At 61.2% G+C, this 113,233-nt stretch carries 110 protein-coding genes, 5 tRNA genes and 1 pseudogene (1 of these 116 only partly in view); 47 read left to right on the top strand and 69 right to left on the bottom strand.

Annotated elements, in window-relative coordinates; translation table 11 throughout:
- The 3 genes from F8N82_RS01915 to F8N82_RS01905 form a co-directional block, all read right to left on the bottom strand.
- A protein-coding gene (locus F8N82_RS01915) for an HlyD family secretion protein (protein ID WP_224793706.1) crosses the window boundary here: on the bottom strand, positions 1–79 show its start. The gene continues 974 nt to the left of window position 1, outside the view; the window shows 79 of its 1,053 coding nt (coding positions 1–79); its start codon is at positions 77–79; its stop codon lies beyond the left edge, outside the window.
- Between the two features lie 56 nt (positions 80–135).
- Entirely contained in the window at positions 136–1,695 is a 1,560-nt protein-coding gene (locus tag F8N82_RS01910) for an MFS transporter (RefSeq protein WP_095162184.1), read from the bottom strand.
- A 208-nt stretch (positions 1,696–1,903) separates the two neighbouring features.
- Entirely contained in the window at positions 1,904–2,809 is a 906-nt protein-coding gene (locus tag F8N82_RS01905) for a LysR family transcriptional regulator (RefSeq protein ID WP_038998791.1), read from the bottom strand.
- A 171-nt stretch (positions 2,810–2,980) separates the two neighbouring features.
- Here F8N82_RS01905 and F8N82_RS01900 point away from each other — a divergent pair, with 171 nt between their 5' ends.
- Both F8N82_RS01900 and F8N82_RS01895 read left to right on the top strand, forming a co-directional pair.
- Entirely contained in the window at positions 2,981–3,433 is a 453-nt protein-coding gene (locus F8N82_RS01900) for a universal stress protein (RefSeq protein ID WP_038999720.1), read from the top strand.
- Positions 3,434–3,460: 27 nt separating this feature from the next.
- The gene (locus F8N82_RS01895) at positions 3,461–4,237 is read left to right on the top strand and encodes an enoyl-CoA hydratase (RefSeq protein WP_038998790.1); all 777 of its coding nucleotides are present in this window, start codon (positions 3,461–3,463) and stop codon (positions 4,235–4,237) included.
- A 52-nt stretch (positions 4,238–4,289) separates the two neighbouring features.
- Here the strand turns inward: F8N82_RS01895 and F8N82_RS01890 are convergent, their stop codons facing one another.
- Genes F8N82_RS01890 through F8N82_RS01875 form a run of 4 tightly spaced genes read right to left on the bottom strand, consistent with a single transcriptional unit; the run spans position 4,290 to position 9,067 of the window.
- Positions 4,290–5,156 (bottom strand): efflux RND transporter periplasmic adaptor subunit, encoded by an 867-nt coding sequence (locus F8N82_RS01890; RefSeq protein ID WP_038998788.1) that lies wholly within the window; start codon positions 5,154–5,156, stop codon positions 4,290–4,292.
- 11 nt (positions 5,157–5,167) lie between these two features.
- On the bottom strand, positions 5,168–5,368 hold the full coding sequence (locus F8N82_RS01885) for a DUF1656 domain-containing protein (protein WP_028943216.1): 201 nt from the start codon (positions 5,366–5,368) through the stop codon (positions 5,168–5,170).
- Complete coding sequence (locus tag F8N82_RS01880) at positions 5,358–7,544, bottom strand: FUSC family protein (protein WP_038998786.1); 2,187 nt, start codon at positions 7,542–7,544, stop codon at positions 5,358–5,360. Before F8N82_RS01880 ends, F8N82_RS01885 begins: the two co-directional genes overlap by 11 nt.
- The gene (locus F8N82_RS01875) at positions 7,541–9,067 is read right to left on the bottom strand and encodes an efflux transporter outer membrane subunit (RefSeq protein ID WP_038998785.1); all 1,527 of its coding nucleotides are present in this window, start codon (positions 9,065–9,067) and stop codon (positions 7,541–7,543) included. The genes F8N82_RS01880 and F8N82_RS01875 overlap by 4 nt, the downstream gene beginning before the upstream one ends.
- A 186-nt stretch (positions 9,068–9,253) precedes the next feature.
- Here F8N82_RS01875 and F8N82_RS01870 point away from each other — a divergent pair, with 186 nt between their 5' ends.
- Both F8N82_RS01870 and F8N82_RS01865 read left to right on the top strand, forming a co-directional pair.
- Entirely contained in the window at positions 9,254–10,201 is a 948-nt protein-coding gene (locus tag F8N82_RS01870) for a LysR family transcriptional regulator (protein WP_038998784.1), read from the top strand.
- A 73-nt stretch (positions 10,202–10,274) separates the two neighbouring features.
- Complete coding sequence (locus tag F8N82_RS01865; RefSeq protein ID WP_038993870.1) at positions 10,275–11,246, top strand: 2-hydroxyacid dehydrogenase; 972 nt, start codon at positions 10,275–10,277, stop codon at positions 11,244–11,246.
- 13 nt (positions 11,247–11,259) lie between these two features.
- Here F8N82_RS01865 and F8N82_RS01860 read toward each other — a convergent pair whose 3' ends face one another.
- Both F8N82_RS01860 and F8N82_RS01855 read right to left on the bottom strand, forming a co-directional pair.
- Positions 11,260–11,640: a hypothetical protein gene (locus tag F8N82_RS01860; RefSeq protein WP_141231050.1), complete on the bottom strand. Its 381-nt coding sequence runs from the start codon at positions 11,638–11,640 to the stop codon at positions 11,260–11,262.
- Between the two features lie 166 nt (positions 11,641–11,806).
- A complete protein-coding gene (locus tag F8N82_RS01855; protein ID WP_038993868.1) occupies positions 11,807–12,709 on the bottom strand; it encodes a DMT family transporter in 903 nt (300 codons plus the stop codon).
- A 137-nt stretch (positions 12,710–12,846) separates the two neighbouring features.
- Between F8N82_RS01855 and F8N82_RS01850 the strand changes: the two genes are divergently transcribed.
- The 3 genes from F8N82_RS01850 (at position 12,847) to F8N82_RS01840 (ending at position 16,645) form a co-directional block, all read left to right on the top strand.
- Entirely contained in the window at positions 12,847–13,722 is an 876-nt protein-coding gene (locus F8N82_RS01850; protein ID WP_038993867.1) for an AraC family transcriptional regulator, read from the top strand.
- Positions 13,723–14,051: 329 nt separating this feature from the next.
- Positions 14,052–16,136, top strand: coding sequence for a YadA family autotransporter adhesin (locus F8N82_RS01845; RefSeq protein WP_080764835.1), 2,085 nt, complete (start codon positions 14,052–14,054; stop codon positions 16,134–16,136).
- 74 nt (positions 16,137–16,210) lie between these two features.
- Positions 16,211–16,645, top strand: a complete 435-nt coding sequence (locus F8N82_RS01840) for an outer membrane protein assembly factor BamE (protein ID WP_038998781.1) — start codon at positions 16,211–16,213, stop codon at positions 16,643–16,645.
- A 61-nt stretch (positions 16,646–16,706) separates the two neighbouring features.
- On the opposite strand, the gene F8N82_RS01835 is transcribed toward F8N82_RS01840, so the two are convergent.
- The 7 genes from F8N82_RS01835 to F8N82_RS01805 form a co-directional block, all read right to left on the bottom strand.
- A complete protein-coding gene (locus F8N82_RS01835) occupies positions 16,707–19,109 on the bottom strand; it encodes a TonB-dependent siderophore receptor (RefSeq protein WP_038998780.1) in 2,403 nt (800 codons plus the stop codon).
- 105 nt (positions 19,110–19,214) lie between these two features.
- Entirely contained in the window at positions 19,215–20,189 is a 975-nt protein-coding gene (locus F8N82_RS01830) for a FecR family protein (protein WP_038998779.1), read from the bottom strand.
- Positions 20,186–20,770 (bottom strand): RNA polymerase sigma factor, encoded by a 585-nt coding sequence (locus F8N82_RS01825; RefSeq protein ID WP_052251630.1) that lies wholly within the window; start codon positions 20,768–20,770, stop codon positions 20,186–20,188. The genes F8N82_RS01830 and F8N82_RS01825 overlap by 4 nt, the downstream gene beginning before the upstream one ends.
- 1 nt (position 20,771) lies before the next feature.
- On the bottom strand, positions 20,772–21,098 hold the full coding sequence (locus F8N82_RS01820) for a DUF3325 domain-containing protein (RefSeq protein ID WP_038998778.1): 327 nt from the start codon (positions 21,096–21,098) through the stop codon (positions 20,772–20,774).
- Complete coding sequence (locus tag F8N82_RS01815; protein WP_038998777.1) at positions 21,098–22,672, bottom strand: PepSY-associated TM helix domain-containing protein; 1,575 nt, start codon at positions 22,670–22,672, stop codon at positions 21,098–21,100. The genes F8N82_RS01820 and F8N82_RS01815 overlap by 1 nt, the downstream gene beginning before the upstream one ends.
- Complete coding sequence (locus F8N82_RS01810; protein ID WP_038998776.1) at positions 22,669–22,974, bottom strand: DUF3649 domain-containing protein; 306 nt, start codon at positions 22,972–22,974, stop codon at positions 22,669–22,671. Before F8N82_RS01810 ends, F8N82_RS01815 begins: the two co-directional genes overlap by 4 nt.
- Before the next feature lie 75 nt (positions 22,975–23,049).
- Entirely contained in the window at positions 23,050–25,017 is a 1,968-nt protein-coding gene (locus tag F8N82_RS01805) for a ligand-gated channel protein (RefSeq protein ID WP_038998775.1), read from the bottom strand.
- Between the two features lie 219 nt (positions 25,018–25,236).
- Between F8N82_RS01805 and F8N82_RS01800 the strand changes: the two genes are divergently transcribed.
- The 4 genes from F8N82_RS01800 to F8N82_RS01785 all read left to right on the top strand — a co-directional run bounded on the left by F8N82_RS01800 (position 25,237) and on the right by F8N82_RS01785 (position 29,664).
- A complete protein-coding gene (locus F8N82_RS01800) occupies positions 25,237–25,731 on the top strand; it encodes a sigma-70 family RNA polymerase sigma factor (protein WP_038998774.1) in 495 nt (164 codons plus the stop codon).
- A 59-nt stretch (positions 25,732–25,790) separates the two neighbouring features.
- Entirely contained in the window at positions 25,791–26,660 is an 870-nt protein-coding gene (locus tag F8N82_RS01795; protein WP_235376899.1) for a FecR domain-containing protein, read from the top strand.
- Positions 26,661–26,750: 90 nt separating this feature from the next.
- The gene (gene fecA / locus F8N82_RS01790) at positions 26,751–29,081 is read left to right on the top strand and encodes a TonB-dependent Fe(3+) dicitrate receptor FecA (protein ID WP_038998771.1); all 2,331 of its coding nucleotides are present in this window, start codon (positions 26,751–26,753) and stop codon (positions 29,079–29,081) included.
- Between the two features lie 178 nt (positions 29,082–29,259).
- The gene (locus F8N82_RS01785) at positions 29,260–29,664 is read left to right on the top strand and encodes an HPF/RaiA family ribosome-associated protein (RefSeq protein ID WP_038998770.1); all 405 of its coding nucleotides are present in this window, start codon (positions 29,260–29,262) and stop codon (positions 29,662–29,664) included.
- Here F8N82_RS01785 and F8N82_RS01780 read toward each other — a convergent pair.
- Positions 29,657–30,121, bottom strand: a complete 465-nt coding sequence (locus F8N82_RS01780) for a hypothetical protein (protein ID WP_038998769.1) — start codon at positions 30,119–30,121, stop codon at positions 29,657–29,659. The two genes, F8N82_RS01785 and F8N82_RS01780, sit on opposite strands and share 8 nt — an antisense overlap.
- Positions 30,122–30,417: 296 nt before the next feature.
- Positions 30,418–31,536, bottom strand: coding sequence for a PAAR domain-containing protein (locus tag F8N82_RS01775; protein WP_318196206.1), 1,119 nt, complete (start codon positions 31,534–31,536; stop codon positions 30,418–30,420).
- A gap of 309 nt (positions 31,537–31,845) precedes the next feature.
- Between F8N82_RS01775 and F8N82_RS01770 the strand changes: the two genes are divergently transcribed.
- Complete coding sequence (locus tag F8N82_RS01770; RefSeq protein WP_038998768.1) at positions 31,846–32,130, top strand: DUF3509 domain-containing protein; 285 nt, start codon at positions 31,846–31,848, stop codon at positions 32,128–32,130.
- Between the two features lie 24 nt (positions 32,131–32,154).
- Here the strand turns inward: F8N82_RS01770 and F8N82_RS01765 are convergent, their stop codons facing one another.
- From F8N82_RS01765 to hmpA, 3 genes are all read right to left on the bottom strand, one after another.
- Positions 32,155–33,516 (bottom strand): hypothetical protein, encoded by a 1,362-nt coding sequence (locus tag F8N82_RS01765; protein ID WP_157771879.1) that lies wholly within the window; start codon positions 33,514–33,516, stop codon positions 32,155–32,157.
- 199 nt (positions 33,517–33,715) lie between these two features.
- A complete protein-coding gene (locus F8N82_RS01760) occupies positions 33,716–34,183 on the bottom strand; it encodes a phosphate-starvation-inducible protein PsiE (protein ID WP_038998766.1) in 468 nt (155 codons plus the stop codon).
- A 171-nt stretch (positions 34,184–34,354) separates the two neighbouring features.
- On the bottom strand, positions 34,355–35,536 hold the full coding sequence (hmpA, locus tag F8N82_RS01755; RefSeq protein ID WP_038998765.1) for an NO-inducible flavohemoprotein: 1,182 nt from the start codon (positions 35,534–35,536) through the stop codon (positions 34,355–34,357).
- 153 nt (positions 35,537–35,689) lie between these two features.
- On the opposite strand from hmpA, the gene norR reads away from it, so the two are divergent.
- The 4 genes from norR to F8N82_RS01735 all read left to right on the top strand — a co-directional run bounded on the left by norR (position 35,690) and on the right by F8N82_RS01735 (position 39,361).
- Entirely contained in the window at positions 35,690–37,243 is a 1,554-nt protein-coding gene (gene norR / locus F8N82_RS01750; protein ID WP_038998763.1) for a nitric oxide reductase transcriptional regulator NorR, read from the top strand.
- A gap of 80 nt (positions 37,244–37,323) precedes the next feature.
- Entirely contained in the window at positions 37,324–38,223 is a 900-nt protein-coding gene (locus tag F8N82_RS01745) for a chemotaxis protein (protein ID WP_038998762.1), read from the top strand.
- A gap of 80 nt (positions 38,224–38,303) precedes the next feature.
- Entirely contained in the window at positions 38,304–38,615 is a 312-nt protein-coding gene (locus F8N82_RS01740) for a hypothetical protein (RefSeq protein WP_038998761.1), read from the top strand.
- A complete protein-coding gene (locus F8N82_RS01735) occupies positions 38,594–39,361 on the top strand; it encodes a YkgJ family cysteine cluster protein (protein WP_052251628.1) in 768 nt (255 codons plus the stop codon). The genes F8N82_RS01740 and F8N82_RS01735 overlap by 22 nt, the downstream gene beginning before the upstream one ends.
- A 6-nt stretch (positions 39,362–39,367) precedes the next feature.
- Here the strand turns inward: F8N82_RS01735 and F8N82_RS01730 are convergent, their stop codons facing one another.
- Complete coding sequence (locus F8N82_RS01730) at positions 39,368–40,411, bottom strand: methyl-accepting chemotaxis protein (RefSeq protein ID WP_371857257.1); 1,044 nt, start codon at positions 40,409–40,411, stop codon at positions 39,368–39,370.
- A 258-nt stretch (positions 40,412–40,669) separates the two neighbouring features.
- Positions 40,670–40,951, bottom strand: a pseudogene (locus tag F8N82_RS27480) (PAS domain-containing protein); the annotation flags it as partial.
- A 291-nt stretch (positions 40,952–41,242) separates the two neighbouring features.
- Between F8N82_RS27480 and F8N82_RS01725 the strand changes: the two are divergent.
- From F8N82_RS01725 to F8N82_RS01695, 7 genes are all read left to right on the top strand, one after another.
- Positions 41,243–42,409 (top strand): efflux RND transporter periplasmic adaptor subunit, encoded by a 1,167-nt coding sequence (locus F8N82_RS01725; RefSeq protein WP_038998759.1) that lies wholly within the window; start codon positions 41,243–41,245, stop codon positions 42,407–42,409.
- Positions 42,406–45,402 carry an efflux RND transporter permease subunit gene (locus F8N82_RS01720; RefSeq protein ID WP_150776755.1) on the top strand — a complete coding sequence of 999 codons (2,997 nt, stop codon included), beginning with the start codon at positions 42,406–42,408 and terminating at the stop codon, positions 45,400–45,402. The genes F8N82_RS01725 and F8N82_RS01720 overlap by 4 nt, the downstream gene beginning before the upstream one ends.
- Before the next feature lie 9 nt (positions 45,403–45,411).
- Positions 45,412–46,086, top strand: a complete 675-nt coding sequence (locus tag F8N82_RS01715; RefSeq protein ID WP_038998756.1) for a heavy metal response regulator transcription factor — start codon at positions 45,412–45,414, stop codon at positions 46,084–46,086.
- Complete coding sequence (locus F8N82_RS01710; RefSeq protein ID WP_038998755.1) at positions 46,061–47,443, top strand: heavy metal sensor histidine kinase; 1,383 nt, start codon at positions 46,061–46,063, stop codon at positions 47,441–47,443. The genes F8N82_RS01715 and F8N82_RS01710 overlap by 26 nt, the downstream gene beginning before the upstream one ends.
- 143 nt (positions 47,444–47,586) lie before the next feature.
- Positions 47,587–47,802 (top strand): hypothetical protein, encoded by a 216-nt coding sequence (locus F8N82_RS01705; protein WP_038998754.1) that lies wholly within the window; start codon positions 47,587–47,589, stop codon positions 47,800–47,802.
- Positions 47,803–48,008: 206 nt separating this feature from the next.
- Positions 48,009–49,340 (top strand): OprD family porin, encoded by a 1,332-nt coding sequence (locus F8N82_RS01700; protein WP_038998753.1) that lies wholly within the window; start codon positions 48,009–48,011, stop codon positions 49,338–49,340.
- A gap of 194 nt (positions 49,341–49,534) precedes the next feature.
- Positions 49,535–51,028, top strand: coding sequence for a GGDEF domain-containing protein (locus F8N82_RS01695; protein WP_038999716.1), 1,494 nt, complete (start codon positions 49,535–49,537; stop codon positions 51,026–51,028).
- Here F8N82_RS01695 and F8N82_RS01690 read toward each other — a convergent pair.
- Positions 51,025–51,501 (bottom strand): ferritin-like domain-containing protein, encoded by a 477-nt coding sequence (locus F8N82_RS01690; protein WP_038998752.1) that lies wholly within the window; start codon positions 51,499–51,501, stop codon positions 51,025–51,027. The two genes, F8N82_RS01695 and F8N82_RS01690, sit on opposite strands and share 4 nt — an antisense overlap.
- 203 nt (positions 51,502–51,704) lie before the next feature.
- On the opposite strand from F8N82_RS01690, the gene F8N82_RS01685 reads away from it, so the two are divergent.
- Positions 51,705–51,935, top strand: coding sequence for a DUF3820 family protein (locus F8N82_RS01685; protein WP_038998751.1), 231 nt, complete (start codon positions 51,705–51,707; stop codon positions 51,933–51,935).
- Here F8N82_RS01685 and F8N82_RS01680 read toward each other — a convergent pair whose 3' ends face one another.
- From F8N82_RS01680 to ptsP, 3 genes are read right to left on the bottom strand one after another with little or no spacing between them, the layout of a single operon-like run.
- Positions 51,936–53,672 (bottom strand): PTS fructose-like transporter subunit IIB, encoded by a 1,737-nt coding sequence (locus F8N82_RS01680; protein WP_038998750.1) that lies wholly within the window; start codon positions 53,670–53,672, stop codon positions 51,936–51,938.
- Positions 53,669–54,619, bottom strand: coding sequence for a 1-phosphofructokinase (gene pfkB, locus F8N82_RS01675; protein WP_038998748.1), 951 nt, complete (start codon positions 54,617–54,619; stop codon positions 53,669–53,671). The genes F8N82_RS01680 and pfkB overlap by 4 nt, the downstream gene beginning before the upstream one ends.
- Positions 54,619–57,477, bottom strand: coding sequence for a phosphoenolpyruvate--protein phosphotransferase (gene ptsP, locus F8N82_RS01670; protein WP_038998746.1), 2,859 nt, complete (start codon positions 57,475–57,477; stop codon positions 54,619–54,621). Before ptsP ends, pfkB begins: the two co-directional genes overlap by 1 nt.
- Positions 57,478–57,833: 356 nt before the next feature.
- On the opposite strand from ptsP, the gene cra reads away from it, so the two are divergent.
- The 4 genes from cra (at position 57,834) to F8N82_RS01650 (ending at position 61,266) form a co-directional block, all read left to right on the top strand.
- Positions 57,834–58,829, top strand: coding sequence for a catabolite repressor/activator (gene cra, locus F8N82_RS01665; RefSeq protein ID WP_038998745.1), 996 nt, complete (start codon positions 57,834–57,836; stop codon positions 58,827–58,829).
- 2 nt (positions 58,830–58,831) lie between these two features.
- Complete coding sequence (locus F8N82_RS01660; protein ID WP_038998744.1) at positions 58,832–59,611, top strand: TatD family hydrolase; 780 nt, start codon at positions 58,832–58,834, stop codon at positions 59,609–59,611.
- 175 nt (positions 59,612–59,786) lie between these two features.
- A complete protein-coding gene (locus tag F8N82_RS01655) occupies positions 59,787–60,788 on the top strand; it encodes a hypothetical protein (RefSeq protein ID WP_200889128.1) in 1,002 nt (333 codons plus the stop codon).
- A 37-nt stretch (positions 60,789–60,825) separates the two neighbouring features.
- Positions 60,826–61,266 carry a hypothetical protein gene (locus tag F8N82_RS01650; protein WP_141231049.1) on the top strand — a complete coding sequence of 147 codons (441 nt, stop codon included), beginning with the start codon at positions 60,826–60,828 and terminating at the stop codon, positions 61,264–61,266.
- Positions 61,267–61,360: 94 nt separating this feature from the next.
- Here F8N82_RS01650 and F8N82_RS01645 read toward each other — a convergent pair whose 3' ends face one another.
- Together F8N82_RS01645 and F8N82_RS01640 are read right to left on the bottom strand one after the other, a co-directional pair.
- Entirely contained in the window at positions 61,361–61,915 is a 555-nt protein-coding gene (locus F8N82_RS01645) for a nucleotidyltransferase family protein (RefSeq protein ID WP_038998743.1), read from the bottom strand.
- On the bottom strand, positions 61,912–62,688 hold the full coding sequence (locus F8N82_RS01640; protein ID WP_038998742.1) for an AraC family transcriptional regulator: 777 nt from the start codon (positions 62,686–62,688) through the stop codon (positions 61,912–61,914). Before F8N82_RS01640 ends, F8N82_RS01645 begins: the two co-directional genes overlap by 4 nt.
- 95 nt (positions 62,689–62,783) lie before the next feature.
- Here F8N82_RS01640 and F8N82_RS01635 point away from each other — a divergent pair, with 95 nt between their 5' ends.
- Positions 62,784–63,659 carry an EamA family transporter gene (locus F8N82_RS01635; protein ID WP_038998740.1) on the top strand — a complete coding sequence of 292 codons (876 nt, stop codon included), beginning with the start codon at positions 62,784–62,786 and terminating at the stop codon, positions 63,657–63,659.
- Here F8N82_RS01635 and F8N82_RS01630 read toward each other — a convergent pair.
- A complete protein-coding gene (locus F8N82_RS01630; RefSeq protein WP_038998738.1) occupies positions 63,656–64,258 on the bottom strand; it encodes a hypothetical protein in 603 nt (200 codons plus the stop codon). The genes F8N82_RS01635 and F8N82_RS01630 overlap by 4 nt on opposite strands.
- Before the next feature lie 465 nt (positions 64,259–64,723).
- On the opposite strand from F8N82_RS01630, the gene F8N82_RS01625 reads away from it, so the two are divergent.
- From F8N82_RS01625 to F8N82_RS01615, 3 genes are all read left to right on the top strand, one after another.
- Positions 64,724–64,951 carry a hypothetical protein gene (locus F8N82_RS01625; RefSeq protein ID WP_038998737.1) on the top strand — a complete coding sequence of 76 codons (228 nt, stop codon included), beginning with the start codon at positions 64,724–64,726 and terminating at the stop codon, positions 64,949–64,951.
- 65 nt (positions 64,952–65,016) lie between these two features.
- Entirely contained in the window at positions 65,017–65,298 is a 282-nt protein-coding gene (locus F8N82_RS01620) for a DUF3077 domain-containing protein (RefSeq protein WP_052251627.1), read from the top strand.
- Between the two features lie 73 nt (positions 65,299–65,371).
- Complete coding sequence (locus F8N82_RS01615; RefSeq protein WP_224793701.1) at positions 65,372–65,740, top strand: YcgJ family protein; 369 nt, start codon at positions 65,372–65,374, stop codon at positions 65,738–65,740.
- Between the two features lie 65 nt (positions 65,741–65,805).
- On the opposite strand, the gene F8N82_RS01610 is transcribed toward F8N82_RS01615, so the two are convergent.
- Positions 65,806–66,327 carry a hypothetical protein gene (locus tag F8N82_RS01610; RefSeq protein WP_038999712.1) on the bottom strand — a complete coding sequence of 174 codons (522 nt, stop codon included), beginning with the start codon at positions 66,325–66,327 and terminating at the stop codon, positions 65,806–65,808.
- Between the two features lie 1,421 nt (positions 66,328–67,748).
- On the opposite strand from F8N82_RS01610, the gene F8N82_RS01605 reads away from it, so the two are divergent.
- The 4 genes from F8N82_RS01605 (at position 67,749) to F8N82_RS01590 (ending at position 72,502) form a co-directional block, all read left to right on the top strand.
- A complete protein-coding gene (locus F8N82_RS01605; protein WP_338918576.1) occupies positions 67,749–69,764 on the top strand; it encodes an AAA family ATPase in 2,016 nt (671 codons plus the stop codon).
- Positions 69,765–69,902: 138 nt separating this feature from the next.
- The gene (locus F8N82_RS01600; protein WP_191626717.1) at positions 69,903–70,046 is read left to right on the top strand and encodes a hypothetical protein; all 144 of its coding nucleotides are present in this window, start codon (positions 69,903–69,905) and stop codon (positions 70,044–70,046) included.
- Positions 70,039–71,793 (top strand): hypothetical protein, encoded by a 1,755-nt coding sequence (locus F8N82_RS01595; protein WP_150776752.1) that lies wholly within the window; start codon positions 70,039–70,041, stop codon positions 71,791–71,793. Before F8N82_RS01600 ends, F8N82_RS01595 begins: the two co-directional genes overlap by 8 nt.
- Positions 71,794–71,863: 70 nt before the next feature.
- Positions 71,864–72,502, top strand: coding sequence for a hypothetical protein (locus F8N82_RS01590; RefSeq protein ID WP_338918573.1), 639 nt, complete (start codon positions 71,864–71,866; stop codon positions 72,500–72,502).
- A 366-nt stretch (positions 72,503–72,868) separates the two neighbouring features.
- On the opposite strand, the gene F8N82_RS01585 is transcribed toward F8N82_RS01590, so the two are convergent.
- The 13 genes from F8N82_RS01585 to F8N82_RS01525 all read right to left on the bottom strand — a co-directional run bounded on the left by F8N82_RS01585 (position 72,869) and on the right by F8N82_RS01525 (position 82,604).
- Positions 72,869–73,723, bottom strand: coding sequence for a hypothetical protein (locus F8N82_RS01585; RefSeq protein WP_150776751.1), 855 nt, complete (start codon positions 73,721–73,723; stop codon positions 72,869–72,871).
- Between the two features lie 95 nt (positions 73,724–73,818).
- Positions 73,819–76,695, bottom strand: coding sequence for a DUF927 domain-containing protein (locus tag F8N82_RS01580; RefSeq protein WP_150776750.1), 2,877 nt, complete (start codon positions 76,693–76,695; stop codon positions 73,819–73,821).
- The gene (locus F8N82_RS01575) at positions 76,692–76,976 is read right to left on the bottom strand and encodes a DUF3077 domain-containing protein (RefSeq protein WP_150776749.1); all 285 of its coding nucleotides are present in this window, start codon (positions 76,974–76,976) and stop codon (positions 76,692–76,694) included. Before F8N82_RS01575 ends, F8N82_RS01580 begins: the two co-directional genes overlap by 4 nt.
- A complete protein-coding gene (locus tag F8N82_RS01570) occupies positions 76,973–77,260 on the bottom strand; it encodes a hypothetical protein (RefSeq protein ID WP_028944627.1) in 288 nt (95 codons plus the stop codon). The genes F8N82_RS01575 and F8N82_RS01570 overlap by 4 nt, the downstream gene beginning before the upstream one ends.
- The gene (locus tag F8N82_RS01565) at positions 77,257–77,421 is read right to left on the bottom strand and encodes a hypothetical protein (RefSeq protein WP_167332123.1); all 165 of its coding nucleotides are present in this window, start codon (positions 77,419–77,421) and stop codon (positions 77,257–77,259) included. Before F8N82_RS01565 ends, F8N82_RS01570 begins: the two co-directional genes overlap by 4 nt.
- 382 nt (positions 77,422–77,803) lie before the next feature.
- The gene (locus F8N82_RS01560) at positions 77,804–78,136 is read right to left on the bottom strand and encodes a hypothetical protein (RefSeq protein WP_028944626.1); all 333 of its coding nucleotides are present in this window, start codon (positions 78,134–78,136) and stop codon (positions 77,804–77,806) included.
- The gene (locus F8N82_RS01555) at positions 78,133–78,723 is read right to left on the bottom strand and encodes a hypothetical protein (RefSeq protein ID WP_150776748.1); all 591 of its coding nucleotides are present in this window, start codon (positions 78,721–78,723) and stop codon (positions 78,133–78,135) included. Before F8N82_RS01555 ends, F8N82_RS01560 begins: the two co-directional genes overlap by 4 nt.
- Positions 78,724–78,734: 11 nt before the next feature.
- Positions 78,735–78,971, bottom strand: coding sequence for a helix-turn-helix transcriptional regulator (locus tag F8N82_RS01550; RefSeq protein ID WP_150776758.1), 237 nt, complete (start codon positions 78,969–78,971; stop codon positions 78,735–78,737).
- A gap of 95 nt (positions 78,972–79,066) precedes the next feature.
- On the bottom strand, positions 79,067–79,300 hold the full coding sequence (locus F8N82_RS01545) for a helix-turn-helix domain-containing protein (protein WP_084167974.1): 234 nt from the start codon (positions 79,298–79,300) through the stop codon (positions 79,067–79,069).
- An 83-nt stretch (positions 79,301–79,383) separates the two neighbouring features.
- The gene (locus F8N82_RS01540) at positions 79,384–80,238 is read right to left on the bottom strand and encodes a hypothetical protein (protein ID WP_150776747.1); all 855 of its coding nucleotides are present in this window, start codon (positions 80,236–80,238) and stop codon (positions 79,384–79,386) included.
- Between the two features lie 319 nt (positions 80,239–80,557).
- Positions 80,558–81,886 carry a tyrosine-type recombinase/integrase gene (locus F8N82_RS01535; RefSeq protein ID WP_023630024.1) on the bottom strand — a complete coding sequence of 443 codons (1,329 nt, stop codon included), beginning with the start codon at positions 81,884–81,886 and terminating at the stop codon, positions 80,558–80,560.
- A gap of 161 nt (positions 81,887–82,047) precedes the next feature.
- Positions 82,048–82,123, bottom strand: a tRNA-Thr gene (locus F8N82_RS01530).
- Positions 82,124–82,193: 70 nt separating this feature from the next.
- Positions 82,194–82,604 (bottom strand): pilin, encoded by a 411-nt coding sequence (locus tag F8N82_RS01525; protein WP_038998736.1) that lies wholly within the window; start codon positions 82,602–82,604, stop codon positions 82,194–82,196.
- Positions 82,605–82,821: 217 nt separating this feature from the next.
- Here F8N82_RS01525 and F8N82_RS01520 point away from each other — a divergent pair, with 217 nt between their 5' ends.
- Genes F8N82_RS01520 through yacG form a run of 4 tightly spaced genes read left to right on the top strand, consistent with a single transcriptional unit; the run spans position 82,822 to position 85,722 of the window.
- The gene (locus F8N82_RS01520) at positions 82,822–84,030 is read left to right on the top strand and encodes a type II secretion system F family protein (protein ID WP_095162164.1); all 1,209 of its coding nucleotides are present in this window, start codon (positions 82,822–82,824) and stop codon (positions 84,028–84,030) included.
- A 2-nt stretch (positions 84,031–84,032) separates the two neighbouring features.
- Positions 84,033–84,902 carry a prepilin peptidase gene (locus F8N82_RS01515; RefSeq protein ID WP_150776746.1) on the top strand — a complete coding sequence of 290 codons (870 nt, stop codon included), beginning with the start codon at positions 84,033–84,035 and terminating at the stop codon, positions 84,900–84,902.
- Positions 84,902–85,525, top strand: a complete 624-nt coding sequence (coaE, locus tag F8N82_RS01510; RefSeq protein ID WP_095162161.1) for a dephospho-CoA kinase — start codon at positions 84,902–84,904, stop codon at positions 85,523–85,525. The genes F8N82_RS01515 and coaE overlap by 1 nt, the downstream gene beginning before the upstream one ends.
- Entirely contained in the window at positions 85,522–85,722 is a 201-nt protein-coding gene (yacG, locus tag F8N82_RS01505) for a DNA gyrase inhibitor YacG (RefSeq protein WP_038998733.1), read from the top strand. The genes coaE and yacG overlap by 4 nt, the downstream gene beginning before the upstream one ends.
- Positions 85,723–85,726: 4 nt before the next feature.
- Here the strand turns inward: yacG and F8N82_RS01500 are convergent, their stop codons facing one another.
- From F8N82_RS01500 to F8N82_RS01490, 3 genes are read right to left on the bottom strand one after another with little or no spacing between them, the layout of a single operon-like run.
- Positions 85,727–86,416: an energy-coupling factor ABC transporter permease gene (locus tag F8N82_RS01500; RefSeq protein ID WP_038998731.1), complete on the bottom strand. Its 690-nt coding sequence runs from the start codon at positions 86,414–86,416 to the stop codon at positions 85,727–85,729.
- A 45-nt stretch (positions 86,417–86,461) separates the two neighbouring features.
- Positions 86,462–87,679: an MFS transporter gene (locus tag F8N82_RS01495; protein WP_038998730.1), complete on the bottom strand. Its 1,218-nt coding sequence runs from the start codon at positions 87,677–87,679 to the stop codon at positions 86,462–86,464.
- Positions 87,680–87,708: 29 nt separating this feature from the next.
- On the bottom strand, positions 87,709–88,170 hold the full coding sequence (locus F8N82_RS01490; protein WP_141231048.1) for a hypothetical protein: 462 nt from the start codon (positions 88,168–88,170) through the stop codon (positions 87,709–87,711).
- Positions 88,171–88,291: 121 nt separating this feature from the next.
- Here F8N82_RS01490 and F8N82_RS01485 point away from each other — a divergent pair, with 121 nt between their 5' ends.
- From F8N82_RS01485 to F8N82_RS01475, 3 genes are all read left to right on the top strand, one after another.
- Positions 88,292–88,921 carry a DUF1780 domain-containing protein gene (locus tag F8N82_RS01485; protein ID WP_010220617.1) on the top strand — a complete coding sequence of 210 codons (630 nt, stop codon included), beginning with the start codon at positions 88,292–88,294 and terminating at the stop codon, positions 88,919–88,921.
- A gap of 168 nt (positions 88,922–89,089) precedes the next feature.
- Positions 89,090–89,263 (top strand): DUF3094 family protein, encoded by a 174-nt coding sequence (locus F8N82_RS01480; protein ID WP_038998728.1) that lies wholly within the window; start codon positions 89,090–89,092, stop codon positions 89,261–89,263.
- An 84-nt stretch (positions 89,264–89,347) separates the two neighbouring features.
- Complete coding sequence (locus F8N82_RS01475; protein WP_038998727.1) at positions 89,348–90,643, top strand: NAD(P)/FAD-dependent oxidoreductase; 1,296 nt, start codon at positions 89,348–89,350, stop codon at positions 90,641–90,643.
- A 104-nt stretch (positions 90,644–90,747) separates the two neighbouring features.
- Here F8N82_RS01475 and F8N82_RS01470 read toward each other — a convergent pair whose 3' ends face one another.
- From F8N82_RS01470 to rluD, 8 genes are all read right to left on the bottom strand, one after another.
- The gene (locus tag F8N82_RS01470; RefSeq protein ID WP_038998726.1) at positions 90,748–91,278 is read right to left on the bottom strand and encodes a dihydrofolate reductase family protein; all 531 of its coding nucleotides are present in this window, start codon (positions 91,276–91,278) and stop codon (positions 90,748–90,750) included.
- 96 nt (positions 91,279–91,374) lie between these two features.
- Positions 91,375–91,451 (bottom strand) — tRNA-Pro (locus F8N82_RS01465).
- A gap of 98 nt (positions 91,452–91,549) precedes the next feature.
- Positions 91,550–91,625: transfer RNA gene (locus F8N82_RS01460), tRNA-Lys, on the bottom strand.
- 5 nt (positions 91,626–91,630) lie between these two features.
- Positions 91,631–91,707: transfer RNA gene (locus F8N82_RS01455), tRNA-Pro, on the bottom strand.
- Positions 91,708–91,717: 10 nt separating this feature from the next.
- A tRNA-Asn gene (locus F8N82_RS01450) sits at positions 91,718–91,793 on the bottom strand.
- A 303-nt stretch (positions 91,794–92,096) separates the two neighbouring features.
- A complete protein-coding gene (gene clpB, locus F8N82_RS01445) occupies positions 92,097–94,661 on the bottom strand; it encodes an ATP-dependent chaperone ClpB (protein ID WP_038998725.1) in 2,565 nt (854 codons plus the stop codon).
- A 124-nt stretch (positions 94,662–94,785) separates the two neighbouring features.
- Entirely contained in the window at positions 94,786–95,526 is a 741-nt protein-coding gene (gene pgeF, locus F8N82_RS01440) for a peptidoglycan editing factor PgeF (protein WP_038998724.1), read from the bottom strand.
- Positions 95,523–96,485: a 23S rRNA pseudouridine(1911/1915/1917) synthase RluD gene (gene rluD, locus F8N82_RS01435; protein WP_038998723.1), complete on the bottom strand. Its 963-nt coding sequence runs from the start codon at positions 96,483–96,485 to the stop codon at positions 95,523–95,525. The genes pgeF and rluD overlap by 4 nt, the downstream gene beginning before the upstream one ends.
- Positions 96,486–96,635: 150 nt before the next feature.
- On the opposite strand from rluD, the gene F8N82_RS01430 reads away from it, so the two are divergent.
- Both F8N82_RS01430 and F8N82_RS01425 read left to right on the top strand, forming a co-directional pair.
- Positions 96,636–97,658 carry an outer membrane protein assembly factor BamD gene (locus F8N82_RS01430; protein ID WP_038998722.1) on the top strand — a complete coding sequence of 341 codons (1,023 nt, stop codon included), beginning with the start codon at positions 96,636–96,638 and terminating at the stop codon, positions 97,656–97,658.
- 92 nt (positions 97,659–97,750) lie between these two features.
- The gene (locus tag F8N82_RS01425; RefSeq protein WP_038998721.1) at positions 97,751–97,981 is read left to right on the top strand and encodes a PP0621 family protein; all 231 of its coding nucleotides are present in this window, start codon (positions 97,751–97,753) and stop codon (positions 97,979–97,981) included.
- A gap of 75 nt (positions 97,982–98,056) precedes the next feature.
- Here the strand turns inward: F8N82_RS01425 and thiO are convergent, their stop codons facing one another.
- From thiO to F8N82_RS01400, 5 genes are read right to left on the bottom strand one after another with little or no spacing between them, the layout of a single operon-like run.
- Positions 98,057–99,160: a glycine oxidase ThiO gene (gene thiO / locus F8N82_RS01420; protein ID WP_038998720.1), complete on the bottom strand. Its 1,104-nt coding sequence runs from the start codon at positions 99,158–99,160 to the stop codon at positions 98,057–98,059.
- Between the two features lie 27 nt (positions 99,161–99,187).
- A complete protein-coding gene (locus F8N82_RS01415) occupies positions 99,188–99,586 on the bottom strand; it encodes a type IV pilin protein (protein WP_038999711.1) in 399 nt (132 codons plus the stop codon).
- Positions 99,587–99,606: 20 nt separating this feature from the next.
- Positions 99,607–100,116 carry a pilus assembly PilX family protein gene (locus F8N82_RS01410; protein ID WP_038998719.1) on the bottom strand — a complete coding sequence of 170 codons (510 nt, stop codon included), beginning with the start codon at positions 100,114–100,116 and terminating at the stop codon, positions 99,607–99,609.
- Positions 100,109–100,768 (bottom strand): PilW family protein, encoded by a 660-nt coding sequence (locus tag F8N82_RS01405; RefSeq protein ID WP_038998718.1) that lies wholly within the window; start codon positions 100,766–100,768, stop codon positions 100,109–100,111. The genes F8N82_RS01410 and F8N82_RS01405 overlap by 8 nt, the downstream gene beginning before the upstream one ends.
- The gene (locus F8N82_RS01400) at positions 100,765–100,953 is read right to left on the bottom strand and encodes a type IV pilus modification PilV family protein (RefSeq protein ID WP_038998717.1); all 189 of its coding nucleotides are present in this window, start codon (positions 100,951–100,953) and stop codon (positions 100,765–100,767) included. The genes F8N82_RS01405 and F8N82_RS01400 overlap by 4 nt, the downstream gene beginning before the upstream one ends.
- A gap of 142 nt (positions 100,954–101,095) precedes the next feature.
- Here F8N82_RS01400 and F8N82_RS01395 point away from each other — a divergent pair, with 142 nt between their 5' ends.
- Complete coding sequence (locus F8N82_RS01395) at positions 101,096–101,578, top strand: GspH/FimT family pseudopilin (RefSeq protein ID WP_224793698.1); 483 nt, start codon at positions 101,096–101,098, stop codon at positions 101,576–101,578.
- Here the strand turns inward: F8N82_RS01395 and ispH are convergent.
- The 6 genes from ispH to murJ form a co-directional block, all read right to left on the bottom strand.
- Positions 101,567–102,514: a 4-hydroxy-3-methylbut-2-enyl diphosphate reductase gene (gene ispH, locus F8N82_RS01390; protein WP_038998715.1), complete on the bottom strand. Its 948-nt coding sequence runs from the start codon at positions 102,512–102,514 to the stop codon at positions 101,567–101,569. The genes F8N82_RS01395 and ispH overlap by 12 nt on opposite strands.
- A 14-nt stretch (positions 102,515–102,528) precedes the next feature.
- Positions 102,529–102,966, bottom strand: a complete 438-nt coding sequence (gene fkpB / locus F8N82_RS01385; RefSeq protein ID WP_038998714.1) for an FKBP-type peptidyl-prolyl cis-trans isomerase — start codon at positions 102,964–102,966, stop codon at positions 102,529–102,531.
- Positions 102,959–103,474 carry a signal peptidase II gene (gene lspA, locus F8N82_RS01380; RefSeq protein ID WP_038998713.1) on the bottom strand — a complete coding sequence of 172 codons (516 nt, stop codon included), beginning with the start codon at positions 103,472–103,474 and terminating at the stop codon, positions 102,959–102,961. The genes fkpB and lspA overlap by 8 nt, the downstream gene beginning before the upstream one ends.
- Positions 103,467–106,298: an isoleucine--tRNA ligase gene (gene ileS / locus F8N82_RS01375; RefSeq protein WP_038998712.1), complete on the bottom strand. Its 2,832-nt coding sequence runs from the start codon at positions 106,296–106,298 to the stop codon at positions 103,467–103,469. Before ileS ends, lspA begins: the two co-directional genes overlap by 8 nt.
- Entirely contained in the window at positions 106,295–107,245 is a 951-nt protein-coding gene (ribF, locus tag F8N82_RS01370) for a bifunctional riboflavin kinase/FAD synthetase (protein ID WP_038998711.1), read from the bottom strand. The genes ileS and ribF overlap by 4 nt, the downstream gene beginning before the upstream one ends.
- Positions 107,246–107,363: 118 nt before the next feature.
- Positions 107,364–108,902, bottom strand: coding sequence for a murein biosynthesis integral membrane protein MurJ (gene murJ / locus F8N82_RS01365; protein WP_038998710.1), 1,539 nt, complete (start codon positions 108,900–108,902; stop codon positions 107,364–107,366).
- A 251-nt stretch (positions 108,903–109,153) separates the two neighbouring features.
- Here murJ and rpsT point away from each other — a divergent pair, with 251 nt between their 5' ends.
- Positions 109,154–109,432: a 30S ribosomal protein S20 gene (rpsT, locus tag F8N82_RS01360; protein ID WP_010220592.1), complete on the top strand. Its 279-nt coding sequence runs from the start codon at positions 109,154–109,156 to the stop codon at positions 109,430–109,432.
- A gap of 140 nt (positions 109,433–109,572) precedes the next feature.
- Here rpsT and F8N82_RS01355 read toward each other — a convergent pair whose 3' ends face one another.
- From F8N82_RS01355 to F8N82_RS01345, 3 genes are read right to left on the bottom strand one after another with little or no spacing between them, the layout of a single operon-like run.
- The gene (locus F8N82_RS01355) at positions 109,573–111,873 is read right to left on the bottom strand and encodes a PqiB family protein (protein ID WP_038998708.1); all 2,301 of its coding nucleotides are present in this window, start codon (positions 111,871–111,873) and stop codon (positions 109,573–109,575) included.
- Positions 111,866–112,489, bottom strand: a complete 624-nt coding sequence (locus tag F8N82_RS01350) for a paraquat-inducible protein A (RefSeq protein WP_038998707.1) — start codon at positions 112,487–112,489, stop codon at positions 111,866–111,868. The genes F8N82_RS01355 and F8N82_RS01350 overlap by 8 nt, the downstream gene beginning before the upstream one ends.
- Positions 112,476–113,135 carry a paraquat-inducible protein A gene (locus tag F8N82_RS01345; protein WP_038998706.1) on the bottom strand — a complete coding sequence of 220 codons (660 nt, stop codon included), beginning with the start codon at positions 113,133–113,135 and terminating at the stop codon, positions 112,476–112,478. The genes F8N82_RS01350 and F8N82_RS01345 overlap by 14 nt, the downstream gene beginning before the upstream one ends.
- Positions 113,136–113,233: the final 98 nt, after the last annotated feature.

Below are 113,233 nucleotides of genomic sequence, written 5' to 3'. Positions count from 1 at the left end.
GCACGCCGCCGGAACCGAAGATCGAGGGCAAGGCAGTGAAGGCTATGCCGCCGACGATAATCACCGCCGCTGCAATCATGGCCAATTTATGGTTTTTACTTAGGGTCATTACGACTTTCTCTCTCAGCAGGAACGCTATGCCACCGCACGGGGTGGATAGATCCGGGTGGGCACAAAAGGAATCAGCAGGATCAACGCCAGCGCCAACAGCGCCATGCACAGGTAGAGGTCGGCCGAGGTCAGCACTACGGCCTGCTCATGGATACGCTTGGCCAGGCCCGGGGCGCTGGCATCGGCCAGGGGTGAGTTACCGAGGTTGTCCACCAGCATGTTCGAGTGAAAATGCCGGCGTACGGTGGTGAGCGCCTCCAGCACCCCGGCGGCGACCACCGAGGCCAGGCCTTTGACGGTGTTGAACCAGGCCGAGGCGAACGGGCCGTCTTGCGGGGTCATGCCGCCCGTGGCGAGCATCAGCAGCGGGATCACCGCCATCGGCTGGCCGAAGATCTGGAACAGTTGCAGCACGTAGAAGTTGTCGCGAATCCACTGCGAGGTGATCATCGTGCCGCCAAAGCACGACACCGCCAGCATCCCCAGGCCAATGGCCAGAACCCAGCGGCAGTCCACCGCGCGGATGTTGCACAGCGCGGCGGTCAGCGGCAGCGCCAGCAACTGCGGCAAGGCCACCAGCAACATCACCGGGCCGGTCTGCACCGGCCGGTAGCCCTGGATCTGGGCGAGGAAACTGGACGGAATGATGATCACCGCCGAGAGCACCACCAACACCCCGCCCAAGGTGACCAGGGCATGGGTGAGGTTGCGGTTGCTGAGCATCTGCAGCTTGAAGAACGGCAGCGGGTGCGACCATTCATTGATCATGAACAGCACCAACAGCGCCAGGCCGCCGCCCAGCAGCCAGCAGATCAGCGGCGAGTTGAACCAGCCGAAGCGATCGCCCTGGCTCAGGCCGATGACAATCGAACAGATGGCCGGCAGCCCCAGCAGCAACCCGCGCCAGTCAAACTGCTTGAAGCGCTCCAGGCGCAGCGGGTCTTGCGGCAGCCCCCAGGCCACGCAGGCCATGGCCAGCAGCGACGGCAGGATGATCTGCCAGAACGCCCATTGCCAACCGACATACTCGGTCCACATGCCCGCCAGCGGCAGGCCCAGGCTCGGGCCGAAGGTAGCGGTCAAGGCGTAGCCGGCCAGGCCATAGAGCTTGATGCCAGGCGGCAGGAAACGCAGCGCCACACTCATCAGCATCGGCGGCAAGGCGCCACCGGCAAAGCCCTGCAGGGTGCGCAGCACCATCAGGGTTTCCTGGTTGGGTGCGAACGGGCACAGCAGGCCGAGCAGGGCAAAGGCGCCAATGGCACAGAGGGTGAAGCGACGCAGGGAAAAGGTCACCGAGCACCAGGGCGCGAAGGCCATGGCCGAGACCGAGGTCGCCGAGTACAGGGCGACCAGCCACGAACCTTCGTCAGAGCCGATGTGCATGCCACCACGAATATCGGCCAGGGCCATTTTCGTGACCATTTCGTTGAGGCCGGCACACAGCACCGCCAGCAGCACACCGAGCAGGCCGATGACGATGCGCGGGCCGAAGGCGGCCGGTGCCGCAGGCTTGGCCGGAGCCGGGGCCGGTGCGGCGACAACCGCCGCACCCGGGGTGGCCAGGGCCTCCAGCGAACTCATGGCCTGCCCCCGGGAACAGGCGCAGGGGCACGGTAAAACAGGGACACGCACATGGCTTCAGAACTCCGGGTAATTGAGGTACCCGGCAAGTCTATGGAGGCCGATTACTGACGAAAACTGACATATTCGCAGCTTTATGCTGCATGAGACGCAACTATACAATCAGGTATATATAAGCGCTCAAATGCATCAATCTTGACGTTAACACTCAGGCTTTGCTGCAACACTCCTTGAGCGTCTGACGCAGCCAGCGGTGGGCGGGATCGTTGTCGTAGCGCGGGTGCCAGGCCTGCATGATGGTCACCGATTCCAGGGCCATGGGGATGCGGAACGAACGCAGCGGCAGGCCCAGGCGCGCCACGCTGAGCAACACGTGCTGGGGCAAGGGCAACAGCAGGTCGGATTCGGGCAGGGAGAACATCGCCGAGTGAAAGCTTGGGGTGATCAACGCCACCCGCCGGCTCAGGCCCATCCCGGCCAGCGCGGAATCGATCGGCCCGGTGGCGCGGCCACGGCGCGAGACGCTGATCTGCTCGAAGGCGGCGAAACGCTCCGGGGTAATCTCATCGTTGAAGATCGGATGATCGACCCGCGCCAGGCCCACGAAGGTGGTGGCGAACAGGCTTTGCACCTTGATTTCCGGGCCGAGGTTGCGCGTGGCGCTGATGTACAGGTCCAGGCGGCCATCACGCAGGCTGTCGTCCTCGTCACCGCCCTCGCCTTCGGGGACAAACCGCAACACGGTCCGCGGCGCCTGCTGGCGCATGGTTTCCAACAGAGGGGCGGCAAACGGCGCGATGAACACATCGTTGGCGCGCAGGTTGAACGAGCGCTCCAGGGTCAGCAGGTCGACCTCGTCACTGGAGCTGAACACCTGCCCGGCCTGTTCGACCACGCTGCGCACCTGGCTGCGCAAGGCCATGGCCTTGGGGGTCGGTACCAGGCCGCGACCGGCGCGGACCAGGATCGGGTCGCCAACGGCGTGACGAATACGCGTCAAGGTACGGCTCATGGCCGCCGGGCTGAGGTTCATGCGACGAGCCGCCCCGACCACACTGCCTTCATCGAGCAGCGCATCCAGCGCAACCAGCAAGTTCATATCCGGAAAGTGCATGGTAAGCATCCATTCAAGTATTTCAGTGAATCCGCTGCAATCTTACCAGTTTCTGCAGGTTTTCCAGCCCTTGCATTCTGCGCAACTAGTCATTGCACCGCGCACCATTTACCCGGCCGCACGCTTTTTCAAGAATGCCTGCTCTTTGTATTCAGAATGGGGCCCGCCACCATGTACAGCTCGGTACTGATCGCCATCGATGGCACTGCGCGCAGCCGCGGCATCCTCGAAACCGTCAGCCGCTTCTGCGAACCCGCGCGCCATCAGCTGCATGTGCTGCTGGCGGTCGACGTTGCCTATGCCCTGGCCGAGGACAACCGGCGCATCAGCGCCTTCGACCAAAGCGAATACCCGGCCGCCAGCCATGAACAGCAAATGGCCGACATGACCATGCAACAAGCAGTGGATTACCTGCGCAGCCGTGGCTTCCAGGCCGAAGGCAACCTGGTCAACGGTGATCCACTGTCGACCATCGTCGCCGAGGCCAAGCGTCTGGAGAGCGACCTGATCGTCATGGGCCATCGCCACCTGTCGCGGCTGGACCGCATGCTCGACCCATCGATCAGCAGCAAGGTCATCGACAAGGCCGGCTGCCCGGTGCTGGTCGATGCCCGCCACCTCTGACCCTTACCCTTTACCGAGACGACACGGATGAAACTCGATTACCTGCAACTGGAACAGATCGGTGCTGTGGCCCTGATCCGCCTCAACCGCCCCGAGGTGCTCAATTCGCTGTGCTGTGAACTGGCGGCAGAATTGGCGGGGGTGCTCGATCACCTCGAGCAGGACCGCAGTGTGCGCGCGCTGGTACTGACCGGTGGCGACACCGTATTTGCCGCTGGCGCCGACATCAAGGCGATGCGTGATCGCAGCTACATGGATGTCTACACCAGCGATTTCGTGACCGTGGACTGGGAACGCCTGGCGAGCTTTCGCAAACCGAGCATTGCTGCGGTGGCCGGCTACGCCCTGGGTGGCGGCTGCGAACTGGCGCTGATGTGCGACATGATCATCGCCGCCGACAGCGCCCGCTTCGGCCAACCGGAAATCAAGATCGGCACCATCCCCGGTGCCGGTGGCAGCCAGCGTCTGGCGCGCTCGATCGGCAAGGCCAAGACCATGGACCTGGTGCTCACCGGGCGCACCATGGATGCCGAGGAAGCCGAGCGTTGCGGGCTGGTCAGCCGCCGGGTCAGCGATCAGGCCCTGCTCGACGAAGCCCTGCAGGCGGCGGCGCGGATTGCCAGCTACTCCGGCCCGGTCAGCATGATGGCCAAGGAAGCGGTCAACCGCGCCTTCGAGACCACCCTGAGCGAAGGCGTGCGCCAGGAGCGGCGCTTGTTCCACTCGACCTTCGCCATCGAGGACCAGAAAGAAGGCATGGCCGCGTTTGCCGAGAAACGCGCGCCACAGTTCATGCATCGCTAAAAAAATTGGCCCGCCCTAGACCCTGTAGGAGCGGGCTTGCCCCGCGATCAGCTCACCCCTCTTTCTGACCAGGCTTGACCACCACCGTACAGGTGGTCCCCGCCGCCAGCAAAAAGCCCTCCGGCACTTCATCGATATGAATCCGCACCGGCACCCGCTGGGCCAGGCGCACCCAGTTGAAGGTCGGGTTGACGTCGGCGATCAGCTCGCGGCTTTCCGGGTTGTCGCGGTCATAGATACCGCGCGAGATGCTCTCGACATGCCCCTTGAGCCGTTCGCCGCTCATCATTTGCAGTTCGGCCTGATCCCCTACCCGCACATGCGGCAGCTTGGTCTCTTCAAAGAAGCCGTAAACCCAGAACGAATCCTTGTCGACCACCGCCATCTTCGCCTCGCCGGTACGCGCGTAATCGCCACGATGGACGTTGAGGTTGGTGACATAGCCATCGACCGTGGCGAGGATCCGGGTGCGCTTGAGGTCCAGCTCGGCCGCCGCCAGCTGGGCCTGGGCCTGCTGGTAATCGGCCAGCGCCGAGTTGGCGATGTTGCTGGCGTCGTCACGGTTCTCCCGCGAGATCACCAGGTTGTCCATGTCGGCGCGGCGATGGGCGTTGACCTTGCGCATTTCCCAGGTGGCCTTGCGCGAGGCCACCAGTGCCTGGGCCTGCCTGACCGCCACTTCGTAGTGCTCGGGGTCGATCTGCAGCAGCACATCGCCCTTCTTCACCAACTGGTTGTCGCGCACCGGCACATCGACCACATAGCCCGGCACATCGGCGGCGACGTTGATGACATCGGCGCGCACTCGCCCGTCGCGGGTCCAGGGCGTGTTCATGTAGTGCACCCAGAGCTGGCGACCGATCACCACGGCAGCGGCCAGCACGAGCAAGGTGGCGATCAGGCTGAAAAACTTTTTCATCAACAAAGGTCTCAACGGTAGAGAGTCAGGGCCATGGAACCGAACAGGCAGATAAACAGGCACAGGCGCAGCAGCGCCGGGTGCCAGAAAAAGCGGTAACCGTCATGACTGGCGATAAACCGGTCCAGGCCCCAGGCAAGGCCGGCGGCGAACAGGAACATCAGGGTCATGGTCGGCATGTAGACGCCATGGAAGGCGATTTCACGAGGCATGGGGCAGTCCTTTGGCCGGGGCCAGTTCGGCCAGCGGCGACTGAGGGTCGAGCAAGGAAGTACGAATGAAGTGCAGGTAGCTCTGCACCCGGCGCAAGGCCGAGGTGTCGAAGTGACGGGCGAACGGCTCGTCGGTGGCCTGCACCCGGCTGATGGCGTGATCCACTGCCACCAGCGCACGCTCGTGGTTGCTCGCGCTCGGCTGCATGAACAGGCGTGCCAGGGCCCGGCCCATGACGCGGATGGCCTGGCGCCAGGGCTGCGATTCGGCATAACAAGGGTGCACCGGCAAAATCGCCTGTTCCTTGCGCAGCTCGATAATCGCGTGACCGACCTCAAGCACCACGAACATCCAGCGCAGCAGCTTGCTCTGCACCCGCGGCTGGCCGACCGCCAGGCCGTAGGCCTGGTGCAACAGGTCGCGGGTACGGCTTTCAAAGCTCGAACCGAGGCCGCGCAGGCGCCCGCTGATCGCATACAGCACCTGGGCGCGCAGGTCCTGCTCCAGGCGGCTCCACAACCAGCGGCTGTTGGGCGGCAGGATGATCGCCCCGGCAGCGGCGCAGACCAGCATGCCGATGACCATGGCGATGTAGTCGTTGATGAAGTTGTAGGGGTTGTAGATGGTCAGGTTGTCGGGCACAGAACCGGTGGCAAAAAAGATCAGCAAACCCAGCCCGTAGCCGGCATAGGCCGGCCGCGAGGCGAGGAACGCGCCGAACACGAACACCGGCGCCAGCACCAGGCACAGCAGCGGAAAGCCGTCGATCCAAGGGAACACGAAGAAGGTTTCGAAGAAGCCGACAAAGGCACCGAACAACGTGCCGCAGGCCATCTGGAACGACATGCGCTTGGGGTTCGGCGTGGCCGCCGAGAGGCCGACGGTGGCGGCGGCGATCAGGGTCATCATCGCCCCGCTCGGCCAGGCGGTGAGAATCCAGAAGCTGCCCAGCACCAGCAGGATGAACGAGGCGCGCACCCCGGCGGCCAGCGAGGCCATCCAGTTGGTCTGCGCCACATAAGGCTCATCCCACTGCTCGCGGGCATGGTTGTGCTCGGTCAAGGACGCGTGGGTCTGGGCATAGCTGTGCATATCGTCGACGAAGCGGTACAGCAGCTCGTAGGCGGTGTGAAAGTCGAGCAGGTCGGCATCGCTGGGGCCACTCTCGACATACGCGGCACGCAGGGTGCGCACGCGCTCGGGCAAGCCCTCCTTGTAGGCGGCCAGCTGTTCGGCCAGGCGCGCCGCATCGCGCTCGGTGAGGCCGCGACCGGCGTAGGCGTCGAGCAACTCGGCCAGGGCGGTGAGCCCGGGTTCGATGGCGGTGACGATCTGCAGCGGCCCCCGCAAGCGCAAGCGCTCAAGCAACTGGTGCAAGGCGTTGAAGCGCGTGGTGATGGCCATGAATTCGCTGTTCATCCGCCCCAGGCGGCCATTGCGCCGGCGCATGTGCGGGTCTTCGAAAGCGGTGACGCTGCGCAGGCTCTCCAGGCCCACGGCCTCGGCGATAAAGCGCACGTTGCTGCTTTCGAAGCGGTCGCGCTGGCTGTCGCCACGCAGGCCCTCGGCAACGAAGCCGGCGAATACGCCGAAGCGCTGGTACAGGGCGTTGCGCATCGAGGCACTGGCCGACTGCGGCAAAATCGCGGCGCTGACCAGGGTCGAAACCAGAATCCCCAGGGAGATTTCCAGCACCCGCCACACGGCGGCCATGAAGGCCCCGTCCGGGTGCTGCAGGGCCGGCAGGCCGACCATCGCCGCCGTGTAACCGGCAAGCACGAAGCCATAGGCGCGGAAGGTGCGGTAGCGCATGGCACCGGCCGAACACAGGCCGACCCAGATCGCCAGGCTCGGCAGGAACAGCTCGGTGTTTTGCGGAAACAGCGCGATCAGCGCGACCATCATCGATGAGCCAGCCAGGGTGCCGAGCAGCCGGTAGAAGCTCTTGGCGAACACATGGCCGCTCTGCGGCTGCATGACGATGAACACGGTGATCATCGCCGTGCGCGGTTGCGGCAGCTCCAGGCGCATGGCCAGCCACAGGGTCAGGAAGGCGGCGCTGAGGACTTTGAAGATGTACACCCAGGTCACCCCGTCGGTGCGCGCCCACTCAAAGAACCCGCGACGCCACTCCAGGGTCGCCAGCCAGCGAAACGGCAGGGTCAGTGCGCTCATTCGGGGTGAACCGGCTTGTCGAAAATCGCCAGGGTCGCCGGGGTTTTCGGCGCCTGTTGCCGGTCTTCACCCGGCACGTCGTTGCCCGCACCCAGGCCACCACCCAATGCCGTAACCAGTTCAGCATGGGCACTCAGGCGTGCGGCCTGGACCTGCTGCTGAATCTGCTGCTGGCGGAACAACTGGGTCTGCGCGTTGAGCACATTGAGGTAATCGGTCAGGCCACGCTGGAAGGCAATCATGGCGATGTCGTAAGTCTTCTGTGCCGAGGCCACCGATTCGCCAGCAAAGTGCTGCTGCTCGTTCATCGACTCACGGCGGATCAACTGATCCGAGATCCCCTTGAGTGCCTCGACCACGGTCTGGTTGTAGCGCGCCACGGCGATGTCATAACCGGCCGAGGCAACCCCCAGCTGCGAGCGCAGGCGACCGCCATCGAACACCGGCAGGCTGATCGCAGGGCCGACGTTGTAGTTGAACTTGCGCCCGGTGAGAAACTCCAGCGGCCCGCCGCCGGTGGCCATGAAACCCAGGCCACCGACCAGGTCGACGTTGGGGAAGAAGCCGGCATGGGCGACATCGATTCCGCGAGCCTGGGCGGCCACCTGCCAGCGGCTGGCAACCACGTCCGGGCGCTGGCCGACCAGTTCGGCGGGCAAAGCCGAGGGCAGTTTCAGCGCGGTGCCCAGCGCCAGCTGCGGACGCTGCAGTTGCGCACCCGCGCCCGGCCCTTTGCCAGCCAGGGCTGCCAGTTGATTGCGGGCCAGGGCGATTTCTTCGTTCAGGGCGTCAAGCTGGCGGTGGGTTTCCGGCAGCGGCGTCTGCGCCTGGCTGACCTCGAAATGAGTGCCAATGCCGCCGGCCAGGCGCCGTTCGGCCAGGGCCAGGATCTGCTCCTGCTGCTCAAGCTCGGCCTTGACGATATCGCGCTGGGCAAAGTGCAGCGACAGCTGGATATAGACCTTGACCATGTTGTTCTGCAGCTCGAGCTGGGCCTGGCGGGCCTGGGCCACGCTCATGTGGGCCATGTCCACGGCCTGCTCGCTGGCATTGCGCTCGCGGCCCCAGAGGTCCAGGGCGTAGCTGAAACCGAGCGCGGCATTGTTGTCCCAGGTGTTGGAACCGGACAGTGCGCCGGGGCCATAGAACTGGTCTTCCGGCCAGTTGTGGCGCTTGAGCGTCGACTGGCCGTTGACCTGCAGTTTTTCGGCCGACTCGACCACCCCGGCCATGGCCTTGGCTTCGCGCACACGGGCAGCGGCCATGGCCATGCTCGGGCTGTCTTGCACGGCCAGGGCGATCCAGCGATCGAGTTGCGGGTCGCCGTAGGCCCGCCACCATTGCTGGTCGGGCCAATGGGCGTCGAGAGCGGCTTCACGGATCGCCGCATCGGTGGTCAGGGTATTGGCTTGCAGCGTCTTGCTTTGCGGGGCAATGCCCCAAGTTCCGATACAGCCGCTCAAGGTCAAGCTAAAGGCACAGGCACTGAGCGCATTGAGCGCTCTGATGATGCGACGCGGCACAGCTGCGAATTCCTGACGTAGAAGGTGGATGACGCTTGGAGACGCAATTCTAGGGGGCCGCCGCACTGGCGATAAGCGTGCATTACTGCGAATCTTTGTTACGAAAACAGCGATAATCCGGCTTTAGTCTGAAGACCGCCCCGGTTACTTCATGTCACAATTTGTCGTCTACTTTGAGAGCGACCCATGGACACCCTGCAAAACATGCGTGCTTTTAGTTGCGTTGCGCAAGTCGGCAGCTTCACTGCCGCAGCCGTGCAACTGGATACGACCACCGCCAACGTATCGCGGGCGGTCTCCAATCTTGAAGCCCATCTGCAAACCCGCCTGCTCAACCGCACCACCCGGCGCATCGCCCTGACCGAAGCCGGCAAGCGTTACCTGATGCGCTGCGAACAGATCCTCACCTACGTCGAAGAAGCCGAAGCCGAGGCCAGCGACGCCCATGCGCGCCCGGCCGGGCAGCTCAAGGTGCATTCGATGACCGGGGTCGGCCAGCACTTCGTCATCGATGCCATTGCCCGCTACCGCGAAACCCACCCGGACGTGACCTTCGACCTGACCATGGCCAACCGCGTGCCGGACCTGCTCGACGAGGGCTACGACGTGTCGATCGTGCTGGCCAGCGAGCTGCCGGACTCGGGCTTCGTTTCCCAGCGCCTGGGCATCACCTACAGCATTGTCTGCGCATCCCCCCAGTACGTGAAGCGCCACGGTATCGCCCACAAACCCAGCGACCTGCTCAACCATGCCTGCCTGCGCATGGTCAGCCCGGTGATCCCCCTGGAAAAATGGCTGTTCGACGGCCCCGAAGGCCAGGAAGTGGTCAACATTACCCAGGCGCCGTTCCAGGTGAACTCGGCCGATGCGATGAAAACCGCGATTCGCAGCGGCATGGGTGTTGGCGTGCTGCCGATCTACTCGGCCATAGAGGGCCTGCGTGATGGCTCGCTGGTGCGGGTGATGCCCGAGTACCGCTTGCAGGAGCTGAACCTGTACGCGATCTACCCGTCGCGCCAGTACCTGGATGCCAAGATCAAGACCTGGGTCGAATACCTGCGCAACTCGCTGCCAGAGATTCTCGCCGCCCACGAAGCCGACCTGAAAACCCACGAACTGCGCATCGCCACCTGAAATCTTGCTGCACAGCGGCGGTGGGGAATGATAGCGTGCTACCCATTCTCCACCGCCCGCAGAGATTTCGCCGATGAAAAAGACCGTCCTTGCCTTCAGCCGCATCACCCCGGCGATGGTCGAACGCCTGCAGCAAGACTTCAACGTGATCGTGCCGAACCCCAAGCTCGGCGACATCAGCGCCCAGTTCAACGAAGCCTTGCCCCAGGCTCATGGCCTGATCGGCGTCGGCCGCAAGCTTGGCCAGGCGCAGCTGGAAAACGCCGCCAAGCTGCAAGTGGTCGCCAGCGTCTCGGTGGGCTACGACAACTATGACCTGGCCTACTTCAACCAGCGCGGCATCGCCCTGACCAACACCCCCGACGTGCTCACCGAAAGCACCGCCGACCTCGGCTTTGCCCTGCTCATGGGTGCGGCGCGGCGGGTAGCGGAACTGGATGCCTGGACCAAGGCCGGGCAATGGCAAGCCACCGTCGGCCCTGCGCAGTTCGGCAGCGATGTGCATGGCAAGACCCTGGGCATCGTTGGCCTGGGCAATATCGGCGCGGCCATCGCCCGACGTGGGCGCTTTGGCTTCAACATGCAGGTCATCTACAGCGGCAACAACCGCAAGCCGGCGCTGGAACAGGAACTCGGCGCGCAGTACCGCAGCCTCGACGAGCTGTTGGCGCAAGCTGATTTCGTCTGCCTGGTGGTGCCATTGGGGGCGCAGACCAAGCACTTGATCAGCACCCGTGAATTGCAGTTGATGAAGCCCAGTGCGTTTCTGATCAACGTCTCCCGTGGGCCGGTGGTCGATGAAGCGGCGCTGGTGGAGGCATTGCAGGCCGGCACCATTCGCGGCGCCGGGCTGGATGTGTACGAGAAAGAGCCACTGGCGCAGTCGCCGCTGTTCCAGCTGAAAAACGCCCTGACCTTGCCGCACGTCGGTTCCGCTACCGCCGAAACCCGCGAAGCCATGGCCAACCGCGCCATTGATAACCTGCGCAGTGCCTTGCTCGGTGAACGGCCGCGGGATCTGGTCAATCCGCAGGTGTGGAAGTAGGCGTTACGTACCGCTAGTCAACAACCTTTACCGTTACCAGGGGTGAGATCTGCGACGGCAGGTTGAGCACCGTCAGATCGAAAAACAGCACACCGGTACCGCCCAGCGCGCTTTGCAGATAGCGCCTGGGCAGTACGAAGTCATGCCCGCGATAGTCTTCCCAGCGTTCGATCTGGTGAGAGTCCCCATAGGATTCCGGCGCCCCTGTCGGTGGAAAGCCAATCCAGCCAAGCAGCAAGGTTGCCCCCAGAGAGCCCTGTAGGCCCGGCAAGGAGTAACCACTGAGCGTCAGCCCCTCCTCCCCCACCAGGGAAAGGCTGATGGTCCAGACTGCGTCTTTGGGAATGGGCGGCGCGACCACCGGTTTATCGGACTTGCCAATCATCACTTCCATGACCTTTGCCCCGAACGCTGCGCATGTGTTCTGCAAGTTACGCCTTTGGAGCGCCTTTGAAACCTGGCATTTTTATCAGGTACCGCCGTACAGGCCTCATCAAGGGTCAAGCCCGCTGCCACTGGTATTGCGCTGAACCTGTGGGAGCGGGCTTGACCCGCGATGGCTACCTCAAGGCCACCACCGGTTCGACCACCTTGGGCCGGGGTTTGCGAAACACCAGCACATTGCCCAGCATCACCAGCACCAGGCCCGCCAACGCTGGCGCCGTCCACTGATAGCCTTCGTAGAACGCCGAGACGTTCAGCGCCACCAGCGGGAACAACACCGTGCAGTACGCGGCCCGCTCCGGGCCCATGCGCCCGACCAGGGTCAGGTAGGCGGTAAAGCCGATCACCGAGCCCGGGATCACCAGGTACAACAGCGAGCCGATGTAGCGGGTGTTCCATTCCATGGCGAACGGAATACCGCTGACCAGGCAATACAGGCCAAGTATGCTCGCGCCATAGAGCATGCCCCAGGCATTCGTGGTCAGCGGCCGCAGGCCGGCCTTCTGCTGCAGGCTGGAGAGCATGTTGCCGGCCGAAAAACACAGGGTTCCCAGCAGCGCCAGGCCCAGGCCGACAATGGTTTCGCGGCTGGCGGCATGCCCGGACAACTCGGGCCAGAACAACAGCCCCAGCCCGGCCAGGCCGAGGGCGCCACCGGCCAGTACATTGGCGGCCACCTTCTGGCCAAAGAACACCCGCGCATTCAGCGCGTTCCACAAGGTCGCGGTAGAGAACACCACGGCGATCAGGCCGCTGGGGATCCACTGGCTGGCGGTCAGAAAACACATGAAGTTGACGCAGAACAGGCACAACCCCTGGGCCAGGCAAATCAGGTGGCCGCGGCGGTTCATCGGTTGCAGGCGACGGCTGAGCAACAGGATGGCAAACAGCACCAGCGCGGCCAGGGCAAAGCGGTAGACGATCGACACCGCAATGGCGACCACCCCCAGTTGCAGCTTCAGGGCAATCCAGGTGGTGCCCCAGATCAGCACAGTGAGCAGGTATAACGACAGGTTCATGGCGGCACTCCTCAATTCCAGGCCACCAGTGTGCAGCCGCCCCCGGCAACGGCACTTGCACATTCTTGCGCTTTTGCGCGGCCAGCAGCTGTCAGCCCGCACCTGGCGGAGTAGGATGGCCAACAGAGGTAGGAACCATGACGCCGTTGGACCAGCTGCAAGTCTTCAAAGCCATGCACGACTCACCCCATGCCCGCCTGGAACACAGCGCGCACCTGGGTGACGGCCTGGCTGCAGCCCTGTGGAACAACCGCCACGACGCCCGCGACTACGAAGCGCCCAGCCATCACACCCTGTCCTGCTACATCGCCGACGGCACGGGCACCTTCCGCCGCGACCGGCCCGGCCACACCGGCTCGCCCGACAAGCTGTGCATCATGCCCGCCGGTTCCGCCTCGCACTGGGTGGTCAACGGCTCGATCCGCCTGGCGCACCTGTACATCAGCGAGGAACAGTTCGCCCTCGGCTGCGTCAGCCTGCTCGACCGCGAACCGCGTGAACTGCAACTGCAGGAAGCGACCTTTCTCGACGATCCCGAGCAGGCCCGACGCTTTCGTCAGCTGATCGCCCTGGACTGGGACGAGCCCGCCGAGCGCCTGCTGACCAGCAGCCTGGCCCACGAGATTCTCGACCACGCCCTGCTCAGCCAGGTTGGCCTGCGCCAGGGCCTGCGCCTTAAGGGCGGGCTGGCCGCGCACCAGCGCCGGCAACTGAGCGAGTATGTCGAAAGCCATCTGGACCAGCCCCTGAGCCTTGGCGAGCTGGCAGCGCTGTGCAACCTCTCCGAGTACCACTTCGCACGGATGTTTCGCGAAAGCTTCGGCCTGCCGCCGCACCAGTACCTGCTGGCCCGGCGCCTGGCCAAAGCGCGGCAACTGCTGCGCCATGGCCAACTGCCGCTGGGCGAAGTAGCGCTGCTGTGCGGCTTTGCCAGCGCCAGCCATTTCAGCAACCGCTTCCGCCAGGCCCTGGGGGCAACGCCGGGCGCCTACCGAACCGCGCTCAAAAGCTGATACCTCCCGCCTGACAAGCTCTCACCCGGATGCCCGCTCCCTGGTGCTGCCTCTGCACGCCCGGCCGCCGTCTGCCCATTGAATTTATTCATAATCTCGATCAAAACAATCGAATTAGTGAATACGTCTGCACACCGTAAGCTTCGCCTCCTTCATCTTCCTAAGCCGAAAACGTGTGCTGAACGGGGTGAAATAACAGCGGAGCTTCGCTGTTTGGTTATTGGGGAATTAACAAGAATTCAGAGAAATTCGTGCCTAACAAAAACCACATATTCATCAGGACAATTCCAGCGGCCTGCTTAAGCGGCCCCTAAAACCAGGACAGCACCATGAGCAACGTACAGACTCCCAGCCACCTGCGACAGCGACACTCCCTGCAGCGATCAAGCCTTTATCTTTCATTGCTGGCAGTACTTTCGCCACTGGCTCAAGCGGACTCAGTCTCAGGGTTTGGCACCGACAACACCTATGGCGCCGGCGCCGTAGACCCCGAAATCACCAGCAACTCGGGAAACTCGGCCTACGGTTTCAATGCCGGAGCCAAGGTGACCGGCAAGCACAACACCACTGTCGGATCGAATGCAGGGGTCAATGTCGAAGGCTCTTTCAACAGCGCTGTTGGGCGCAACGCGGGCAGTAACGTGGTAGGTGACAACAACACCTACGCCGGTAACGATTCCGGAAATGGCGTCAAGGGCGGTGGCAACGCCGGATTCGGCATCAATGCCGGTCGCGCCGTCAACGGAACGGGGAATAGCGGCTTGGGTGCAAACGCCGGACAGAACATTACCGGCAATTTCAACTCCGGCGCCGGCAACAACGCAAGCAATCGGGTCAACGGCAGCTTCAACAGCGCCAACGGGGCTTTCTCCGGCTGGAACGTAACCGGCGACAGCAATACCGCGACAGGCGCACACGCCGGAAAACAGGTGAACGGCAGCTCCAACTTCGCCGCAGGATTCTCCGCCGGCAACAACGTAAGTGGCGACAACAACATTGCCATCGGCAGAACATCAGGCTCGAAGATCAGCGCCAACGACACGGTGGCCATCGGCACCGACGCCAGCGCCACGGCCTCCGACGCTATTGCCTTGGGTAACCGTGCAAGCGCGATCAATCGCAATGATGTGGCTCTAGGTGCCGGCAGCCAGAGCGCCGCCGCACAGCCAACAACCGGCGCGGTGATCGACGGTAACGCCTATATCTATGCCGGCAGCACGCCCGCCAGTGTGGTCAGTGTCGGCGTCCTGGGTGGTGAGCGCCAGATCAGCAATGTCGCGGCCGGACGCGTCACCAGCACCAGCACCGATGCCATTAACGGCAGTCAGCTGTTCGCTACCCATCAGGCGGTCAACCTGGTGGGCAGTCGTTTGAACAGCCTCGGCGGTGACATCGCCAATTACTTCGGCGCAGGTGCCGTGTACAACCCCTTCACCGGCAATATGTCTGCACCGAGCTACCTCATCCAGGGCTCCAGCTACAACAATGTCGGCGACGCGTTCAAGGCAGTGAATACCACACTGACCAGCCTCGACACCCGGATCACCGACCTACGCGATAAAAACCCCGTGCAGTACAGCAACCCGCAAACACCTACCCAGGCAACCCCCTATGCCCCCGGATCGGGCAGCGCGGGTGGAAGCTCAAACGCCGGTTCGGTCAACGGTATCACCCCCACCCAGGACGTGACCCTGGTCGGCAACGCCCCCGGCCAACCCGTGAGCCTGCACAACGTGCAGGATGGCGTAGTGGCGCGCGACAGCAAAGACGCGGTCAATGGCGGCCAGTTGCACCAGACCCGACAGCAGCTCCACAATCAGGGCAATAGCGTCGCCAACACTCTGGGAGCAGGCTCGCGCTATGATTCGAACACCGGAAAGGTCAGCAACCCGACCTACACCGTGTATGGCAACAACACCAGCAATGTCGGCGAAGCCATCGACACGCTGCAAACCCGCGCACCGGTTCAGTACTCGGATGCGCACGGCGTAGCGACCCCCGATGTGCCCTCCAATGACGTCACCTTGTCCGGCAGAAACAGCGGCCCTGTCACTGTGCACAACGTCGCGCCAGGCATCCAGGGCACTGATGCGGTCAACCTGGATCAGCTGCACTCGGCAATCAGGGGCGGCACACAAGGCCAGTTCGACCAGATCCGTTCGGACGTCAACAACCTGCGCAAGGATGCAATGGGCGCCGCCGCCGGTGCCATGGCCATGGCCAGCATGCCCCAAGCCTACCTGCCCGGCAGAAGCATGCTGGCTAGCGGCATGGCCACGACCGGTGGCGAGGCCTCGATGGCCGTAGGCCTGTCGACACTGTCCGACAACGGCAAGTGGGTGTTCAAAGCCAATGGTTCCGCCGATACCCGCGGACAGATGGGCGTTGGCGTTGGCGCGGGCTTTCACTGGTAAACGGCAAGGCAGTTGCCCGCTCCAGGGCAACTGCCACGGGTCAATCAATCACTCTGATTCCAACGGATTTCGACATGAACAAAAGTTCGATTTTGCCTGCTGCCCGCTGGGCTGCCTTACTAGCTATCGGCGCCGTGCTGGCGGCTTGCGGTACATCCCGACTAAGCCAGATAACCGATGACGGGCATTTGCAAGCCCATACCGAGCCGGTCTGGCCCTCCGTCGAGGACAACCACTGGCAGCCGGAAGGCAGCCTCCCTGACCTGGATAATCTTCGCCGCATGACCCCCGGGCTAAGTAAACCTCAGGTCTACGCGCTGTTGGGGCGCCCGCATTTCGCCGAGGGGCAAGTGGCCGTACGCGAATGGGACTATGTCCTCAAGCTGCCTAGCGGTAACGGCACTGAATATAAAACCTGCCAATACAAGATCCTGTTCGACCGGAACATGAAGACCCAGGATGTTTTCTGGCTGCCCGCGCAATGCGCCGAGCAACTCAAGCACGGGTAACCGGGTTACACCCCTGGCCAGCGCCACAACCGTGAACGAAGTTCGAGGCGTGACGCAGCGGCTAGAACTCCAGGGTGCTGGACAGGCTGACCTGACGCGCATCGCCCACCGCGACAAAGTTGCGGTTCACCGCTGAGCTGTAATAGGTGCGATCGAACAGGTTCTTCACGTTCAACTGCAAGCGCACCTTGTGCTCATCCAGGCGGGTTTCGTAGCTGGCGAAGGCATCGGCGACGGTGTAGCCCGGCAGCTCGAAATCATTCTCGGCGTTGCCCGCCCGCTCCCCGACATAGCGCGCCCCGGCGCCCAGGCGCAGGCGGTCACCACCGAACAGGCTGCCGGCGTCATACACCGCCGACAGCGAGCCGCTGTGGCGCGCCACGTTCTGCAGGCGATTGCCTTCGAGCGTAGGGTCCTGGGTGACGTCGGCATCGGTGAAGGCATAGTTGCCGATCAGGCTCCAACGCTCGCTCAATTGCCCGGTCAGGTCCAGCTCAAGGCCCCGCGAGCGCACTTCGCCGGCGTTGCTGTAGAGGGTGTCGCCGGTTACCGAGTCGAAATTGGCCACCAGCACGTTGCGCTTGCGGATATCGAACAGCGCCAGGGTACCGGTCAGCGCCCCCGGCATGTCGAGCTTGGCGCCCAGTTCCCAGGACTTGCCTTCCTCCGGCTCAACCCCCGAATCCAGCACCAGGCCGCCGGTCAGCGGGGCGATGCTGGAGTTGGGCTTGAATGACTCGGTGTAGCTGCCATAGAACGACAGTTGCTCATCGAGCTTGTACACCAGGCCCACACGCGGCACCCAGGCCTGGCCGTTGTTGTTGGTGTTGGCCTTGAACGGACGCCCGCGCCCGGCGATCTGGTCGTACATCTGGTAGCGCGCACCGGCGACCAGAATCCAGTGCGCGTCGAGGTGGATCGAATCCTGGAAGAACAGCGAGTCGCTGCGCAGCTTGTCGGTCTGCGCACTGTCGCTGTCGCGCACGCTGGTGCCCTCGACTTCGCGGCCATACACCGGGTTCAGGTAACTGAAGGTGCTCAGGCTGCTCTGGCGGATCAGATCAGCGCGGTAAACCTTGCGGTACTCGTTATCCAGGCCGAACAGCAGGTCATGCTGCATGCCCGCCAGTTGCACCTTGCCCTCAAGGCTGACAGTAGCGAAACGGTCGCTGCTGATGGCGCCATGAGTGCCGTCCATGCTCCGGGTCAGGGTACCGCGAGCGGCGTTGACGGCGGTCACTCGCACCTGGCTGGCGTCGTAGGTTTCGCGGTTGTAGCTCAAGCCGAAATGGGCTTTCCAGTCGTCCGCAAGCTGATGATCGACCTCCAGGCGGTAGAGGTCCGAGCGCCCTTGCATGTCGTTGAACGGCTCGTCCAGGCGCCGGGTGCTGGGGATGTCCAGTGGGTGGTTGGTGCGCGGGTCGATGGCCGTGCCGCGGTCGAACGGATAGAGAAACTCGCGGTGCTCGTAGGCCAGCAGCACCTGGGTGTCTTCGCCGAACCAGGCCAGCGACGGCGCCACCAGCGATTCGCGGTGGGTACCGAAGTTGCGCCAGTAGTCTTCGTCTTCATGGTCGAGCACCAGACGATAGGCGAAGTTGCTCTGGCCCAAGGCGCCGGTGCTGTCCAGGCCGCCGCCGCTGCCGTTCTTGCCGCTGCCATAGCTGGAGCCGCGCAGGTTCAGGGCGTTGTAGCGCTGCAGTTGTGGACGCTTGCTGACCACGTTGATCACCCCGCCCGGGTCCTGGATGCCATACAGCAATGAGGCCGGGCCCTTGAGCACTTCGACCCGCTCAGTGGTGGCATTGAGGCTGCGGCCCTGCACGATCGGCATGCCATCGCGCATGATCGAGCCGTCGCGGTTATCGCCAAAGCCGCGCTTCATTACCGTGTCCTGGGTGCCGCCAAAGTTGTTGCCCTGGGTCACCCCGCTGACATTGGCCAGGGCATCGTCGAGGTTGCGCGGGGCCTGGTCCTTGAGCACCTGGGCCGGCACTACGTTGATGGCCTGGGGCGTCTCCATGATCGAGGCCTGGCTGCGCATCACCGAGCTGTTTGGTGGCGGCTGGTAGCTGTAGTCGGTATCGGCTTGCGAGTTCACCGTGGTCGCGTCGAGCTTGAGCGCGGCACCGGCATCCAGCGGTTCGAGGGTCAGGGTGCGGGTATCGACGCGGCGAAAGGCGAAACCGGAGTTGCCCAGCAGTTGCTGCAGGGCCTGCTCGGCACTGAGGCTGCCCTGCAGGGGCGGGGCGTTGAGCGCCGGCAGGTCGCTGGTGTAGATCACGCTTTGCCCGGTCAGCCGGCTGAAGTCATTGAGCGCCTGCACCAGCGGCTTGCTCGGCTGGGCAAACACGTAGACCTGCTGCGCGGCAGCGGCGCCCAGGGGTAACGCGCTAGCCGCAGCCAGCGCCGAGACACTGAGCCAAATTGAAAAGCTACGCGCTGGCGAGAGGGTGAACTTCATGACCGGTAACCTGTGAAGGAGTGACGTTTATGCGAATGAATCGCACTTTCACTCACTACACGGTTGTCGTGCGAACTTACCTCATCAGTTTTCTGAAAATATTTTTCAGCGGATCAGGGTGACCCGCTCCAGCAAGGTATTGCGCTTGAAACCCAGCACCGCACCGAGCGAATCCAGCGCCGCCAGCGGCTGGTTGGCCGGGAAGCTACCGCTGACCTTGCGTTTGCCCAGGGCACTGTCGAGCAGGATGATGCGCCCCGGGTAGTAGCGCGCCAGGTCGTCGATCACTGTGCTCAGCGGCACTTGATAGTAATTGAGCCAGCCCTGGCGCCAGGCCAGGCGCGACTCGCTGTCCACCGTTTCGACGGCGCTGGCGGTGCCGTCGCGGTAGGCCACCTGCTGACCGCCGCCCAGCTGTTGCTGCAAGCGCCCGGGCTCGGCCGTCACCGCCACCCGGCCATCGAGCACGGTAACCCGCGCGCCGCCATTGTGCTTGCGCACCTCGAAGCGCGTGCCGAGTACCCGCGTCTCGCCTTTGGCCGCCTCGACCACGAACGGCTCGCCAGTGTGGGTGACATGAAAGAACGCCGCGCCGCGGCGGATCGTGACCTGGCGCTGACCCTCGCTGAAACTCACCGACACGGCGCTGCCGGCATCCAGGGTCATGTGCGAGTTGTCGGCCAGCACCACCTCCTCGACCTGCCCCGGCGCCGTGACGTAATCGGCTTGCAGATCATCCAGCCAGTAGGCCGGATGCCAGCCCGCCGCAGTGCCCAGGGCCAGCACCAGGCAGGCGGCTGCGGCGAAAGTGGCGATACGGCGCCAGGTACGCCCCACTGCCGGTTGCTGCATGGCGCGCAAATAACCTTGCAGGGCCTGGTCATCCTCGGCCGCCAACAGGCTCGCCGGCGCTTCGCTCACGCGCCACAACGCCTGGGCCTGGGCATAGGCGCGGCCATGGGCCGGGTGGGCAAGCAGCCAGCGCTTGAACTCGGCACGCTCGGCCAGTTGCGGTTGCTCGTTGATCCGGCTCAGCCAGCCCAGTGCGGCTTGATGCTGCGCGGCGGTGATGTCAGTCATGGTGCTTTCCCTGGCTTGCGCATGCTGGCTGGCGGCAGCGCAACACTCGCCTTGCACGCCTCCAGGGCGCGCATCATATGTTTTTCCACCGCACTCTGGGACAGGCCCATGGCCTTGGCAATCTCGGCGTACTTGCGCCCATGGATGCGGTTGAGCAGAAAGATCTGCCGGGTACGCTCGGGCAGTTCGCGCAGCGCCGCTTCGATGCGCTGCAGGTCGCTGTTCACCTCCAGGGCCACTTGCGGTGCGCTGACATGCTCGTCGGCCACCTGCAACTGCAGGCTGTCGTTGACCCGCTCGCGGGCGCCTTCGCTGCGCAGGTGATCGATGGCGATATTACCGGCGCAGCGCAGCAAGTAGGTATCGAGCGCCTCGACCTTGACCTGTGGGCGCCGCCAGAAGCGCAGGAACAACTCCTGGATCAGGTCCGAGGCCGTGGCCCGGCAGCCGATACGCCGGCTGACCAGGGCCTCCATCTGCGCCCGCTGGGCGAGAAATACCTGCACAAAACGCGCGCGCCCGCTGGCGCCGTCGGCGTCATTGGCACCTTCGCCAGGCAGATCGAGCGGCTCGTTGACCAACTTACAGCGAGGCCAGGGCAGTCAACGGTGCCAGCACCACGCTGGCCGCCGCCAAGCCCAGCAGCAGGCGCGGCTGGTAAGGCAGGAGGAACACCCAGAGGGTGACCCCGGCCATCATCACCGCGAACAGCTCGACCAGGCCCATGGCCCAGCCACTGTGGCGCACGGCCAGCAGCAACGCCAGAGCCAGCAGCACCCAGCCAGCAACCCGCAAGGCCTTGAGCCGCGCGCTGCTCGGCTTATGCCCGAGCAGGTCCTTGTAATGTTTCTCCATGGCCAGGCACAGGGCGGCAAAGCCGGCAAAAGCAAACAGGGCAATGGCCAGCATCAGTTCACCTCGCTTTCGATCAGCTTGCCGGGCGCAGCCTTGGGCGCACGCTTGGCCACCACCACCGGTGCCCGCCACATTTTGCCGGCAGCCCAGGCCAGGAACAGGCCGCTGACCAACGCGGTGAGGTCGAAACCAGCCATGGCCCAGTCGCCGACGGCGATCGAGTGGTTCAGGCCCTGGCCGGTGGTCAGGCCGTTGAGCAGCGGCAGGGCCGCCCACAGCAACGCCCCCAGGCCCAGTTGCTCGGCCCAGGCACGGCGGCCCGGGCGCAACATGGCGTGCAGCAGCGACAACGCCCAGAGCAGGAAGAAACTGTTGATCTCCCAGTCGGCACGCCCCTCAAGACCGATCGGCAGCAGGCGGTTGGCCCAGAAGAACGCCGCCACGCCGAGCAGCAAGCCGCTCATGCTGGCAATGTTCAGCACCTCGACCAGGCGCAGCTCGAACGGCTGGGTGCCGCTCTTGGCATGCTTGAGCTGACGCTTGCCCAGCCACATCACCAGGCCCGTACCGATCACCGCCGTGCCGGCCAGGCCGAAGAAGAAGTACAGCCAGCGCAACCAGGGCCCGGCGAAGACGCCCATGTGCAGGCCGTACATGCCACCGGAAATCAGCATCGGCGTGGCTTCGATCTGGCTGCCGCCCGCCAGCGTGCCGTTGACCCCGTCGAACAGCCAGCCACCGCCGCGCTGGTGCGCAATGCGATCACCGGCATGGCGCACGAAACGCACCCGGGCGTTCTGGTCGCCGGGGTTCTGTACCTCGACCCACGCAAGGTTCGCTCCCGGCGCCTGGGCCTGGACCTTGGCGTACAACTCCGGCAAAGGCAGCAACGGCGCCGGGGTGCCGGCGACCTTGACCTGGCTCTGCCCGCCGAACAGGTCGTTGAAAAAACCACGGGTATTGTCGCCATAGCTGGCAATGATGCTGGCCGGCATGACCATGGCCATGAAAATCACCAGGCTGCTGTAGCTGATCATCAGGTGAAACGGCAGCACCAGCACGCCAATGGCGTTATGCCCATCGAGCCAGGAACGCTGGCCCTTGCCCGGGCGGAAGGTGAAGAACTCCTTGAAGATCTTCTTGTGGGTAATGATCCCCGTCACCAGCCCCAGGAGCATGATGAACGCGGCAAAGGTCGACAGCCAGCGGCCCCAGGGGTGAGGCATCTCCAGCTGGAAATGGAAACGGTAGAAAAAATTGCCGCCCCGGGTCTCGCGCGCCTGCAGTTCGGCGCCGGTGGCAGGGTCGAGGGTTTTCTCGTTGAAGTCGCGGCGCCCGCCTCCAGGCTTGGGCCAACCGACGCTCAGGGCCGGCTCGCGGGCATTGGGCAACTGAATGAACCAGCTGCCCGCCGTCGGCGCATGCTCCTGCAGATAGCGCTGGGCCAGATCCAGGCTCGCGGCCGGGTCCAGCGCTCGGCGGGGGACTTCCGGCTGGGTCCAGTGGCTGATCTCTTCCTTGAAATAGGACATTGTCCCGGTCAGGAAAATCGCAAACAGCAACCAGCCGAAGATCAGCCCGGTCCAGGTATGCAGCCAGGCCATGGCCTGGCGAAAGCCTTCTTTCATGGGTTTTTCATCCAGTAGGCCAGACCGCTGATCATTGCCAGCACCAGGCTCGGCACCAGTACCCCCAGCCAGGCCTGCCTGGCGCTACGACAGGCGAAGCACCAGAGAAAGGCCACCAGGTAGAACAGGAACGACAGCATCATGCCGCTGATCACTGCCTCGGCACGGGGCACCGGCAACAGCATAGTGATGCAAACGCTGGCCATGGCTGCCAGCAGGTAGCCACCGAACACGGCAGCCAGGCTGCGGGAGGTCACGGCCAGGCGATAGCTGATGGGCAGCCCGGCGGCTTTGCTTTTCATGGCATCCATCCATTACGAGAAGCGCACAATAATAATGATTTATATTCTCATAAGCAAAGCCGCCAGCCAGACGGATCAGAACGACAGGTCGACGCCCATGGTGTAACGGCGGCCATCCAGTACGGTCTGGTAGTTGTCGTAGTCCACTTCCTTGTTGAAGACGTTGTACACACCGGCCAGCAGCTTGACGTTCTTGGTCACCCGGTAGGTGCCGCCGAAGTCGACGAAGGTGTACGACGGCGTGCCGTCGGACATGGTGCTGCGGCCCAGGTAGTCCGAGGTTTTGCCGCGGTAGTTCAGGCGCGCCCAGGTGCCCAGCTGGTCGGTGGCCTGCCAGTCGAGGGTGGCGTTGAACATGTGCCGTGGCATCTGGTTCAGGGCCTTGCCCTTCTGCGGGCCGCTCTTCTGCTCTGAGGCGGTGAAGGTGTAGTTGGTGGCCAGCGAGACGGTCTGGGTGATGTCCCAGTCCAGGGTCGCTTCAACGCCGCGCATCTGTGCTTCGTCAACGTTGACCCGGTCACTGATGAACTTGTACGAGGTGCCGCCGATCTGGCACTGGCCCGAGGCATTGCCGGTGCTGTCGGTGCAGCGGCGGGTCTCGGTGATCTTGTCCTTGAAGTCAGTGTTGAACAGGGTCAAGCCGGTGGAGAAACCTTCGAGGTTGTCCCAGATGAAGCCGATTTCCTGGCTCAGGCTCTTTTCCGGCTTGAGGCTGGAGTTGCCGACGATGATTGCCGGGTCGCCACCGCCACCGGTGATCTGGCCCCAGTCATCCACGGCGGCGCGGATGTCCGGTGAGCGATAACCGCTGGATACACCGCCCTTGATGGTCCACTGCTCGGTCGGGTGATAAACCCCGTACAGGCGTGGCGACCAGTGGGTGCCGTAGTTCTCGTCGCGGTCCATGCGCAGGCCGCCGGTCAGGGCGAAGGCTTCGGTCAGGCGCCACTCGTCTTCGGCAAACAGTGCCCACGACCAGCGGGTCAGCTGGTTGACGCTGGCCGCCGAGGCCAATTGGTTGCCCTCGTCGCTGAGGTCTTCGTATTTGTACTGGCCACCGAACGTGGTGATGTGCGAATCGCTGAAGAACGACACCTGCGAGTTGAGCACGGTGTTTTCCAGCTCCATGCGCCGGCCGGGGTTCTCGATTTTCTCGCGCTGCAGGTAGCTTTCGCTGGTGAGGCTGTCCCAGCGCCCGGAGTGGGTGATGGAGAAGTTGGTGCGGTCGTAGTCGTTGCGGCTGTCGGATCGGCTCGCCGAACGGCCTTTGTGCGAGTTGCGCTCCTGCTCGGACTTGCCCGCTTCCAGGGTGATGTCGTTATGTTCATCCGGGGTGAACGACAACTTGGCCGTGGCACTGTCGGTGCTCTGCTCGTTGAAGCCGTTGACGATGTGGTCTTCGTCACGGCGCGAACGCTGGCCGTACAGCTGCAGGCCGACCAGGTTGTCGACCAGCGGCCCGGAAATGAAGGCGTTGGTGCTGTTGTAGTTACCGGAGTCGGAACGATCCTGGAAGGTCGCTTCGGTGCGGATGCCGCCGTACCACTGGGGGGTGACCTTGCGGGTGATGATGTTGATCACCCCGCCCATGGCGTCGGAGCCATACAGCGACGACATCGGCCCGCGCACCACTTCGATACGCTCGATGGCTTCCAGCGGCGGCATCCAGCCCTGCTCGATACCGGCGCCGTCACTGTTCGGGCGGGTAGCCCGCGAGTCCTGGCGTTTGCCGTCGACCAGCATCAGGGTGTACTTGGAGGCCATGCCGCGAATGCTGATGTCGCTGGAGCTGGCGCCGCCGGTGACCACCACGCCCGGCACATCGCGCAGGGCATCGGTAACGTCACGGTAGGACTTGTTCTCGATCTGCTCGCGGGTAATGACCGAAATCGATGCCGGTGCATCCTTGATCTGCTGGGAGAAACCCGACGCGGTCACCACCATGTTGTCCAGCTCCAGCGGCTGAGTCTGGGCGCTGGCGTGCGCGGTATACAGCGAGCAGAGGGTGAGCGCGAGGCAGGATTTGCTGAAAGTCGGGGACACGAGGACCTCTCCCTGAGAAATGTAAAGGTTGCGTAAATTCATCAAGGGAGCGAATGCTAGTTATTCTCAAATGAGAGTAAAGCGTATTTACGTTTTTTACATTTTCCCGATCCTCTGCTACGCCCGTCAGTCAGGTGCGGATTGCCGAGTAGTGGCACCTTTTACTACAATGCGAACAATTCTTATTCTGTTGCGCATCCCGGCGCCGGAGTGTTCACGGTGCCCAGCGCTTCCTCTTCCTCGCTCGAAGGCCTCTACCTCGACCATCACAACTGGCTGACCGGCTGGTTGCGCCGGCGTCTGGGCTGCCCCGACAGCGCTGCGGACCTGGCCCAGGACACCTTCACGCGCCTGCTCCAGGCTCGCGAAACGCCGCTGCTGAACGAGCCGCGGGCGTTCCTCACCACCGTGGCCAAGCGGGTGTTGTGCAATCACTACCGCCGCCAGGACCTGGAGCGCGCCTACCTCCAGGCGCTGGCGCAATTGCCCGAAGCACTGGCGCCGTCGGAAGAACACCGGGCAATCATTTTCGAAACCCTGCTGGAGCTCGACCGCCTGCTCGACGGCCTGCCATTGGCGGTCAAGCGCGCCTTCCTGATGGCCCAAGTCGATGGCCTGAGCTACAGCGAGATCGCTGCGCAACTGGGTATCTCCCTGGCCACGGTCAAGCGCCACCTGAACAAGGCGGCCATGCGCTGTTACTTCGCCCTGTGAACAGCCACCAGGAATTTTCCCCGCAGGTGGCCGAACAGGCCGTGCACTGGCTGATCGAGATGCAGGGCGGCGCCCTCGATGCGCGTCAGCAACAGGCCATGCAGCAATGGTTGCAGGCCGACGACAACCACCGGCGCGCCTGGGAGCATATTCAGCGGGTCAACCAGCGTCTGCGCGGGCTGTCGTCACCCCTGGCCCACGCCGCCTTGCAGGCGCCCCGCTCGGCCAGCCGCCGTCGGGCGCTGAAAACCCTGTTGATCCTCGGGGTCGGCAGCGCCAGCGGCCTGGCCTTGCAGCAGCACAACCGGTTGCCGACATTGCTCGCCGATTACCGTAGCCCGGTCGGTGAGCGCCGGCGCCTGGCGCTGGACGACGGCAGCCTGCTGCAACTGAACACCCGCAGCGCCGCCGATGTGCGTTTCGATACCAGCCAGCGCCTGGTGCGCCTGCTGGAAGGTGAACTGCAACTGACCGTGGCCGGCGATACACGACCGTTGCAACTGCGCAGCGACCACGGCCTGCTGAACCTGAGCAATGGCCGCTACAACTTGCGTCAGTTTGCCGGGTACAGCCAGTTGGCGGTATTCGAAGGCAGCGCCAGCCTGGCCGGCAATCGCCTGGGTGGCGGTCAGCAAGCGCGTTTCAACGGCCCGCAATGGCAGGCCAGCCAGGCCCTGGACAGCAATGCCGGAGCCTGGGTCGACGGCATGCTGGTGGCTGCGCACATGCCCCTTGGGGCGTTTCTCGACGAGCTCGGCCGCTACCGCCGCGGCCAGCTCAACTGCGCGCCAGAGGTGGCCAACTTGCTGATCTCCGGCAGTTATCCAGTGGCCGACAGCGAGCGCATTCTCGACCTGCTCGAGGTGGCGTTACCGGTGCGCGTGCGGCGTTTTACCCGCTACTGGGTGACGGTCGAAGCGCGCGCCTGAAAGTTTTTCCCACTGACCTGAGCCGTTTTCAATTCTCGCGTGACAGAGAAGGCAGAACCCTTTGCTTCGACCTTCTCAAGGACCTCCTGCATGCCCCTTCGACCGAGTCCACTTGCCCAGGCCCTGCTGCTGGGTGCCAGCCTGAGTTTCAGCGCCGTTGCCGCCCAGGCAGCAGAGGCCCCGGCGCGCACTTATCAGATCGCCCCGACCACGCTGGAAAACGCCCTGAACCAGTTCGGCCGGGAAAGCGGTGTGCTGATCTCGTTTGGCTCGCAGCTCACCAGTGGCGTGCACAGCCCCGGCCTGCAAGGCCAGTACAGCCCGCAGCAGGGCCTCGATGCGTTGTTGCAAGGCACTGGCCTGCAAGCCCGTGCCGAAGGTGACAACGCCTTCAGCCTGCAACCGCTCGCCGCAGCCAGTGCGCCGGTCGAGCTCGGCGCCTCTACCGTGGTCGGCGACTGGCTGGGCGCAGCGCAACAGGACAACGTCTTCGAACATGCCGGCGCCCGCGATGTGATCCGCCGCGAAGAATTCGAACGCAGCGGCGCCACCACCGCGCGCGAAGTGCTCAACCGCATCCCCGGGGTCAACGCCCCGGAAAACAACGGCACCGGCAGCCACGACATGGCGCTGAACTTCGGTATTCGCGGGCTCAACCCACGCCTGGCCTCGCGCTCGACGGTGCTGATGGACGGCATCCCGGTGCCTTTCGCGCCCTATGGCCAGCCGCAGCTGTCGTTCGCCCCGCTCAGCATGGGCAACATGGACGCCGTGGACGTGGTGCGCGGCGGCGGTGCGGTGCGCTATGGCCCGCAGAACGTCGGCGGCATCGTCAACTTCGTGACCCGGGCGATTCCCGACGAGCCGACGGTGAAAGCCGGTTTGCAGACCCAGACCAGCCCGTCGTCCAGCCATGATGGCTTCAAGACCAGCGCCAACCTGCTCGCTGGCGGCACCAACGCCAACGGCCTGGGCGGCGCCCTGCTCTACTCCGGCAGCCGCGGCGGCGACTGGCGCGAGCACAGCGATACGCAGATCGACGACCTGATCCTCAAGGGCAAATACCAGCTCGACGAAGCCAACAGCCTGCACGCCATGGCCCAGTACTACGAAGGCGAAGCGCAGATGCCCGGCGGCCTGAGCGTTGCCGACTACGATGCCGACCCGTACCAGTCGACCCGCCTGAAGGACAAGTTCTGGGGCCGCCGGACGATGTTCAACTTCGGCTACGACTACAAGGAAGACGCCCGCCAGTTCAGCGTCAACAGCTTCTTCACCAAGACCCTGCGCAGCGGCTACCTGGACCAGGGCAGCTTCGTCTCGCTGTCACCGCGCGAGTACTGGGTACGCGGCATCGAAACGCGTTTCTCCCAAGGCTTTGCCCTCGGCGAGAGCTGGCATGAAGTGGGCGTCGGCTACCGTTACATCAACGAAGCCGGCCATGAACTGCGCTACCGCGAACCGATCGCCGCCAACCAGCTGCCGACCACCGTCAGCCGCAACGACCGCGACACCCGTGGCAGCACCGAAGCCCACGCGATTTTCCTCGATGACCGCATCGACATCGGCCAGTGGACCATCACCCCGGGTATCCGCTACGAAATGATCGACTGCGCGCAGTCCAACAAGCTCAACGGCCAGCGCTACCAGGGCGACTACAACACCGTCCTGCCGGCGCTCAACGTCATGTATCACCTGACTGACAGCTGGAACCTGTACGCCAACACCGAAGGCTCGTTCGGCAGCGTGCAATACAGCCAGATGCCCAACCGGGTCAGCAGCGGCGAAGTGAAACCGGAAAAAGCCCGTACCTGGGAGCTGGGTACCCGCTATGACAACGGCAACCTGCAGGCCGAAATCGGCGCCTTTTTGATCAACTTCGACAACCAGTACGAAAGCAACCAGACCAACGATTCGGTAATCGCCCGCGGCGAAACCCGCCACCAGGGCATCGAGACCAGCGTCAAGTACGCCCTCGAAGGCCTGAACCCGGCGCTGGCAGGTTTCGACGTGTACGCCACCTACGCCTTTGTCGATGCGAAAATCCGCGAAGATGGGCCGAACAAGGGCAATCGTGTACCCTTCTCGTCGCGCCACAAAGGCACCCTCGGCATTGGCTACACCGAGGGCCAATGGAAGCTCAACCTCGACAGCACCTACCAGAGCGACCAGTTCGCCGACAACGCCAACACCTCGGCCGAAAGCGCCGACGGCAGCACCGGACGCATCCCCGGCTACATGCTGTTCAGCAGCCGCGCGGCCTATGAGTTCGGCCCGCAACTGGCGAACCTCAACGTCGCCGTGGGGGTGAAGAATATCTTCAATCACCAGTACTACACCCGCTCGTTCGACGACAACAACAAGGGCAAGTACGTGGGTGAACCCCGTACGGTATACCTGCAGACCTCCGTCGCGTTCTGATCCAGCGCATGCAAAAGCCCGGCCGCCGCCGGGCTTTTTGCTACAAGATATTTTTATTTCAAAAGGGCTTGAATTGTTCGGCCAAGTGCCTGACCTTGTAGTCAAGAGGCGATGGTTCTCACAGGCCGCAAAGGCCCCATCGATTCTCTTGCGAGCTAGCTGAATAAGGGATTGAACTATGCAAATCCAAGTCAATAGCGACAACCATATTCAAGGCAACATCCGGCTGGAAGAGTGGGTCCGCAGCACGGTAGAAAGCACGCTCGAACGATTTGACGAAGACCTCACCCGCATCGAGGTCCACCTGCGCGACGAGAATGGCGACAAGCCAGGTCCGCACGACAAACGCTGCCAGATGGAGGCACGCCCAAAAGGCCATCAACCGATTTCCGTAAGCCACAAATCCGCATCCCTCGACCAGGCTGTCGAAGGCGCCGCAATCAAACTGAACCACGCCCTGGAACACTTCTACGGCAAACTGCGCAGCAAACGCGCAGTCACCCAGCAAAGCGCTGACGGCGCCCAGAATGACGGGCTGTTGCAGGAAGAGTTTCTCGAGAACGAGCAAGCTCGCATCAACTGAACAAGCAGCAACGCAGACGGTAAAAAAGGCGAGCCCATGGGGCTCGCTTTTTTATGCTCAGGTTTTTGAAAGCTTGATCAGGCCGACACCGATAAACAGCCAGGCTGAACCAATGATGATCAGCCAGGAAGCAATCAACAAGCGTCGGCGAAGCCGCGGCTGAAAAGGTGCGCAAGTCCTCTGCATCCATCATTCCCAGGCGGATGCAAAGCTTTGGATAAAGCATTGCACCGCAAATCGTGCTGAGCAGATAGCAGCGTGATTTCAACCTTGTGGTCCCCCAAAACGGTATCTGCTGCTTGAGCCAGAGGCTGTTTGGAAGGCTGGCAATGATGAGGTCGAAGTCACGGCTTCGGGCGATGTAGGTTTCCATGGCTACGCCAGATAAGCTGATCACAAAGGGCGCAAAACCGAAAGCGATCGCAACGCTAGGCGGCCAAGTGTTGATATCAATCATGTTTCACCTCATAAATCTTGTCTCCTAGCCATTCTCCAAATGATCCGCCGCCGCTCCCCCTGCAAGTGATCCCCCTCCACTAGGACGATCCCACATACCGCCAGACCAATCCCGCCGGCAGCCGCAGCGGCGACGCCACACACTGCTACAGCTGTCTTCCTCCCCAATAAGCACCAGCGGCACCACCCGCCAGCCCCCAGAAAAACTCCCCGCCTCAGTAAATCGAATCTTTTTACATTCCTCCGTCTCCCCCGCTCTACACACTTCCTGCACTTTGAGAACGGACGCGCCACCACCTAGTGCAATGCCGACATCCCCCCGTGTTTAAGGTATTTCGCTGTCCTGGATACCTGTTCCAGGTGCGTGGCATAACCGGGGATCTCACCCGGCGCACCGGCACGGCTCCAGTGGTGAACCAGGCTTTTGGTCGAGATGCCGAGGTCTCGACGCAGGCTGTCGTAACTGCCCTGGTTCAACGGCTTGTTGAGAAACGCCGTCTTCAACTGGGCATCCAGCTGGCGGTATAGCTGTTGGCGAGAGGCGAAAAACTGCGGGCTGTTCAGATGCCCGTAGGTACTGAACGAACGCTGATGCAGCTGCTCAAGCGCGCGCAAGCTGGCTTCAACCTGGCGTAAGCCATGACCGAGCATGTCCTTGCCGACGCCCATCGACTGGCTGGCACTGCTGAACAAGCCGGCGATCTCGCCCTGGTAGCGGACCATGAAGTTGGCTTCTTCTTCGTCCAGCGGCGCCAGTGCCTCGCGCACCTGGGCGGCAGCAGCCATCAGTTGGGCTTCCTCGCGTGTGCAACTGGTGCCATTGTCGGGATCGCCGATGACGAACAGTTCACCGGCCTTGAAACCTTCGGCGAAGGTAGGGGTGAGCCGCTGCAGCCGGGCGCTCAGGTAGCGGCTTTCGCCGCCAAGGTGCGCCAGCACCTGCTGACCCGACATGCTGCGTGGCACTACATGGAAGCCCGGCTCCAGCGTGCCCGGCGCGCCGGACATGGCCGAAGCGGGGTTAGCCGTGGCGACGGGGGCGGATCTGGGTGTCGACGCAGGCGGGCTGAAGGCCTGGCGAGCCGGCTCGGCAAATCCGCCCGATGCCGGCACCGCTCTGCTGCTCACACCCTCCGAAGGTGCCACCAGCCGATTGCTCCCGGCCGGGCAGCCGCAGTCAATCTGCGCACCGTCAACGGCAATCGGCAGCCCGTTAATGGTCCAGCCGTCATACCCTTCGGCAATCTTGCCGGCCTGGCCGCATGGCGGACACGGCGTGGTGGCATCGCCCAGGCGCAGATTGCCCACCCCGTTCTGCAGGTGACTGGACTGGCTGCTGAGGCAGGTCGCCCCGCTGGTGGTCGGGTCGCCATGCTGCCCGGCGCCGCGACCACTGAGGTTCAGGCGATAGACCATGTGCAGATTCCTTGGGCAAATGGAGCCCGGAACCTAGCACGGCAAAGGTGGCCTTCTGCCCCAGCAGAAGCAATTCAGAAACATCCCACTCGGTCGTAGGATTTAGCTGTCAGATTTTGAAAATTAATATGGGAAAAATCTGTGGGAGCGGGCTTGCCCCGCGATGCAATGTGACGGGTAAATCGTAATCGAGGTTCAAGTCGAGGCCTTGCACCGCCGCGCCCACAGTCTAAGCAGACCGATGAATTAACCTGAACCAACCCTCCCCCACCCGGTCAATCACTGCATGTCTTTGCCAGGTGAAGCACCATGATCAACCCCTTCGAACAGATCAACGACGCTTTTAGCCCCGAGTACCGGGTCAACCTGAGTATCGAGCGGCTCGACGGCAGCATCATGCTGACCCTCTCCAACGACACCGGCATCGTCGCCAAACGGCTGATCAGCCCGGCCCAGCGCAACGACCCGCAGCGCCTGCAGCGCTTGATCGAGAGCGTCCAGTTCGGTCTCGCCATCGAACAGGGTCATAACACTGTGGAGGTACTTGCGGCCATGAACGAAGATCGTGCTTTTTTGCGAAACATCTCGCGTTAAAACTCACAATTGGCAGAAGTGATTTTAGTTATTACCTTTAAAACCCTCAAATACCGCAGCCATATGTCTGTCAGCGGTGCGCGAGCGGATGCGTTTCTCAAACTCCGATATAGATTTACCCAGCGCCGTAGATCGCTCAGATTGCTTTCTGTTTTCACTAAAGCTATACATAAGTTCACCAGAGAAAGGCTTACGCCCAACAAATCTTTTCTCTAGCTCCTTAACCAACTCTTCGCCTCCTACGTTTTCGGCTATTTTTTTCAGCGAGTCAACCAGTGGCTCTTTCCACGGCTGCATATCATAAAAAGGTACTTTTCCACAGCGTGATAAGAACTCACTGAATGACTGATCACCGCTGCTCATACCGGAACCCATACCTGCATGGGTGAGGCACATGAAATCTTCAAATATAGCCGAAGGGAGAGTATTGACAACAACTATATTAACGAGACGCCCCCCTTCCCCATTGACCTCTTTCTCGAGCGTCAGGTCACCGGTGACAGAGTCTGCAAAAAAAATCTGGAATTTGGAGTATAAAGCTGGAAGATCAAAAAATTCATCCTGTGTAAGAAGCATTTCTTCCAATACCTTAGGCAGCATACTCCTGATACGTTCATCCAACTGGCGAAGCACAATCACAAAGTGAGCGCTTCTATAATCCTTTATGTCTTCACTCAACGTGTTAGCAACAAAAACCTGCGTTGCCGTTACCCCCACATCCGAGCTAATATAAGCAAGGTGGTAAACGCCGCCTTTATCAATAGCAACATTGTAACCATCAAACAATTTTTCCAGCTCTGCTTCAAAACGGCTTCTAACTATACTCTCGCCGGCTTGATCAGTGGGAAGGTAGCCTATAGCACCATCACCAAAACCAAGCCGATTCGCAACTACCGTCTTGAACCCTATCTGCCCCAGCATTTCGACACGTCGTTCAAGTTCCTCACCCGGCCCCACTAAAATATCCATTTCCTCTATTAGCACTACCTCCTGCTTCGGAAACTGGTGCTTTTCGCAGAGCGCTACGAGCGCTGCTTCCAGTTCATGAACAGGCAAGATACCTACCGGCGCAATGACAAAGACAGGTTCATGCAATGCACCAATCCCCTGAAACGTTCCTTGCAGAGATATATTTCTTGGTGGGTGATAATTTTTTTCGTATTCAATCGTGCAAAGGGGAATTACCGTTACACGACAACCAACACCCACTGCTATATTTGCAATTTTATTACCTAACGCATGATCCCCCCGCCCTTCGTGATAGGGATTGAGCAGCACCACATCGCGTCCCTTGAGCGTATCCCCTGAAAAGCAATCAATGTCTTTGATACTTCCCAGCTTCGCAGAAGCTACAATATTCGAGGCAGATAAATGACCTATCGGCATATTCTTTAACGTTCTTTTCCAGTGAACCCAACTGGTCGCAGCTTATCTTAGGTCGCTGCCAACACCTTGTAGGGAAATTCGGGAACACTCCTAAACCAAATCTCAATACAACCTAGATTTTTCATATGACTCATGAAGAAACTGGCCGACCACGCTTTGCACGTAAGTTGGCCATCTCCTAGAGAATTACTTGAACCGCTTATTTTGCTTCCTCGATCTCCTTGCCACTAGCATCGATGGCCTTGGTCGACGGGTAGCGGTACGAGGCGTAGCGCACCACCAGGATCGAGAACGCCAGCAACAGGATGCCGCCGCACACGTAGAGCAAACCGGGGTCCGGTGCCTTGTGGTGCGACACGTCGCCAATCAGCAGGCGGGTCAGTGCGGTGATCGCTACATAGAGCAGGAAGCGGATCGGCATGTGGTTGGTCTTGAAGTAGATCCCCACCATGGCGCCGAGCTCGAGGTAGATGAACAGCAGCAGGATGTCGTCGACGCTGACGCCCTTGCCGAGCATCTCGATGAAGGTGACCACCGCCGCGTAGGCGGTGATGCCACCGATGCCGAACAGGGCCAGGTAATGGAACGCCTCGACGCACAGGTTGCCCAGCGAGTCGGCCGAGCCATGCAGGCTCTTGCGCAGTTTGTCAGCCCAATTGATGCTCACGATACGGTTTCCTTGATACGGCTGGAAGGATGATGCGCCAGGCGCATGACGCTTTGTCTGCATGCAGTAAAAAGGCCAGGCCCCCTGTTTGAGAAGGCGACCGATTGCCGCAAGGCACAGCCATCGCTGGCTGTGCCCCTATCCTTTCAGTTCGCGGTTACCGAAGCGTGTTTACTCCAGGGCCGAGGCCGGGCCGAAGAACTCGTAGCGGCTCTGCTGCTCCGGTACTCCCAGGCCCTTGAGGTGGCGCTTGATGCTGGCCATGAAAGCTTTTGGCCCAAGGAAGTAGGCGTCCACATCACGCTCCTGCGGCAGCCACTGGCCGAGCTGATCGGCGCTGAGCAGGCCCACGGCGTCCGCCGGCTGGCTGACGCCATCGTCTTCGGCATAGCAGTAGAAGCGCTTGAGCTGCGGGTGGCGCGCCGCCAGTTCATCGACCCAGTCGCGGAAGGCGTGCACCGCGCCGTTGCGCGCGCAGTGAATGAAGTGCACCAGGCGACCGCTTTCCAGCGCCGCTTCGAGCATCGGCAGGGTCGGGGTGATACCCACCCCGCCGCTGATCAGCACCAATGGCTTGGCGCTCTCGCTCAGGGTGAACTCGCCCGATGGCGGGAACAGGTTGATGCTGTCGCCTACCGCGAACTGCTCGTGCAGGTAGTTGGAGACCTTGCCGCCGGCTTCGCGCTTGACACTGATGCGGTACTGGCCGGCATCGCTCAGGGCCGACAGCGAATAGTTGCGGCGCTGTTCGACACCGTCGATGACCAGTTGCAGGCCAATGTACTGGCCGGGCTCGGCCTGCAGGATCGCACCGCCATCAACCGGAGCGAAGTAGAACGAGACGATCTCGCTGCTCTCCTCGACCCGCTCGACCAGCTTGAACGCGCGCGCACCACGCCAGCCACCCGGGGCAGCAGCTTTTTGCGCATAGACCTCGCCTTCCGCGCCGATGAGGATATCGGCCAGTTGCTGATAGGCCGCGCCCCAGGCCGCGATCACTTCGGGGGTGGCAATTTCCTTGCCGAGGACTTCTTCGATGGCGCGCAGCAGGCAACTACCGACGATCGGGTAGTGCTCTGGAAGGATCTGCAAGGCCACATGCTTGTTGATGATCTGGCCGACCAGGCCGCCCAGTTGTTCGAGCTGGTCGATGTGCCGGGCGTACATCAATACGCCATTGGCCAGGGCCCGTGGCTGGTCGCCGCTGGCCTGGTGCGCCTGGTTGAACAGCGGGCGCACTTGGGGGTACTCGCTGAGCATCAGTTTGTAGAAATGGGTGGTCAGCGCTTCACCGCCGCTTTCCAGCAAGGGTACGGTGGCTTTGACGATTGCACGATCCTGGGCATTGAGCATGGATGACTCCTGAGCCTGTGGCTTCTTGATGAATGCCTTGGTTATTACAGCTTTCGTGCCAACTATTTAATCGTTACAAATCAATAAGTTATAAATAAACGAGTCATAAAGACCGCTTCTGCGATATAGTCATTTTGACCCACAGGAGTCTTTATGACCGCAAAATCCCTGCTCACCGCCTTGCTCCCGCTGGTCAGCGACCTGTCCCGCGAACTGCCCGAACGCGAGCGCTACCGGCGCCTGCTCGAAGCCATGCGCAGCTTGCTGCCGTGCGACGCCGCCGCGCTGCTGCGCCTGGACGGCGAGTGGCTGGTGCCGCTGGCGGTGGACGGCTTGAGCACCGATACCCTCGGGCGGCGCTTCAAGGTCGATGAGCATCCTCGCTTTGCGGCCATCCTCAGCCGCGAAGAACCAACCCGCTTTGCCAGTGACAGCGAGCTGCCCGACCCGTACGACGGCCTGGTCGAAGGCCTGCACCAGCAGCTTGAGGTGCACGACTGCATGGGCTGCCCGCTGTTTGTCGACGAACGGCCCTGGGGCCTGATCACCCTCGATGCGCTGGACCCGGAGCAGTTCCAGCAGGTCGAGCTCGATGCCTTGCAAGCCTTTGCCAGCCTGGCGGCGGCCACGGTCAACGTCGCCGAGCGCATTGAACACCTGGCCTTGCGTGCAGAAGATGAGCACCAGCGCGCCGAGGTGTACCGCCAGGCCAGCGGTCAGCAGCACAAGGAACTGATCGGCCAGAGCAAGGCGCACAAGCGCCTGCTGGAAGAAATCCGCCTGGTCGGCAGTAGCGACCTGACGGTGTTGATCACCGGCGAAACCGGGGTGGGCAAGGAGTTGGTGGCCCAGGCCATCCATCAAGCCTCAAGCCGCGCCGAGCGGCCGATGATCAGCCTCAACTGCGCGGCGCTGCCCGACACCCTGGTCGAGAGCGAGCTGTTCGGTCATGTCCGTGGTGCCTTTACCGGTGCAGTGGGCGAGCGGCGCGGCAAGTTCGAGCTGGCCAATGGCGGTACGTTGTTTCTCGATGAAGTCGGCGAGTTGTCGCTGAGCGTGCAGGCCAAGCTGCTGCGCGTGCTGCAAAGCGGCCAGCTGCAGCGCCTGGGCTCGGACCAGGAGCACCGCGTCGATGTGCGCCTGATCGCCGCGACCAACCGCGACCTGGCCGAAGAAGTACGCGCCGGGCGTTACCGCGCCGACTTCTACCATCGCCTGAGCGTGTACCCGCTGCTGGTGCCGCCGCTGCGTGAGCGCGGCCGCGATGTGCTGCTGCTCAGCGGCTACTTTCTGGAGCAGAACCGCTCGCGCATGGGCCTGGGCAGCCTGCGCCTGAGCCCCGAAGCCCAGGCCGCGCTGATTGCCTACAACTGGCCGGGGAACGTGCGCGAGCTGGAACACCTGATCGGCCGCTCGGCGCTCAAGGCGCTGGGACAGCACCCGCAACGGCCGAAGATCCTCACTCTGGATGCCGGTGACCTTGATTTACGCCCTATCGAGTCGATCCCCACACAAGCCGAAACAACTTTGCCAACGCAAGCACCGCTACCCGCCGGCGACCTGCGCCAGGCCCTGGATGACTACCAGCGCCAGCTGATCCAGGCCTGCCTGGAGCGCCACCAGCACAACTGGGCCAGCACTGCCCGCGAGCTGGGCCTGGACCGGGCCAATCTCAGTCGCCTGGCGCGGCGCTTGGGTCTACGCTGATTTGACCGAGTGATTAAAGCCACGGGCTGCCGGGTCGATAACCTGGCATCTCCCCCTATTACTCTGCCCTGAAGGTGCCTATGGCGTCGCAAAATGCCCGCGCGGACTCGCTGTCGCTGCTGCTGTTTACCCTGCGCAGCGGCAAGCTGATGGCGATCAACCTGCTCAAGGTCAGTGAAATCATCCCATGCCCGCCGCTGACCAAGCTGCCGGAATCACACCCCCACGTCAAAGGCGTGGCCACCCTGCGCGGCAACTCGCTGTCGGTCATCGACCTGTCCCGGGCCATCGGCGAACGACCGCTGGAAGACCCCAACGGCGGCTGCCTGATCGTCACCGACATCAGCCGCTCCAAGCAGGGCCTGCATGTGCAGGCGGTGAGCAAGATCGTCCATTGCCTGAGCACCGACATCAAGCCGCCGCCGTATGGCTCGGGCAGCAAATCGTTCATCACTGGCGTGACCCGGGTCGACAACACCCTGGTGCAGGTGCTGGATATCGAGAAGGTCATCCACGGTATCGCCCCGCCGCCGCCCGAGGTAGCGACCTCCGAGCTCAATGCCGAAGACGCCGCGGTGCTGGCCGCCGCCAACATCCTGGTGGTCGATGACAGCCAGGTGGCGCTGCAACAGTCGGTGCACACCCTGCGCAACCTCGGCATCGAGTGCCACACCGCACGCAGCGCCAAGGATGCGATCAAAACCCTGCTGGAGCTGCAAGGCACCGAGCGCGAGATCAACGTGGTGGTGTCGGACATCGAAATGTCCGAGATGGACGGCTTCGCCTTCACTCGTACCCTGCGCGAAACCCCGGACTTCAAGCACCTCTATGTGCTGCTGCATACCTCGCTGGACAGCGCCATGAACAGCGACAAAGCCAAGGATGCCGGGGCCAATGCGGTGCTGACCAAGTTCTCCTCGCCGGAACTGACCGACTGCCTGATCGTCGCCGCCCGCACCGTAGCCTTCGAAGAACGCTGAAATACAGCCGGAAGGGACTGCGCTTGAATGTGTCTGAGGCTCAGGCACAATTGTGCGCACATTTTTGCGAGTACCCGCCCATGAAAGCCCTCCTCTTCACCCTGCTCGGCGGCGCTGTGTTCAGCGCTGGCGCCCAGGCTTCCAGCAGCCAGGCCTGGAGCGAGCATGAACGGCAGGTACTGAAAAGCTGCATCGCCGCCAGCCAGCTCAAACAAGTCAAAGCCCTGGGCAAAGCGGCCGAGTTCGACGACCGCGTCGGTTACAGCGCCCTGATGCTCGAAGGCCGCTACCCGCAAAAACACATGAACAATCGCAAGGGCACCGAGCTGTGCCTGTTCGATAAAAAGCGCCAGGCGGCCTTTGTCACCGAATGGGCGCCTGGCCAACCGTGAACAGCACCTGCGCAACCGATATCCGTTTCGACTGCACTGGCTGTGGCAAATGCTGCAGCGGGCATCATGTGCCCCTGACCCTGAGCGAGGCCCGGCAATGGGCTGGCGCTGGTGGCCAGGTCATCGTCCTGATCGAAGCCTTCCTCGCCAACGGCCTGGGCCTGCCGGCCGAACAACGCGAGCACGCCATGCGCCGCTCATGGCCGGTGCCCTGCGGCAGCAGCGAGGCCTGGGTGACCATCACCTTCGCCGCCTTCAACCCCGGTCGCTGCCGCAATCTGGACGCCGACAACCGCTGCGGCATCTACGAAACCCGCCCGCTGGTATGCCGCATCTATCCGATGGAAATCAACCCGCACATTCCGCTGCGCGCCGAAGCCAAGGACTGCCCGAGCGAAGCCTGGCAAAGCGGCCCGGCGCTGATTCATGGTGAGCAACTGGTTGATCGGCGCCTGGCTGAACTGATCGAGCGCTCGCGCCAGGCTGACCGCGATGATATCCGCGCCAAGGTTGCCATCTGCCAGGCCCTGGGCATCGATGTCAGCGCGCTCAAGGGCAATGGCTTTACCGCTTACCTGCCCGACACCAGCGCGCTGGCCCAGGCCCTGCAGCAGCCGCTGCTCGACCAGCCCATCGCGCCCTGGAGCCTGCATGTGCTCGACCCGGCCTTGAGCGCCGAGCTTGAGGCCTGCGGTGCGCAGGTACGCAGCGAACCGGGCGTGTACTACAGCTTCATCGGTTTCTGAATCGCCCTACTGGCAGCGCCGCCAGAATTCATCCGCCAGGCGGCGCAGATCTTGCGCCAGCCCGGCCACGTCGGTGGCGCTCAGGTGGCTCTGCTGGCCAACCTGCACCGTGGCTTCGCTGGCCTGGCGGATGCTGATGATATTGCGGTTGATGTTCTCGCTGACCTGGCTTTGCTGCTCTACTGCCGCGGCAATCTGCAGGCTCATTTCGCTGATCTGGTTGACCCGCAGGCTGATGCCGTCCAGGGCACTGGCGGCGCGCTGGGCCTGCTCGACGCTATGCCCGGCATGTTCGCTGCTCTGCTGCATGACCTGCACCGCTTCGCGCGCGCCATTTTGCAGGGCGCTGATCATCCGCTGGATTTCATGGGTCGACTGCGCGGTGCGCTGGGCCAGGCCGCGCACCTCGTCGGCGACCACGGCAAAACCGCGGCCCTGATCACCGGCCCGGGCGGCTTCGATGGCGGCGTTGAGGGCCAGCAGGTTGGTTTGCTCGGCAATGCCGCGAATCACCTCCAGCACCCCGGTGATCTCGCTGCTGTGGCTCTCCAGATTGTGGATAACTTCGGTGGCTGAATTCAGCGAATTGGCCAGGTTCTGGATGGCGCTGCGGTTGAGGTCAACCAGTTGATGCCCGGCCTGGGTTTCACCCTCGGCCTGATCGGCGGCCTGGGAAGCTTGCTGAGCGCTGCTGGCGACCTGAGCGACACTGGCGGCCATCTGGTTGATCGCGGTGGCCACCTGATCGGCTTCGCTTTGTTGTTCCAGGCTGTTGCTGTGGCTGCTTTGCAGCGACTGGGCAAGATTGCCGGTATGCCCGGCCAGGCGCCGCGAAGTGTCGCCGATCCGCCCGACCACTGCGCCCAATTGGCCCTTGAGCATGCGCAGGGCGAAGTCGATCTGGCCGATGCCGTCACGCCGGCCGGTGTACAACTGCTGGCTCAGCGGATTGTCGGCGATGGCCTGGGCCTGAACGCGCAAACGTTCCAGCGGGCGCAGGGCGAAAAAGATCAGCAAAGCCGCCAGGCCGCTGGCCAGGATCAGCTCCAGCGCACCTTGCCAAGGCAGGGCCGGTAACAGCAGGCGGCTGAAGGCAAACACCGCCGCCAGTGCCAGCGTTACCCCGGCCCACAGTTGCCAGCCCAATCCGACCACCGGCAAACGCTGCCACCAGCGCAGCGGCCCACTGCGCATCTGCGCGTAGCGACGCTCGGCGGCTTCGACCTGCTCGGCACTGGGCTTGGTCCGCACCGACTGATACTCCACGGCCTGGCCGTTGCTGGAGATAGGCGTGACGAAGGCGCTGACCCAATAGTGATCACCGTTCTTGCAGCGGTTCTTCACCAGGCCCATCCACGAGCGGCCGCTCTTGAGCGTCTGCCACATCTGCGCGAAGGCCTGGGACGGCATGTCCGGGTGGCGGACGATATGGTGGGCGCTGCCTATCAGCTCGTCGCGGGTAAAGCCACTGACCTTGACGAAGTCGTCATTGGCGTAGGTGATCTGGCTGGTCAGGTCAGTGGTGGAAAGGATATTGGCGTCACCGGGATAATCCACATTGCGACCGGTCACAGGCAAATTGCTCTTCATCGGAGGCACTCGTTTTTGTCGGGGAGAATCGGCAGGGCGTACGACTTTAGTGGCAATTTTTTGCCCAATGTTGATCCAGCGCAGGATATTGGCACTTGGCCACCATCGGACTGAAATACACAGAATCTGCTGTGTTGGCAGGTCGGGCCTCATCGCGGGTCAAGCCCGCTCCCACAATGGAGCGGTGTACGCCAAACCTGTCAGCGCTGTCAGTTAGCGGTCACGCTGCTGACCTGATTGAGCAGCTATAACGCTAAATACCCACCCCTCCGTCCGCGGTGCCCTGCAAGCATGCGAATCAAGCCTCATTCCCTCGTTATCTGCGCCCTGCTCATCGCCGTGGCAGGCGCCGCGCTGTGGCTGGGCAATCGCCCAACCCAGGAAAAATCCGCCAGCACCAGCGCCATCCCGGTGCGCGTGGTCAGCGTCAAACAGCAGGACGTGCCGCGCTTTGTCAGCGGGATCGGTTCGGTGCTGTCGCTGCACAGTGTGGTGATTCGCCCGCAAGTCGAGGGGGTGCTGACGCAGCTGCTGGTCAAGGAAGGCCAGGCGGTCGAGCAAGGCGACCTGCTGGCCACCATCGATGACCGCTCGATCCGCGCCAGCCTCGAACAGGCCAAGGCACAATTGGGCCAGAGCCAGGCGCAACTGCAGGTGGCCGAGGTCGACCTCAAGCGCTACCGCCTGCTGAGCACCGACAACAGCGTCTCGCGTCAGACCCTCGACCAGCAGCAGGCACTGTTCAACCAGCTCAAGGCCACGGTACTCGGCAACCAGGCGGCGATTGCCGCCGCCCAGGTGCAGCTGTCGTATACGCAGATCCGCTCTCCGGTCAGCGGTCGAGTAGGTATTCGCAATGTCGACGAAGGCAACTTCCTGCGCGTCGCCGATGCCCAGGGGCTGTTCAGCGTTACCCAGATCGACCCCATCGGCGTCGAGTTCTCGCTGCCGCAACAATTGCTGCCGACCCTGCAAGGCCTGCTCGCCGCGCCAACCCCGGCCAGGGTGCAGGCCTATCTGGAAGGCGACGGCGACAGCGGCGGCACCCTGCTGGGCGAAGGCCACCTGACCCTGATCGACAACCAGGTGGCGGCCAACACCGGCACCATCCGGGTCAAGGCCGAGTTCGCCAACCCGCAGGCGCGCCTGTGGCCCGGGCAACTGGTAACCCTGAAGCTGCAGACCGCGCTGGATCAAAAAGCCCTGGTGGTGCCGCCGCAGGTGGTGCAACGCGGCATCGACGGCCATTACGTGTACCGCCTCAATGGTGACAAGGTCGACAGCGTGCCGGTCAAGGTGCTGTACCAGGACAGCGTGCTGAACATCATTGCCGGGGTCGGGGTCGGCGACCAGTTGGTGTCCGACGGCCAGTCGCGGCTCAAGCCCGGCGCCCACGTTGAAATAGCCCCTGAGGCGCTGCCGGTAGAAGACGTGGCCAGCGGCAAGGTGCAGCCATGAACCCGCGCGGCTCGATTAGCGCCTGGTGCATCGACCGCCCGATCGCCACCCTGCTGCTGACCTTCGCCCTGGTGCTGCTCGGGGTCATCGCCTTCCCGCGCCTGCCGGTGGCGCCGCTGCCTGAAGCCGACTTCCCAACCATCCAGGTCACCGCACAACTGCCCGGCGCCAGCCCGGAAACCATGGCGTCATCGGTAGCAACGCCGCTTGAGGTGCAGTTCAGCGCCATCCCTGGCATGACCCAGATGACCTCCAGCAGCGCCCTGGGCTCGACCAACCTGATCCTGCAGTTCACCCTCGACAAGAGCATCGACACCGCCGCCCAGGAAGTCCAGGCCGCGATCAACACCGCCACCGCGCGCCTGCCCCAGGACATGCCCAGCCCGCCGACCTGGCGCAAGGTCAACCCGGCCGACAGCCCGGTGCTGATCCTTACCGTGAGCTCGGCGCAGATGCCGGCCAACGAGCTCAGCGACTACGCCGAAACCCTGCTGGCCCGCCAACTGAGCCAGATCGACGGAGTCGGCCTGATCAACATCACCGGGCAATTGCGCCCGGCCATCCGCGTGCAGGCCCAGCCAGAAAAACTCGCGGCGTTGGGCCTGACCCTGGCCGACCTGCGCCAGGCCATCCAGCAAACCAGCCTGAACCTGGCCAAGGGCGCGCTGTACGGGCAGAACAGCGTGTCGACCATCGCCACCAACGACCAGTTGTTTCACCCTGAGGAATACGCGCAACTGATCGTCTCGTACCGCGACGGCGCGCCCGTGCACCTGCAGGATGTCGCCAAGGTCATCAACGGCGCCGAAAACGCCTATGTCAAAGCCTGGTCCGGCGAGCAGCAAGGCCTGAACCTGGTGGTGTTCCGCCAACCCGGAGCAAATATCGTCGATACCGTCGATGGGGTCATGGAGGCTTTGCCGGGGCTTGAGCAGATGCTGCCGGCGTCAGTACAGGTATCGGTGCTCAACGACCGCACCCAGACCATCCGCGCCTCCCTGCACGAGGTGGAGATCACCCTGATGATCGCCGTGCTGCTGGTGATCGGGGTGATGGCGCTGTTCCTGCGCCAATGGTCGGCGACCCTGATCGTTTCCAGCGTGCTCGGCGTGTCGCTGGTGGCCAGCTTCGCCCTGATGTACCTGTTCGGTTTCAGCCTGAACAACCTGACCCTGGTGGCCATCGTCATCTCCGTGGGCTTTGTGGTCGATGACGCCATCGTGGTGGTGGAGAACATTCACCGCCACCTGGAAGCCGGCGACAGCATGCGCGAGGCAGCCATCAAGGGCTCGGGCGAGATCGGCTTTACCGTGGTGTCGATCAGCTTCTCGCTGATTGCCGCGTTCATTCCGTTGCTGTTCATGGGCGGCGTGGTTGGGCGGCGCCGCCCGCAGCACAACGCGCATGACACCCCCAGCCGCCTGCTCGGCTGGTACGAGCGCGGGCTGGTCAAGGCCCTGGCCCACCAGCGGCTGATGCTGGGTATTTTCGGCCTGACCTTCGCCTTGGCAGTGGTCGGTTACATTGCGATACCCAAAGGCTTCTTCCCGGTGCAGGACACCGGCTTCGTACTCGGCACCAGCGAGGCGGCAGCCGATGTGTCCTACCCGGACATGCTCGAAAAACACCAGGCACTGGCCAAGATCGTCGAAGCCGACCCGGCAGTACGGGCCTTCTCCCACGCCGTCGGGGTGACCGGCAGCAACCAGACCATCGCCAACGGCCGCTTCTGGATTGCCCTCAAGGATCGTGGTGATCGCGACGTGTCGGCCAGCGAATTCATCGACCGCCTGCGGCCGAAACTGGCCAAAGTGCCGGGTGTAGTCCTGTACATGCGTGCTGGCCAGGACATCAACCTGAGCTCCGGGCCGAGCCGCAGCCAGTACCAGTACGTGCTCAAGAGTAACGACGGCCCGGCGCTGAACCTCTGGACCCAGCGCCTGACCGAACGCCTGAAGGCCAACCCGGCCTTTCGCGACCTGTCCAACGACCTGCAACTGGGCGCCAGCGTCACCCGCATCGACATCGACCGCAAGGCTGCGGCGCGCTTCGGACTGACCACCAGCGACGTCGACCAGGCGCTGTACGATGCCTTCGGCCAGCGGCAGATCAGCGAGTTCCAGACCGAGACCAACCAGTACAAGGTGATTCTCGAACTCGACGCCCGTCAGCGCGGCAAGGCCGAAAGCCTCAACTACTTCTACCTGCGCTCACCGCTGAGCGGCGAGATGGTGCCGCTGTCGGTGCTGGCCAAGGTCGCGCCGCCGAGCACCGGGCCACTGTCGATCGCCCATGACGGCCTGTTCCCGGCCGCCAACCTGTCGTTCAACCTGGCCCCCGGCGTGGCCCTGGGCGATGCGGTGCAGATCCTCGAACGCACCCAGCGCGAACTGGGCATGCCCGACTCGATCATCGGCACCTTCCAGGGCGCGGCCCAGGCCTTCCAGAGTTCGCTGTCGAGCCAGCCATGGCTGATCCTTGCCGCACTGGTGGCGGTGTACATCATCCTCGGCGTGCTCTACGAGAGTTTCGTCCATCCGCTGACCATCATCTCCACCCTGCCCTCGGCCGGCCTCGGCGCCCTGACGCTGTTGTGGCTGTCGGGCCAGGACTTCTCGATCATGGGCCTGATCGGCATCGTGCTGTTGATCGGCATCGTCAAGAAGAACGGCATCCTGCTTATCGACTTCGCCCTCGATGCCCAGCGCCGTCAGGGCCTGAGCGCCGAAGAGGCGATCCACCAAGCCTGCCTGACGCGCTTTCGGCCGATCATGATGACCACCCTCGCCGCCCTGCTCGGCGCCGTGCCGCTGATGTTCGGTATGGGCGCCGGCGCCGAGCTGCGCCAGCCGCTGGGCATTGCCGTGGTTGGCGGGCTGCTGGTCAGCCAGGCGCTGACACTGTTCACCACACCGGTCATATACTTGGCCCTGGAGCGCCTGTTCCACCGGCGCCAGACGGCCGTGACCCTGGCGCAATCCGATGCCAGTTGAGAGCCGATCATGCGTGTGCTGATTATCGAAGATGAAGAAAAGACCGCCGATTACCTGCACCACGGCCTGAGCGAGCAAGGCTTTACCGTGGACCTGGCGCGCGATGGTATCGATGGCCTGCACATGGCCCTGGAAGGTGACTACGCAGTAATCGTCCTCGATGTGATGCTCCCGGGCCTGGACGGCTTCGGCGTGCTGCGCGCCTTGCGTGCGCGCAAGCAGACGCCGGTGATCATGCTCACCGCCCGCGAGCGGGTCGAAGACCGCATTCATGGCCTGCGCGAAGGCGCCGACGATTACCTTGGCAAGCCGTTCTCGTTCCTGGAACTGGTCGCCCGCCTGCAAGCCCTGACCCGCCGTGGCGGTGCCCATGAACCGGTGCAGATCCAGGTCGCCGACCTCTGGGTCGACCTGATCAGCCGCAAGGCCAGCCGCGCCGGGCAACGCCTGGACCTGACCGCCAAGGAGTTCTCGCTGCTCAGCGTGCTGGCCCGCCGGCACGGCGAGATTTTATCGAAGACGGCCATCGCCGAGCTGGTCTGGGACATCAATTTCGACAGCGACGCCAACGTCGTCGAAGTGGCAATCAAGCGCCTGCGCGCCAAGCTCGACGGCCCGTTCGAAACCAAACTGCTGCACACCATACGAGGCATGGGCTATGTTCTGGAAAACCGTGCCGACTAACTCCATCGCCCTGCGCCTGAGCGCGCTGTTCACCCTGGTGGCGCTGGGTGTGTTTCTGGTGATTGGCACGGCGCTGTACAAACAGGTCGACCGCAGCCTCGACCTGCTGCCCACCGCCGAGCTTGAAGCGCGCTTCAGCGTGCTTGAGTCGTCGCTGACCCGTTACGACACCCGCGAGCACTGGCTGAAAATCACCAACAAGCTCAACCTGCTCAGCGAAGAAGACCGGCGCATCCGCTTCTGGGTGGTCAGTGGCGGCAGCCCGTTCGAGTACGGCCAGCCGGATGCCAGCATCCGCGACTTTGCCCTGGGCCCGCTGGGCATGCGCGACCTGCGCCTGGCCGGCAGCCCCTACCCGTACAAGGTGCTGGTCAGCGAACTGCCGGCCATGGGCACGCGCCCGGCCCTGCGCTTTCTGATCGGCATCGACACCGAGACCTTCTGGCACACCCAGCACACCTTGCTGGTGGCGATCATCAGCCTGTCGGTGTTTGGCGTGCTGCTGGCCTCGTTGCTCGGTTACTGGGTGGCGCGCTATGGCCTGCGCCCGCTGCTGGCGCTGTCGGCTGAAGCACAGAAGCTGGCGCCACCGCGCCTGAGCGGGCGCCTGCAACTGGCCGACCTGGCGCCGGAGCTGGCACAGTTTGCCAGTGCGTTCAACTCAACCCTTGAGCGTGTCGACCTGGCCTACAGCCGTTTGGAAGCCTTCAACGCCGATGTCGCCCACGAGCTGCGCTCGCCGCTGACCAACCTGATCGGCCAGACCCAGGTTGCCCTGACCCGTGGGCGCAGCGCCGAGCACTACTTCGAGGTGCTGCAATCGAACCTTGAAGAGCTGGAACGCCTGCGCAGCATCATCAACGACATGCTGTTCCTCGCCAGCGCCGACCAGGGCAGCAAGGCCACCGCCCTGACCTGCAGCTCGCTTGCCGAAGAAGTGGCGACCACCCTCGACTACCTGGATTACATCCTCGAAGACGCGCGCATCCGCGTGCAGGTCAGTGGCGATGCCCAGGCCCGGATCGAAAAGGCCCAATTGCGCCGGGCGCTGATCAACCTGCTGAACAATGCGGTGCAACACACCTTGCCCGAGCAGGTAATCCAGGTGCGTATCGAGGCGCAGGACGGCCAGGTGAGCATCGCCGTGAGCAACCCGGGGCCGGCGATTGGCGAGGAACACCTGGCGATGCTGTTCGAGCGCTTCTACCGGGTGGATGCAGCGCGCAGCAACAGCGGCGCGGGCAACCACGGGCTGGGGCTGGCGATCGTCAAGGCGATTGCCCTGATGCATGGCGGCAGCGTGTTTGTGCGCAGCCAGGCGGGGGCCAATACCTTCGGGATCCTGTTGCCAGCTTGAGGGCCTCATCGCGGGTCAAGCCCGCGATGACTATTACCTTTGACGCAACAGTTCTTATCCCAAAAGTAACTGTTTCCCACGCCCATTTCCGACTAATTTAGTCAGACCTAATCCACACTTGCCAAGCAAGAAGGTTGTTGCAAATGTCCAACAGTATGGGTGTTGCCAGCGTATTCGTCCTGTCGTCCCTGTTGCTGTCGCCACTGGCCATGGCTGAAGAATCCCAGGCCTTTGTTGCCCGTAATGCCGAGCGTGCCGCCGTCGTCCAGGAAGCCATCGCCACACACAAGGCCGAGCAGGCGCAAAGCCTGGAACAGACCGCTTCCAAGGCTGAGGCAAGTGACGCTTCCGAGAGCTGATAGAGCCACGTTCCACCCCTTCGACTCCCTCGATGCCCGCACAGGTGACTTGAGCGCCTGTGCGGTTGTCTTTCAAAGCCGCTGCCGATCAGCGGCTTTTTTTTCGTGTGCCGAAAAGTGCCAGCCTGCTGGCCCGTTTGTTCATTACACGATCGTCTTTCGCACAATAAAAACTGCCGTACATTCACCCCAAGGAGTCCACACCGGTGAACACTGCTTTACGCTTCACCCCACTGTTCGTTGCATTGGCTGCAACGATGCCCTTCACCGCCCAGGCTGACGAGGAAAAGGCCGAAGGTTTTATCGAAGGGTCGAGCCTCAACGTGCACGCACGCAACTACTACCTGAACCGCAACCAGCTGCTGCCAGGTGTGCGTGACAACCGCGAATGGGGCCAGGGTTTTCTCGGTAAGTTCGAATCCGGCTACACCCCAGGCACGGTCGGTTTCGGCCTGGATGCCCACGCCATGCTCGGGCTGAAACTCGACGGCGGTGGCGGCACCTCCGGTTCCAGCATCCTGCCGATCAACACCAAGGCTAATGGCGAGCCGGGCAAGGCCCATGATTCGTTCTCCACCGCCGGCGCTGCGCTGAAGATGAAAGCCTTCGACACCGAGCTCAAGGCTGGCGACCTGTTCCTCACCAACCCGGTGATCGCCGGTGGCGAGTCGCGCATGCTGCCGCAGACCTTCCGCGGCGTCAGCATCACCAACCACAGCTTTGACGGGGTGATGCTCGAAGCCGGCCAGGCCAGCTTCACCAAGCCCTATAACCAGAGCGGCCACCGGCGCATCAACACCTTCTACGGCAAGCTTCCGGACGAGCGCGACAGCCGTCACCTGAACTGGGTGGGCGCCGCCTGGAGCGGCGTGCCGAACCTGACCTCGAGCCTGTATGCCGCCGAGCTCAAGGACATCTGGAACCAGTACTACTTCGACCTCGACTACACCTGGCAGCTCAACGAACTGGTCAGCCTCAACCCCGGCCTGCACTTCTATCACACCCAGGACACCGGCCAGGCGCTGCTCGGGCACATCGACAACAACACCTACAGCCTGCATTTCACCGTCAACGTCGGCTACAACAGCCTCACGGCGGTGTACCAGCGGGTCAACGGCAACACCCCGTTCGACTACATCAACCAGGGCGACAGCGTGTTCCTGGACAACTCGCAGATCTACTCGGACTTCAACGGCCCCAACGAACGCTCGTGGAAGCTCAAATACGCCTACGACTTCGCCGGTGCCGGCATCCCGGGCCTGACCTCGATTGTGTCCTACTCGCGCGGTGAGCTGGACATGAGCAAGGTCGACCCCAACAGCGTTGGCTACCGCCACTGGTACAACGCCGAGGGTGAGAACGCCCAGCACTGGGAACGTGACGTCGACCTGCAGTACGTGTTCCAGGAAGGCCAGCTCAAGGACCTTTCGGTACTGCTGCGCTGGGCCTCGCACCGTGGTACGCAGGGTTACTCGGCGATCGATAACGATGTCGACGAGTACCGGGTGATCGTTGACTACCCGCTGAACATTTTCTGATCAACCATGCAGGAGCGAGCTTGCCTCGCGATGCGATGTGACTGACTCATCGCAATCGCCGGGCAAACCCGCTCCCACATTCGTCAGAAGACACGATTAAATCCTTGTCCGACAATCCTTGGCCCCCTAGAATACGGCCGCCGCGCAGTAATACCGCACTTTCTAGACGGCCTTCGGCATCAGTGAACATGACGTTGCCCACCCGATCCCAGCGATCCGCCCTGTACAAGTCTCATCCGGAGCTGATCCTCAATCTGGGCAGTTGCCTCGCGGTGCTCGCTATCGTCGCCATCGTCACCTTCCTGTTGATGCGCGAACGCAGCAGTGTCGAACAGGCCGCCGCACGCTCGGCCAGCAATATCGTGCAACTGATCGAAAGCGACATCGTGCGCAATGTCGAACTCTATGACCTCTCACTGCAAGGCCTGATCTGGGCCGTGCAGCGCCCGGAACTGCTCGCCGTACCTCTCGAGCTGCGCCAACAGATTCTGTTCAACCAGGCCGTTACCGCACCGGTACGCGGCGATATCCTTTGGCTCGACGCCAGGGGCAATGTAGTCGCCGACTCCACCAGCCCCGTCCCGCGCCTGGCCAATTTCGCCGACAGCAAAGACTTTCAGCAGCACCGCGACAACCCTGATCTGGGCCTGGTCATTGGCCAGCCCTTCAAGGCACGGTTGGGCGACCTGGACTGGTGCATCAGTTTCAGCCGGCGGATTTCCGGGCCCCACGGCGAATTTCTCGGCGTGGCTGCCGGCGCCTTGCGCCTGTCGTACTTCAGCGCGCTGTTCCAGCGCCTGGACATCGGTCGCGACAGCAGCATCAACCTGATGAACATCGACGGTGCCCTGCTGGTACGCCAGCCGGGTACGCCCGACGAGCCACGCATCGGCCAGAACTACAGCGACCGGCCAAACTTTCAGCGCATGCGCGCCGATGTCAGCGGCACCTTTGCCGGGGTTTCTACCCGTACCGGCAAAGAGCGCCTGTTCACCTTCGCCCGGGTCGGCGACTTGCCGCTGATCGTCATCGTCGCCCACTCGGCCGATGAGGTCTTTGAGTCGTGGCGGCGCACCGCGCTGCTGGTGAGCGTGGCGACCGGCGTGCTGTGCATCGGTATTCTCTGGCTGACCCTGCTGCTGGGCCGTGAGCTGCGCCGCCGGCAGAGCGCCGAACAAGGCCTGGCGGCGCTGGCCGCCACCGACAGCCTGACCGGCCTTGCCAACCGTCGGCGCCTGGATCAGGTACTGCGCCAGGAATGGGCGCGCAGCCTGCGCAATGCCCGGCCACTGGCGGTGCTGATGGTCGATGTCGATCACTTCAAGGCCTTCAACGATCGCCATGGTCATCCGGGCGGCGATGCCGCCTTGCGCCAGGTGGCCGCAACGATTGCCAACAGCATCCGCCGCCCGGCCGACCTGGCCGCGCGCTATGGTGGCGAGGAATTTCTGGTGGTGTTGCCGGAGACGGAACTGTCGGGGGCACTGCTGCTGGCCGAACGTATTCGTGCAGCCGTTGAAGCACTGCCGCCGTTTGGCGATGACACCGCGCCGGTCACCGTCAGCATCGGTATCGGTTGCCACACGCCAGGCGCCCAGCAAGATCTTCAGACCTTGCTGGGCGCTGCCGATGAGGCGCTTTACCGTGCCAAGGGCAACGGTCGCAACCGCGTCGAAGCCGCTGCTTAAGAGCTGGCGCGAGCCTGGTTGCGCAGGGCCTTGACCTGGTCATGGTTGCGCTGCACGCCATGGTACTGACGTTCAACCAGGGCATAGACCTCGCTGCTTGGCAGGGTGTTGAGGCGGGCCAGTTTTTCCAGGGCGTCCTTGTAGGCTTTGAGGGCATGGTCCTCGCCGCGCTCGACTTCGTTGAGCACCGCTTCTTCATCCTTGCCGGTAAGCATCGACTTCAAGTTGACCCAACCACGGTGCAGGTCACCGCTGACGCTGGTTGAGGTTTCCGGATCGCCACCGAGGCTGCGCACTTGCTGCTGCAGTTCTGCAGCGGCAGTAGCGCATTCACCGGCACGCTGGATGAAGTAGCTTTTGAGCTGGGGATTCTTCACATCCTCGGCAGAGGTTTTGAAACCCTTTTCACCGTCCTTGCTGAATTCGATCAGTTCGTTGAGAACCGAGACGACTTCTTTGTTGGGGGTAGTCATGACATTGCTCCTTTGCATGAGGGAAGATGCAATAGATCGGAGCAGGGTTCGTGCCAGCCTGACAACTTGAAAAATATCGCTATATTTCAATGACTTGAAATTAAATGAACTTATGACTTTCACGCGTTCTGCATGAACTGTCCTTTGGCCTTCATGCAGATTGCATGTATGTTGGCCCCATCCCTTCAAAGAACAGCGTTGCCATGAACCCGGAAGCCCTCGTCCTGCTGGTCACCCGCGAAATGCCCTACGGCAAGTACCAGGGCCGGCTGATCGCCGACCTGCCTGGTCATTACCTCAACTGGTTCGCCCGCCAGGGCTTTCCCAAGGGCGAGCTGGGCAGCCTGCTGGCGCTGATGCACGAGGTCGATCACAACGGCCTGAGCGACCTGCTGGTACCCCTGCGCAAGAAGTACCCGCGCCCGCGCACCTGATCAGGCCTTGGCCGGCTGTACCGCCAACTCCACCCCTTCACCGCGCTTGAGCACGGCATACACCAGCGCCGTCAGCAGGCTGCCAGCGACAATCGCCAGCAAGTACAGCAAGGCATGGTTGATCGCATTGGGGATCAGCATGACGAACAGGCCGCCATGGGGCGCCATCAGCTTGCAGCCAAAATACATCGACAAGGCGCCGGTCAGCGCGCCGCCGACGACACTGGCCGGGATCACCCGCAGCGGGTCCTTGGCGGCAAACGGAATCGCCCCCTCGGAAATGAAGCACAGGCCCAGCACCAGCGCCGCTTTGCCGGCTTCGCGTTCGCTCTGGGCGAACTTGCGCCGGGCAATGAAGCTGGCGATGCCCAGGCCAATGGGCGGCACCATGCCGGCGGCCATGGTCGCGGCCATCGGTGCATAACTCTGCGAAGCCAACAACCCGACGGAGAACGCATAGGCCGCCTTGTTGATCGGCCCGCCGAGGTCGACGCACATCATCCCGCCGAGCAACACGCCGAGCAGAATCGCGTTGGTGGTACCCATGCTGTCGAGAAAATGGGTCAGGCCTTCGAGCATGCCGGCCACCGGTTTGCCGACCACATAAATCATCACCAGACCGGTGAACAGGCTGGCCAGCAGCGGGATGATCAGGATCGGCTTGAGCGCCTCAAGGCTGCTGGGCAAGCGCGCCCAGCGGCTGATGGCCTTGGCGCTGTAGCCGGCGAGAAAGCCTGCGACGATACCGCCGATAAAACCCGCGCCGAGGGTGCTGGCCAGCAGGCCGCCAATCATCCCCGGTGCCAGGCCCGGACGGTCGGCAATCGAATAAGCAATGTAACCGGCAAGCAGCGGCACCATCAGTTTGAACGCCGCATCACCGCCAATTTGCATCAAAGCGGCAGGCAATGTGCCGGGCTCTTTGTAAGCCTCGATTCCGAACACGAACGACAGCGCGATCAGCAAGCCACCAGCCACCACCATCGGCAGCATGAACGACACGCCGGTGAGCAGGTGCTTGTACACCCCGGTTTTTTCGCTGCGCGCAGGCGCTGCGTTTTCGCCTTGCGTGGCAGTTTCTTCGCGGCCTTCGGCCAGGGCTTTTTTCAGCGTGGCCTGGGCCTGCTTGAGGGCCACGCCAGTACCGCAGCGATAGATGCGCTTGCCGGCAAAGCGCGCAGTGGGCACCTCGATGTCGGCCGCCAGCAGCACCACATCGGCTTCGGCGATGGCCGCTGCCGACAAGGGGTTACGCGCGCCTACCGAGCCTTGGGTCTCGACACTGAGCGCATAGCCCAGTTGCTGCGCCGCCTGCTGCAACGCCTCGGCGGCCATGAAAGTATGGGCCACGCCAGTCGGGCAGGCGGTGACAGCAACGATTTTGGCGCTGCGCTCTACCGGCGCTGCAAGCTGCTCAGCTTCGGGCTGATAGACCACAGCCTTGTCGGCCGCTTCACGCAGAAAGTTTTCCACATCCGCCAGCGCTTGCGCCGGGGTGCTCTGGTACAGGCGCTTGCCGGCAAAACGGCGCAGGTCCAGCGGGCCGGTGTTGATCACCAGCACCCAGTCGGCTGCGGCAATCGCCGCTGCAGACAACTGGCGCTCGGGTTGCTGCGGGTCGTGCACTTCGACGCTGGTGCTCCAGCCCTGGCGCAGGGTCGCCGCCTCCAGCAGGCGCGCACTGAGCACACTGGAGACCTGGCCATTGGGGCAGGCGGTGACGATGGCAATGTTCATCTGCAACCCTCTTGTTGTTCTTCTGTCAGCTGCACCTGGCTTTCCAGCTGCGCCAGTTGCGCCCGGTCATTGATGCCGAAGCCGATCTGGGTGACCGCCTGGGCGGCAATCGCCGTAGCCCGGCGCAGGGTTTGCGCAGGCGTGTCGGCGTTCAGCAGACCATGGACCATGCCCGCCAGCAGCGAATCACCGGCACCAACGGTACTGGCCACCTTGACCTTGGGCGGCAGTGCGCCAAGGGCGATGCCCTGGCGGAACCAGTTGACGCCCTGCTCGCCCTGGGACACCACCACATGCTCGACGCCCTGGCCGATCAACTTGGAGGCTGCTTGTTGCTGTTCAGCAAAGTCATGCACAGCGCTACCGAGCACTTCGCCCAGTTCATCGGTGTTCGGCTTGACCAGCCAAGGCCCGCAGGCAAGCCCGGCGCGCAAGGCTTCGCCGCTGCTGTCCAGGGCCACTTTCAGGCCCATGGCCTTGAGCCGGGCCAGGAGCATCTGCAGCCACTGCGGGCTGATACCGCGCGGCAGGCTACCAGCGACCACCACCGCATCGTGGCCGGGGGCGATCTGTTCCAGACGGGTCAACAGCTCCAGGCGCGCCTGTTCATCGACCTGCGGGCCGGGGCCGTTGATATCGGTAACCTGGCCATCGGCTTCGACCAGCTTGATGTTGCAACGGGTCTCGCCCGCCACCCGCACGAAGCAATCGGCAAAGCCACGGCGGGCGATCAGGGCCTCGAACGGCGCCAGGTTGTCGCGGCCCAAAAAGCCGCCCACGGTGACGCTGTGGCCCAGATCGGCCAGCACCTGGGCAACGTTCAGCCCTTTGCCGGCGGCGTGGCTGTGCTGCGCCTGGCTGCGGTTGACCTGACCTGCATGCAGGCTGTCGAGGCTGACGGTAAGGTCCAGCGCCGGGTTCAGGGTCAGGGTCAGTATCTTGGCCATCAACGGGTCTCCACCAGTGCCCGCACTGCGCCGGCACTGCCCTGCAGCAACGCTTGGCGCGCCAGCTGCTGGGCATGTTCAAAGTTCAGTTCACGTACTTCGGCTTTCACCTCGGCAATGCTCCTTGCGGCAACGCTCAGCTCATCGACGCCAAGGCCAAGCAACACCGCCACCGCCTGCGGATCCGCCGCCAGCTCGCCGCACACCCCCACCCACTTGCCGTGGGCATGGGCGGCGCGCACGGTGATGTCGATCAGTTGCAGCACCGCTGGGTGCAGGCCGTCGGCTTGCGCCGAGAGGCTCGGGTGGCCACGGTCGATGGCCAGGGTGTACTGGGTCAGGTCGTTGGTGCCGATGCTGAAAAAGTCCACTTCCTGGGCCAGCACTGGCGCCAGCAAGGCAGCCGACGGCACCTCGATCATGATCCCCAGTTGCAGGTCGCTGACGGCGATGTCCTCGCGCAGGCGCTCGACCATGGCCCGGGCCTGGCGCCACTCTTCGAGCTGGCCGACCATCGGGAACATAATCCGCAGCGGCCGATCACCTGCAGCACGCAGCAAGGCACGCAACTGGCTTTCCATCACTTGCGGGCGTTGCAGGGTCAGACGAATGCCGCGCACGCCGAGGAAGGGGTTTTCTTCCTTGGCGATCGGCCAGTAAGGCAAGGGTTTGTCGCCGCCGACATCGAGGGTGCGCACTACCAGCGGGCGCCCGGCAAGGCCATCGAGCACGCGGCGGTATTCGGCCTCTTGCACCGCTTCGTCGGGGGCTTGTTGGTGGGCCATGAAAATCAGTTCGGTGCGCAGCAGGCCAACGCCTTCGGCGCCCTGATCAACCACTGCTTCAATCCCGGCGCTTTCACCGATATTGGCGAACACCTCGATGGCATGGCCGTCACGGGTGATCGCCGGCTCCAGACGCCGGGCCTTGGCGGCTTGCAGGCGTTGCTCGCGGCGGTCGCGTTCGGCCAGGGCCCGTTCGAGTTCGTCAGCGGCTGGGGCGACGGTCAGGCGGCCGCGTTGGCCGTCGAGCAGCAACGGTGTGCCCGGGGCGATAAGCAGCACGGCATCGCCAGCACCCACCACAGCGGGAATGCCCAGGGCGCGGGCGACGATGGCGCTATGGGCGGTGGCGCCACCACGGGCGGTAAGAATTCCGGCTACCCGTTGTGGGTCGAGCCGCGCCACATCAGAGGGGCCGACCTCTTCCATCACCAACACATAAGGCTGCTGCGGCGCCGGCACTTCGGCTTCGCCGCACAACTGGGCCAATACCCGTCGGCCGATATCACGCAGGTCGGCAGCACGTTCGGCGAGCAGCGCGTCGTGCAAGGACTCCTGCTGACGCGCAGCGGCATCGATCACCGCCATCCAGGCGGCGGCCGCGCTTTCGCCCTGGCGCAGGCGCTGGTCGACTTCGTCGGTGAGGTCCGGGTCGGCGAGCATCTCCTGATGGGTAACAAAAATCTCGCGGATGGCCTTGGCCGGGCTGCGCTGGGTCAGTGCTTCAATCTCGTGGTTCACATTGGCCAGTGCTTGCTGCAGGCGTTGCCGCTCAATGGGTAGCGACTCACCGCGCAGCGGATAGTCAAACTCGCGCAGCACCTGGACATGCGCCGGGCCACTGGCAATGCCCGGTGCGGCGGCAACACCCTGGATCAGCGCACCGGCTACCGGCGCCACACGTTCAGGCTCGGCCATCACTTCGATGACCGCTTCGACGACCGGCGCCAGCGCCTCGACCTCCTCACCCAGGCCCGCCGCGATGGCGGCCAGCAGTGCGGGCAAGGCATCGTTGGCGATGCTTGGTTCGGCGATGATTTCCAGCATCTGCCCACGCCGTGCGCCGAGGCTGAGCAGCTTGCTCAGGCTCTTGGCCGACACCGCCGGCTGGCCGCTGTCGACCAGGCGCAGGCGAATCTCGCCTTCGAAATTTTTTGCCAGTTGCGCCAGTTCCTTGGCCGGACGCGCATGCAGGCCGTGGGCGTTGGCCAGGCCGATACGCGCGCTGGGCCAGTCGGCGGGCAACTCGCCGCCCAGCACTTCCAACACAGTGCGGCTGTTGGTGGCGCGGCACAGCTCCTGGCCGCGGCCTTCGATCAACAGCGTGCACAGGCGCTCAAGCAAGGCCTGATGCGCGGCACCGAGACTGGCCAGGCAGAACAGGCCATGCACCGGCTGGCCATTGTGGCGCAGCGGATGCTCCGGGGTGACGAAGGCCAGACCCGGCTGGCGCACCGCCTGCTCGCTGTGCAGCCACCACAGACCCTCGCCCAGCGGCAGCGGATCAACCTGCTGCAACACCCCGGCAAAGCCACCGCCGACACATTCCGCGCGGGTCAGCAGGCGTGCGGCGCGCCATACCAGCTCGTCAAAATCTTCGGCGGGCACGCCCAGGCCGATCATTTGCGCATCCAGCGCCAGCTCTTGGGGCGCGCCTTGCAGCAATTTGAGCAAGGCTTCGGCGGAGCTGGCACGGCGCAGGGCTTCGGCCAGATCGGTCTCGCCCAGGGCGCGGGTCAGCAGTTGCAGCAGGCGCAGGTGCTCGTCGGAGCGAGCGGCGATGCCGATGGCCAGATAGACCCTCTGGCCGTCGCCCCAGTCCACCCCCTCGGGGAACTGCAGCAGGCGCACGCCGGTGGCATGCACCAGCTCGCGGGTTTGCGGGGTGCCATGGGGGATGGCAATACCTTGGCCGAGGAAGGTCGAGCCTTGCGCTTCACGGGCTTGCAGCCCGGCCAGATAGCCGTCGGCAACCAGGCCATCACTGACCAGGCGCTCGGCCAACAGGTGCAGTGCCGCCGACTTATCCACAGCCGACTGGCCCATGGATATCTGCTCCACGGTGAGCTCGAGCATGACCTTCTCCTTTGCAGCACCAGGTCGGTGCTGAGGTATTGTTGTGAATTGTTCAGCTGAGGGCCAGTTGCAATGGCCCTGTCCAGGCGAATGGATCGGCAGAAAAATCGCCTGCTGAAACGTTTAATCTAAATTCACGAGCACGTTACTCGATAATGTGGGATCAATGAAGCCCTGCTTGTCGTATTGCGGGGCGGCAGGGGCCTCATCGCGGGGCAAGCCCGCTAGAACTGTGAACAACATTGCCCATCTTGTAGGACAATTGCGACAATGGTCGTCTGCGCCCTCCTCCCAGGATCGGCGACAATACCCGGTCAGGCTCTGCAGCCAGTCTCGGTAATAACAAGGAAAATGCGGTGAAACTCAGCGATATCGCGCGTCTGGCCGGTGTGTCCGTCACCACCGCCAGCTACGTCATCAATGGCAAGGCCGAACAGCAACGCATCAGCAACAGCACTGTCGAGCGGGTGCGGGCGGTGGTCGAAGCCCATGGCTTCACCCCCAACCCCCAAGCCGCGGGCTTGCGCAGCCGGCACACGCGTACCCTCGGGTTCATCCTCCCCGACCTGGAAAACCCCAGCTACGCACGCATCGCCAAGCAACTGGAACAACGCGCCCGGGCCCAGGGTTACCAACTGCTGATCGCCAGCAGCGACGATCAGCCCGACAGCGAGCGCCAGTTGCAGCAGCTGTTCCGCGCCCGTCGTTGTGACGCCCTGTTCGTCGCCAGTTGCCTGCCGCCAGAAGACGACAGCTACCGCGAACTGCAAGCCAAGGGTATGCCGATTATCGCCATCGACCGCAGCCTCGACCCGGCGCACTTCTGCTCGATCGTCAGCGACGACCGCAACGCCAGCCAGCAACTGACCCGCAGCCTGCTGGCCAGCAAGCCTGCGCACATCGCCCTGATCGGCGCCCGCCCGGAGCTCAGCGTCAGCCAGGCCCGCGCTGGCGGTTTCGATCAGGCCCTGGAAGGCTTCAGCGGCAAGATCAGCCGCCTGCAAGGCGAAGCCTTCAGCCGCGAGTGCGGCCAGCGCCTGATGAACCAACTGATCGAAGAACTCGGCCGCCTGCCCGACGCCCTGGTGACCACCTCCTACGTGCTGCTGCAAGGCGTGTTCGACGTACTGCAAGCGCGCCCGGCCGACTCGCGCAGCCTGCAACTGGGCACCTTCGGTGACAACCAACTGCTCGACTTCCTGCCGCTGCCGGTCAACGCCATGGCCCAGCAGCACGGCCTGATCGCCGAAACCGCGCTCAAACTGGCCCTCGCCGCCGTTGAACAGAAGCAATACGAACCCGGTGTGCACGCCATCGGTCGAACCTTCAAACAGCGACTCTTCACGGCCTGAGCATGCGCCTGATCGACACCCACACCCACCTGGACTTTCCAGACTTCGACCCCGACCGCCCGGCCCTACTGGCCAACGCCCGGGCTGGCGGGGTCGAGCGCATGGTGGTGCTGGGGGTGTATCAGGACAACTGGCAGCGCGTCTGGGACCTGGTGCGCAGCGACGCGCAACTGTACGCCGCGTTCGGCCTGCACCCGGTCTACCTCGACCAGCACCGCCCCGAACACCTGAGCGCACTGGGCGACTGGCTGACCCGCCTGCGGGGCGAGCGCCAGCTGTGCGCCGTCGGCGAATTCGGACTGGATTACTACCTGCCCGAACTCGACCGCGAGCGCCAACAGGCGCTGTTCGAAGCCCAGCTGCAACTGGCCGCGGACTGCAACCTGCCCGCCCTGCTGCACGTGCGCCGCAGCCACGCGGTGGTGATCGCCACGCTCAAGCGCTACAAGCTCAAGCGCGGCGGCATCATCCACGCCTTTGCCGGCAGCGTCGAAGAGGCCCGCGAGTACCACAAGCTCGGCTTCAAACTGGGCCTGGGCGGCGCCGCGACCTGGCCGCAAGCGCTGCGCCTGCACAAGGTGCTGCCACAGTTACCGCTGGACAGCGTGGTGCTGGAAACCGACGCGCCAGACATGGCCCCGGTGATGTTCCCCGGCGTGCGCAACAGCCCGGAGCACCTGCCGCAGATTGCCCAGGCGCTGGCCGCGATCATGGGGATTGAGGTTGAGCGGCTGGCTGAGGTGAGTACGGGTAATGCTTGTGAGTTGTTTGGTTGGGCGTAGATCTTTCAGGCCAAAGCAACAATTTTCGGAAACGACCTACATACCCATCAACTTATTCGAATCTAGGCTGCGCTCTCTGACTACAGGGAGTAACGCTTATGGCCAATCATGGATACATGACCATCACCGCTCAGCTCGACCCAATCGTTTATATTTCTGCCATGAGGCTTGAAAAATGACACAGGTCAAGGGCAGTCACTGCGAAACACATCTAGATGTTATGTTGAAGTTGCAAAGCTCCTTTGGTGAAAGATTCAACTCCTTGCAGTTTCATTCCGCCAGCGGTGAAATTGTTATGGGTGTTGAATTGCGAAATGCTGAAACGGGCTGTGAGATTCTAGATAAGCAAGGGCTCAGTTGGGTGTGTGAGTGTCGACGGTTCGACGAGCAGTTGAAAATTGTGTCTGGCGAGGATGGAGTGCCACCCGGCACCAGATACCGAGTGACGTTGGGTGATGGCAAGATTGTTGGGGGATGTATTGATACTGCGGGCTGCACTGAGAGAATTAAGAGCGCCAATGCGGTGCGGGTGGAGAGGATTGAATTTTTAGTAGATGAAATGAATGTGTGCTGCGATCACGGGCACGTCGAACAGTTTTCACCATCCTTTGAGCTTAAGGGTATTGAAACCTCCGAAGAAGGCTATGGTATCTCGGTAAAAACTGTCACGATAAAAAAGGGTTATCGCTACCTGACGGAAGGAGAAAAGAGGTTCGCACGCTTACTTTTCAAAGAGTCAATTGATTATGGCGCCGTGAGGGTCTACAACAAAAAATATTTGCCATTTCAACCTCAGCTAATGGCTATTGCGCCGAACGGAAACATATACTTTCACCCGGCGGACTTTAAAGAAGATTTTTCTACTGAAGTGCGAGATAAGCGCTGGTTTATTCATGAAATGGTGCATGTGTGGCAGCATCAGCTGGGGTACCCGGTTTTTTGGCGAGGTGCAGCGCGAATCAGCCTTGATTATAATTACACGCTAGCAGAAGGTCGTCGACTGAGCGATTATAACATGGAGGCTCAGGGAGAGGTTTTAGCGGACTATTTCGTATTAAAATTCTTGGATTCCCCCAGGGCAATGAGAATGTATGAATACTCAGACCACCTGTGGCTTTATGAGGATGTGCTCAGTGAATTCATTGAAAATCCGGCGTCGCCAGTTAACCTGCCTTAGTTCCGTTCTGGGATTATCGGTGTCATTGGTGGCGTGCGTGACTGACGTACGGATGCAGGAGGCTGAAGTGAGGGAGGTCATGGGAGCGGCTTGCTTTGCTGTGGGGGCATGGGGTTCATATCGTGGTGACTCGGCTCCTCGGCTGGCGGCTCTAGAGGTTTATGATTCCGCGGTGTCTCCTTCAAAGATCGTTTGGTCATTTGCTTACCCCACAGGTCAACAACAGCCCCTTTCGAGCGATATCTGTATTCCCTACGGAGTCACTCCTAAAGGGGCAATTGTCTCAGATCGTGCAGAAGCTCTACAGCCAGGAAGGGTTTATGAAGTTTACATAAACGCGCGCTTTGAGGATCCAACAAATCCAACATTTGGTTTTGTGAAAAAATTCTGCTTAAAAGCAGGACCTGGCGGTAGCGCAAACGTTGTTCAGATTGCGTATGTTGATGATAAAGGCTGGGATTCGAAAGTTTGTATGTAGTAGATTCTTTCAGCAGGCGTGTCGTTAGTGTTTTCGAGGTGACACCTTTAGAGAAATCAAGCAAGAACAGCGGAGTTTTCTCAACCCGTCGATGTCAGCCAACACAGTGCAACCGTGGCCACTTGCTCAACCACGCCTTGGCCACAATCCGCTCTTCATAGACCGACCGCTTCTCTACCACAAAACGCCGGCTCGGCCTGAGCAACAGCTCGAACAAGTCATCAAGCCCCAAAGGCGCCGACACTTCACATACATCTTCAGCAGTGCGTCGTACCGCAATGGCGGTAGCCGTTTCACACCAGAAGGACATCGCTTCGGCTGATGAACTGTAGGGCGCATCGCCGTTGCGGCTGTGCATGCGCGCCTGGTTCTTTACCGACCAGTCGATGCCGGGAGCCAGCTCGCGCAACGTCGCTTCCAGGCGTTGGTCTTCGGTAGCGTCTGCCCGAGCCGGATCAAACCAGATGACATCCACGTCCCCGGTGAGCGGTGACGGCGTACGGCCGTGGAGGTAATCCCACACCGCATTGCGAACAAACCCGGCACCGATCCAGCAGTCCGCAAGGTCCAGGCGCCGGACCACCTCAAGCACCTGCCACCTGCGCACATCGGTCGAGATAATCTGCTGCACCCGTGCTTCATGATTCATAGCGCTTCCTTGCTGAAATACCGACTTGGCGCCGCTCCCAGCACCTTGCGAAACACACTGGTAAACGCACTCGGGCTGCTATAGCCCAGGTCCACCGCCACCCGGGTAATCGGCTCGCCATTGCCCAGGCGCACCACCGCTGCCAACAGGCATGCTTGCTGGCGCCATTCGACATAGCTGATACCGGTTTGCTGCCGAAACAGCCGGGTGAACGTGCGCCGGCTCCTGCCCACCTGCCGGGCCATGTCATCGATGCTCACTTCAAGCGACGGTTGCTGCAACAGCCGCTGGCACGCCTGGGCCAGGCGCGGATCATCCGGCAGCGGCGCGTTCAGCGACAGCGGCGCCATGCTGGCGATTTCGTGCAGCAGCAAGGCCATCAAATGACCGTCGCGCTCCGCTTCCGCATACAGCGCCGGCACCTGCGCCGCCTGAATCAGCAACTGGCGCAAAAACGCCGACACATCGAACACCTGACACAACCCCGGCAACCCCAAACGCGCCACCGCCTCGTTGCTGATGTAGGTGTTGAGCATGGTCACCGGCCCGCTCATGGCCATCTCATGGGGCACCTGCGCCGGCACCCAGATCGCCCGTTGCGGCGGCACCACCCAGTTGCCCTGGCGCGTGAACACGGTGATCACCCCACAGGCCGCATAGGCAAACTGCCCGCGCCGATGGGTATGCAGGGCGAAGTGATGGCCATCGGCATAGTCGACGGCGGTCACCACTGCATCGCGGGGAATGTGTTCATACGGGTCAATTTCAATCATGGCCCGAATCTACCGACCTACGACCCGTTAGCGCAAGCGGGCCAGCCCCTGCATTGCGCATAGTTGCGCCCTGCCCGCCTGTGGATAACAACACCATGCAACGAAAACACCTGCTGCTCGCCGTGCTGGTGACAGCCGTCTGGGGCCTGAACTTCCCCATCAGCAAACTGGCCCTGGCCGAGATCGACCCGCTGTTGCTCACCGCCCTGCGCTTCAGCCTCGCCGCCCTGCCCTGGATTTTCTTCATCAAACGCCCGCCCGTGGCCCTGGGCTGGCTCGCCGCTTATGGCTTGATCTTCGGCGTGGCGATGTGGGCGCTGATCAACTTAGGGATCAGCCTGGGCGTGCCACCGGGCACCGCTGCCCTGCTGATCCAGTTCAGTGCCTTCTTCACCTTGGGGTGGGGCGTGCTGCTGTTTCGCGAAGGCATGAGCCTTGGCCAGTGCGTTGGCGTGGTACTCGCCGCCCTGGGCTTGATCTGCATTATCGCCAACAGCCCCGGCCAGGCGACGACCGCGGGCTACAGCGTAGTGCTGGTCAGCGCCTTCAGCTGGAGCCTGGGCAACGTCATCATCAAACGCACGAAAGTGCGTGAGATGTTTGCCTTTGTGGTGTGGGCCAGCCTCTTCCCGCCGATCCCCTTGCTGCTGCTCACCTGGCTCAACCATGGCAGCGCGCCGTTCACCGCCCTGGCCAGCCACGTTGAGGGCATCGCGCTGCTATCGCTGTTGTTCCAGGTCTATGCGGCGACGCACTTCTGTTACTGGGGCTGGAACCTGTTGCTGCGCGAGTACCCGGTTTCAACCGTCGCGCCGCTGTCGTTGCTGATCCCGGTATTCGGCATCGCCGGCTCCATCGTCATGCTCGGCCACCATATAGACCGCAACGAAGGCATTGCCATTGCCCTGATTCTGGCGGCCCTTGTAACTGGGCTGATCAAGACCCGCCCGCTGCTGCGCCGAGCGCGCTAAAACCAACCGCGATCATCTTCCAGCTCCTGGCGACAGGCCTTGAGCTGGGCACCGTAGAGCCGCGACTGCGCCTCCACCTTGCGCGCCACCTGCATCAGCCACGGCTTGCTGCGATAGGTCCCACGACTAAAACCGCCGCGCCCTTCGTGATAGGCCAAGTACTGGTTGTAGGTATCCCACTTGGAAATCCCCAACTGGCGCTGGGTGCCGGCGGTGTACCAGCCAATGAACATTACCGCGTCATCGAAGTTGTCGCGTGAGCCGCCATTGCCGGTGCCAGTCTTGTACTCACCCCAGACCGGGTCCTGGGCCTGTGCATAACCATAGGCCGAACTCACCCGCCCCCACGGGATTACCCACAGCAAGTAATCGCGGGGCGGCAGCGCATCAGAGACGAAACTGCTTTCCTGCTTCATGATCGCCATCGCCACATGTTGCGGCGTGCCGAACTGCTGCTGCATCTTCAGCGAATCTTCGTACCAGTCTGGGTACTCGCGGTAGATATTGCACAGATTGTTCTGATCCCTCGGCGGCGCCGTGGCGCAGCCCGACAAGACCGCAACCATCAACATCAGCGCCCACACTCGCCCTTGTTTCATCCATCGCCCCAGCAGAAAAAGAGGGCTTTCGTTGCCCTTCGTACATAACGCAGCGCCTGGCCGGGCCAGGTTGCGGTGACCTCCTATGATGGCGTGGGTGATGGCAGGGTCACCAGTGGGTTGCGTTGATTTGTAACGAATAGTCGCGAGAACGGTACTTTAACGGCGGAAATCTTCAGAATTTCCTGATTCCCTGTAGTCCATTTCCCAATCATACTTTTGCCGCTTTTAAAGCATTGCAGTGGTCCCGGTAGGACTCTAGTCTCGACCGGTCGTTGGCAATTCAACGACCGGTTTTGACAGGCCGACTACACCGTGGACATGCGCAAGCCTTTATGGCGATTGTGCGTGGGGCACCTTCGTGTGCGCCGAGTTCTCCGGTGTTCGGTCTGTCAACCCACGTACAGTTGCCACCCATTTGTTTGACAGCAGATTCGTGGCGGCTCCACTCACCGGGGAGACACCATGTTAAAAATCGTCCCAGATCCACCGCATCATCCCAACCAATTCCTTGAAGACCTGCTCGTCCAGACTTCCGAATATCTAGTCTGCGCGCTGACTATTGCCCAACAAACGGTGCTACTGCATCCCAGACCGCCTGGGCAGGTACTGACCTTGGCCACCATGCATGAGATTGAACACGCCCGAAGCTTGATTGAAGTGGCTTTGAGCAAGGTTCAATTGAAGCACTGAGGTTAATTTCAGAAGAGCGCCAGTGTTGCTTAGGCAAGGCTGGCTGCCTGCTTTAGGAGGTATGGATGAACGATGATCATGCTTCAGTTCTGAAAACGATAGGCGTCGGCACATTCGGCGAAGGCCCGAGCGGGAAGACCACTGAACGACTGTTTCGGGTTGAACCAGGGCATAGTGCGGATTTTGTTCTGGAGCAGGCGGCGTTGCTGATGGGGTGCGTGAGCAAGCTGACTCATCAAGCGATGATCGAAGAGGATGAAGCGATGGCTTGTGCGGCTCATTTTCTGAGCGGGATGGCGAAGGCGTTGGTTGAGGATTTGGCGACGGCGAATAGCCGTTCGCAATGAATTGCCTGGTCTCGTAGAAACCTATTTGCCTTAACATGGTCTGCTAACCTGCTGATCCACAGAATGAAGTCCAATGAGTATGAATAAATCACCTCTTTTGTTTTCTTTGGCGCTGCTACTGGCCGTGGGCGTGATGCCCGCACACGCCAAACAGCGAGTCACGCTGAAAACGCCTGCGTCGGGCGTGCTCTGCGACCGTTACGTGTGCGCCAATGACAAAGGCATCTCCCGCGAGCTAACGGAAAAGTACCTAGGCAAGAAGGCAGCGACGACCGACGTCTTCACATCGAGCGACGTTGACCTGACCCAATTCACCTTCGCTAACGGGATATTCTGCGACGTAAAAGAGCGTCTGTGTCGCGAAGATCGCTACTACGGCGCGAACGGGGAGCGATCTGGGGCCATCTCTAAAAAATACACCAAAGCGCTGTTTGGTGAATGACCGAAGGTGGCGGGCGAGGTTGAGCGAGTCTGACTATCCTCGCCAACACCGCCTCCCTGTTGTACTCAGCCCTCCGCTGTACCTTTTCTCAAGCAAGCCCCTACCTTCCCGAGCTCGAAAAATCTTCTCAAATTATCAAGAACATCGTACTCGGTTACTTTCTCGTCCCGAACCATGATGGCCTTTTGTTTAGTCAGCCATAGATGGTTTTCCTTGTTTTTATTGGGCACTACCGAAATTTCGAAACTCATCTTTGAATTTCCCGGCACGGCGCCGGTCACCTTGGCGTGAGTGAAGTTGAACGTGAGTTCATTGTCTTTGCTTGGCGAGGCGTTTTGCACGCTAGTAATTGGCATTTCGGCTTTTGCAACTGATGGGAGCTTAGCGGAGTACGACACGCTCCCATTGTGTACTTTCTTGGTTATTTCCAAAAAATACTTCTCGCTATCTTCCGCACTTTCCGGAACCGTGCAGTCCTCACCTTCAGTTATGAAGTACGTGCCTTCGAACTCATAAGAGGGTGCGTTCTCGCAGGCCGCGAGGGACAGTGACACTAGACCAACTAAGGCTAACTTCCATTTTGTCACGCTGGACACTCCGTGATTCCATGGCTTCCATTATCCGCAATACTCATCAGTGGTACCAGCTGAATGTCCCTAATTAGTCCTTGGACCAGTAGATAGACAACAAGAGATCAGGATAAACCAGAAACAACAAAGCCCGCAGAAGGCGGGCTTTGTTGGGAGCTTCGTGGAGATCTTAGACTGCTAGAAATCCGATATCTGGTGCCGGAGACAGGAGTCGAATTAGGCACCCATAGACCCCGTATTTATTGACCTCTAGCCTCTATATTTCCAAACCGTATACCTAACCATATACCTAAAACCCAATTCACCCTCGCCCCCTGCCTCGGCGGCATCGCAAGACACATCCCGCCGAGCAGCAACTCTGCCTGCCTGTCTTCTGACCGCTTAGCTGGCCGGTCGGCTAACGGCTGAGATGCAGCCGCGCTCTTACAGCAAGCGTCAAGTCAAGTTTTCGGGATCGTTTGGGTCTCAACCGAATGAAACAGAAGACGGACATCCCAAGGAAAATCTCAGCTGCAGGGAAACCGCGAGTCCCCGTACCCGTGTAGGGAGGGGGGTATGGGGAGGACCCAAAAAAAGGCAGCGCAGGGGGCGCTAACGATGAGCCGCAGGCTTTCTGGTCCGGACCCCGGCAAAGCGGCCGCTAGCCAATTCGGGAAGAACAGGGGCTTGGCTCGCTGCTGGCATCAGCCCTTTCCGGGGCGTGGGGAGTGGTAACCATTAAAAAGCCGGTGTTCTTGGTGTTCTTGGTGTTCCGAAAGCGCTGGAAACCAGGAGCCACGGGACCTGTAGCCCAGGAACACCATTGCGAACATGTGGAACACGAAGGTGCAGGAACACAAAAGGTGTTCCGTACCCGTTAGAATCAGGTGGACCGCTAAGGAATGGGGCTTGAGGTGGCTATTAAGCAAGTTAGGTTGGTACACCACACCAGTGCTAAAGGCCGGCCAGCAGGAGGAGGACGGGTATGTATAGTCGAGACAGAGGATCCGAGCCTATTTACGTTAATCGCCTCAACGACGTTTCACGAGGGTTAGCTAGGCCCAGTTCGGTCATTACCCGGCTCTAGCTTACACCCTTGGCTCTCGAAACTTACACTGCCTTGGTGAGACAACACCGCGTCGGACGCCCCCCTTTGAATTTGGAAGTCACTAGGCGTCTGTAGCGAATCTGACCAATAAAATACGCATCCTGCGCGCGGCACACCCATGGATCATCACGATGCGTAGGTTAATAGTCAGCGAGTCTTAAGGCCCTTCAGGTATGGGATGCCTGCTGGCACTTCATCCAAAAACGACGTAAACCTCCACGAGCTGGCGCCTAGACTCTACCGATGGGGATGGGTATTCTCAGCTACAAACCCGGACGTCATGGCCCAATGCCATGTTACTGGTGCGACTGTGTTATCAAAGGATGAAAGCATGAAGCTCGTACGCGCAACTGTTGGGCCTTTTCGCTCAATCAATGAACCACAAACGGTGACCATTGATTCCGAAGTAACTGTACTGGTCGGCATGAATGAGGCCGGAAAAACAGTTTTTCTCAAAGCATTGCACAAGGCCAATGATTCTTTGGGGAAAGAGGGTTTTAACATCACGGATGACTACCCTAGGAAAGATGTAACCGCTTACAGGAAGCGGCATGAAGATAATCCGGACGTTGCGGCTGAATTGACATACAGGCCTGTTGCGAGCGAGCTCGATAGAGTTAATAAGCTGGTTGGCACCGACTTAACCGAAGGCTTTGAGTTTTCGATAACTTTTGATTATAAAAACCAGCGGACAAACTCTGTTAACGTAACTGATGGGCCCGCCCTCAAGAAAATGTCATCAAACATGGCATTGAGTGAAGGAGTGAGAGCTATTCTCAAGGATGCAACGACTATCAGATCCGCCTTCAAGATCCTCGAAGAATTTGAATCCCCAAATGATGCGGATACTACGCTGATTGAGTCGTTGAAAAAAAGGATAGGTGCCGCAGATGTGAGCAAGGGCTGGAATCATATTTCTGCTTATGAAGTATTGATAAATTTGAAACCATCGATACCCAGCTTTTTGTATTTCAGCGATTACGATTTACTACCCGGAAAGCTGAACCTTCTCGATCTCAAGCAGCGAGTAAAGGCTGCGGCGGCTGACCCTGCTAATGCGAGCAAACAGATCGAGCCAAAGCACCAAGCGGTCCTTGCACTGCTTCGGATGGCCGAGGTAGATTTGTCCGATTTCGATAACGGTAAATCCTACGAGGAACTAAAATCGCAGATAGAAGCTGTTTCTATCAGCCTAACTGACCAGGTTCTAGAGTTCTGGAAGCAGAATGAAGACCTTGAAGTCGAAATAGACATTCGCCCAGACACCTCCGACGCCGCCCCATTCAATAATGGTCCAAACATCTATCTCAGGATTAGAAACCGCCGTCATCGTGGTGTTTCTACCCCGTTTGATCAACGCAGTCGCGGATTCATCTGGTTCTTTAGCTTTCTTGTATGGTTCGATAGTGTTCAGCACCAGCTCGACGCGAGCGGTAATGCTGGTAATAATTCTTTGGTGCTCCTACTTGATGAGCCTGCACTTGCTCTTCACGCGCTTGCACAGACAGATTTCCTCAGCTACATCGATCACCTGTCTGAAAGCTATCAAGTAATATATACCACTCACTCGCCATTCATGGTGCATTCTGACAGACTGCATCAGGTGCGTGTAGTGGAAGACAAGGTTAAGATTGGTACAGTGGTTTCGGATAACCTTTCAGGCTCTGACCCTCGTACCATTTTCCCTCTCCAAGCAGCACTTGGTTGGAACTTGGCTCAAAACTTATTCGTTACCAAGTTCAATCTCTTGGTTGAAGGCATTTCAGAGTTGTCGATATTGCAGGCTATGTCCCATATAGTCGAGACTGCTGGGGAGGTGGGACTAATTAATAATGCCACCATCGTGCCAGTTGGCGGCTTAAGCAATGTTGCCACATTTGTATCCTTGTTGGGGGCGAATGGCCTTAATCTTGCAGTGCTGCATGATTACAACGGAAAACCGGAGCAAAAACTTGAGTCTTTAATTCAGCAGAAATTGCTGAAGAAAAAATCGGTATTCAATTTCTCTCAGTTCCGTGATCTTTCAAAAATCGGGGAAGACAGTGTTGCGACAGATGTCGAGGATTTGCTTGACCCTGATAGATACATGATGGTTTTCTCAAAATTATTTCAGAAAGAGCTTGGTCATAAAGCCATTACCCAATCGGACCTTCCACCAGGGGATCGAATTGTCGGACGAATTGAAAAGTATCTCACAACCCACAGCATAAAAATCCGCCCTTCCGGAGGTTATAACCATTACGCTGTGGCTGCGGCTTTCGTGGCAAATATCGCTGAAAACTGTACCGATGACACTCTTGCTCGATTTACAGCGTTATTCAAAGATATCAACGCTGCACTGAAATAATCTGTACATCCAGCCGGGACCCTCTCCCGGCTGGATGGTCAGATGTCAAAAAGTCATTCTTGATGTCATGCCATCGAACTATGGGGATTGCCTCGACTGTTTTTAAAGAGCGTTACCGACATTCGGCCAGGAGACCCCATGTCCAAACTAGTATTTTATTTTAGACTAGGCGAAGCTCCTAAATCAGCAAATACTTTTTCGATTCGTGCTTTTACGAAAACGCAGGCTCGCGGTAGCGAAATAACAAAACACCTTGAAAAAGGCAAGACTTTTCATGATTAAAAGAATAGATAGAATCACCATAGCCAATGTTAAGGGGATCGAAAATGCTGCTTTTGATGTTCAGTTAATTCCAAATAAACCGACTCTCGTTGTAGCCCCCAACGGATTTGGAAAAAGCTCCATCACTGCTGCTTTTCGCTCGCTGCGTTCGAAGAGGATGGAATTAGACAAGGATGAGTGCCACAAAGGAGACGAAGATCTCAATCCTTCTCTTAAAATCAGCTTTACCATGCAGGATGGAAGCAAGCTTGAAAAAGAAGCGAACCACACCAGAAATGAACTAGCCACAGAATTTGGCGTTCATGTAATTAATAGTCAGTTGGTTTCAAAAGCAAAAAAACTCAGAATTGGAGGTGCCAATATCGTCACCTCAGCAATTGAAGTCACTCCAGTCGTTCTGATCAAAAAAATTCCTGAAAAAGCTAAGTTTAGTTACTCCTATGCAGCGGCAAAGGTAAGCTTCGGAAAAAATGGTAAAGTCCTACCGAACATTTACAATATTCTAACCGACAACCGTGCTATGGCCAAAATTTGGAATCAGATCGATTTTTCTAAACAAGCACAGGCCGGTGTAAAAAAAGCAATAAAAGCTCTACGGGATGAGATCAACGAAAAAAATGGTAATTCAGAGCAAATTCTTGCCAACATTGAGGATGATACAATACAAGCAGTATTAGCCATTGACTTTGTTAGTGGCATTTTGGAGGCCTTTGCGGAATCTGGAATAAATTACACCTCGCAAATCGAGGCTATCCTCGCAGCACTGCAGGTTGGTGATACTCATGCCAGCGACAAGGCAAACTTTAAAAAGGCAGGAGAGCGCGCTAACTATGTGTTCGAGAAAGCAACCTATATTGAGGATTTCACTTCCCTTAAAGGCACATGGCGTAACATCCAACCAAAAGAAACAGGCGACGGACTCGTAATTGCCTTCCCGAAGGCAAATCAAATCTCTAACGGAGAACGAGACATCATTTGTTTTGTCGCTCAGCTGAAAAAGGCTAAGCTACAGCTCAAGAAAAACAAGGCCATTATTTTAGTTATAGATGAGATATTCGACTATCTAGACGACGCCAATCTAGTTGCCTGCCAGTACTATTTGACCCAAATGATTTCAGAGCTAAAATCTGAAGGCCGTCAAATTTTCCCATTAATCATGACACACTTAAACCCTGGTTTTTTTAGAAACTTCACGTTTAGCGACCAGAAAGTTTGCCACCTAAACAAAATTGCGGTGTCGGACAAAGCAGTTGAAAGCATCATATCGAAACGAGAGGATCCTACGATATCGGAGGCAATTTCGAAGCACTTCCTGCACTTTCACTCTGATGATATAGATCTTACTAACGAGTTTCAGGCCCTCAATCTTTCTGCTGGACTCGCTAAGGCGTCTCAATTTTCTGCACACTGCGCGAATCAATTGAAACGATATATCGAAGGCAAAACCTTCGACCCCCTTGCAGTTTGTAGCGGAGTGCGCAGACAGGTAGAAAAACTAAGCTTCGACTTAATAGACGACGAGTTCGAGGACGAATTTCTATCAACACACAAAACCGTTAATAAATTACAGTTCGCCCAATCGACGGGAGTCTCTGTTCCTGAGGTTCATTTTTTGCTCGCGGTAATTTATAACGATGCAATGCATGTCAGGTCCAACCAAGATAACTTTTCTGGACTAGGGTCAAAACTGGCAAATCTCACAATCAAACATATGATTTCCACATTGGTTGAGCCTGAGGTGCCATAGCTGTATGGTGCAGAGCAAGGCGCTCAAAGTTTTACTATTGGGCGCCTCACCACCACAACGGTAGCCCGTTTTGGAAGCCAGCAAATTATCGTATATACGCTATCAGACCGCAGGGGTGTCACTATTGACCATTGCAGCACGAATTCAGGAATGCGCAACCAAGCTCGCTATAGGAGATGCCGAAAATGCGTTCATCCAACTTGCAATTGCCATCGACGGTACAGCCAAGCTGCTTTATCCAGGAAGTAAGACATCTCAGCGCTGTAAAAAATTTCTGAAAGACGCCCTGCCTTTCATTCTCTGGTCACTAACCAATGGAACACCAGCTAAAACAACTAGCCTTTCGTTTGAAATCTCGGGCGCTAGCGAGTCGAGCACATATATAGAATTCGAAGATCTTGTCTATAAAGTCATGCGCTGCTCACTACTTCATGAAGGCAAACTCTCGGAGAAGGTGGAGTTTGTAAACGCCCTCTACGTCGGCACGCGGAACGGGAAAATCCAGTTTCCGTTAGCATTAATTGGTTCCTTGCTCTTCGCAGTGATCGCGAGTCCAGTGAATGAGCGCCAACGAGTTTCTGAATCGACTTCATTCATATTTGGCAAGACTAAGGTTCCTGTAAACCACATGCTTGGAAGCCTGGAGAAAACCAAAATAGCGATCCGCAACGGCTTTTTATATGACGTAGGCACCGCCTTCAGAATCTGAATGGCGAAGTCAGTCGCACATAGCCTGACGGCTGATCCGTCATTGCAGCGGACGCCCCCCGGCCGCAACTGAGCTACAACGTTAGTGGCTTAAGATTTTTGGGTGGCTTCAGCCAGTGAAAGCGCGAGTTCTGCCCCTGCCGTTTCAGAGGTGATTAGTAAAGTCAAACGAACTATGCCGTCGGAAAAACTCACATCAATAGAGGCAGCTTCCAGGGAGTACAGGTCCATACTAAAAATAGCGGCGCGGTTCTCACTGAAAACAGACGGCACTCGCCCTAATTCATATGAACCAAACACCATCACTCAATCCGAGTATGGTGTTTGGATCGGGTAGTGAAGCTGGCTTTAGGCAGCTTTGGGGGGTTTAAATATCTGTCAGCTGTTCAAATTTGACATGGCTGCGTCGATCCAGAATCCTACGATGAGAAATGAAATGAGCTTTTTCCGGCGACATAGTTGGAATGTAGAGATCGGTTAAGCTATCACCATACCCCAGTAATTTATCAGATGCTGAAACGTGGGCAGCTAGGATCGCCAGTTCCTGTGCAGCCTTTTCAAATCGGTCCGCCCAATAGAATCGAGCTGCCTGGAGGACTTTTGAGTTCAAACTGTCAAGCTCGGATTGCTTCTGTTGAATGGCATCGTCAAGCTCCGAGAGCTGAGCACTAAGTGCAGAGGAGACTGCATTAGCACCTTGAAGCGCCTGTTTGATTACAGCCAATGCGTGGGACGCTTTCTGCAACAGTCCTTCTGCCTTGCGCTCAACTCCAGTATCATTTCCCCCCATCGACTGGGCGTAAGCTTGGGCAGCTTGGTGCTCATCCCGCTCAGCATCTCTAAATTCGCGTTCGTGCTTCGCAACAAGAGCTGCCCTCTTGGACTCCAACGTTTCTCGCTTATCGCGCAGGGTTTTAATTTCGCTCTGAGTTTTCGCTATTTCTTTTCTAGCCAGATGCACGGTTTCAGAAGCAGATTTTATACCTTCCTCCCAGTTAACCAAACCTTGAAGTCGTGGAATCTCTCGAGATAGTTCATCAATTTTAGCTTTCGCATTCGAGTAAGGCGCGATCTGATCCCGAGGATAGACAGGTCTTCCCTGACGGCTATTGGCAAATGTTTTCTCAGCCTCGTCAGCGACGGCTTTCAGCCGAGGAAGATCTTTCTTCAAACCTGCTAGTTCAACCTGACATTGTTTCAACATAGAAGAATTTTTGCTCATTTGGGACTCCAACAATTAAGTTTAGGTAAGCGCAGGCGTAGGCAGGCCGAGCCTATAAGTGGCCACTAATCTCCCGGCTAGTTAAATGCTATTAGTTAGTCGCTAAGCAATACGTTTGAATTCACAACATAAACCCGTCCTTTCGGCATTCCGGGTAGTGATACGGATTGGGCGGCTTTTCCATCTCCGCTCGGCTCAAGTATTCCGCGCGTAACTAGCTCTCTATTTACATTTCGCAAGTTCATTCCTTTAAAAACCTCATCACGCCAAGTTGTGCCGAGGAAGTAATAGGTCACCGACGTATATAGAGAGTCACCAATGCCATGATCCATAGTCCTGCGAAAGCCAAGCCGGTCTGCTGTACGTGGCGCATGGTCATCGGTCTTTGCGGCAATAGAATCCCATCGCGTGAAGCGACTTTCTCCATAGCGCTCCACCATGCCGCGCAATCTGGCCACGATAGCGTCACCTTCCAGGTTTCCAGCACCGCCACGTTCAGCCAACCAAGCATCCAAGCACACGCGCGCGGATTGCAGCGCTAGACCGTCTGGCCATCCTGTAACGCCCAAGGCTGTGGCCAACTCACCCGCCGCCGCTGCCAGTCCGAAGCGAGTTGCGGCACGCTGTGCCTGGCCGCTGGCGCTGGCAGGTAATGCCTCGGTGGTAAACCGCTCCAGAGTGCTGCGCACCATGGCCGCATATGCCCGCAACTTGGCGGGCTCACAGAGGGCCGACAGGAAAGCCAGGGCAGGCGTGCCATAGCATCGGCTCACCCGGGCCTTGAGCGCATCCGACAGCGCGGCGGCATCGTCGAAGCCATGCAGCTCTTCGAACAACCCTAGCCCTTTGCTCGCGTCAGCCGGTACAGCAAGCAGTCGCACCTCCATACCGGCTTTCAATTCCTTGTTTGCCTCGGCCATGTGTTGCGCCAAGGTCTTTTCCCCGGTGGAGAGAAACAGCAAGCGCCACTCCTGAACTTGGCGCCCACTCATGCCCCGATCATTGGCCCGCGCCTTACCGGTGCCGTTACCCAGCATGTAGACCGTTTCCCCAATGATCCGTGGGTCGCACATCCCGATCTCATCGAGCACCAGCAACCCGTCCGAGTGCGCCGCCGCGATACTTTCCAGGGCGTTGTCTGTAGAGCGCCAGGAGCGCACCAGACGTGGCCCACCCCAAACCGAGGCAGCCACCTGCAGGTGGGTGGTCTTCCCGCCCGAGCTATCGCCGTACAGGTGGAAACCGCCCGACTCGTGCCCCAGTAGATGCAGTACCGCCCCAGCGAAAGCCACGCATACGACGAACGCCAGCCGGTTATTGCCCACGCAAAGCGAACCGATTTGCTGCTGCCATTGTTCCAGCGTCCCTGCCTGAGTGATCGGCGGAAGCTGGGCACCGGCTTCGTAGAAGTGCAGATACTCGGCGCTGGCACCTATCTGCCGATCTGGCAACAAGTAGGCATCCCCGTGCCAGCCTAGACGAGTGACCAGACGAGCACGCTCAGCACTGTCATAGCCCTGCAAGTAGCTCTGTAGATCGTTGCGCGAATTGCGAGCAGTGCGCACGGGCGCCAGTCTCAGCCCCATATCAACCAGTGGCGCGAGCACTTCCTTGCCAAAGTCGCCCGCCATTGCCCTGGCCGGAATGTTGAGGCGCTTGTTGGCCCCATCCGGGTCATCGAACTCCACCAGCAGGCCCCAGCCGTGGCCCTTTTCGTCACGGGTGCGAGCCAATATCTCTAACCGTGAGCAAACCGGGCGTGCTTCGCCATCCTCACCGGCATAGAACACCCCATCCTTCGTGACACGGAAGCCGCTCGGGGCCGGGGCGGTTTTCTTCTCGGGTTGCGGCTTGGCCTGGCCAGTGGTCTTGCTCTGCTTGGTGAGGGCGGGTGTGGCGGCAGGTGCGAGGGCGAACAGCTCCCCGGTGCGCTGCAGCTCTGCCAAGTGTTGAGCAGTCCAGCCTTTGGATTGAGCATCCGCCGCATCGTCACCTTCGCGCCACTCACCGCCTGGGGCGAAGGTGGGGCGCTCACCGTTCATACCAGGGAGTTGTCCGAACACCGTTAAGGCTACCGTCTGCACCTTGGCAGCTCCGAGCTTTAGCAGGTGGTCGGCCAAGGCATCCATGCACTTCAAGCCTGGGACGTCGTTGTCTGGCCACAGCAACACGTCACGCCCGACTAGCGCAGCGAAATCAGCCTTCTGCCAAGAGTTCGTCCCGTTAGGCCAGCAGGTGGCAACATGCTCGGGCAACAGCTCGGCAGCGGCATCGGCGGCCTTCTCGCCCTCGCACAGCACTACTGGTGCCGAGGGGCGTTTGGCCAGCTCAGCAAGGCGCAGCAGCGGGCGAGGCTCCGACAAGCCCTGCCAGCGCCAGGCCATCGAGTCATTTGCAGAGTGTTTGCACCAAGTGAGGGGCGCGAACACTTTGCGCGGCGTGCCGCTCTCATCCGGCCCGAGGTCGAAGCGGTACAACACCATAAGTGGCTGACCGTTGGAGTCACGGTAAATCCAAACCTTGGAAGGTTTACCGTGCTGCCGGTGCGCTTGCAGCACCTTCTGCATTGCCTGCTCAGGAATGGGCAACACGGGCACCCACTCTGGTTTCTTGGCCTGGCTAGTGGGCGGTGTGACGTTGGTGCTATTTGTCGCTTCGACGCCCAGGAAGGCCGCCAGTTTGTTGCAGGCCTCCACATCGGTGCCGCGATCAAGGTAGCGCACCAGGTCAATCAAATCGCCGCCTTTGTCACCGGTGGCGAAGTCGCACCAGGTGGCTTTGGCCAGGTTCACCTTGAGCGAACCTGAATGCTTGTCCGCTCTTGTTGGGTTGGGTGCGGTGTACTCCTTGCCACCGTCTACGCGCTTGCCACCTGGAAGCCAGTGGGCCAGCACGCGGTCAATCGCCGCCAAGGAAGCGGCTTTGACCTGGGCAAAGGTCGGATGCCGGGAGCTGGGCATCTTCCTGCTCATGCTTCGCCACTCTCGGCAATCTGAATCCCGGTGGCCACGTCATCAATGAGAGCCTTTGCCTGCTCGCCCAGATAGTGTGCCGCCCATACCAGGGACTCGTTATCGCCGCTCATGCCAGCCAACTGAGTTAATTTGTTAACGCAATCCATGAGCACGGAAGCCTGCTCTAAAGCTTCCTCACCGGAGATACCAGGGCACACCTGGAAGAACGGTTGATTCAACGAGTTGTGCTTAGAGAAAGTGGCCCCACCTGCCGTATTAACTTGAACGCGCCCGCTCATTTCCGCCCCCTTTCCCCGACATGGCGGGTCGAGTCGTCGGCATGCACGACCAGGGTATGAATCTGCTCCAGCGTCCCACGTACGTCCCACAGGGCGCCGAGAATCACGCGGTTAGCCAGGCGCTGCCCCTGCTCCGCCTCGAACTGATCCTCCAGCAAGCACAGCACTGCCCGGGCTCGCTCAACGGCACAGGTGATCGCATCTATTGGGACGCCAGCGGGCGCCTGTGCGGTAACGCAAAGCAGGTCTTCGGGTTGAGAGCAGTGCTGTACTTGAGTAGTCATTGGGCACCCCCGTTTGCTTCCAGGGCGCGGGCACGGGCCATCGCCGCGTTGTAACGCGCCAAGCGGACGGAGAGGGATGAATTGGCGTGCAGTGCCGCAATGGCACGGGCCTTCAGGGCGGCAATGTGGCTCTGGAGAGCAGACGGATTGAGGGCGTGCATGGGCGTAGCTCCTGTTACTGGTGAGGAGCTGCCACAAACCGTCGCCAAACGATTATGGGTGGCAGCCGTGCGCAGGTTGGCGAACCGGGGTAACAGGAACCCGGCAGACCCGAAGGTCTCCCACGCACGGCCACCATAACAAGGCATTGCGGGCACAAAAAAAGCGCCTGCAATGGTGGTATGGGCGCCTGTGCGCCTGTTACTGATCGGGTCGCCAAACCCGGTCGCTGGATTTGCAGCGACAGGCGGAGAGTAACGTGTGAGCCGACGAAGCGCAAGCTGAGTGGTGCGGGCAGGTTGCATGGCTCTTGGCCATGGCATAGAGTGAGCGGGCACAGTGAAGATCCTCAGACGCCCCCGGTTGCAGCCGGGGGCGTTTTCGTTAGTGGGTAATGGCCGGGGGACGCTCAAGCTTGAGCCAAGTGAGATTGCGGCCTTGCCTGGCCTTCTCATACATCTGTCCTAATGCATCGGGATTGGCCAGCACGTTGGGCACCAACTGCGCTGCATCCCGAATTACTACGTCCCCAGGCGCCTCGACAGCGAGCAGCCCCCAATCGAGGGTCGGCCAAATCAGCAGTAGAACGTGCGCCCCTTTGGCCAGTGCTTCGTCGCGGAGTTTTTGCAGTCGCTCCAGTCGCCCAGGCGAAGGTGCCTTTGGACCCAGTTCGTCTATGGCATCAAGGGCAGCGGCGGGCAGGAAAATAGGTTTCATGCGGCGCACCCTCGCAACCAGGCCGCAACTCGCTGATCCTCCGCACATTCGCGCTCATACTCAGAACGCAGGATGCGACGGCAATCCTCAGTGTTTACTCGGACCCATTCGGGCAGACCATCACAGGTCGGCTCCTGCTCTGCGCGTTGGCTGATACGGCGGGCATCAACGTAGTTGTGTTCGGCCGCTTTGCGCTCAGCCGCTACTTGAGACTCCACATAGGCACCCCATACCTCTTGGCAATTTGCATAGGCCGCATCACTCCCTACGAGCCAGTAAGTGACCCACTGGTTTGATTCGTTCGATAGCACCGAATCTCCAGCGGGATGGGTCATAGCGAATACACCCGATCCCATCACCTGTGCCGGCTCCATTCGCGTTCTCTGCTGGCGCAACACGGCAGGCAGTTCCCAAGGGGAAGGAACCAGCGGAAGCACCAGGCCATCAGGGTTGAAAAAGTGCGCTTTTCCTTCCTGGCCATTCCAACTTACACCTGCGACGGTACGTTGCTTCCAGTTGTTGCGGCCCGTCTGGTACAGGGCAAAGCCAATTCCGTATGTGTCGAAGAAGGGGCCAGTAAACGGCATGCGAGCGGATCTCATGCAGTGATCCCCCGAGCTTCAATACGTTCACGCGCCCAGCGCTGCACTTCTGCGAGAACAAATCCCACTGGTGCTCCCCGTGACGTGCTGTTGCTCAACGGCACGGGGCGGGGAAAGGTCGGATCGTCCTTGAGGCGCTTGTAGATAGTTGCGCGAGCTAGACCGGTCATAGCCACTACATCGGGGAAGCGAATCAGCGTGGCGGCAGGGTCAAAGCCTGGAGCTTGACCCATATCCTGGCGCAGATTGCGCCCCGAGACTTCGCGGGTATGCGCACGGCAAGGAGTCGATTGGGCGGGGGTTTTGCCAAAGGTTTGATGCGGGGACATTAGATTTCCCCCCGAGGCGCGGCGGGGGTGTGGTGCCGATCTGCTAGCCAGGCGACCAGCTCGGTGCGCTGATAACGGATACGTGCGCCGCAGCGGATGAATGGGAGAGCGTGCCGACCAGTGCTGCGCCAGGTGGCCAGGGTCTTTACCGATAGGCCCAACAGTTGGGCCGCCTGCTCAGGCGTGAGAAGGTCAGCGGGTGAAACAGTTGTCACAGTTCGATTGAGTTGCATGTGATGCCCCCGGGTTTGATGAAACCAACGGGGGCGAAGATAAGAGGCAGGAGGGAGGTGAACATGGTTCACCTCCCTGTAATTTAGGCGGGATCCAGAACAAGTCCTTTGCGTAGCACGTCCCGTACGCCCTTGGACCCAAGGCTTCCCGAAACTTCCATTCGTGAAATGATCCCTGAGATTTCACTGGGGGCCCTACCAGACGCGAGTAGCTTCCGGCCCGCATCACAGATTTCCCTGTCGCGCCCGGCATTCTTCTCCTGCCTGGCGGCACCGCTTCTTGCCCCGGCTTTTCTGCCTGTCGCTGCACGAGATTTCTTTACTGCTTGCTCATTAAGTCGCGCCATTGCTTCGGGTGGAATACTTGGATTCCGATAAAACTCCGCGAAGATGAGGGAATTTCGTGCGCGCCCCAGCAAATCTGCAGCCGACTGCCGTGCCTCGATCTCGGCTATCGGACATTCAATACGGCAATCATTAACGATGGTGGCGTAAACCTCAGGGTCATTAACCCTTAAGTCCTCAACACGCACGCGTCCAAATGCCTCCACCACATCGTCAGCCAAGTGCGTTAGCCATTTGCGAAGAGCATGTATCGCCCGGCAGCCATAAGCCATAGCGAGGGCCGCCACAAGCTGTGAATCGGTGGCACGCCTTTCCCATGACCCTGCGTTACGCACCGCCCAAGCCAAGCCCAGTGCTGGAGACCGATCCAGCGCCTGCGCAATGTTATAGAGCTTTCGGTTTATCTCTGCTGCCACGTCAACTGCCCATTCTTCGCTCTCATGAGGACTCCACATTTCGATACCAGCCGCCACTAGATCAATCGCCTCAGTGAAGCGTTCGGCGAATTCGCCATAAAGCGGCAACCACTCCAACTCCAACTCAAGCTCGTCGAGGTCGAGGTTCAGGGGACTCATTAATTTGCCAAGAGTCATAGCAATGCGCCGTTAGATATTTGACGATCCCCACGCCCCGGTTGGCGCAGACAAAGCCGCGCCGGGCCGTGATTGAGTGCGTGAGCGCATCCGAAGAGCGGCCAGCAGGAGGAGGAGGCTTGCGTTGGCGTAGACGGGCGCACGGGCCGAGGCGCCTCGCTCATGGAACACCTTGGGTGTTCCGGCGTCTTCGTGTTCCGCCGTTTAGACAAAGGTGTTCCTTGGCTACAGACCTCGTGGTTTTTGGCTTCCAGCGTTTTTGGAACACCAAGAACACCAAGAACACCAAGAACACCGGCTTTTAATCGAATACTTGTCTTCATTGCTGTCCAATCATGCCGAATGCTCCACGCACCACATTGCTTACACCCTCCCCCACGCGAGCAAAGTCATAAGGCGTGATGTGCTTCTCTCGATTGGCATCCAGATAGTCGGCCCACCACTGAACCATGAGCCGGCGTTCTTCAATGTACTCAGCCTTATGGATGTATGCCGCCCGCACACTGTTACGCTCTTGGTGGCTCATCTGACGCTCTACCGCGTCCTTGCTCCACAGTCCCGATTCGACGAGCGCAGAACAGGCCATGGCTCTGAACCCATGCCCACACACCTCGGTCTTGGTGTCGTAGCCCATGCGTCGAAGCGCCTTGTTCACCGTGTTCTCGCTCATGGGCTTCCAGTGGTTGCTGTCACCCGCGAACACAAGGTCGAAGCGCCCGGTGAGCAGGCGCACCTGCTCGAGCGTGGCCAGTGCCTGGCGACTGAGAGGTACCAGGTGGGGCGTGCTCATCTTGGAGCCGCGATGCGAGTTTTTCACACCTTCAATCTGCTGGCGCTCCCCGGGGATCTCCCACATGGAGCGATCGGTGTCGATCTCTGGCCAGCGCGCAAACCGCAACTCACTGGATCGAATAAACACCAGCAGGGTGAGCTGGGTGGCCAACCGTGTCAGCGGCCGACCAGTGTCGCTGTCGATTCGTTGCAGCAGCTCAGGCAGCCGATCCAGCGCAAGCGCAGGCCGGTGGACGGTCTTGCGTGTAGCAGTTGCGCCCTGAAGGTCGACTGCAGGGTTCGTGTCGATGTGCCCGTGCTGGACAGCCATGCGCATGATCCCAGTCATGTACTGCCGTAGCCGGCCGGCAGTGTCCAAAACTTCGCGCTTTTCCACAGCCTTGAGCGGCGCCAACAGGTCGCGGGTCTTGAGGCCGGCCACCGGGCGCTGGCCCAGGGCCGGGAGCAGGTAAGTTTCGATACGCCGCCACACCGTCGCGGCATGACCTGGGGACCACTTCTTAGAGCAGGCGTCGTGCCAGTCCTTGGCCAGCACGCCGAAGGTGTTGGCCCTCGCGTTCGCCGCTTCGACCCTCCCCTGCCTGGCGCTCTCAATCGGGTCTTTACCATGCGCCAACAACTCCAGCGCTTCGGCTCGGCGCGCACGGGCGGCTTTGAGTGTCAGCGCTGGGTAGTTGCCGAAGGTGGCCAGCCCCTCTCTGCCATCCGGCCGCTTGAACTTCATGCGCCAGATCTTGCTGCCGTTCTTCTTGACCAGCAGGAACAGGCCCTGACCGTCGAACAGGGTGTAGTCCTTGTCCCGCGGCTTGGCGGCCTCGCATTTGGGGTCTGAGAGGGGCGTAACGGTGCGTGCCATAGGTATACGTTTTCTCGTCGAACCGGCGTATACCCTAACGTATACCTAAAATCGGTATATGCCTAGAGACAGAATGAGACAACCAGAGACAATAAAGCCCGCACATGGCGGGCTTTTCATGGGGTTCCGTGTACAAGAAGAGACGTATCGGAACAGTTGAATGGTGCCGGAGACAGGAATCGAACCTGCGACCTTCGCGTTACGAGTGCGCTGCTCTACCGACTGAGCTACACCGGCGTGGCGATAACGCTACCACTGCCGGATCGCTTACGCAAATCACTGTTTATTAACAGCAATTGCGTCTGTTTCAGAGGGCTTTGCAGCCTGCTGGGGCAAGGTCTTCGCTGAGGGTGCTGGTGCAGGCCCAACCGGTCGCGGCGCGGGTCAGGGTGATGGTTTTGTCGGTGGCGATGGCCGGGGCGTCGATCAGGGTGCAGACGATGCTGCCCACGCCCGTGGCCGCGGTGCCGCTGGCGGCAATGGCGCAGTGGGCGGTGCGCTCCTGGCCGCCCAGGGCGGCGACGTTGGCGATGTCTTTGCCTTCGTTCAGGCGCAGGTCGAAGGCGGTTTTCAGGGCAGAAATTTCTACCAGGGCCGCCGTGGCTTTGGTGCGTACCTGGCTGTTGGTGTAAATCGGCAAGGCGATGGTCGCCAGAATGCCGATGATCGCCACCACGATCATCAGTTCGATCAAGGTAATACCGCGTTGCCCGTTCATGGACACTCTCCCTCACAAAATCAGTTCATGCCGGCCGCAGTGGTGCGGCGCCAGCAGGCGCGCCAGTAGGCCCGAACAGACACCTTTTGTCACCCCGTGACGGTCATTCGGTCACTCTGGCTCGACTACTCTAGTGGGCGGCGGGCATCACTGCCCGCCGCTCGGGGCCTGGAGCTGTTACCAGGCTTGTGCAAGGCAGCGCAGCAAGGATGTGGCGATGACCGCAAGCAACCGGATGTACAGCTGGCAAGGCACTAACGCCCAGGGCGCGTCGATCAGCGGCCAAAGTGCGGCGCGCAGCCCGGCGTTGATCAGGGCGCAGTTGCGCCAGCGCGGGATTCGCCCAGGGCGTATCGCCAGTGTGCGCCAGCCGTTGTGGCAATGGCGCCGACCACTGGATGGCAAGGCGCTGAGCCAGTTCAGCCGCCAGCTGGCCACCCTGGTCAAGGCCGGGGTGGCGCTATTACAGGCGCTGGATGTGGTGGCCCAGAGCAGCGCCAACCCGGCGATGGCCAGCCTGCTGGGGGCGATCAAGGCGGATATCGCCGCCGGCAGCAGCCTGGCCACTGCGCTGCGCCGCCACCCGCATTACTTCGACCGGCTGTACTGCAACCTGGTGGACGCTGGTGAGCAGTCCGGCAGCCTGGAGGTCGTGCTGGCCCAGGTGGCGGCACTGCAGGAGCAACGTCAGGCCCTGCGCATGCGGCTCAAAAAAGCCATGACGTATCCACTGCTGGTGTTGCTAGTGGGCTTCGGGGTGTCGGCGTTGTTGCTGCTGGAGGTGGTGCCGCGCTTTCAGTCGTTGTTCGGCGGCTTTGGTGCCGAGCTGCCGGCGTTTACCCAACAGGTGATTGGCTTGTCGCAGTGGTTGGGCGCGCACCTCTGGTGGCTGTTGATCACTTTTTGCAGTGCTTGTGCCGCGCTGGTTTGGGGTTATCGGCACAAGCCTTCGTTGCGTTTGTGGCTGGTGCGCGTGGCGCTGCGGCTGCCGGTACTGGGCAGTCTGCTCAGGCATGCCGCCCTCGCCCGCTTTGCCCGCACTTTGTCGACCTCGTTTGCCGCCGGGGTGCCGTTGGTGGAGGCGCTGGGGCCGGTTGCCGGAGCCTGTGGCAATCTGTTGTACGAGCAGGCGGTGCACAAGGTACGCGAGGAGCTCGCCAGCGGCCTGGCCTTGAACGTGGCTTTGCGCGCCAGCGAGCTGTTCCCGGCGCTGGTGGTGCAGATGTGCGCCATTGGCGAGACAGCCGGCACGCTGGACGATATGCTCGCCAGGATCGCCAGCCATTATGAACAGGCCATCGACCACTTGCTCGACACCCTCACGGCCCTGCTAGAGCCGTTGATCGTGCTGATTCTGGGGTTGCTGGTGGGCAGCCTGGTAATCGCCATGTACCTGCCAATCTTCCAACTGGGCAATGTGATCTGACCATGAACCTGTTGAACACCCTGGCCAGCCAGCCACTGATTTACCTGAGCTTCGCCCTGTTGCTCGGGCTGATCGTCGGCAGCTTTCTCAATGTACTGGTGCATCGCCTGCCGATCATGCTCGAACGCCAATGGCAGGCCGAGGCACGCGAGGTGCTGGAATTGCCTAGCGAGGCACAAGCGCCGCGCTTCGATCTATTGTTGCCGCCGTCGCAATGCCCGCATTGCGCCCACCGCATTCGCCCCTGGGAAAACATACCGGTCATTAGTTACCTGGCCTTGCACGGGCGCTGCTCCAGTTGCCAGGCGCGCATCAGCCCGCGCTACCCGCTGGTGGAGCTCGCCTGCGGGGCGCTGACCCTGTTTGTCGCCTGGCGCTTCGGCTTCACCGGCACCGCCCTGGCGCTGCTGCTGCTGAGCTGGGGCCTGCTGGCCATGAGCATGATCGATATCGAGCACCATCTGCTGCCCGATGCCCTGGTGCTGCCGTTGTTGTGGCTGGGGTTGATCGTCAATGCCTTCGAGTTGTTCGTGCCGTTGGAAGATGCCCTGTGGGGCACGGTGGCCGGTTACATGAGCCTGTGGACAGTGTTCTGGGTGTTCAAGCTGATTACCGGCAAAGAGGGCATGGGCTACGGCGACTTCAAGTTGCTGGCCCTGCTTGGCGCCTGGGGTGGCTGGCAGATTCTGCCGCTGACCTTGCTGTTGTCGTCGCTGTTGGGGGCGTTGATCGGGCTGAGTATGCTGCGCCTGCAGCGCAAGCAGGCCAGCACGCCGATCCCCTTTGGTCCCTATCTGGCCATCGCGGGGTGGATCGCGCTGCTCTGGGGTGGTCAAATAACCACTTCCTATCTGAAATATTCCGGACTCTGATGACCACCGCTGCTTTCACCCCCTGGATTCTCGGCCTTACCGGCGGCATCGGCAGTGGCAAGAGCGCTGCTGCGCAGCGCTTTGTCGAGCTGGGTGTGCACCTGGTTGATGCCGACCAGGCCGCGCGCTGGGTGGTCGAGCCAGGCCGCCCGGCGCTGGCCAGTATCGTCGAGCGTTTCGGCCCGGGGGTGCTGCTCGAAGACGGCCAGCTCAACCGCGCCGCCCTGCGCGAGCAGATCTTTGCCGACCCGCAGCAACGGCTGTGGCTCGAAGCGCTGCTGCATCCATTGATCGGCCAGGAGATCTTCAGCTACCTGGCCAAGGCCGAGTCGCCCTATGCGGTGTTCGTCTCGCCGTTGATGGTGGAGTCTGGCCAGTACAAGCGCACCGACCGCCTGCTGGTGATCGATGCGCCGCAGGAGCTGCAAATACAACGCACCCTGCTGCGCGACCAGACCAGCGCCGAACAAGTGCAGGCCATCCTCCAGGCCCAGGCCAGCCGCGAAGTGCGCCTGAGCCACGCCCACGACGTGATCGTCAATGACCGCGACCTGGCCTGGCTGCATTCGGAGGTCGACCGCCTGCACCACTTTTACCTGACTTTGCGAGGAGGCCAAGCATGAGCCAACCAACAACCGTAGATTGCCCGACCTGTGGCGCCCCTGTGGAATGGACCGCCGCCAGCACGTTTCGGCCGTTCTGTTCCGACCGCTGCAAGCTGATCGACCTGGGTGCCTGGGCCGCTGAAGAACACAAGATTCCGGTCGCACCGGATGCCGAAGACGAGCTGTTCTCCGGCGAGCTCGACCCGCGCCACTGAGCTGTCAGCGCTCGGGGTCGTCATCCTTCCACGGGGCCTGCAGGTAGCGGGTCCGGTTGAAGGTCTCCAGCCACTCCGGGCAGAACACCACCAGGGCGCTGACCACCATGCCGTTGATGAAGGCTTCGGGGAAGATGATCAGCCACAGGTAGCCGATAAAGTCCTCGATCCACTCCGGCATGACGAACCGCCCGTCCATCCACAGCAACCCCAGCCCAGCAAGCAGGCACAAAAGTGCCGACAGCGCCGCGGCGAAAAATCCCGAACAGAAGATATAAACGAACAGGTTGCGCGGCTGTGCCCGCTCCACCAGGATCGCGCACACCTCGGTGACCAGCACCGGCAGACCGATCAGCAGCAGGCCATTGACCCCCATCGCCGCCAGGTCCTGACGTCCCAGCGCCAGCAGGCCGAGTTGTGCCAGCACCCCCCCGACAATCGCCAGCGGCCAGTCCAGCAGCAGGGTCACGGCGGTCATGCCGATAAAGTGATACGACACCCCGGTGTCGAAGTCGCGGCGCACCAGCCACAGGGCAAACAAGGCGAACACCGTGCCAAACAATAAGTGCTGGCGCCGGCTGTCAGCGAACAGTTCCAGCCAGCGGGTACGCGCCACCGCCCAGATCAGCACAGGCACGTAGGCGACCCAGGCGATGGTCAGGGTCTGGCTGGAAAGTACGGCGGCACTGATCACGGCAAATAACCCTTGTTCGAGTGAGGCAATAGACGTGAGGGCAGTCTACACCTCGGGGCGGGCTTGATCAGCCTCGGTGGCTGCGCACAATCCAGGCGTTGCAGGGTAACGCGCACCTGAAGCCACCAGCAGCACAATGGCCGGGACTATCAGCATGCTGGCGCCGAGCATGGCACCGCGCAGGCCAATAACCTCAAGCGCTCCACCGCCGATGATTACCCCCAGGCCGATTGCGCCATTGAGCACTGCTGTGTGCAGGGCCGTGGCCGGCACGGTATGGGCGCCGGCGATGCTCAGCACCCAGGTCTGCAGGCCGGTAAACAACGCCGAGATGGCAACGCCCCAGATAATCAGCAGGGCCGCCACGGACAGCAGCTTCAGCTCAGGCCCGAGCAGGCCGAGGGTCAGCAATGCACCGGCCATGGCGATCAGTGCCAGGAGGATGAATAGCTTGAGGTAGCGGTCGATAAAGATCGCGCTCAACAGGTTGCCGAGAAAGCCGGCGGCGCCGAAGGCAAAAAGCAGTGTTGCGATCAGCACCGGCGTTATGTCGCGCACCTGGCTGATGAAGGGCTCGACAAAGGTGTAGGCGGCAAAATGTGCAGCGGCCGTCAGCCCGGTTATGGCGAAGGTGATCAACAAATCCCGGCGCCGCAGCGCCGCAGCGTAGCCATTGCCTGGCGCGGCGGCGACCAGCCCAAGGTTAGGCACCACCAGGGCGATTGCCCCGGCACTGGCGACACAGAGCAGCGCCAGGCAACCGAAGGCCGTTCGCCAGCCGTCGTATTGGCCCACCAGGTTGACCAGTGGCACGCCCATGACCGTGGCGATGGTGATGCCGCCGAGCACGATCGAGGTGGCCAGGCCCATCTGCCGGGCCGGCGCGATCAGCGCAGCGGTGGCGGCCACAGTGGCCCAGAACACGCCATGGGCCAACGCCCCCAGCGCCCGCGCAGCGAGCAGGCTGGAAAATTCCGGGGCGATTGCCGAGAGCCCGTTCGATGCTGCCAGTATCAACATCAGGGCAATCATCAGCGGCTTGCGGCCAATCCGGCGACTCAGGCTATTGGCAAGCAAACCACTCACTGCGCCGATCCAGGCATACAAGGTCACGCTCAGCCCAACCGTGGCAGGCTCCTGCGCGAGGTCGGCGGAAATCTGTGACAGCAAACCGATCGGGGCGAACTCAGAGGTGACCATCGCGAAGGACGCGATGCACAGCACCGTCACCGCGCTCCATATCCGCCAGACTGACAAAGCCATACGCACGTCCGTCCCCGTAATGAGCTGAACTACACCTCGGGGTTGGCTTGATCAGCCTCTTCTGGCGCTTTCGGTGCCTCGAACAGGCGGAACACCGCGCCTTTAACCAGCCAGTCCGGCGGCTGGCAACTGGGGTTGCGCTGCTGTTCGATGACGCTGACGGTGGTTGCCGACACCTGCACATCGGCCCAGGCGCCATAGCAGCCGAACTCGTTCAGGCTCAGGCGTACGCGATAGTCACCGGGCATGACGCTGAGCACCTTGGGGTTGAACTCGGCAAAACTGCGCACGACTTCGGATTCGCCGCCGCGATGCTCGATCAGTTTGACGTTGTAGGGCGGCGAATCGCCCTCCTTGAGCAGCACATAGCGGCCATCGGCGGTGTCGTAAGGCAGGGTCGGCTTCCACAACAATGCCCCTATGCCGTACACCACCAGGGCGCATACCACGGTACCGGAGCCGAATATACCGCCCATCTTCACTACGCTCATGCTTCTTCCCTGATATTCACTGAGCCCACAACGGGTGCGCAGTCTAGGCGCTGGCTTGCCTGCGCAGCAATGGCTTGCAGACATTTCCTGCAAAGCTCAATTGAACGCTAAGCTTGTGCCCATGGACGACTCAGACTACTTGCGCCTGCTCACCATTCAGGCCGAACAAGCCAATGCGTTTCTTTCCAATGCCCGTAAATGGGAACGTGAGCGTTGGGTCTGCCAGCGCCTGCTGCAAGGCCTGAATATTCCCTACCGCAGCGAAGACTTTGCCGCCGCCGGGCAAGAGCCGCCTGACGTGTTGTTTCGCGATGCCGCCTTCGAGGTGTTTTTTGTCCTCGATGAGGGCCGGCGCCTGAACGACGAATGGCGCGAAGAGCTGCAACGCCGGCGCAGTGCCTTTTCGTTGAGCCAACTGGTACGCCGCGAAGCCCGGCCACGGCGGATCAGCGCCCAGGAACTGTTGCAGCGCCTGGCGCCGACCCTGCGTAAAAAGTCGCACAACTATCAGGAACGCGGCCTGGACCTGAGCGAGCTGGACATCATTGCCTTCGCCAGCCTCAAGCGCGAAGTGCTCGACCTCAATAGCCACTTCCCGCCGCCCACCGAATACCTGCGCCAGGGCTGGCGCTCGTTGTCGCTGGTGGGCCCGACCTTCGCCCGGGTGCTGTTTGCCCACCCGGATGCGCCGGATTTCCTGCGCGGCAACCTGGGGCGCAGCATCGTTTTTGATGTCGGAATAAGCCTCTGAGCTGGCCCCCTGCCAAAGCCCGATGGCATAAATTCTGCGCCGGTGATACAAAGCGCAATCATTCGTTATAAAGACAGCCACGTGACTGAAAGATGGGCGACCTTCGAGCTACTACAGTGAACACTGTAGCGTTCCCACAGTCACAAGCGTCTATTTGACGAGGCCCTCATGACCAGCCGCCTGAATCCCGATGACCAGCGTCGTGTCGATGAATACCTTCAAGCCCCTCAGCACCAAGTCGAGCGCAAGCCTTTCCGGCCCTGGCTGCTCCTTGTGCTGGTGGTGGTCGTGACGGTTGCGCTCGGCTTGTTGAGCCGCCTCTTGAGTCAACTGGTGCTATGAGCTGCCTTGCGCTCGCCCACAACGCCCGCCCCGTGCGGCCTACCACTCAAGACCCGAATTCCGTAAACCTTATGAGATATCTCCATGACTCACCGTATAGTGATTGTCGGCGGCGGCGCCGGCGGCCTGGAACTGGCGACCCGCCTGGGTAAGACCCTGGGCAAAAAAGGCAGCGCCAGCATCACCCTGGTCGACGCCAACCTGACGCACATCTGGAAGCCACTGCTGCACGAAGTGGCGGCAGGCTCGCTCAACTCTTGCGAAGACGAACTGAACTACGTGGCCCAGGCCAAGTGGAATCACTTCCAGTTCCAGCTCGGGCGCATGAGCGGCCTGGACCGCGAAACCAAGCAGATCCAGCTGGCTGCGACCCTCGATGAAGACGGCCGCGAACTGCTGCCTGCGCGTACCCTGGGCTATGACACCCTGGTAATCGCGGTGGGCAGCAACACCAACGACTTCGGCACCCAGGGCGCGGCGCAGCATTGCCTGTTCCTCGACACCCGCAAGCAGGCCGAGCGCTTCCACCAGCAACTGCTCAACCACTACCTGCGCGCCCATGCTGGCGATCAGGCCAATGAGCAAATCAGCGTGGCCATTGTCGGTGCCGGTGCCACCGGTGTGGAGCTGGCGGCCGAGTTGCATCACGCGGCCCATGAGCTGGCGGCTTATGGCCTGGATCGTATCCAGCCCAAAGACATGCACATCACCCTGATCGAAGCCGGCCCACGGGTACTGCCAGCACTGCCGGAGCGCATCAGCGTGCCGGTGCACAAGACCCTGGAAAAACTCGGGGTGACGGTGATGACCAACTCGGCGGTCAGTGAAGTGACCGCCGATGAGCTGCGCACCAGCAATGGTGATGTGATTCAGGCCAGCCTCAAGGTCTGGGCGGCGGGTATTCGGGCGCCGGGGTTCCTCAAGGACATCGACGGCCTGGAAACCAACCGGATCAACCAGTTGGTGGTGCGCCCTACCCTGCAGACTACCCTGGACGACAACATTTTTGCCTTCGGCGACTGCGCTGCCTGCCCGCAACCGGGGAGTGACCGTAACGTGCCACCACGGGCGCAGGCTGCGCACCAGCAGGCGTCGTTGCTGGCCAAGGGGCTGAAGGCGCGCCTGGAAGGCAAGCCTTTGCCGACTTATGCGTACCGGGATTACGGTTCGCTGGTGTCGCTGTCGCGCTTCTCGGCGGTGGGCAACCTGATGGGCAACCTGACCGGTAGCGTGATGCTCGAGGGCTGGCTGGCGCGGATGTTCTATGTGTCGCTGTATCGCATGCACCAGATGGCGCTGTACGGGACCTTCCGCACCTTGATGCTGATGCTGGGTAGCCGGATCGGGCGCGGGACTGAGCCGCGGTTGAAGTTGCACTGAGTTTGTATTGGCTTTGAGGGCCTCATCGCGGGTCCAGCCCGCTCCCACAGGTATGGCGGTGTTTCTGTGGGAGCGGGCTTGACCCGCGATGGCATCGGCATTGTTTACTTCAGTACCCTATAGGTACTCTGCACAAAGCCGCTCTCAAAGGTGGTACTGCGCATATGCTGCAGCGTCACGTCCTTCTCCAGGGCCCCGAACAACGGGATGCCACTCCCCAGCAACACCGGTATGCGAGTGATGGTCAGTTCATCCAGCCGCCCCTCGCGCAAAAAGCTCTGAATCACCTGCCCGCCATCGAGATACAGGCCCTTGACGCCTGTTTCACTCAGGTATTCGACCAGCTCGGCGATCGGCCCCGGATGCACTTCGACCCCATGCTGCATGTCTGCCGGCTGCAAGGTGCTGCTCAGCACCACCACGCGCTTGTGCGAATACGGCCACTCGCCGAAGGTCAGGACCTTCTCGAAGGTGTTGCGGCCCATGATCAGGGTGTCGATGGTCGCCATGTACGCCGCATAACCGTGATCGTCACTGGAACTGGTGGCGACCATCAGCCAGTCCAGCTCACCGCTTTCACGGGCGATAAAGCCATCAAGGCTGGTGGCGATGTAGACGGAGGTTTTCAGGGTCACGGCGCAACTCCTTTGCAGGAAATAGCCGGATAGTATCAGCCAGGGCGCAGAAACGAAAAAAGGGCACCTTTTGCAAGGTGCCCTTCTTTCTGAAGATGGTCGGGGTAAGGGGATTCGAACTCCTGACATCCTGCTCCCAAAGCAGGCGCGCTACCGGACTGCGCTATACCCCGGTAAAAAAAAGGCACCAACTAAGGCGCCTTTTTTATGGCTGGCTGCTAATGGCAAACCAACCTTTTAAGATTTGAACCCAGCGTACCGGCTTCAAAAATGGTGGGTCGTGTAGGATTCGAACCTACGACCAATTGGTTAAAAGCCAACTGCTCTACCAACTGAGCTAACGACCCAAAAATGGTCGGGGTAAGGGGATTCGAACTCCTGACATCCTGCTCCCAAAGCAGGCGCGCTACCGGACTGCGCTATACCCCGGCTTGAAATTTGGCTCCGCGACCAGGACTCGAACCTGGGACCCAATGATTAACAGTCATTTGCTCTACCGACTGAGCTATCGCGGAACTATCAATTTCAATTACAACAGTGCTGCAATTTCGAGTGCTGTATCACTACCGCTTCGAACTCTTCGACCTTGTGCATCGCTGCGTTCATGCCTCTGAGGCGCGCTATTCTACAACCTTCAAAACCCTTGTCAACCCCTAATTTGCATTCAACTTACTGATTTGCAACTTTTTTTCAGATTCCCAATTTTGCCGGGAAGCTGCGGGGCGACATACAGCGGGGCGCACTTTACAAGCACTCGAGAAAAAATGCAAAGAAAAAAGGCCTCGAAATTCGAGGCCTTAGCGTAACCCGCCGAAAACTCAGGCAAAGACGATCTCTTCGCCCTCTACCTTCGCCGTAATGGCGCTGCCTGGCAGGAACTGGCCCGACAGGATCAGCTGCGCCAACGGGTTCTCGATCCAGCGCTGGATCGCCCGTTTCAGCGGCCGTGCGCCATAGACCGGGTCGTAACCGACGGCGATCAGTTTATCCAGCGCCTCAGGGCTCAGCTCCAGGCTCAGCTCACGCTCGGCCAGACGGCTGCGCAGGCGACCGAGCTGGATCTGGGTAATGCCGGCGATCTGATCGCGGCCCAGCGGCTCGAACACCACCACTTCGTCGATCCGGTTGATGAACTCCGGCCGGAAGTGCGAACCCACGGCATCCATCACCGCCGCACGCTGCGCTTCGCGATCACCTACCAGTTCCTGGATCTGCGAAGAGCCCAGGTTGGAGGTCATGACGATCACGGTATTACGGAAATCCACCGTACGCCCGTGGCTGTCAGTCAGGCGACCGTCTTCCAGCACCTGCAGCAACACGTTGAACACATCCGGGTGGGCCTTCTCGACTTCGTCGAGCAGCACTACGGCATAAGGCTTACGCCGCACGGCTTCGGTCAGGTAGCCGCCCTCTTCATAACCGACGTAGCCTGGTGGGGCACCGATCAGGCGAGCCACGGAGTGTTTCTCCATGAACTCGGACATATCGATCCGCACCATCGCCTCTTCTGTATCAAAGAGGAATTCGGCCAACGCCTTGCACAGCTCGGTTTTACCGACACCGGTCGGGCCGAGGAACAGGAACGAGCCGCTCGGGCGGTTCGGGTCCGACAGGCCGGCACGCGAACGACGCACGGCGTTGGACACTGCCACTACCGCTTCTTCCTGGCCGATCACCCGCTCGTGCAGCAGGCTTTCCATCTTCAGCAGTTTTTCCCGCTCGCCTTCGAGCATCTTGGCCACGGGAATGCCGGTCCACTTGGACACGACTTCGGCGATTTCTTCTTCAGTCACCTTGTTACGCAGCAGCTGGTTTTCCGCCTTGCCGTGTTGGTCGACCATCTGCAGGCTGCGCTCCAGGTCCGGGATCACCCCGTACTGCAGTTCGGCCATGCGGCTGAGGTCGCCTTTGCGGCGGGCTGCTTCGAGCTCCTGACGCGACTGCTCGATTTTCTGCTGGATCTGCGCCGAGCCCTGTACTTCGGCTTTTTCCGAGGTCCAGATCTCTTCCAGGTCAGCGTACTCGCGCTCCAGCCGGACGATCTCTTCGGTGAGCTTCTCCAGGCGTTTGAGCGCGGCTTCGTCGTCCTCTTTCTTCAGCGCCTGAGACTCAACCTTCAGTTGAATCAGGCGGCGCTCCAGGCGGTCGAGCACTTCCGGCTTGGAGTCGATCTCCATGCGGATGCGGCTGGCCGCTTCGTCGATCAGGTCGATGGCCTTGTCCGGCAGCTGCCGGTCAGTAATGTAGCGATGGCTGAGCTTGGCCGCGGCGATGATCGCGCCGTCGGTGATCGCCACCTTGTGATGCACCTCGTAACGCTCCTTGAGGCCACGCAGGATGGCGATGGTGTCTTCTTCGCTCGGCTCTTCTACCAGCACCTTCTGGAAACGCCGCTCAAGCGCTGCGTCTTTTTCAATGTACTGGCGGTACTCGTTCAGCGTGGTGGCGCCGACGCAGTGCAGTTCGCCACGAGCCAGGGCCGGCTTGAGCATGTTGCCGGCATCCATCGAGCCTTCGCCTTTACCGGCGCCGACCATGGTGTGCAGTTCGTCGATGAACAGAATGATCTGCCCTTCCTGCTTGGACAGCTCGTTAAGCAGGCCTTTGAGGCGCTCTTCGAATTCACCACGGAACTTGGCACCGGCAATCAGCGCGCCCATGTCCAGCGACAGCAGGCGCTTGCCTTTAAGGCCGTCCGGCACTTCGCCATTGATGATGCGCTGGGCCAGGCCTTCGGCGATGGCGGTCTTACCGACGCCAGGCTCACCGATCAGCACCGGGTTGTTCTTGGTCCGGCGTTGCAGTACCTGGATGGTGCGGCGGATTTCATCGTCACGGCCGATCACCGGGTCAAGCTTGCCGTCTTCGGCGCGCTTGGTCAGGTCGACGGTGTATTTGTCCAGGGCCTGGCGCGACTCTTCGGCGTTGGGGTCATTGACCGCCTCGCCGCCTCGCAGGTTGCTGATGGCGTTCTCCAGAGCCTTTTTGCTTACGCCCTGGCTGAGCAGCAACTTGCCAAGCTTGCTGTTCTCGTCCATGGCCGCCAGCAGCACGAGCTCGCTGGAGATGAACTGGTCGCCCTTCTGCTGGGCCAGGCGGTCAGCCTGGTTGAGCAGACGCGCCAGGTCCTGGGACATGTTCACGTCGCCGGTGGGGTTCTGGATTTTCGGCAGTTGGTCGAGTTCTTTGCTCAACGCCTTGCGCAGGCTGTTGACGTCAAAGCCGACCTGCATCAGCAGCGGCTTGATCGAACCGCCCTGCTGATCGATCAGGGCCTGCAACAGGTGCGCAGGCTCGATGGCCGGATGGTCCATGCCCACGGCCAGGGATTGGGAATCGGATAATGCCAATTGCAGCTTGCTGGTCAAACGGTCTATTCGCATAAGTTACCTTCCTTTATGGGCAGGTCGGAGCGATGGACACACCTGATGAAGAAAAACCTGCCAGAGATACCCCTATAGATAAGGGTGATTCTGGAAGATTCAAGCTAGCCGGGCTTGATCCAGGTCAGCGCGGGGCCAGCCAGACCAGGGAAGCGAAGCGGCCACCCTGCGGGGTGCGCCGATAAGAATAGAAGCGCGGGTCGCTGACGGTGCACAAACCACCACCATAGACCGCTTCGACGCCGCGTGCCGCAAGGCGCAGACGGGCCAGTTGGTAGATGTCGGCCATCAGCTTGCCAGGCTGGGCACCGGGCACGAAGGCCTGGGCAGTTTCCGGATGAACGGTCGTGAACGCGTCGCGTACTTCCAGGCCGACTTCAAAGGCTTGCGGGCCAATGGCCGGGCCGAGCCACACTAAAACATCTTCGGGCGGCAGTGCCAGGCGCTCCAGAGTGGCTTCCAGCACACCGTTGGCCAGCCCGCGCCAGCCAGCATGAGCGGCGGCTACGCGGGTACCGGCGCGGTCGCAGAACAGTACCGGCAAACAGTCGGCGGTCATTACCGTGCAGGCAATGCCCGGCGTTGCGCTGTAGCTGGCATCGGCCTCGGCGATAACGCTTGGGTCGGCATCGGCCACCACCACGCCATGCACCTGCTTGAGCCAGGCCGGCTGGATGCCGAACTCGGCGGTCAGGCGCCGGCGGTTCTCGGCCACCGCCGCTGGCGCATCGCCAACATGGTCACCGAGGTTGAAGCTTTCATAGGGCGGCAGGCTGACCCCGCCGCTGCGCGTGGTGACGCAGGCGCGTACCCCGGCTGGCGCAGGCCAGTCAGGAAACAGCAGCGCTTGCGTCAGCTCGCTCATCCGACGAATGCCTCACGGTCTTGCTTGAGCAGCGACAGCAGCCAGACGAAGTCATCCGGCAGCGCCGATTCCCAGCCCATGCGCTCGCCGGTCACCGGGTGATCCAGCTCCAGGAAGCGTGCGTGCAGGGCCTGGCGCGGGAAGGTCTTGAGCGCGTCGACCATGGTCAGGCTGGCCGCTGGCGGAATGCGGAAACGCCCGCCGTAGACCGGATCGCCGACCAACGGGAAGTTGACGTGGGCCATGTGCACGCGAATCTGGTGGGTACGCCCGGTTTCGAGCTTGACCCGCACATGGGTGTGCGAGCGGAAGCGCTCCAGTACCCGGTAGTGGCTGACCGCCGGCTTGCCGCCTTCGGTAACCGCCATGCGCTGGCGCTGGCCGCCGTGGCGACCGATCGGCGCGTTGATCTTGCCGCCGGCGGTGACCACACCGATCACGATGCATTCATAGATGCGGCTGACGCTTCGGCTTTGCAACTGGGCGACCAGTTGGGTCTGCGCCTGGATGGTCTTGGCCACCACCATCAGACCGGTGGTGTCCTTGTCCAGGCGATGGACGATACCAGCGCGCGGCACGTTGATGATGTCCGGCACATGGTGCAGCAGGGCATTGAGCAGGGTGCCATCGGCGTGGCCCGCAGCCGGGTGCACCACAAGCCCGGCAGGCTTGTTGATCACCAGGATGTGGTCGTCTTCATAGACGATATCCAGCTCGATGTCCTGGGCCACCCACTCGCCCTGGGCTTCCTGCTCGGCATCGAGCGCCAGCAGCGCACCGCCGTGGACGATATCGCGAGGACGCAGGACAGCGCCATCGACCGTCAGGCGCCCCTCCTTGATCCAGGTGGACAGGCGCGAGCGCGAGTGCTCAGCGAACAATTGGGCGGCGACTTGGTCGAGGCGTTGCCCGCCCAATTCGGACGGCACCTCTGCGCGAAGTTGAATGATCTCGGACATGCTCGAATCAGCGGGCGGCACAGCCTTTGGTTTCGACTGCACGCTTGTGGTTAAATACGACGTCTTTTGCCCCGAGGGTTGCATCGGGGTGCTCATCATAACAGGACGGCCACGCCCAAGACAGCGGCCGTCATAGGGACGCAAGCCGCCATGCAAGTGAAACACCTGCTGCTGATCGCCATCCTCGGACTGACCGCTGCTTGTTCTTCGAAGGAAGTCGTCGACGAAAACCTGAGCGAAGCCGAGCTGTACCAGCAGGCGCAGGCCGACCTGGACAACCACAGCTATACCAGCGCCACGAGCAAGCTCAAGGCCCTGGAATCGCGCTATCCGTTCGGCCGTTACGCCGACCAGGCCCAGCTCGAGCTGATCTACGCGAACTACAAGAACGCCGAACCGGAGGCTGCCAAGTCTGCCGCCGAGCGTTTTATTCGCTTGCATCCGCAGCATCCGAACGTCGACTACGCCTACTACCTCAAGGGTCTGACCTCTTTCGACCAGGACCGCGGCCTGCTGGCGCGCTTCCTGCCGCTGGACATGACCAAGCGTGACCCGGGCGCTGCCCGCGACTCGTACAACGAATTCGCCCAGCTGACCAGCCGCTTCCCCAACAGCCGCTACGCGCCAGACGCCAAGCAGCGCATGATCTACCTGCGCAACCTGCTGGCTTCCTACGAAATCCACGTGGCCGACTACTACCTGACCCGTCAGGCTTACGTCGCTGCCGCCAACCGTGGCCGCTACGTTGTAGAAAACTTCCAGGAAACCCCATCGGTCGGCGACGGTCTGGCGGTGATGACCGAAGCCTACATGCGTCTGCATCTGGACGAACTGGCCGCCACCAGCCTGGAAACCCTCAAGCTCAACTACCCGGACCACCCGAGCCTGGTCGATGGCCAGTTCGTGCCGCAGCAGGACGAGGCCGACAACCGTTCGTGGCTGTCCAAGGCGACCCTGGGCCTGATCAATACCGCCACGCCGCTGCCACCGGGCGAAACCCGCGCCAACCAGGACGTGGTGAAGCAGTACCAGGACGCCAAAGACGCGATCCCGGAAGAACTGCTGCCTAAAGATGAAAACGGTGACGTCATCGAAGAAGAGAACCATGAAGCGCAAGGCAACAACGAAGACCGCTCCTGGTTCAGCTACATGACCTTCGGTGTGTTCGACTGAGCCATCGTGTAAAGATAAAGGGAGGCCAAGGCCTCCCTTTTTTCATGCCCGAGCCCTAGACTGAAGGCTCTTCACTGACAAAGCTGGACACCATGGTTCGCCTACTTTTCTGGATTGCCCTGATTGCTGCTGCCTTCTGGCTGTGGCGCAAGTTCAAGGCCAGCAATGCTGCTGGGCAAAACAACAGCCTCGAAGACCCGCTGAAGATGGTCCGTTGCGCCCATTGCGGTGTGCATTTGCCCAGTGACCGGGCACTGCATCGCGGGGCGCAGTGGTATTGCAGCCAGGCACACCTGGAGCAGGGGCCTGGGGCGCAGCGCTGATTGCGCGGCGCCTGCATCGCGGGTCAAGCCCGCTCCTACCGGGTTGTAGGAGCGGGCTTGCCCCGCGATGAGGCCCTAAAGAGCAGCCACCCGCCCAGCCGGCGCATACGGCGCCGGGTCAATGATCGGCTCACGTCCCAGCAACAAATCCGCAAACAACTGGCACGACGCCGGCGCCAGCACCAGGCCGTTGCGGTAATGCCCGCAGTTCAGCCACAGCCCGGCATAGCCCGGCACCTCACCGATATACGGAATGCCCTCAGGCGAACCCGGCCGCAGCCCCGCCCAATGGGCCACCGGGGTGGCATCGGCCAGCGCCGGCAACAGTTCGACCGCCGACGCCTTCAGGCTTTCAAGCGCTTCGTCGGTCGGGGTCTTGTCGTAACCGGCATGCTCCAGGGTACTGCCCACCAGAATATGCCCATCACGCCGCGGGATCGCATAACGCCCCTTGGCCAGGACCATGCTCGGCAAAAAGTCTTCGGCGCACTTGTACAGGATCATCTGCCCTTTGACCGGCTCAACCGGCAGCTCCAGGCCCAATGGCCGCAGCAAGTCGCCACTCCAGGCGCCTGCGGTCAGCACCACGCGATCGGCCTGGATCGGCCCGGTCGCAGTCTCCACCCCGGTGATGCGCTCGCCCTCACGGCTGAAGCCGGTGATTTCGCAGTACTCGCGAATGCTCACGTTCGGCAGCGCCAGCAAGGCGGCCTTGAGCGATTTGACCAGGCGCGGGTTGCGCACGTTGGCCACCCCGGCCATGTAGATTGCGCGACGGAAACCGCCGCCAAGCACCGGCACCGCGTCATAGGCCGCAGAGATATCCACAGCACTCAACGGTCGCCCCTCGCGCTTGGCCCAGGCCAGGGCCTCGGCTTCGTCGTCCAGGTCCAGCCAGTACAGGCCGGTGGTGTGCACTTGCGGGTCAACCCCGGTGCTGGCGAACAGGCGCTCGCCCAACTGTGGATAAAAATCCTGCGACCAGTGCGCCAGGGCCGTTACCGCCGGGCTATAGCGCCACGGGTACAGCGGCGAGACGATGCCACCACCGGCCCAGGAAGACTCCTGGCCGAGCGCGCCACGATCACACAGCACCACCTGCTCGACGTCCGCCGCCAGGTTGAACGCTGTCAGCAGGCCGATCACCCCGCCGCCGACAATCACTACTTGCTTGGTCATGTATTGATCCAACTTCTGAAGTAAACCTCAGCCACCCCAACAGCCACGGCCGCCATCAACGGCGCCGGGATTGCGGCGCATACCGGCCTGGTCGAGTTCGAAATCGGCGCAGCGGTCACTGCTCATCAAGCCACCGGCAATGCGCTGGGCGGTAAGGATGAATGACGTCGAATGACGAACGGCTTGCAGCCGGTAGTGCTCGGTCCCGGGCGCCAATGGGGTGACCAGGGCTTCGCTGTCGGCATACTGGCCGCTGCGTGAATAATGACGCTCCAGCAACTGCGCGCTCTCGAACAGCAACCCGGCGATTTCCGTGCGTGCGGCCTTGCGGACCTGTTCGCTGTAGCTGGGATAGGCAATGCCCGCCAGAATGCCGACCACGGAGACGACAAGCAACAGTTCAATCAGGCTCAAACCTTTCTGCAGGGTGTACATAAGTCGAACTCCTAGTGAATCTGCCGCCAGAGAATGCGCCTGGGCTCAGAGGCGCACTCTTCTACAGCCTGTGCATAAACGCTTTCCAGCACACTGCGTCCTGCCCCGTCATGGCTGACTGCGGTGATCCGGTACAGGGTGGCGGCCTGATTGGCGGGCCAATGTGCGGCATGGGTGCTCTGGCCAAGGTTCTGCACCAGGTAGAAGCCGCTGGCGCCGTGTTGCCAGCTCAGGCCGGACGTTGGTCCTTCACCGCGGTAGACGCCAGCCAACCTCACCCGCCCGGCTTCAGGGGGTGGTAAACAGTAGCTGCATGGCAGCACGCCCGAAACCTGCGACTCCCCCAGCAACAAGGTCTGTTCTGCATGCTCGAAACCTTGCAGGGCTGCGTGCAGGTTGCCGGCCATGCGCTCTTGCAGCGTGGCACTGACCATGGCCGAGAGGCCGAGCACACCCAACAGCCCCAGCAACACCAGGCTGACCAGCAAAACCACGCCGCGCTGGCTGCCGGGCCTAGCCATTGCGCAAGGCCACCGTCAGTTGATACTGCTGCGGCCTGACCCGCGACTGCGGGTCAAGCAAGGTCAGGCTCAGGCGTAGCCCGGCAATGCCGTTGCTATCTCGCCTGATGAGGTCGACGCGCAACTCGCCCAGGTTGTCGATCAATGGCGCATAGCTCGCGCCGCTGCCGAGCATCAGGCTGGCGCCCTCTACCCGATAGGTCTGGCGGCGTATCGGAATTGCGTACTGCCCGGCAGGTGCCACCTGCACATCGGCATAGACACGCGCCAGGCGAATGCAATCGGTGACCAGTGTCCAGTTCGGCCGCCCACCGGCGCCGGCCACTTCGGCGCTGATGAGACTCAGGAGCTGCAGCCGCCCATCCGCTGCCAGGGTAATTTCCAGCGGCTGGGCAAACGCCTGTGCCGAGGACGGGTTCACATGGCTGATTGCATCCGCTCGCAAACAGCCGAGCATGCCGCTCATGCGAATGTCCTGGGCCATGCGCTGTAACGCCAGGCGTGCGTCTTCCTGTAACTGGGCCGCGATACCCTGAGCCTGCCAGTTCTGGCTGGCCACCAGGAACAAGCGGCTTGCACCGAGCAACAGCAATAAGCCGAGACTCAAGGCCAGCAGCACTTCGACCAGGCCGACGCCGCCTTGCCGGCTCATCGGATACGCGCCTGTTCGAGCGCGCCATGCTGCAGATACGCCGCCTGGGTAGCCTGCAAGGCACTGTCGGTGGCCTGCAGCGCCCGCACTTGCGCGCCCGCCGCGGCAAACAGGCCAAGCCCCAGCACCAGCATGGCCAGCAGCACCTCGATCAGGCTCATCCCTTGTTGCCGTCCGCCATCCATGGCGCCTTTCCTCCTGCGACTTTTCCACAGCCCTTTGCCAACCCGGCCGACTGGACGCTCCTGTCCGTCGGCCTGACTCTATAGAAGCACTTCCAGGGAGGAATGCACGGTGAAGCAACAGGGCGTAACACTGATACAAATGATGTTCGCGCTAGCGCTGGTGGGGATGCTGACGCACATCAGCGTGCCGACCTACAGCGCCATGAGCGGTGGGCTACAACAGCGCGCCGCCGCCCGCGACCTGGCGCAAGCCTTGCGCACCGCGCGCAGCGAGGCCTCGCTGCGTAACCAGGTGGTACGCCTGCAGGCGCTTGAGGACAACTGGAGCAATGGCTGGCGCATGGTCCTTGAGCAGGATGGCCAGCAGCTGCTGTATGAACAGCGTCGGCTTGAAGCGGTGGTGATGATTGTCGGCAATCAGCCGGTGGCCCGACAGGTGCGCTTCAGCGGGCTGGGGGTGCCCTTGCATGCGGGGGGAGCGTTTCAGGCCGGGACGCTGTTCATTTGCCAGCGCCCCAAAGCCTTCAGCCAGTACCGGGTGGTACTGGCCCACACAGGCCGGGTCAGCCTGCGCGAGGAGCCCGGCGAGCAGCCGCTGTGCGCGGCTGGCGGGTCAGATCAGTGAACGCACGCGCAGCTCTTTGGGCATCGAGAAAGTGATGTTCTCCTCGCGACCATCGAGCTCTTCGGCGCCAGTGGCACCCCAGGCCCGCAGTTGCTCGATCACGCCACGCACCAGCACCTCGGGCGCCGAAGCGCCAGCGGTGATACCAATGCGCTCGACACCCTCGAACCAGCTTTTTTGCAGGTCTTCAGCGCCGTCGATCAGGTAGGCCGGCGTCGACATACGCTCAGCCAGCTCACGCAGGCGGTTGGAGTTGGAGCTGTTCGGGCTGCCGACCACCAGTACCACGTCGCACTCGTTGGCCAGTTGCTTGACCGCGTCCTGACGGTTCTGGGTGGCGTAGCAGATGTCGTCTTTGCGCGGCCCGCCAATATTGGGGAAGCGCGCGCGCAGGGCATCGATCACCCGGCTGGTATCGTCCATCGACAGGGTGGTCTGGGTGACGAAGGCCAGTTTGTCCGGGTCGTTGACTTGCAGACTGGCAACATCTTCCTCGTCTTCCACCAGGTAGATGGCGCCACCGTTGCCGGTGTCGTACTGCCCCATGGTGCCTTCGACTTCCGGGTGACCTTCGTGGCCGATCAGGATGCACTCACGGCCGTCGCGGCTGTAGCGCGCCACCTCGATATGCACCTTGGTGACCAGTGGGCAGGTCGCGTCGAACACTTTCAGGCCACGCCCCGCCGCTTCCTGGCGCACGGCCTGAGAAACACCGTGAGCGCTGAAGATGACGATCACGTCATCCGGCACCTGGTCCAGCTCTTCGACAAAAATCGCCCCGCGCGCGCGCAGGTCTTCGACCACGAACTTGTTGTGCACCACTTCATGGCGCACATAGATCGGCGGGCCAAAGACTTCCAGCGCACGATTGACGATCTCGATCGCCCGGTCCACACCGGCACAAAAGCCACGGGGGTTGGCGAGTTTGATTTGCATGTTCGGCTCCCGGCTCAAAGCGCCGTGACTTCGAGGATTTCCACCTCGAAGCTCAGGGTTTTGCCAGCCAGTGGATGGTTGAAGTCGATGGTCACTTGAGCGTCATCGAAGGCTTTGACCACACCCGGCAGCTCGGCATTGGCAGCGTCATTGAAGATCACCAGCAGACCTTCGGAAAGCTCCATGTCGTTGAATTGCGACCGTGGAATGATCTGCACGTTCTGCGGGTTAGGCTGGCCGAAGGCGTTTTCCGGCTCGACGGTCACCGTGCGCTTGTCACCGGCCTTGAAGCCGAAGATTGCCGCTTCGAAGCCCGGAAGCAGGTTGCCATCACCCACCTTGAACACCGCCGGGGCCTTGTCGAAGGTGCTATCGACGGTGTCGCCGTTTTCCAGGTGCAGCGCGAAGTGCAGTTTCACTTCGGTGTTCTGGCCGATACGGGTCTCAGTCATGGACGGGTTCTCCGGACTTTTTGCTCTTGAACATGTCCAGCGCCAGCATCACCGCACCCACGGTAATGGCGCTGTCGGCCAGGTTGAAGGCCGGGAAGTACCAGCGGTTCTGCCAGTGCACGAGGATGAAATCGACCACGTGACCCAGCACGATGCGGTCGTACAGGTTGCCCAGCGCGCCGCCGAGCACCAGCGCCAAGGCGACTGCCAGCCAGGTTTCGTTGCGCCCCAGGCGCTTGAGCCAGACCACCAGGACCGCGCTGACCACCACGGCGATCAGGGCGAACAGCCAGCGCTGCCAGCCGGAGCTGTCAGCCAGGAAACTGAAGGCAGCACCGGTGTTGTAGGCCAGGGTCCAGCTGAAGTAGTCGGGAATGACCACGATCTGCTGGTAGAGGCTCAGCGCACCCTCGAAGTAGAACTTGCTGGCCTGGTCAAGGACCAGGACCAGCACGCTCAGCCACAGCCAGCTGAGGCGCCCGAAGCGCCCCACACCAGGGTTAGGCATAGTGGCGCACCTCACCCTTGCCGCTGATGTTGTCGGCGCAACGGGCGCAGATTTCCGGGTGCTCGGGGTTCGAGCCCACGTCTGCGCGGAAGTGCCAGCAACGGCCGCACTTGGCGTGGCCGGACTTGACCACTTTCAGCTTCAGGCCAGGGACTTCGGTCTCGACCGCATCGGCTGGCGCCTGGGCGAACGGCGCAACGCTGGCCGCCGAGGTGATCAGCACGAAACGCAGCTCGTCGCCCAGCTTGTTCAGGTCGGCACTCAGGGCGTCGTCGGCGAACAGGGTGACTTCGGCTTGCAGGTTGCCACCGATGGCCTTGGCCGCACGCTGGTTTTCCAGTTCCTTGTTGACCGCGGTTTTGGCCGCCATCACGCGGTCCCAGTAGGCGCGACCCAGCTCGAAGCCTTCCGGCAGCTCGCTCAGGCCTTCATACCAGGTGTTGAGCATGACCGACTCGTTGCGCTCGCCAGGCAGGTACTGCCACAGCTCGTCGGCGGTGAACGACAGGATCGGCGCGATCCAGCGCACCAGCGCTTCGCTGATGTGGTACAGCGCGGTCTGGCAGGAACGACGGGCAACACTGTTGGCGCCGGTGGTGTACTGGCGGTCCTTGATGATGTCCAGGTAGAAGCCACCCAGCTCCTGCACGCAGAAGTTGTGGATCTTCGAGTAGACGTTCCAGAAGCGGTATTCGCCGTAGTGCTCTTCCAGCTCGCGCTGCAGCAGCAGGGTACGGTCGACGGCCCAGCGGTCCAGCGCCAGCATGTCTTCGGCCGGCAGCAGGTCGCGGGCCGGGTCGAAGCCGGACAGGTTGGAGAGCAAAAAGCGCGCGGTGTTGCGGATACGCCGGTAGGCGTCGGCGCTGCGCTGCAGGATCTGCTCGGAAACCGCCATCTCGCCGGAGTAGTCGGTAGCCGAAACCCACAGGCGCAGGATGTCGGCACCCAGGGTGTCGTTGACCTTCTGCGGCTCGATGGTGTTACCCAGCGACTTGGACATCTTGCGGCCGTTCTCGTCGACGGTGAAGCCGTGGGTCAGCAGCTCGCGGTACGGCGCATGGTTGTCGATGGCGCAGCCGGTCAGCAGCGAGGAATGGAACCAGCCGCGGTGCTGGTCGGAACCTTCCAGGTACAGGTCGGCGCGCGGGCCGGTCTCGTGGCCGATGCTGTGCGAGCCACGCAGCACATGCCAGTGGGTGGTCCCGGAGTCGAACCAGACGTCGAGGGTGTCGGCGATCTTGTCGTACTGGCCGGCCTCGTCACCGAGCAGTTCGGCGGCGTCGAGCTTGAACCAGGCTTCGATGCCTTCTTTCTCGACGCGCTTGGCCACTTCTTCCATCAGCTCGACGGTGCGCGGGTGCAACTCGCCGGTTTGCTTATTGAGGAAGAACGGGATCGGTACGCCCCAGTTACGCTGACGCGAGATGCACCAGTCCGGGCGGTTGGCGATCATCGAATGCAGGCGCGCCTGGCCCCAGGCCGGGACGAACTTGGTCTCTTCGATGGCCTTGACCGCACGCTTGCGCAGGGTCTCGCCGTTGTCGGGCTGCTTGTCCATGCCGACGAACCACTGCGCGGTGGCGCGATAGATCAGCGGGGTCTTGTGGCGCCAGCAGTGCATGTAGCTATGGCTGATGGTTTCGGTGTGCATCAGCGCACCGACTTCAGAAAGTTTTTCGACGATGGCCGGGTTGGCCTTCCAGATGAACTGGCCGCCGAAGAACTCCAGCGACGGCACGTACACGCCGTTGCTCTGCACCGGGGTAAGGATGTCGTCGTTGACCATGCCGTAGCGCTTGCAGGTGACGAAGTCGTCTTCACCGTAGGCTGGTGCGGAGTGAACCACACCGGTACCGGCGCCCAGCTCGACGTAGTCGGCCAGGTACACCGGCGACAGACGATCGTAGAACGGGTGACGGAAGTTGATCAGTTCCAGCGCCGAGCCTGGCGCGGTGGCGACTACCGAACCTTCCAGCGAATAACGCTTCAGGCACGACTCGACCAGCTCTTCAGCCAGTACCAGCAGTTTGTCGCCGGTATCGACCAGGGCGTACTTGAACTCCGGATGGACGTTCAGCGCCTGGTTGGCCGGAATGGTCCACGGGGTGGTGGTCCAGATCATGATAGAGGCAGGCTTGGCCAGCGCGGCCAGGCCGAAGGCGGCGGCCAGCTTGGCTTCATCGGCTACCGGGAAGGCGACATCGATGGTCTGCGATTTTTTGTCGGCGTACTCGACCTCGGCTTCGGCCAGGGCCGAACCGCAATCAAAGCACCAGTTGACCGGCTTGAGGCCCTTGAACACGAAGCCGTGCTTGACCATTTCGGCCAGCGCGCGGATTTCGCCGGCTTCGTTGGCGAAGTTCATGGTCTTGTACGGGTTGTCCCAGTCGCCCAGCACACCCAGGCGAATGAACTCGGTCTTCTGCCCTTCGATCTGCTCGGCGGCATAGGCGCGGCACAGCTCGCGGGTCTGGTCGGCGCTCAGGTGCTTGCCGTGGGTCACTTCGACCTTGTGCTCGATCGGCAGGCCATGGCAGTCCCAGCCCGGGACGTAGGGGGCGTCGAAACCGGACAGGGTCTTGGAGCGGACAATCATGTCCTTGAGAATCTTGTTCAGCGCATGACCGATGTGGATCTTGCCGTTGGCGTAGGGTGGGCCGTCGTGCAGCACGAACTTCGGACGATCCTTGCCAATTTCGCGCAGCTTCTGGTACAGGCCAATGCTGTCCCAACGCTGCAGGATCTGCGGTTCGCGCTGTGGCAGGCCGGCCTTCATCGGGAAGGCGGTGTCCGGAAGGTTTAGCGTGGCTTTATAGTCGGTCATTTCAGGCTCTTCGTTAGCGGTTGACCGTGCCAATGGGCACGTGCGGCGGCGATATCCGCATCGATCGCCGACTTCAGCGCCTCCAGGGAGGCGAATCGCTGCTCTTCACGCAGCTTGTGGTGGAATTCCACCGTCAGACGCCGGCCATAAAGATCGCCGGCAAAATCCAGAAGATGTACTTCCAGGTGGGCTTTGCCATCACCTGAAACGGTTGGCCGTACGCCGATATTGGCGACGCCCGGCCAGTTCTTGCCATCGACGTCGACGCTGACCAGGTAGACCCCGGTGAACGGTACGCGATGACGCTTGAGCTGGATGTTGGCTGTCGGGGTACCCAGCTGGCGTGCCAGCTTCTGCCCGTGCAGCACCCGCCCGCAGATGCGGAACGGCCGGCCCAGCAAATGCTTGGCCAGGGCGAAATCGGCGTTGGCCAGGGCATCGCGCACTTGCGTGCTGCTGACCCGCAGGCCGTCGAGCTCGACGGTTTGCGCCTCTTCCACGGTAAACCCCTGGAGGATGCCGGCCTGCTCGAGGAAGTCGAAGTCGCCGACCCGGTCGCAACCGAAGCGGAAATCGTCGCCCACTTCCAGGTGTTTGACGCCCAGGCCATCGACCAGGATGGTGTCGACGAACTCGGCGGCGCTGAGCTTGCTCAGGCGCTGGTTGAACGCCAGGCACAGCACCCGGTCGACGCCTTCGGCGGCCAGCAGGGCGACTTTGTCGCGCAGGCGGGCCAAGCGCGCAGGCGCGGTGTCGGGGGCGAAGTATTCACGCGGCTGTGGCTCGAAAATCACCACGCAGCTGGGCACGCCCAACTCGTGCGCTCGCTCACGCAGGCGTGCCAGGATTGCCTGGTGGCCGCGGTGAACACCGTCGAAGTTGCCAATAGTGGCGACACAGCCCCGGTGCTGGGGGCGCAGGTTGTGGAGGCCTCGAACCAGCTGCATAACGCGCTTCTTGCTCATAAAGTGGTCGATTATAACCACACCCGGGCGCTGACGACAGGCAGCAGCGTCACCCCGTGGCGTGGAATGTGTAAAACCGACGTCTGACCGTCGTCAGCCCTTAATGCAACGCCTTGCGGGCGAAGTCACGCGGGCGAAATCCAAACAGCAACAGACAGCCGAAATAGGTCACGACCCCGGCCAGGATCAGCGCGCCCAGGCGCAGGAAGCGCTCGAGCATCTGCCCTTCGGCCCAGGCCGGCATGTAATGCATGCCCACCAGCAAGACCGTCGACATCAACAACACCGCCACCACCAGCTTGGCGAGGAACTTGGCCCAGCCCGGTTGCGGCTGGAACAACTGCTGCTGACGCAGCTTCCAGTACAACAGGCCGGCGTTCAGGCAGGCACCAAGGCTGATGGCCAGGGCCAGGCCAGCGTGCTGCAGGTGGGTGATGAATGCCAGGTTGAACAGCTGGGTGCAGACCAGAGTGAAGATCGCGATCTTCACTGGAGTACGGATGTTCTGCTGGGCATAGAAGCCAGGTGCCAGCACCTTGACCAGAATAATCGCCAGCAGGCCGAGTGAATAGGCAATCAGCGCACGTTGGGTCATGGCTGCGTCGAAAGCGCTGAATTTACCGTACTGGAACAGCGCCACGGTCAGCGGCTCGGCGAGAATCGCCATGGCCAAGGTGCACGGCAGCACCAGCAGAAAGCACAGGCGCAGGCCCCAGTCGAGAATCCGCGAATACTCGTCGCGGTCGCGGTTGGCGTAGGTCTTGGCCAGGGTTGGCAGGAGGATGGTGCCCAGGGCCACGCCGAGCACTCCGGAAGGCAGCTCCATCAGGCGGTCGGCGTAATACATCCACGACACCGAGCCTGCCACCAGGAACGAGGCGAAGATGGTGTTGATGATCAGCGAGATCTGGCTCACCGAGACCCCTAGGATCGCCGGCAGCATCTGCTTGAGTACCCGCCACACGCCGCTATCGCGCAGGTTCAGGCGCGGCAGCACGAGCATGCCGATCTTCTTCAGGTGCGGCAGCTGATACAAAAGCTGCGCCAGGCCGCCAGCCAGCACGCCCCAGGCCAGGGCCATGATCGGTGGGTCGAAGTACGGTGTCAGGAACAGGGTAAAGCCGATCATCGCCACGTTGAGCAGGGTCGGCACGAACGCGGGTACCGAAAAGCGGTTCCAGGTATTGAGGATGGCGCCGGCCAGCGATGACAGCGAGATCAGCAATATATAAGGGAAGGTCACCCGCAGCAGGTCGGTGGTCAGCTGGTACTTTTCGGCGCTGTCGACAAAACCCGGTGCCGTGACCCATACCACCCAGGGCGCAGCGAGAATGCCGAGGGCGGTGACCAGGGCCAGCACCAGGGTCAGCAGGCCGCTGACATAAGCGATGAAGGTGCGGGTCGCCTCCTCGCCTTGCTGGGTCTTGTATTCGGCCAGAATCGGCACGAACGCTTGGGAAAACGCGCCTTCGGCAAAGATACGCCGCAGCAGGTTGGGCAGTTTGAAGGCAATGAAAAAGGCGTCGGTGGCCACGCCGGCGCCGAATACCCGCGCCAGGATGGTGTCACGGACAAAGCCCAGCACCCGCGAGATCATGGTGATGGAGCTGACCGCGGCCAGGGATTTGAGAAGATTCATCGAAAGTTTTTCACGCCTGAGGATAAAGGGCTGTGCCGCAACGCGCCCAGTTGTGCGATACTCCGCGCCGCAACGCAAGCAGAGCAAAAACTCCCGAGTTTACAGGTCGTACCGCAGAAGGGAATCACTCCCTTGTACAGAACGACCACTCAGCGGAACCATGCAAGTGCCCTTGACAACCGATCAACTCATCGGCATGATTCGCGGCCTATTTTGTTTGCTATTTACCAAGTCTTTCGAGGAGCTCGACGGTGGCCAACTCACCTTCCGCCAAAAAACGTGCAAAACAGGCTGAGAAGCGTCGCAGCCACAACGCCAGCCTGCGTTCCATGGTTCGTACCTACATCAAGAATGTAGTTAAAGCCATCGACGCAAAAGACGCCGAAAAAGCGCAAGCTGCTTACACTCTGGCTGTTCCAGTTATCGACCGCATGGCCGATAAAGGTATCATCCACAAGAACAAGGCTGCTCGCCATAAAGGCCGTCTGAATGGCCACATCAAGGCGCTGAAAGAAGCTGCAGCTGCCTAAGCGACACGCTTGTTGAAAAACCGACCCTAGGGTCGGTTTTTTATTGCCTGTGATTTGGGTTGCTTGCAAAAAAGCATCGCGGGTCAAGCCCGCTCCTACAGGTTTGTGTAAGAGCGGGCTTGCCCCGCGATGGCTAGCGACTACTTACCAATCTGAATCTTCGGCGCCCACTGCAGCCATTCATCCTCGGCCTTGTCGAACAAAGCAAAGGTCTGCTGCGGGCGCGCCGGGTTGCCCATCTTCTCGCCCTCCGGCGTTGCGAAGGCAATACCACCCTCGATCAGGGTCTCCAGCGACTCGGTACGCACCGTCGCGCCTTTGAACAGGCCGATGTCGAAGCCAAAGCCGCTACTGTTCCAGAAACGGCTACCGCCGCGTACCAGCGATGCATACTTGGGTTCGATCAGGATATGGATCAGCACCCGGTCGGCGGTCTGCCCCAATTCGAAACCGGTGACCTTGCCTACCGGGATCTCGCGGTAAGTGACTGGCACGCCCGGTTTGATCGAACCCCGCCGCGCAGCACTGAGCACCAGCGACAATCCCGCTTCGCGCTCGGAGAAATCCGGCGCCTGTGGCAAGGCATTGAAGGTGAGCTGTGGCCCGGTACTCCTGACTGCCGGCTGCACTTCCAGGTACTGACCAGTGACCAGGGTTTCCAGGTTGGCGGTCTTGACGATGCCCAAGGCCGGCTTGACCACCCAGAACTGCGAACCTTCGCGGGCAATGCGCTCCGGCACTTCGGTGATGCGTGCCTTGAGCAGCACCGCCTGCAGATCATTGGTCAGGTCGACCTGCTCGACCTTGCCGACGTCCAGGCCCTTGAAGCGAATCGGCGTGCCGACCTTGAGGCCGTCCGCGCGATCGACACGAATGGTTACCGTGGTACCGCTGCGGTTGGCCACCTCCTGGCTTTCATTCAGGCGGAAGAATGGAATACGGCGCTTGAGCTTCACATTCGGGATGGGTGTGTCGAAGGCAATGCCGCCGGCCATCAGGCTTTGCAGCGATTCACTCTTGATCTGAATGCCCGACAGGCCACCACTCAGGGTAATGCCGCTGGCATTCCAGAAGCGCGTCGAACCGTTGACCAGGCCGGCGTACTCTTTCTCGATATGCACACCGATCAGCAGGCGTTTGCTCTTCTTCGAGAACTGATAGCTCTGCACCGTACCGACCTTGACCTGACGGTAAAGGATCGGGCTGCCGACTTCCAGTGAACCAAGGTTGTCGCTGTACAGCACCAGGTGCAGCCCAGGCGCCTTGAGGTCCAGCGGCGGCGCCTTGGCCCGCGCCTCGAACTCACGCTGCGGGGTCGCGCCCTTGTCGCCTGGGCGGATAGCGATGTAGTTACCTTTTACCAGCGCTTCCAGACCGGTAATACCGGCCAGGGAGATCGACGGCTTGACCACCCAGAACTGCGTGCCATCGACCAGGTAGTCTTCGGCCAGCGGATCGAGGGTCAGTTCGGCCATGGCGCTGGCCAGGTCGGTATCGACCTTGAGGGCCTTCAGCGAGCCGACCTGGATACCTTTGTACATCACCGGGGTACGCCCGGCTTGCAGGCCCTCGAAGTCGCTCAGCTTGACCTTGACGCGAATTCCGGCCTGGGCTGCGTCGAAGTCCTCGTACAGACGGAACGGCAGATTCGAATCGGTTGGCGGGCTGTCCTTGCGGTGCTCGGGCGTGGCGAAGGCGATACCGCCGGCGACGATGCTGGCCAGCGACTCGCTGCGCACCTTCACCCCGGAGAGGTTGGCGTCAATGCTGATGCCGCTGGCATTCCAGAATCGCGTGTGCTTGCGCACCAGATCGGCGTAGGCCGGCTCGATGAACACCTTGATCTCGACCGTACCTTGGTCTTCAGCCAGGCGATAGCTCTTCACCCGGCCGACCTGGATCTGTTTGTAGAACACCGGGCTGTCGCGGTTGAGCGAACCCAGGCGGTCGGCCTTGAGGGTCAGGTGCAGGCCTGGCTCGCTATCGGACAACGGCGGCGCCTCATCCAGCGCCTTGAAGCGTTTGGTCGGCTCACCCTGCCCCGGGCTCACGGCAATGTAGTTGCCCGAGACCAGGGTCTCCAGGCCGGTGATCCCGGCCAGGCTGACGCTTGGCTTGACCAGCCAGAAGCGCGTACCGGTGTTCAGGTGCGGCTCGGCTTCCTTGTTCATCTCGATGGTGGCGATAACCCCGGTATTGCTGCCCTTGGCATCCAGTACCAGCTCTTTCACCTTACCGACCGACATGCCCTTGAAGACCACTTCGGTCTTGTTGGCGACGATACCCTCACCGCTTTCAAAGCGGACCTGGATGTTCACACCTGACTCACGATAGGCCTGCCAGCCAAGCCAACCACCGATCACCAGGGCGATCAGGGGCAATATCCATATGGCCGACCAGTTCGAAGCTGGGCGGGTTTTAGCCGTAGGCAAATCACTCATGGTCGTCATCCGACTCCGTGTTATCCCAAATCAGTCGGGGATCGAAGGTTACTGCAGCGAGCATCGTCAGAATCACCACACTGGCGAAGGCGACGGCGCCCAGATTGGCTTCGACACTGGCGATCCTGCCGAAATTCACCACCGCCACCAGAATGGCGATCACGAAAATATCCAGCATCGACCAGCGTCCGATGAATTCGATGAAGCGGTACATCAGGATCCGTTGCCGGGCTGACAACGGTTGGTGGCGCTGCACCGAATAGAGCAGCAGGGCAATGCCCACCAGCTTGAAGGTCGGCACCAGGATACTGGCGATGAACACCACGGCGGCGATCGGCAGCATGCCGTGCTTCATAAGGGTGATCACACCGGACATGATCGTGTCCGGGCTACCCTGCCCCAGAGCGCTGACCGTCATGATCGGCAGCACGTTGGCCGGGATATACAAGATTGCCGAAGTGATCAGCAACGCCCAGGTTCGCACCAGGCTGTTTGGCCGCCGCGCGTGTACCACTGCGCCACAGCGGGTGCAGGTTTGCGCATCACTGCCCGGCTCCTGGCGATTCAGTTCATGGCATTCGCCACAAACCAGAATCCCAGCATCAATCGCACGCATGCAGGTCTTCCCCCGACAAAGCACTCCATATCTGGTGGGGCGACATCACCACCTCCAGCCACACCTGCACCAACAACAAACTGATAAAGCAGACCAGACCCAGGCCGAGGCTCAGCTCCGCCAGGTCAACCAGTTTGACCATCGCCACCAGCACGCCCATGAAGTAAACCTCGAGCATGCCCCAATCGCGCAGATGGTGATAAATCCGATAGAGCAACAAACCGTAACTGCGGCCGATGTTCAGGCGAATGCTCAGCAACACTGCCAGCTGGCACAGCAGCTTGAGCAGAGGTATGGCCATGCTGCAGAGAAACACCACCACCGCCACGCCGCGCATGCCAGTGTTGTACAGCCCGACCACGCCGCTCCAGACGGTGTCGTCGGAGCTTTGACCAAGTAGATGCAATTGCATGATCGGCAGGAAGTTGGCGGGCACATAGAGCAGCAAGGCTGCCAGCACCAGGGCCAGGCTGCGCTGGACCACATTGTGCCGATGGGCGTAGAGCTCGTAGCCACAGCGTGGGCAGTGGGCCTTTTCGTCCTGCTTGAGCACAGGCTTGCGCATCAGCAGGTCGCATTCGTGACAGGCCACCAGGTCTTCCAGTGGCAGGTCGGCGAGCTGATGGGGGTCGGCAGGTTCTGACATAGTGAACTTCTGAGTCAACGCGAGGGCGCTATTCTAACCGATGTGAGAGCGGGCTTGCCCCGCGATGAAGCTGCCGCCATAGTCGAGCCAAACGCCCA

Origin of the sequence: Pseudomonas fluorescens, assembly GCF_902497775.2 — a bacterium.
Lineage (GTDB): Bacteria > Pseudomonadota > Gammaproteobacteria > Pseudomonadales > Pseudomonadaceae > Aquipseudomonas > Aquipseudomonas putida_F.
This window is presented reverse-complemented; position numbering and strand designations above follow the sequence as displayed.

Coding starts and splice junctions, on each gene's coding strand:
- F8N82_RS01910 (WP_095162184.1), bottom strand. CDS start 1,695: ATGAGTTCGCTGGAGGCCCTGGCCACCCCGGGTGCGGCGGTTGTCGCC.
- F8N82_RS01905 (WP_038998791.1), bottom strand. CDS start 2,809: ATGCACTTTCCGGATATGAACTTGCTGGTTGCGCTGGATGCGCTGCTC.
- F8N82_RS01900 (WP_038999720.1), top strand. CDS start 2,981: ATGTACAGCTCGGTACTGATCGCCATCGATGGCACTGCGCGCAGCCGC.
- F8N82_RS01895 (WP_038998790.1), top strand. CDS start 3,461: ATGAAACTCGATTACCTGCAACTGGAACAGATCGGTGCTGTGGCCCTG.
- F8N82_RS01890 (WP_038998788.1), bottom strand. CDS start 5,156: ATGAAAAAGTTTTTCAGCCTGATCGCCACCTTGCTCGTGCTGGCCGCT.
- F8N82_RS01885 (WP_028943216.1), bottom strand. CDS start 5,368: ATGCCTCGTGAAATCGCCTTCCATGGCGTCTACATGCCGACCATGACC.
- F8N82_RS01880 (WP_038998786.1), bottom strand. CDS start 7,544: ATGAGCGCACTGACCCTGCCGTTTCGCTGGCTGGCGACCCTGGAGTGG.
- F8N82_RS01870 (WP_038998784.1), top strand. CDS start 9,254: ATGGACACCCTGCAAAACATGCGTGCTTTTAGTTGCGTTGCGCAAGTC.
- F8N82_RS01865 (WP_038993870.1), top strand. CDS start 10,275: ATGAAAAAGACCGTCCTTGCCTTCAGCCGCATCACCCCGGCGATGGTC.
- F8N82_RS01860 (WP_141231050.1), bottom strand. CDS start 11,640: ATGGAAGTGATGATTGGCAAGTCCGATAAACCGGTGGTCGCGCCGCCC.
- F8N82_RS01855 (WP_038993868.1), bottom strand. CDS start 12,709: ATGAACCTGTCGTTATACCTGCTCACTGTGCTGATCTGGGGCACCACC.
- F8N82_RS01850 (WP_038993867.1), top strand. CDS start 12,847: ATGACGCCGTTGGACCAGCTGCAAGTCTTCAAAGCCATGCACGACTCA.
- F8N82_RS01845 (WP_080764835.1), top strand. CDS start 14,052: ATGAGCAACGTACAGACTCCCAGCCACCTGCGACAGCGACACTCCCTG.
- F8N82_RS01840 (WP_038998781.1), top strand. CDS start 16,211: ATGAACAAAAGTTCGATTTTGCCTGCTGCCCGCTGGGCTGCCTTACTA.
- F8N82_RS01835 (WP_038998780.1), bottom strand. CDS start 19,109: ATGAAGTTCACCCTCTCGCCAGCGCGTAGCTTTTCAATTTGGCTCAGT.
- F8N82_RS01830 (WP_038998779.1), bottom strand. CDS start 20,189: ATGACTGACATCACCGCCGCGCAGCATCAAGCCGCACTGGGCTGGCTG.
- F8N82_RS01820 (WP_038998778.1), bottom strand. CDS start 21,098: ATGCTGGCCATTGCCCTGTTTGCTTTTGCCGGCTTTGCCGCCCTGTGC.
- F8N82_RS01815 (WP_038998777.1), bottom strand. CDS start 22,672: ATGAAAGAAGGCTTTCGCCAGGCCATGGCCTGGCTGCATACCTGGACC.
- F8N82_RS01810 (WP_038998776.1), bottom strand. CDS start 22,974: ATGAAAAGCAAAGCCGCCGGGCTGCCCATCAGCTATCGCCTGGCCGTG.
- F8N82_RS01795 (WP_235376899.1), top strand. CDS start 25,791: ATGCAGGGCGGCGCCCTCGATGCGCGTCAGCAACAGGCCATGCAGCAA.
- fecA (WP_038998771.1), top strand. CDS start 26,751: ATGCCCCTTCGACCGAGTCCACTTGCCCAGGCCCTGCTGCTGGGTGCC.
- F8N82_RS01785 (WP_038998770.1), top strand. CDS start 29,260: ATGCAAATCCAAGTCAATAGCGACAACCATATTCAAGGCAACATCCGG.
- F8N82_RS01780 (WP_038998769.1), bottom strand. CDS start 30,121: ATGATTGATATCAACACTTGGCCGCCTAGCGTTGCGATCGCTTTCGGT.
- F8N82_RS01775 (WP_318196206.1), bottom strand. CDS start 31,536: ATGGTCTATCGCCTGAACCTCAGTGGTCGCGGCGCCGGGCAGCATGGC.
- F8N82_RS01770 (WP_038998768.1), top strand. CDS start 31,846: ATGATCAACCCCTTCGAACAGATCAACGACGCTTTTAGCCCCGAGTAC.
- F8N82_RS01765 (WP_157771879.1), bottom strand. CDS start 33,516: ATGCCGATAGGTCATTTATCTGCCTCGAATATTGTAGCTTCTGCGAAG.
- hmpA (WP_038998765.1), bottom strand. CDS start 35,536: ATGCTCAATGCCCAGGATCGTGCAATCGTCAAAGCCACCGTACCCTTG.
- norR (WP_038998763.1), top strand. CDS start 35,690: ATGACCGCAAAATCCCTGCTCACCGCCTTGCTCCCGCTGGTCAGCGAC.
- F8N82_RS01745 (WP_038998762.1), top strand. CDS start 37,324: ATGGCGTCGCAAAATGCCCGCGCGGACTCGCTGTCGCTGCTGCTGTTT.
- F8N82_RS01740 (WP_038998761.1), top strand. CDS start 38,304: ATGAAAGCCCTCCTCTTCACCCTGCTCGGCGGCGCTGTGTTCAGCGCT.
- F8N82_RS01735 (WP_052251628.1), top strand. CDS start 38,594: ATGGGCGCCTGGCCAACCGTGAACAGCACCTGCGCAACCGATATCCGT.
- F8N82_RS01725 (WP_038998759.1), top strand. CDS start 41,243: ATGCGAATCAAGCCTCATTCCCTCGTTATCTGCGCCCTGCTCATCGCC.
- F8N82_RS01720 (WP_150776755.1), top strand. CDS start 42,406: ATGAACCCGCGCGGCTCGATTAGCGCCTGGTGCATCGACCGCCCGATC.
- F8N82_RS01715 (WP_038998756.1), top strand. CDS start 45,412: ATGCGTGTGCTGATTATCGAAGATGAAGAAAAGACCGCCGATTACCTG.
- F8N82_RS01710 (WP_038998755.1), top strand. CDS start 46,061: ATGTTCTGGAAAACCGTGCCGACTAACTCCATCGCCCTGCGCCTGAGC.
- F8N82_RS01705 (WP_038998754.1), top strand. CDS start 47,587: ATGTCCAACAGTATGGGTGTTGCCAGCGTATTCGTCCTGTCGTCCCTG.
- F8N82_RS01690 (WP_038998752.1), bottom strand. CDS start 51,501: ATGACTACCCCCAACAAAGAAGTCGTCTCGGTTCTCAACGAACTGATC.
- F8N82_RS01685 (WP_038998751.1), top strand. CDS start 51,705: ATGAACCCGGAAGCCCTCGTCCTGCTGGTCACCCGCGAAATGCCCTAC.
- F8N82_RS01680 (WP_038998750.1), bottom strand. CDS start 53,672: ATGAACATTGCCATCGTCACCGCCTGCCCCAATGGCCAGGTCTCCAGT.
- pfkB (WP_038998748.1), bottom strand. CDS start 54,619: ATGGCCAAGATACTGACCCTGACCCTGAACCCGGCGCTGGACCTTACC.
- ptsP (WP_038998746.1), bottom strand. CDS start 57,477: ATGCTCGAGCTCACCGTGGAGCAGATATCCATGGGCCAGTCGGCTGTG.
- F8N82_RS01660 (WP_038998744.1), top strand. CDS start 58,832: ATGCGCCTGATCGACACCCACACCCACCTGGACTTTCCAGACTTCGAC.
- F8N82_RS01655 (WP_200889128.1), top strand. CDS start 59,787: ATGACACAGGTCAAGGGCAGTCACTGCGAAACACATCTAGATGTTATG.
- F8N82_RS01645 (WP_038998743.1), bottom strand. CDS start 61,915: ATGAATCATGAAGCACGGGTGCAGCAGATTATCTCGACCGATGTGCGC.
- F8N82_RS01640 (WP_038998742.1), bottom strand. CDS start 62,688: ATGATTGAAATTGACCCGTATGAACACATTCCCCGCGATGCAGTGGTG.
- F8N82_RS01635 (WP_038998740.1), top strand. CDS start 62,784: ATGCAACGAAAACACCTGCTGCTCGCCGTGCTGGTGACAGCCGTCTGG.
- F8N82_RS01630 (WP_038998738.1), bottom strand. CDS start 64,258: ATGAAACAAGGGCGAGTGTGGGCGCTGATGTTGATGGTTGCGGTCTTG.
- F8N82_RS01625 (WP_038998737.1), top strand. CDS start 64,724: ATGTTAAAAATCGTCCCAGATCCACCGCATCATCCCAACCAATTCCTT.
- F8N82_RS01620 (WP_052251627.1), top strand. CDS start 65,017: ATGAACGATGATCATGCTTCAGTTCTGAAAACGATAGGCGTCGGCACA.
- F8N82_RS01615 (WP_224793701.1), top strand. CDS start 65,372: ATGAGTATGAATAAATCACCTCTTTTGTTTTCTTTGGCGCTGCTACTG.
- F8N82_RS01605 (WP_338918576.1), top strand. CDS start 67,749: ATGAAGCTCGTACGCGCAACTGTTGGGCCTTTTCGCTCAATCAATGAA.
- F8N82_RS01600 (WP_191626717.1), top strand. CDS start 69,903: ATGTCCAAACTAGTATTTTATTTTAGACTAGGCGAAGCTCCTAAATCA.
- F8N82_RS01595 (WP_150776752.1), top strand. CDS start 70,039: ATGATTAAAAGAATAGATAGAATCACCATAGCCAATGTTAAGGGGATC.
- F8N82_RS01585 (WP_150776751.1), bottom strand. CDS start 73,723: ATGAGCAAAAATTCTTCTATGTTGAAACAATGTCAGGTTGAACTAGCA.
- F8N82_RS01580 (WP_150776750.1), bottom strand. CDS start 76,695: ATGAGCAGGAAGATGCCCAGCTCCCGGCATCCGACCTTTGCCCAGGTC.
- F8N82_RS01575 (WP_150776749.1), bottom strand. CDS start 76,976: ATGAGCGGGCGCGTTCAAGTTAATACGGCAGGTGGGGCCACTTTCTCT.
- F8N82_RS01570 (WP_028944627.1), bottom strand. CDS start 77,260: ATGACTACTCAAGTACAGCACTGCTCTCAACCCGAAGACCTGCTTTGC.
- F8N82_RS01565 (WP_167332123.1), bottom strand. CDS start 77,421: ATGCACGCCCTCAATCCGTCTGCTCTCCAGAGCCACATTGCCGCCCTG.
- F8N82_RS01560 (WP_028944626.1), bottom strand. CDS start 78,136: ATGAAACCTATTTTCCTGCCCGCCGCTGCCCTTGATGCCATAGACGAA.
- F8N82_RS01555 (WP_150776748.1), bottom strand. CDS start 78,723: ATGCCGTTTACTGGCCCCTTCTTCGACACATACGGAATTGGCTTTGCC.
- F8N82_RS01550 (WP_150776758.1), bottom strand. CDS start 78,971: ATGGGTCAAGCTCCAGGCTTTGACCCTGCCGCCACGCTGATTCGCTTC.
- F8N82_RS01545 (WP_084167974.1), bottom strand. CDS start 79,300: ATGCAACTCAATCGAACTGTGACAACTGTTTCACCCGCTGACCTTCTC.
- F8N82_RS01540 (WP_150776747.1), bottom strand. CDS start 80,238: ATGACTCTTGGCAAATTAATGAGTCCCCTGAACCTCGACCTCGACGAG.
- F8N82_RS01535 (WP_023630024.1), bottom strand. CDS start 81,886: ATGGCACGCACCGTTACGCCCCTCTCAGACCCCAAATGCGAGGCCGCC.
- F8N82_RS01525 (WP_038998736.1), bottom strand. CDS start 82,604: ATGAACGGGCAACGCGGTATTACCTTGATCGAACTGATGATCGTGGTG.
- F8N82_RS01520 (WP_095162164.1), top strand. CDS start 82,822: ATGACCGCAAGCAACCGGATGTACAGCTGGCAAGGCACTAACGCCCAG.
- F8N82_RS01515 (WP_150776746.1), top strand. CDS start 84,033: ATGAACCTGTTGAACACCCTGGCCAGCCAGCCACTGATTTACCTGAGC.
- coaE (WP_095162161.1), top strand. CDS start 84,902: ATGACCACCGCTGCTTTCACCCCCTGGATTCTCGGCCTTACCGGCGGC.
- yacG (WP_038998733.1), top strand. CDS start 85,522: ATGAGCCAACCAACAACCGTAGATTGCCCGACCTGTGGCGCCCCTGTG.
- F8N82_RS01495 (WP_038998730.1), bottom strand. CDS start 87,679: ATGGCTTTGTCAGTCTGGCGGATATGGAGCGCGGTGACGGTGCTGTGC.
- F8N82_RS01490 (WP_141231048.1), bottom strand. CDS start 88,170: ATGAGCGTAGTGAAGATGGGCGGTATATTCGGCTCCGGTACCGTGGTA.
- F8N82_RS01485 (WP_010220617.1), top strand. CDS start 88,292: ATGGACGACTCAGACTACTTGCGCCTGCTCACCATTCAGGCCGAACAA.
- F8N82_RS01480 (WP_038998728.1), top strand. CDS start 89,090: ATGACCAGCCGCCTGAATCCCGATGACCAGCGTCGTGTCGATGAATAC.
- F8N82_RS01475 (WP_038998727.1), top strand. CDS start 89,348: ATGACTCACCGTATAGTGATTGTCGGCGGCGGCGCCGGCGGCCTGGAA.
- clpB (WP_038998725.1), bottom strand. CDS start 94,661: ATGCGAATAGACCGTTTGACCAGCAAGCTGCAATTGGCATTATCCGAT.
- pgeF (WP_038998724.1), bottom strand. CDS start 95,526: ATGAGCGAGCTGACGCAAGCGCTGCTGTTTCCTGACTGGCCTGCGCCA.
- rluD (WP_038998723.1), bottom strand. CDS start 96,485: ATGTCCGAGATCATTCAACTTCGCGCAGAGGTGCCGTCCGAATTGGGC.
- F8N82_RS01430 (WP_038998722.1), top strand. CDS start 96,636: ATGCAAGTGAAACACCTGCTGCTGATCGCCATCCTCGGACTGACCGCT.
- F8N82_RS01425 (WP_038998721.1), top strand. CDS start 97,751: ATGGTTCGCCTACTTTTCTGGATTGCCCTGATTGCTGCTGCCTTCTGG.
- thiO (WP_038998720.1), bottom strand. CDS start 99,160: ATGACCAAGCAAGTAGTGATTGTCGGCGGCGGGGTGATCGGCCTGCTG.
- F8N82_RS01410 (WP_038998719.1), bottom strand. CDS start 100,116: ATGGCTAGGCCCGGCAGCCAGCGCGGCGTGGTTTTGCTGGTCAGCCTG.
- F8N82_RS01405 (WP_038998718.1), bottom strand. CDS start 100,768: ATGAGCCGGCAAGGCGGCGTCGGCCTGGTCGAAGTGCTGCTGGCCTTG.
- F8N82_RS01400 (WP_038998717.1), bottom strand. CDS start 100,953: ATGGATGGCGGACGGCAACAAGGGATGAGCCTGATCGAGGTGCTGCTG.
- F8N82_RS01395 (WP_224793698.1), top strand. CDS start 101,096: ATGTTCGCGCTAGCGCTGGTGGGGATGCTGACGCACATCAGCGTGCCG.
- ispH (WP_038998715.1), bottom strand. CDS start 102,514: ATGCAAATCAAACTCGCCAACCCCCGTGGCTTTTGTGCCGGTGTGGAC.
- fkpB (WP_038998714.1), bottom strand. CDS start 102,966: ATGACTGAGACCCGTATCGGCCAGAACACCGAAGTGAAACTGCACTTC.
- lspA (WP_038998713.1), bottom strand. CDS start 103,474: ATGCCTAACCCTGGTGTGGGGCGCTTCGGGCGCCTCAGCTGGCTGTGG.
- ileS (WP_038998712.1), bottom strand. CDS start 106,298: ATGACCGACTATAAAGCCACGCTAAACCTTCCGGACACCGCCTTCCCG.
- ribF (WP_038998711.1), bottom strand. CDS start 107,245: ATGCAGCTGGTTCGAGGCCTCCACAACCTGCGCCCCCAGCACCGGGGC.
- murJ (WP_038998710.1), bottom strand. CDS start 108,902: ATGAATCTTCTCAAATCCCTGGCCGCGGTCAGCTCCATCACCATGATC.
- F8N82_RS01355 (WP_038998708.1), bottom strand. CDS start 111,873: ATGAGTGATTTGCCTACGGCTAAAACCCGCCCAGCTTCGAACTGGTCG.
- F8N82_RS01350 (WP_038998707.1), bottom strand. CDS start 112,489: ATGCGTGCGATTGATGCTGGGATTCTGGTTTGTGGCGAATGCCATGAA.
- F8N82_RS01345 (WP_038998706.1), bottom strand. CDS start 113,135: ATGTCAGAACCTGCCGACCCCCATCAGCTCGCCGACCTGCCACTGGAA.